Origin of the sequence: Brevibacterium sp. XM4083 (genome assembly GCF_006489205.2) — a bacterium.
Classification (GTDB): Bacteria; Actinomycetota; Actinomycetes; order Actinomycetales; family Brevibacteriaceae; genus Brevibacterium.
Window position 1 is genome coordinate 514,309 of sequence record NZ_VFYR02000003.1, and the last position, 115,343, is coordinate 629,651.

The following is a 115,343-nucleotide window of genomic DNA, read 5'->3' on the forward strand; positions in this document are numbered from 1 at the left end:
GAGAGTCGGATCGGGCATACTGCGCTCACTCTTATCGGCGGGGCAGCGTCGATGGACACCAGGGTCCTGCGGCGTGCATTGCGCGTGGAACCAGACTGGTTCCCGCGATTCGGAGCGCTGGGAGCATCAGGCGGAACGAACCCGCCGAGCGAATCCAGTCCGTCGCGAATACGGGGCGCTGGTCGAGTCCGCGTCACCACGAGAACCCAGCCCGGTCCGCCCTCGACACGTGACTGCGAGTCGCCGTTGCGGTCTGCTTTTCAAAGGAATCGGTGAGTAGTCGGACGGCACTCCGCGTGCCCGCTCGGCACTCCGAACGTCGTCGCAGCCCCTCAACCCACGGGCACCTCAATCCGCCGTCGACACACGTGACTGCACGTCGGGACACATGCTCAGCGTCTCAGAAGCCCCGACCCCTGCTCAGCGTCTCAGACATCCCGTCTCAGACATCCCGTCTCAGACATCCCGTCTCGGACTCAGCGCCCGAGACCCGCCGCCTCAGTGTTCCCGGCTCAGACTCCCCTGCCTCACACCTCGCTGGTCAGCAGTCCGGGCAGCTCGGTCATCGAGTCGAACGTGGCGTCGGCGCCGACGGCGAGCAGAGCCTCGGGCCGCTGATGGACGGGCGAGGGAGGGCAGAAGCCGAAGACGAACGATCCGGCGGCCCGCCCCGCGATGACGCCGGTGGGCGAGTCCTCGATGACGGCCGCCTCGGCGGGATCGACTCCCAGCGCATCCGCGGCCGCGAGATAGACGTCGGGGGCCGGTTTGGACTTGGGGAGCTCCATCCCGGAGAAGATCCGGCCCTCGAAGACGTCGTAGAGGCCGATCTTCTTCAGCTGCAGCTCGATCTTCGGGCGGTCAGCACTTGACGCGCACGCGAGCCTGCCCGGATAGGCGGGCACGATGGTCCGCACAGCCTCGACGACTCCGGGGATGGCCTGCAGGGAGGCTTCGAGCTCGACATTGCGGCGCCGCCGGAAATCGGTGAGCCACGCGTCGTCGATGCGGAATCCCGTGTGCGCTTCGATGACGTCGGCCTCGTCGCGCAGCATCTTGCCGACGAACCGCGCGACCGCTTCCTCCTGCGACAGGTTCCAGCCGAGCTCGGCGAGCATGCCGCGCAGCACCCCGTTCGTGATGTTCTCGGAATCGACGAGGACGCCGTCACAGTCGAACAGCACGGCAGCGAATTTCGGGCTCAGATCCATACGGTCGATTCTGTCATCCGCCGAGGCCGATTCCGTCATCCATCCCGCGCTCACCTGGCTTCCCTCGCTCACCTGGCGTCGAAGTCGCATCGATGTCCTCGCCGAGGTGGCCGACTCGAGTCCCAGCAGCACCCACCGCCTCGGTGGTCCCAGCAGCACCCACCGACCCGATTCCCAGCAGCACCCCGAACCGCCTCGGTGATCCGGGCCCCCGCAGCATCACGTCAGTGGCGCGACTCCGTTCACATCAGTCCGGCGACCCCGCCGGACTCGGCGAATGCCGAGTAGAGCAGCAGCCCGGACCCGAGCGCGCACCCGATGATGACGAGCCCGAAGAGCGTCAGCCATCCCCCTGCGGGCACGGACGAGCCGCGGCTGAGGATGTAGGCATCGGACTGCTGGACGTTGCGCCGGCGAGTGTGGACGCGGATGACCTTGACGAGGTCCTTGAGCGAGCCGAGGGCGAGCGCGACGCCGAGGCCCGCGACGAACACCGCGATCCACTCGAGCGGGAGGAAGACGACGAGCAGCTGCGCGGCGATCGCCGTGCACACCGCGATGACGACACCGGCGACGTTGCGGATGAAGATGAGCGCGATGAGGAGGACAAGGGCGCCCAGCGACAGTGCCAGCGGCGCCCAGCCGTAGATCGCCGAGGTGATGAGGACGAGTCCGAGGACCGCGGGCGCCGGGTATCCCCAGAAGCCGGACCAGGTGGCGGAGAACCCGACCCGACCGAAGGAGTTCATCTGCCCCGAATGGTCGAAGTTGAGCGAGATCCCACGCACCACTCGGCCGGTCATCAGGGCGGCGAACGCGTGCCCGAGCTCGTGGACGAACGTGACGAAGAGTCCGAAGAACCGCCAGATCGCCGGCGTCATCGTGATGACGAGCGGGATGCCGAGGATGATGAGCAGCTGCGTCGGACCGAGGTCGAGGCCGTCACCGCGCCCGAATCCCGAGGTGATCGCCTCCCACCACGTCGACACGCCCTGCTGCAGGTCCATCGCCACCTCACTCGCCCGTTGCGCAGTCCCCGCACCGTCGTGGTGCGCGCCTGCCCCGCGCCCGCACCGCTCGGTCGGGCCTGAGCGCTCAAGTCTAGGAAGCGACCCTGAGTGAGGCGCTCAGGCGATCGCCAGCTTCGTCTCGGGATCGAAGAGACGCGCCCGCTCGGGATCCGCGGTCACCCACATCCGCTCGCCCCGCTGAGGCTCCGCGCCCTTGGGCAGGCGGACGACGAAGGGCCGGTCGCCGAGGCTGCCCGCAGTCCCGGTCGACGTGGTCTCTGCGCCCGGTGACGATCCCGTGCCCGCGCCGCCGGTCAGCGCACCGTAGACGTAGGTGTCGGAGCCGAGCTCCTCGACGAGGTCGACCTCGAGTTCGAACGCCCCCTCCCCCGCCGCGGCCGGCCGGAGATCTTCGGACCGGATGCCGAGGACCACCTCGGCGCCGGACGCGGGAAGATCCCTGACCACGGGCACAGCCGCGCCCCCGACGCTCACCGTGGACTCACCGCGGTGAGCGGGAAGGAGATTCATCGTCGGTGAGCCGATGAAGCTCGCGACGAAGAGCGACGCCGGATGGTCGTAGAGTTCGCGCGGGGTCCCCACCTGCTCGATGCGACCGTCGTTCATGACGACGACGCGGTCGCCCATCGTCATCGCCTCCGTCTGGTCGTGCGTGACGTAGACGGTGGTCACAGCGAGCCGGCGCTGCAGCGCAGCGATCTGCGCACGGGTCTGGACCCGCAGCTTCGCGTCGAGGTTCGACAGGGGTTCGTCCATGAGGAACACCTGCGGCTGGCGCACGAGCGCCCGGCCCATCGCGACCCGCTGCCGCTGCCCGCCGGAGAGTTCGCGCGGTTTGCGGTCGAGCAGTCCGTCGAGCTCGAGCATCGCCGCCGCGGTGTCGATCTGAGCGCGACGCTGCTCCTTGGGCACACCGGCGTTCTTCAGTGAGAACTCAAGATTCCCGGCCACGCTCATATGCGGATAGAGCGCGTAGGACTGGAACACCATGGCGACATCGCGGTCCTTCGCCCCGACGTGCGTGACATCGGTGCCGCCGAAGGCGATGCGCCCCGCGGTCGGCAGCTCGAGGCCGGCGAGCATCCGCAGCGTCGTCGACTTCCCGCAGCCCGACGGTCCGACGAGGACGAGGAACTCCCCGTCGGCGATGTCCAGGTCGAACCCGGAGACCGCCGGCACGTCGGCCCCCGGGTAGCTGAGGCTGACGTCGGTGAGCGCGACATCGACCATGGTCTTCCCCTTCCTGTCGGGAGTCGGTTACTTCAGCTTCTCCGGGACGTCGTTGTCGTAGAGGCGCTGCATCTCTTCCTGTGCGGACTGCAGCTGCTCGGTGACGTCGACGTCCGAGGTGAGGATCGTCTGCAGGGACTTCGCGATGGTCAGGTCACCGCCGGGCAGAAGCACGCGACCGGGGTCCTGGGTGCGGGTCTTCGCGAGCTGTTCGACGGCGACCTGGAACTGCGGAGTCGTCTCGTACACCGCGCTCATGTCCGCGTCGGTGCGCACCGGCAGGTATCCGGTGCCCTCGGAGAACTTCGCCGTGTTCGCACTGTTCGTCAGGTAGTCGAGGAACATCGCCGAGGCGAGCTGCTCCTCCGGTGACGACTTCGCCGAGATCGCGACTCCGGCTCCGCCGGTGGGCACCACGGCCTCCGTCTCCGCAGGTCCGCCCGGCAGGAAGCCGACGCCGACCTCGAAGTCTGCGGTGTCGAGGATGCCCTTGAGCGAACCGGTCGATGCGAGGATCTGGCTCGTGGCACCGGCGGCGAAGTCGTCCTCCGGCGTTCCGCTCGAAACCGTCGCCCAGCCGTCCTGCGTCGAATCCTGCGCGAACTGCACGGCTTCGACCGTCTCGGGGCTCGTCATCGCCGACATGTCCCACTCACTGCTCCAGCCTCCGCCGTAGCCCCACACCAGGTTGCCGAGGATCCAGGCCGGGTAGGAGTCCTCCTTGGGATAGGCGAGCGCGGAGTTCGCGACGCCAGCCTCCTGCAGCTGCTCGGAATTCGCCTTGACCTCGTCCCACGTCGCCGGTGCCCCGTCCTCAAGACCGGCCTCCGCGTACTGATCCTTGTTGTAGTAGAAGATCGGAGTCGACCGTGCGTAGGGCACCGCGTAGTGGGCGTCGTCGTAGAGGTAGTCGTTGTAGAGGGTCTCCTGGTACGTCGAGGTGTCGGCCCCGGCCGCCTCGAGAGCCCGGTCGACGGGCAGCAGCGAATCGTTCGCGAAGTTCGTGAACCACGTGGCGTCGGAGACGACGACCATGTCCCCGACGTCATCGGAGGTCTGCGCGGTCTGGAACTTCTGCGACACCTCCTCGTAGTTCGCGCCGGCGGTGACGAGTTCGACGTCGATGCCGGACTCCTCCTTGAAGCCGGCGATGATCTCCTTCTCGATCTCCATCGACCCACCGGGATGGTTGGACCAGAAGGTGATCGACTCGGCAGGTTCGACTCCCGAGAAGTCGACGTCGGCACCGGCGGCGGAGTCGGATCCGACGCTCGGCCCGCAGGCGCTCATCCCGAGCGCGGCGAGTCCGAGGACGGCGGTGGACAGGGTGAGTCGTGAGCTGAAGCGCGGCATGGGCTCTCCTTGGTCGGGTTATGGTTCGGTCTGGTCTGGCGGGTTATGGTTCGGTCTGGTCTGGCGGGGTCTGGCTCGGTCTGGTCTGGCTGGGTCTGGTCTGGCGGTGCGACTGGAGTGGAGGTGGTCGGTGGCGGGTCTCGGCCGGATCCGGGCGGGCCTACTTCACCGCCCCTTGGGTGAGCCCGGAGACGATGTGGCGCTGGAGGGCGGCGAAGACGATGAGGACGGGCACGATGACGAGGACTGCTCCGGCCATGAGGGAGCCGTAGCTGCCCGTCTGGCCTTCGACGGACTGGAGGAGGTTGAGTCCGACGGGCAGCGTCATGCTCTCCGGGGTGTCGGTGATGACGAGCGGCCACATGAAGGAGTTCCACTCGGTCACGATCGTCACCAGCGCGACCGTCGCGATGGCCGGCGCGGAGACCGGGACGACGATGCGCCACAGGCGCTTCCAGTGGCCGGCACCGTCGAGCTCGGCGGCTTCGAGCATGTCGACGGGCAGGGTCTTGAACTGCTGGCGCAGGAGGAATGTGCCGAATGCCGTGCCGAGGCCGGGCAGCAGGATCCCCCACAGCGTGTTCCGGCCGCCGAGGGCGGAGATCGTCAGGTAGTTCGGCAGCAGCGCCACCTCGGGAGGGACCATGAGCGCAACGAGGATGCCGAGGAAGATGACGTTTCTGAACCGCACCCGGATGAAGACGAGGGCGTACGCCGAGGTGATCGCCAGCACCACTTTGATGAGCGATCCGACCGTGGTGACGATGACGCTGTTGAGGAGGATCCTGCCCAGCGGCACACTGTCCGCGACGGCCTCGTAGTTGCCGAGCGTCGGCTCCTGCGGCAGGAGGGTGGGAGACAGTGTGATGATCTCACCCGGCGGCTTGAACGACGCGATGACCATCCAGGCGAGCGGCAGGACGATGAGGGCGATCGCGATGAGCAGCGGCAGCCACCCCGTGAGGATCGTGTCGAGCAGGTGCCCGGGGGCGATCGCCTCACGCCAGGCGGCACGAGCATTCCCCGAGGCCCTCTGCGTCCGTGCGGGCGAGCCCAGCGCGGAGAGGCCCCGCCGTCTCCTCGAGGCGGTTTCGCCGTGTCCCATGCCACCGTCGGTGACCGGATCCTCCGGCCCCGCCTCGGCGCTGGTCTTCTGCGTCCTCATGCGTAGTGCACCTTCCTCTCGACGTAGCGCATCTGCACCGCAGTGATGACGAAGAGGGCGGCGAAGAGGACGACGGAGATCGCAGCGGAATAGCCGGCCCGCTGGTAGACCCCGAAGCCCTGCAGGAAGAGCTCGAAGACGATCGTGTTCGTGCCGTTGCCGTTCGGCGTCATGATGCGCAGGATGTCGAAGGCCTGCATCGACGACAGAATCGTGGTGATGACGAGGAAGAACGTCGTCGGGCCGAGCAGGGGGAAGCTGATCGAGAAGAACCGCCGGACGGGACCGGCATGGTCGATCGCCGCGGCTTCGAGAAGATCGCGGGGCAGGGACTGGAGACCGGCGAGGTAGACGACGGCACAGTAGCCGAGGTTCTTCCACACGTAGACGATGATGACCATGAGGAGCGCCAGGTCCGGGTCGAGGTACCACTCCGGGGAGTTCTGTCCGAAGAAGGCGACGACGTGGGAGAGGAGTCCGAGCTGCGGGTCGAAGATGAAATTCCACACCATGCCCACCCCGACTCCGGAGAGCACATACGGCGAGAACACGGCGGTGCGTGCGAAGGTGCGACCCGGGATCTGCTTGTTGAGCACGAGGGCGAGGGCGAGGCCGAGGGCCATCGAGATCGCCACCGTCGAGACCGTGAAGATGAGGGTGACCCGCCACATGTCGAGGCCGGTCGGCGAGGTGAAGAGCGTGATGTAGTTGCCCAGTCCGATGAACTCGGCACTGTTCGACCCGAGTCGCCAGTCGAGGAGCGAGTAGTAGATGTTCGATGCGAGGGGGTAGTAGATGAACGCAAGGATGAGGAGGACGTTCGGGCCGATGAAGGCAGTGAAGATCGCCCAGTCGCGGAGACTGCGGGTGCGCTGTTCGCGCTTCGCCGAACTCGTCCGCGTCAGGCTCATCGGCGTCCTCCGTCATGGTCGGGGGGGTCATCGGGCAACCGGATCAGTGTCGCGATCCTCGATGAACCTCGGGAAAGGTCTGCCTGAACGCCGATGAGCTGGCCGGTGAACGGGTCGGGAGCGTCCGCAGACGACACGCGGCCAGCCCCCGCGCGGGCTGTCTGACCTGCGACGACACCGCCACATGGACGCAGGTCGACGCCGAGGTGAACGTGTTGCCCGTGTGTTCACCTCTGCCTTCCAGGCACCCCTCTCCGGCGCCCCTCCCCGCCAGTCCGAACAGCCGGCCGACTCCGACAATCCACCCTGTCGTTGAAGATCGCAGGGAGGGGAAGTTCGCCGAGGCGGCCCCCACTGTCCGGGAACGCTGAGCTTCCGTGACTACGATGGTCACAGGCCCAGCACACGGTAAGGAGTCTCAATGCCCCGCGAGCGCGCGTTCGCCCAGGTCGATGTCTTCTCCAGCGTTCCCTATCGCGGCAATCCCGTCGCCGTCATCCTCGACGCCGAAGGCCTCAGCGACGACGAGATGGCACAGATCGCGAACTGGACGAACCTGTCGGAGACGACGTTCGTCCTCCCGCCCACCGACGACCGCGCCGACTACCGACTGCGCATCTTCACGAGGACCCGCGAGCTGCCCTTCGCGGGGCATCCGACGCTCGGCTCCGCAGCGGCGTGGCTGCACGCGGGCGGTCAGCCCCAGCGCGAGGATCGTCTCGTCCAGGAGTGCGGGGTCGGCCTCGTCGAGCTGCGCCGCAGCACCGAAACCGCCGATCAGCTCGCCTTCGCCGCTCCGGATCTCCTCCGGTCCGGTTCCCTCGACGAATCGTTCGTGTCCGACATCGCCGCCGCGCTCGGCGTCGATCGCAGCGAGATCCTCGACCACGCGTGGGTCGACAACGGTCCGGGCTGGGCCGCGGTCCGGCTCGCCTCCGCAGACCAGGTGCTCGCCCTCACCCCTGACTTCTCGGGGCTTCCCGACCTCAAGCTCGGCGTCGTCGGCACCCATCCGCAGGGGTCTGACCACGAATACGAAGTCCGCGCGTTCGTTCCCGGCGTCGGGGTCGCCGAGGATCCCGTGACCGGCAGCCTCAATGCCTCCGTCGCCCAGTGGCTGATGGACTCCGGCCTCGTTCCGGATGCCTATACCGCGACGCAGGGCACGGCGATCGGCCGTGCCGGCGTCATTTCGATCACCCGGGACGGCGATGCCGTCTGGGTGGGCGGCCCGACGACCGTGTGCTTCACCGGCACCGCGAGCGCGTGAGGGCAGGACGATGACGAACACACTCCGCCCGACCGATGTGCCGGTCACCGCCGCCCACGGTCGCGTCTACTTCGGACTCCAGGCCCTCCTCGGCACCGCCTGGTGGGCAGGCGTCTTCACGATGCCCGGCGTGCGCACTGCGACCCTCGGCCCGCTCGACCCCATCGTCGTCGCCGTCTTCGACATCCCCCTCTTCGTCCTCGCCTCGGCGGCCGTCGCCTTCGGCGTCCGCCTGGCGGTGTGGGTCGTCGTGCCGTGGACGATCCTCGTCGCCCTCGGCATGACCGTCTACGCGACGGTGACGACGCAGGCCGGACTCGGCGCGGTCGCCATGATCGCCGCCGCCGTCGCCGGCGTCATCGCCGGGTCCCTCGTCGCTTTCGGACGCGTGCCGAGCGAGCGCCTCCTCGTCGGGCCGTTCGCCTTCCGCAGCTCCCGGACCGACGGTGAGAACGCACTTCTCATGCGCACGTTCGCCCAGCTCGTGTGCTTCTGGGGCGTCTTCCTCGTCATCCTCCCGTGGATCATCAAGTCCCTCGAGGAGCGCTGGCAGCTCGACGTCAAGTTCCCCTTCCTCGTCGTCCTCGCCGGTTTCGCCCTCCTCGTCCTCGCGAGCGCGCTCGGCATCTGGTCGGCAGTGACGATGGCGCGCTTCGGCGGCGGCACGCCGCTGCCGTCGGCGATGCCCAACCGCCTCGTCGACGACGGCCCGTACCGCTTCGTCCGCAATCCCATGGCCGTCGCCGGAGTCGTCCAGGGCGTGGCGATCGGCATGTTCATCGAATCATGGCTCGTCATCGTCTACGCGATCGCCGGGTCCCTGCTGTGGAATTGGATGATCCGCCCCCATGAGGAGGCGGATCTGCGGCAGCGCTTCGGTGCCGACTTCGACGATTACAGCGCCGAGGTGGCCTGCTGGGTCCCCGGACGCCGTTCCCGCTGACCTCGCCGTTCCCGCTGACCGCGCCGAGGCGGCCCGATCGCCGAGGCGGCCAGCTCACACTCCTGCTTCGTGCACGGTGACCGCGTAGCCGTCCGGATCGCTGAAGGTGAACGTCAGACCGAACGGGCTCGGTGACGGCGGTCGCAGGATCTCCACCCCCGCCTCGGCGAGTGCGTCATGGAGTTCTGCGGTGCCCACACAGCTCAGCCACAGCGCCACCCCGGTTCCCGGCCGCTCGACGGCGTCGAGATCGACACCGGGAAGCGGTTCGCGGACGGCGAAGGGGATCGGCTCGGTCGCGAAGACGACGGCACCGGGAGGACTGGCCGGCGCTCGGGTCAGCCCGAGCCGCGTCTCGTAGAAGTCGGCGGCGTCGTCGACGTCGCGCACCTGCAGGGCGACGAAATCCACTCCGTTGACGGTCATGATGGCTTCCTTCCCTCATGCTCCGACGTCACTTTCGACTCTGCGAACCCATCGGAGCTTCTATATGTCAGGTTTCTGACATTGCCACCGTATGTCAGAATATTGACATGAGTCAAGAGAGTCCTCGCCTCGAATCACTGATCGGGTATCAGCTCAAGCACCTGCAGTCGCTGCTGAAGTCGCGCATGGACGAAGTCCTCCGACCGCTCGGCCTCTCGACGCCGCAGTATGCGTGCCTCGAACTGCTCAAGCGCAGCCCTGGAGCATCGAATTCGGAGCTCGCCCGCGGCGCGTTCGTCACCCGGCAGGCAATGAACACGCTGCTGCGCGGCCTGCAGGATCGCGACCTCGTCACCCGACCCGACACCGTCGATTCAGGGCGAGCCCGGCCGACGACGCTCACTGCCGACGGGCAGACCCTGCTCACGCAGGCGTCGAGACTCGTCGAGGGGATCGAGGAGCGCATGGTCTCCGGCCTCGACCAGGACGGGCGGAAGCGCCTCGGCGCGGCACTCGACACCTGCATCGATGCCCTCGAGGGACCGGCAGACCCATCCCACGAGCCGCCTCACCGCACGACGTAGTCGACGGGCTCCTTCTCCGTGCGCGGAGGCCAGATGAGCATGACCAGCAGCGCGAGGGCGGCCCCGAGACCAGCGCCGAGGGTGTTCGTCACGAGGTCGCTGACGGTGCCGAACCGCGTGGGTGAGAGCAGGGTGAGCTGGGTGCCTTCGATGAGGCAGGTGAAGACGAGACCCGCGACCCAGGCGATCCACCAGCGCCGCGGGCCCAGCTGCAGGGCGAGGAGGAAGCCGAACGGGACGAAGAGTCCGACGTTGGCGAGCTTCTCGAGCGTCACGTAGTCGATCCATGCCGTCGACTCATGGGAGGCGAGGAAGGCGAGGAGGCGCGCGATGAACGAGTCGGGGCCCGTGTCGAGCTGCTGCGGGGTGAGCGTGACGAGCGCGATGAACGCGGTGTAGAGGATGAGGAGTGCGAGCGGCACTGTGCGCAGCCGCTGCCTGTATCCGCTCATCGTCTGCCGTCCGTCATCTGTCGTCATTGTCATCCGTCATCACCGTCGCCTGTCATCACCGACAACGATAGCGATCTCGCCGAGGTGGGACTCCCAGCCGTCATGCCAGGAGCGGTCAGACTGCTCCTCACCGGCGGAGCCGACCGGCAGAGGCCCAGCCTCACGGGAACCGTGCGGTCAGCTCCCCGATGCGCCGACTGCGGTCCTCGACCTTCATCCGCCCAGCCGCCTCGAGCAGGCTCATGCCGTGGAGCGCACTCCAGAACACCTCAGCGGCGGTGTCATCGCCGATCACCTCGGCGAGCACGGTGAAGGCCCCGCGCAGCTCCGGTTCATTGCCCTCCTCGGCGAAGCGCGCACCGATCGGCTGCGCGAACATGGCCTCGTAGACGGCAGGGTGGTCCCCTGCGAAGTCGAGGTACGCCCGGGCAAGCGCGGCGACGATGCTCTGACGCGGCCGGCCGCAGTTCGCGGGCCCTGGGTCAGTCGGAAGGCCCTGGGTCAGTTCGCGGGCCCTGGGTCAGTTCGCGGGCACAGCCTCGGCGGCGGTCAGCGAGGCAATGTCGATGACAGCGCGGAAGTAGACCTCACCGGCGACGACGCGATCGTAGGTCGAGTCCGCCTCGGCGATGTCGATCGTCTCGATCTGGGCGGCGATGCCGTGCTCGGCGCAGAAGTCGAGCATCTCCTGGGTCTCGGCGATGCGGCCGATGTTCGATCCGGCGAGCACCTTGCCGCCGCCGATGAGCGATCCGAAGCCGAGCTCCTGCTTGCTCGGCGGCAGCCCGACGACGGCCATGACTCCGCGCGGGGCGAGCAGTCGCAGGTACGCGTCGACGGGGATGTCGGCGCTGATCGTGTTGAGGATGAGGTCGAACTCGCCGCGGTGCTCGGAGAAGAAGTCCTCGTCGGTCGTCGCGAGCATCCGTTCGGCCCCGAGGTCGATGGCGAGCTGCTCCTTCTTGCGGCTGCGGGAGAGCACGGTGACCTCGGCGCCCATGGCCGCGGCGATCTGGACGCCCATGTGCCCGAGTCCGCCGAGCCCGAGGACGGCGACCTTCTTCGGCGCTCCGGCCTTCTTCTCACCGGCGCCCCAGCGGTTGAGCGGCGCGTAGGTGGTGATGCCGGCGCAGAGCAGCGGGGCGGCCACGTCGAAGTCGAGGCCGTCGGGGATGCGGAGGACGAAGCGCTCGTTGACGACGACCTTCTCCGCGTACCCGCCCTGGGTGATGGTGCCGTCGACGTCGGTCGAGTTGTACGTGCCGACGTTGCCGCGCAGGCAGTTCTGCTCCTGGTCGGCGAGGCATTCGACGCATTCGCCGCACGAGTCGACGAGGCAGCCGACCCCCACGCGGTCACCGACCTTCCAGTCGGTGACGTCCGCGCCGACGGCGGAGACGACTCCGGCGATCTCGTGGCCGACGACGAGCGGGAAGTCGACCTCGCCCCATTCGTTGCGGACGGTGTGGATGTCGCTGTGGCAGATGCCGGCGGCTCGGATGTCGATGACGACGTCGTCGGGACGCGGGTCGCGGCGCTCGATCTCCGCGACGCGGAAGGGCTCCTCGGGCCCGGTCTTCTGCAGTGCCTTGACGGTGATTGCCATGGGTGACCTCCGGTGTGTGCAGCGGTGCGGTGCTGATCTGGGGACACCCTACATCGTGTCCCTGACGTGACGATGACCGACGCCCGGTCACCAGGTGCCTTGTCACTTCGCGGCGGCGCGCTCTCCGATCGTCAGATCGAGCGGGAAGTCGACGGGAGCGTCGCCGAAGAGCAGTCGTCCCGCCGAGGCGGCCGCCTCCCTGATCGCGTCGGCCGCGGCGTCGGCCTGCGCTGCCGGGGCGTGGACGATGACCTCGTCGTGGAGGAAGAAGACGAGGTGGGCCCGGCCGTCGAACACCGGTCCGGAGGCGTCGGCCCGCCCCTCGTCGAGCTCGGGGAGGCGCGCGAGGCGCAGACGCAGATCGGCGAGCCACGCGAGCGCCCATTCCGCGGCGGTGCCCTGCACGACGAAGTTGCGGGTAAAGCGCCCCCAGTCCCCTGCGGCGCGTCTGGCCCGGTTCTCATCGGCCGGGGTCGCATCGAACGCATTCGCCTGCGCCTGCACCTGCCGCCAGCCGTCGCTCGGCGCCGGGGACGACCGCCCCAGCCAGGTGGTGACGATCCCGCCGCCGAGCCCCACCTCGGCGGCGGTGTCGACGAGGCGCATCGCCGCAGGGAAGGACGTGCGCAGACGGGGGACGAGCCGGCCGGCCTCCCCTGTCGTCGACCCGTACATCGCGCCGAGGACGGCGATCTTCGCCTCCTGCCTCGTGGCGACGATCCCCTCGTCGACGAGGCCGGAGTAGAGGTCGCGGCCGCGCCCGGCCTCGGCCATCGCCCGGTCGCCGGACATCGCGGCGAGCGCCCGGGGCTCGAGCTGGGAGACGTCGGCGGAGATGAGGGTCCACCCGTCGTCGGCGCGCAGGGCCGGGCGCAGCTGCCGGGGGATCTGCAGCGCCCCACCGCCGCTGGCCGCCCAGCGCCCGGTGACGACGCCGCCGGGCACGTAGACGGGACGGTACCGGCCCTCGCTCACCCATTCGGCGAGCCAGTGCCAGCCGTTGGCCGAGAGCAGCCGGGCCATCCTCTTATAGCGCAGCAGCGGTTCGATCGCCGGGTGGTCGGATTCGGCGAGCTCCCACTTCGACGTCGAGGACACGTTGATCCCGGCGTTGCGCAGGGAGGCGAGCAGGCGGGTCGGGGAATCGAGGTTCGCGCGGGGATCGTCGAGGGCGGCCCGGACCTCCTCGGCGACGGCGAGCATCTTCGCGGGCTTCGCGCCCGCAGCCGGTTTCTCGCCGAGGAGGTCCGTGAGTATCCGCCCGTGCTCGGTGACGTCCCACGGCACTCCGGCCGCGTGCATCTCCGCGGCGACGAGGCCGCCGGCCGATTCCGCGGCGAGCAGGAGGCGCAGGCGTCCCGGGTCGGTCGCGGTCGTCAGCGCCGCCTGCTGCCGGGCGAACTCGGCGAGGGCGGCGTCGATGTCATGGGGCACCTCCTTCGGGCGTCCGCGCCCGCCGGCGACGTCGAAGAGGGTCTCCGCCTGCCCGACGGCGGGGGCGGTGACGGGTCCCGCGTCCCACTCCGCGGCTGCCCGCAGCGCCGTGGGCTCGGTGACGAGTTCGGAGCGGACGAGGATCGCATGAGCGAGCCTGAGGTCGTGGGCGCGGTCGATGCGCACCCCGGCCGCGAGCAGCGCCGGGGACCACTTGGGGGTGTCACTGAGCACCCACCTCGGCGCGGGGGCGGGGGGCGCGCCGAGGCCATCGGGCGATCCGTCGCGACGTTCACGGGCACGGACGAAGTCGGGAAGGGCCGCCTCGGCGAGGTCGGTTCGGGCGATCTCCCCTCCGGACGCGTCGAGATCGACGACGGTGAGCGTGCCGTCGTCGCCCGGACCCGCCTGTTCGTCGCGGCGCGCGGCACCGATGACGGACCACGCGACCGTCGGCGCGGTCTCACTCGGCATGGGTCAACCCTACTGCGCGCTGCTGACACGAGATCCTATGCGTCGCCAGGGAGGAGCACCGAGGTTCCCGATTCTCCCCGGATGACGATGAGCCCCGATTCGATCCGCAGCTCCGAGTACCCCAGCGGCCACGACGCGACCTGTTCGCCGGCGGCGTCGATGAGGACGAGTCCGTCGGGAGTGCCGGGGAAGAGGAGCAGCGAGCCGTCGGTACTCACACCCTGGAGCATGATGAGGCTGTCGGGCAGCTCGGCGATCTCACCGGAGCGCGTGAAGTCGCTCTGCCGCTCGTCCTGGACGAGGGCGGGCGTCCCGTCGGCGCTCACGCCGACAACGGTGCCGGCCTGCCGGTGGTCGGACAGGGGGAACGTCACGCCCTGACGGGGGTCCGGGACGAAGGGGTACTGCGAGATGCCCGTCGTGCGGTCGACCTCGCGACCGTCGAGGTCGACGAACGCGTATTCGGGGTCGGTCTCCTGGATCTTCTCCACATAACCGTCGCTGGCCCATGTGATCCAGTCGGGCCGGGTGACGGCGGTCGACAGCCTCTCCTCGCCGGATTCGAGGTCGAGAACGGTGATCCGCTTCCCCCGCTGGTTCGTCACCCCGAGGAGATCGCCGGCGAGGACGGTCACCTCGGAGCCTGCCGCGACGGGACTGCGCCACACCTCGCTCCCCTTCTTCTCACCTGTGCCCATGTCGAGTCCGACAAGATCCTCGTCGCGCGTCCGGACGACGACGCGGGTGCCGGCCCAGGCCACCGGCTGAGCGCTCGCGACCTCGGGTCCCAACCCCAGGGCCTGCCGCTCGGTCCCCGTGGCCGGATCGACGAGGCTCCAGGCGTGCATCCCCGACTGCCACTGGGTCCCGACGACGACCGTCGCCGCGGACGCGGCAGGGACCGACGAATCCGGGTCCCCGGGCAGCAGCGAGCCCTGCCCGCAGGTCGCATCGTCGATCTCCCAGAGGAGCTGACCGCCGCGCAGCTGTCTGCCCATCACCGTCGAGTCCCCGCCGACCCCGCGCTCGACCTCGATCGCCATGTCCTCGGTCACCGCGCACACCTCGTTCGCCGTCGCGTACTGCGCGACGAACCCGGCCGCGTACTCATCAGTGAGCCACGCGCCCTCATCACCGTGCGGAGTCAGCTGCACCTGCGCCTCGGGCGGCAGGTCCGAATCGTCCGACGGCGAGGCTGTGCAGGCGGAGAGTGTCAGACCGAGCACGGCGGCGAACGCGATTGCGGCGGAACGGATCGAGGTCATGGAAGCGAATCTATGCCCGGTCTCGAACCCGGTGGTGCTCATCCTGTTCCGGTTCGGCAACAGCCGCGTCGGGAGCTGGGGCCCTGCTTCCGGAGCGGGGACCGCTCATCCCAGGGCGAGCGCGGCCGCGAGCGCGAGGACCGACAGCGTCGACATGAGCGTCCGTGCGAGGTTCGCGCGGTTCCACCGGGTCTCGAACGCCGCGCGCGCCGCCGCGTGGTCCGCCGGGGTGAGGATCGATGCACGGTCGAGGCCCTGGTTGAGGGGAACATTGACGATGACGGTGATGAGGAAGGAGACCACCGAGGCGGCCGCCGCGACCCACAGCAGCGCCGTCCCCGCCGGTCCTGCTCCGATTCCGAGGCCTCCCGTTGCGACACCGATCCTCAGCGTCCCCGCCACCGCAGCGGCTGCCGCGGTGAGCGGGGCACCGACGAAGACGACAAGGAATGTCGGACGGACGATCATGGCGTTGATCGCCCGGAATCCGCGGACGAACTCCCCGTCGGCGAGTCTCCGGTACGCGGGCGAGATCGCGCAGACGAACGCGAAGAACAGTCCGGCGAGCAGCCCGTTCGCCAGCGTCGCGAGGCCCGCGAGGACACCGATGATCATCACGACACCGGTGATCATCACAGGCCGCCCGTCTCGGAACCGTGCCCGACCAGTCCTGCGATCGTCTCCTCGATCGTCGTCGTCACCGTGATGCTCCGATCGCCCCGCGGCGCGAGGAGACCCGCGGCGTCGGCACGGTAGAGCTCGGCGAGGCTGTCGGCGACGTGGGGTGCGAACCCGGCCTCGGTGAGCGCGGGCGCCCACGCGGGTTCGGGGACGATCTCGACGGTGAGTGCGCGACCGAGGGCTCGTCCGAGCACCTCGGCGACCTCGGACTCCGTGCGGCTCGGCCCGATGATGTCGACGGCCTCGCTCGACGGCGGCGGGGCGAGGAGCGCGCGGGCGGCGACCGCGCCGAGGTCACGGGTCGCGACCATCGGCACGGGTGCCTCGGCGGTGGGCGCGAACACGGGGTAGGTGCCGGTCTCCCGGGCGAGGTCGATGACGTCGGAGACCTTCTCCTGGAAGTGCCCCGACCGGAGGGCCGTCAGCGTCGTCCCGGTCGCGCCCAGTGCCCGTTCGAGGCGGTGGAGCCCGGTGATCGGGCCGGTGCCCGCGGCGAGGTCGGCGCCTCCCGAGGAGAGCATGACGACGTGGGGGACGCCCGCCTCGGCGACGGCCCCGGCGATCGCGTCGCTGAGCTCATCGGCGTGGGCGTCGAGGTCGGGGGCGCCGAGGTCGAACGGCAGCAGGGCGAAGAACCCTGTGTCCCCGGTCAGGGCGGCCGTCAGCCCCGCGCGGTCGGTGAGGTCGACCGTGGCGGTGTCCGCTCCGGCCTCGCGCCAGGGTGCGGCGTCGGTCTCCCGGCGGACGAGGACGCGGACCTCGGCACCGGCGTCGAGGAGGGTGTGGGCAGTGGCGGATCCGACGCGTCCGGTGGCTCCTGCGATGACGAACATGATGGACTCCTTCTCAGCTGGGGTGGCTGTTCTGTTGGGTGGCTGTTCTGTTGGGTGGCTGTTCTGTCTGCATCTCCGACGCTACGGACGTCATCTCGGACACTCCATGCCCGGACAGCCGCACTTCTTGCTCGATCGTCCGAACAGACCGGTTGATCGAACCGAGCCCTGGTCGCGGCGAACGCGCTGTGACACGATGCCGACATGATGAGCTCACGGGAGACGCCGGCACCGCGGAGACGATCGGCGGCCGGTCGGGCTGTCGAGGCGCCCGGCGGCGAGGATCGGCTGGCCCGGGTGCTCGGCACCCTGCGGATGCGCTCGACGTTCTGCTGCCACGCCGAGTTCGGTGACCCTTGGTCGCTCGAGATGCCGGCGATCGCCGACTCCGTGAGCTTCCATGTCCTCATCGCCGGTTCGTGCTGGCTGCGCCTGCCCGGGGAGGAGCCCGTCGAGCTCGCCGCCGGTGACCTCGCGCTCGTCCCGCACGGGCGCGGTCACGATCTCCTCAGCGATCCCACAGCTCCGCGCGGACCGCGCGTCGATCTCCTGCCGCAGGACTACCTCGGCGAGAGCTACTCCGTCCTCCGGTACGGGGGCACGGGCCCGACGACGCGGCTGATCTGCGGAGTCGTCGGTTTCGATGATCCCGCCGCCCGGCAGCTCGTCCGCAGCCTGCCGGTGATCCTGCGGGTCAGCGGGGATGAGGCCGGGGTCGCCTCCTCGGTGCGCGACACCCTGCGGCTCATCGCCGCCGAACTCGCGCATCCGCAGCCGGGAGCGGAGACCGTGGCGACGCGGTTGGCCGACGTCCTCGTCGTCCAGGCGATCCGGTCGTGGATGAACTCCGACGCCGAGGCGAGCGCGGGCTGGCTGCGATCCCTGCGGGACGAGCGCATCGGCCGGGTCATCGAGGCCATCCATGACGCCCCCGGTGAGGAGTGGACGCTCGAGCGCCTCGCACGGGTCGCGGGGATGTCGCGGTCCTCATTCAACGCCCGCTTCACCGATCTCGTCGGCGAGGCCCCGATCGCGTACCTCACGCGATGGCGGATGGCCATCGCCCAGTCGCGGCTGCGGGACACCGAGGTCACGGCAGCGAAGCTCGCCGGCGAGCTCGGCTACCGTTCGGAGGCCGCGTTCAACCGCGCGTTCACCCGCCTCGTCGGGACGACCCCGGGCGCGGTGCGGAGGCAGAGCGGCCCCGCGGGATTGGACGTTCCGGGACAGGCAGGGGGCGGGCATGCGAAGAGCCCCTCACCTGACCCTGATCGGGCCGGTAAGGGGCTCTCGTCCGCTGGTGCGCGAGGGGGGACTTGAACCCCCACGACCTTGCGATCACTGGCACCTGAAGCCAGCGCGTCTACCAATTCCGCCACTCGCGCGAACAAGAGAAGACTTTATCATCGCCGCGCGGATTTCAAGAAACCCAGAGGGCCCGAGAACCCGCGAAATCAAGCGAAAACAGCCGAAATCGCCGCAGAAACCACCGAAAAGTGGCGACCTTCACACTTTCGCCGTTCTTCCGGCACCGTACCGACCATTCCACCGGCTCGCCTGAGTCCCGGTTCAACCACCCCGCCGATGCCCCGCCGGCACCCATCGGCATCGCTCCCGCCACCGCACAGCTGCGGCCCGTTGCCGACACCGTCCCCAATACGCTCCCGCACCCCACCGCCGCCCTCGGCTCCCCGTCACCGACGGGCTGCTCAACGTGTCCTGCCAGGCTGAACGCACACAGTGAATCCCCGCCGAGGTGCGCCCCGAGATCGCGCAGGACGTGAGATGAGAGCGCCTCCGCGTTAGGATTGGGTGTTGGTGTACCCGAAACGGCGCCTCGCGCCGGATACGGTCACGCCCACGCGAAAGAGCAGTGCAGACCATGTGCCCACGTTCTGGCCGACCGCCCGAACACGAGACAGACGATGCCGAACCGGAGGAGGTGCCATGGGAATTCTCGATCGCTTCGAGAAGGGACTGGAGAACGTCGTCAACGGCGCCTTCGCGAAGGCCTTCCGCTCCCAGGTCGAACCCGTCGAACTCGGCGGGGCCCTTCGTCGCGAAGCCGACAACAAGGCGGCCGTCGTCTCCCGCGGGCGCACCCTGACCGCGAACCACTACACGATCGAGCTCTCCCCCGCCGACTTCGAGCGCCTCTCCGGCATCGAGACCGAACTGCGGGCCGATCTCCGGCAGGTCATCGGCGACCACGCGATCGAGCAGGCGTACAGCTTCGTCGGGCCGGTCTCCGTCGACTTCGTCGAAGCCGACGACCTCGACACGGGCATGTACCGCGTCGTCTCGAGCACCCAGCGTCCCGACGGGTCTCCGGCGGCGCAGCCGGCCAACCGCGGCGGCTACGATCCGGTCTCCCGCTCCCACAACATCGTCGAACCGGCCCCGGCGTCGACCTCCCGTCCCGTGCCGCAGCGCCAGGCCGCACCTCGGCGCTCGAGTGAGCCGGCACGGTCGTCGACCCCGATCCGCCAGGCCGCCCCGGCCCGGCAGCGCACGATCGAGGCGAGCGTCGACATCAACGGACAGACCTACCCCCTGCGTCAGGGCAGCAACGTCTTCGGACGCTCATCGAACAGCTCGGACTTCGTCATCGACGACCCCGGTGTCTCGCGCCGCCACTTCGAGATCGTCGTCGAGGGCGACCATGCCGTCGCCAACGACCTCGGCTCGACGAACGGCACGCTGCTCCACGGACGCAAACTGACCTCCGCCAACCTCAGCAACGGTGATGTGCTCACGGCAGGCGACGCCGATGTGCGCTACACCGAACAGGACTCTCTGTGAGCGAATTCACCGTCACCGTCTTCCGGTTCGCGTTCTTCGTCATCCTCTGGCTCTTCGTCTTCGGGGTGGCAGGCGTGCTCAGGCGGGACATCTTCGGCGCACGGCGCGGGCCACGCAAGGCGAAGAAGAACAAGGCCGCGCGGGGCTCCTCGCGCCAGTCCGCTCCCGCCCAGAACCAGCAGACCCAGAACCAGCAGGCCCAGCCCGCACCGGTGCCCTCGCGTCCGGCACCCCGGGCGAATCCCGGCTCGATCCGGGTCACGGCCGGTCCGATGGCCGGCACCTCGCTCATCCTCTCCGGGGCACCCGTGACCTTCGGGCGCGCGCCGGACAACACGATCGTCATCGACGACGACTTCGCCTCGAGCCACCATGCCCGGATCATCGCGAGGAACGGCGCCTGGGTGCTCGAGGACCTCAGCTCGACGAACGGCACGTTCGTCGACGGTTCGCGCATCACCGCCCCGTTCGACCTGGGCATCGGCACTCAGATCACCATCGGACATACGACGTTGGAGACCCAATCGTGACGACCGACGGAACGATCACCCTTCGCTCCGCAGCCCGGTCTCACACCGGGCTCGTGCGCAAGAACAACCAGGACTCGGGGTACGCGGGCCCCAACTTCCTCCTCATCGCCGACGGCATGGGCGGGCACGCCGGCGGTGACGTCGCCTCGGCGATCACCGTCTCCCGCCTCGCCGAACTCGACCGTGAGACCGGAGGCGAGGACGCCCTCGAGATCCTCCGCACCTCGATCCTCGACGCCAACGATCGCATCTGCCGCGGCGTCGCCGAACAGCCCGAACTCGCCGGCATGGGCACGACCGTCACCGCTCTCCTGCGCGCGCCGGGCAACCGCTTCGCGCTCGCCCACATCGGCGACTCCCGCGGATACGTCTACCGCGACGGCGAACTCCACGCCGTCACCCACGACCACACCTTCGTCCAGATGCTCGTCGACGAGGGCCGCATCACCGCCGAGGAAGCCGACACCCACCCCCAGCGCTCCGTCGTCATGAAGGTCCTCGGCGACGTCGGCACGTCCCCTGACCTCGACCTCTCCCTGCGCGAGGCCCACGTCGGCGACCGCTGGCTGCTCTGCTCCGACGGTCTCACCGGGTTCGCCGACATCGGCGACATCACCCGGGTCCTCGCCGAGGTGGCCGACCCCGACGAGGCCTGCCGCCAGCTCATCGACCTCGCTCTGGCCGGGGGCGGAGCCGACAACGTCACCGTCGTCATCGGCGACGTCATCGAGGGCACCGTCGAGACCGCCCAGGGCAAATCCGTGGGCTCCGTCCACCTCAACCCGCAGTACGCGACGATCGGCACCCGCCCGGAGGGCGACGGCGCGACCGCCCAGCACGACTTCGCGAACACCGACGTCCCCACCGACACCGTGCCCCTGCAGACCGTGACCGATGCCGGGTCCGGTGATTCCGGGCAGGAACCCACCGCCGAGGTGCCCGCCGGGTCCGTGCGGACGCTGACCGAGGACGAGACCGAGGATGCGGCCGAGTCCGATGAGGACGACGAGCCTGAGGACGTCGAGAAGCGCTCCTACCTCGGGTGGATCATCGCCGCCATCGTCATCATCGCACTCGCCGTGGCCGGCTTCTTCGCCTACAACTACATCAACAACCACTACTACCTGACGAACGAGAACGGCCAGGTCACGCTCTACCGCGGGCTCGACACGACACTCGGCCCCATCGAGCTCAGCCGCCTCGAGGACACCACCGACATCCAGGTCGACGCGCTCAACAGCTTCTCCCAGGACCGGCTGCGCAGCTCGATCCAGGCCGACTCCCGCGAAGAGGCGGACCGGATCATCGACAATCTCCGCCGGGAGGCCGAGAGCGCCGGCACCGTCTCCGGCAACGCCGAGGATGCGACCGCGCCGAGCGATCCGGCCCCGTCCCCGCCCAACGGGCAGAGCGCCGAACCCAGTGACGCGATCACTCAGGAGTCGCAGTGATGTCAGACTCCGTCTCCCAGGCAGCCCGGCCCAGGCCCTACCGCCTGGCCGAGCTCGGGCTCATCATCCTGGCGATCGTCGCCTCGACGAGTGCCTACGCGCTCGTCGGGCTCGGCGTCGACGATGCCATGCCGACCGACATCTACGGGTACATGGCGTGGCTGACGGCTCTCGCCCTCCTCATCCACATCGTCGTGTGGTGGAAGGCGAAGTACGCCGATCCCGTCCTCGTGCCCATCGCCGTCCTCCTCAACGGCCTCGGCCTGGCGATGATCCACCGCGTCGACCTCGGTCGCGTGGAGTTCCTCGACAGCGCCACCCAGCAGCTCATCTGGATGACGCTCGGCGTGGGGCTCGCGATCACCGTGCTCATCGTCCTCCGCGACCACCGCTGGCTGCGCCGCTACACCTACGTCTCGGGCTTCCTCGCGCTCTTCTTCCTCCTGCTGCCCCTCATCCCGGGCCTCGGCAGGACGATCAACGGCGCCCGCATCTGGATCGGCATCGGACCGCTGTCGTTCCAGCCCGGTGAGATCGCGAAGATCCTCCTCGCGATCTTCTTCGCCGGCTACCTCGTCGCCTACCGCGACCAGCTCGTGCTCGCAGGCCCGAAGATCCTCGGCATTCGCTTCCCCCGGCTGCGCGACTTCGGCCCCATCGTCATCGCGTGGATCGCCAGCGTCGGCGTCCTCGTCTTCGAACGCGACCTCGGCACCTCCCTCCTCTTCTTCGGCCTCTTCGTCGCCATGCTCTACGTCGCGACCTCGAAGGTCTCGTGGATCATCATCGGCATGTCCTTCTTCGCCGCCGGCGCCGTCCTCGCGACCCTGCTCTTCTCCCACGTCCAGCAGCGCATCGACGGTTGGCTCAATGCGCTCACCGCTGAGGAGTACAACAAGACGCCGGGCGGGTCCTACCAGCTCGTCCAGGGTCTGTTCGGGATGGCCAACGGCGGTCTCGTCGGCACCGGGCTCGGCGAGGGACGCCCGAACATGGTCCCCTATGCGGAATCCGACTTCATCTACGCGAGCTTCGGCGAGGAGCTCGGCATGGCCGGCCTCTTCGTCATCCTGCTCTGCTACCTCCTCATCTTCGAACGCGGCATCAGGACCGCGCAGAAGCTGCGCGACGGCTTCGGCACCCTGCTCGCCGCGGGGCTCTCGTTCACGATCGCCCTCCAGGTCTTCGTCGTCGTCGGCGGCGTCACCCGCCTCATCCCGCTCACCGGTCTGACCACGCCGTTCCTCGCTCAGGGCGGATCGTCCCTCGTCGCGAACTGGGTGATCATCGCCCTCCTGCTGCGGATGTCGGACAATGCCCGCCGCCCGGTCGACGAATTCCACACCGGCGTCCTCAAGATCACCGAGGACCCCGACTCCACGACCGCCTCGGCGCGCCGCCGGAAGAAGTCCGCCGACGACAGCGACCGGACCGACGCTGAACACCGGAACAGCCCCAGCGACCGGACCAGCTCCGATGAGTCGCCGACGACGGTCCACGCGACGACGCCCGCCGACGAGGCGGTCACCACGAACCTCAGCACCCGGCGCCCCAGCGGCCCCGACCAGCGCCCGACCGACGAGCCCACCCAGGGAGGAGACCGATGAAGAAGTCGCTCACGCACATCGGAGTCGTCGGCTTCGTCATGTTCGCCCTGCTCTTCGGCTCGACGAGCTGGGTGCAGTTCGTCACCGCCGACTCCCTCAACGCCAACCCGCTCAACAACCGGCAGATCCTCGATCAGCTCTCCCGCGACCGGGGACCGATCCTCGTCGACGGCACGCCGATCGCCTACTCCGAACCCGTCGACGACCGCTACCGGTTCCAGCGCCAGTACGGCTCGGACGGCCTCGATCCCCGCGCGTACGCGTCGATGACCGGGTACTACTCGATCGTCTCCGGTGCCTCGGGCATGGAGCGCGCCGCCGGTGACTACCTCTCCGGTGACTCCGACGCCCTCTTCTACGACAAGGTCGGCAGCTTCTTCACCGGGGAGCAGCCGCGCGGTGCCGCGGTCGAGCTCACCGTCGACCCCGACGTCCAGCAGGCGGCCTGGGACGGTCTCGGCAACCAGACCGGCGCGGCGGTCGCGCTCGACCCGAAGACCGGGAAGATCCTCGCGATGGCCTCGACGCCGGGCTGGGACCCCAACCCGATCGCCAGCCACAACCCGGACGAGGCGCGCGCGGCGTTCGAGCAGCTCAACAACGACCCGGAGAACCCGGCCTACAACCGCGCGATCGGCGGCAACCTCTACCCGCCCGGCTCGACCTTCAAGGTCCTCGTCGCGGCCGCCGCCCTCGAATCGGGCGACTACACGCCGGATTCGCGGCTCAACGGCCCGGCCACCCTCGATCTGCCGCAGACGACGGCGACGATCAGCAACTCCCACGCCGGGGCCTGCCGCAGCGGCGGTCGCCCCACCCTTGCGGAGTCGCTCGCTGAATCGTGCAACACGTCCTTCGCCTCCCTCGGCATGGATCTCGGTGAGGACGCGATCGCCGAGCAGGCCGCGAAGTTCGGCTTCGGCCAGGACCTCTCGATCCCGCTCACCGTGACCCCCTCGACGTTCCCCTCCGACCTCAACCCGCCGCAGCTCGCGCAGTCCTCGCTCGGCCAGTTCGAGGTCCGCTCGACGCCGATGCAGATGGCGATGATGACCGCGGGCATCGCCAACGACGGCAAGATGATGAAGCCGGAGCTCGTCAACCGCGTGCTCAACGCGAACACCCTCGAGCCGATCACGGAGACGAGGCCCACAGAGCTCTCGCGTCCCGTCTCCGGGCAGACGGCCGAAGAGCTCAACACGATGATGCAGGGCGTCGTCACCGACGGCACCGCCTCGGTGGCCCAGATCCCCGGCGTCCAGGTCGCGGCGAAGACGGGCACCGCCCAGCACGCGCAGGGCGCGGCCCCGCACGCGTGGTTCATCTCCTTCGCCCCTGCCGACGACCCGCAGATCGCGGTCGCGGTCGTCGTCGAGAACGGCGGCAACGCCGGCAATGAAGCTTACGGAGCGACGGTCGCAGGACCGATCGCCAAGGACATGATGGAAGCGGTGGTCGACAAATGAGGCCGAGTGAAGGCACTCAGCTGGGGAACCGGTACACCCTGACCTCGCGGATCGCCGTGGGCGGCATGGGCGAGGTGTGGAAGGGCGTCGACTCCGTGCTCGGACGCGAGGTCGCCGCGAAGATCCTCAAGGACGAATACCTCTCGGACTCGACGTTCCTCGCCCGCTTCCGCGCCGAGGCGCAGAACATGGGCCGCGTCTCCGATCCCGGCATCGCCGGCGTCTACGACTACGGCGACGAGGACGGCTCGCCCTACCTCGTCATGGAGTACGTGCCCGGCGAACCCCTGTCGACGATCATCGAACGCAGCGCCCCGCTGTCCGAGGAGGACACGCTGAGCATCGTCGCGCAGGCCGCGCAGGCGCTCGGCGCCGCCCACAAGGTCGGTGTCGTCCACCGCGACATCAAGCCCGGCAACATCCTCATGACCCCGGACTTCCGGGTCAAGATCACCGACTTCGGCATCGCCCGGGTCACCGACCAGGCGCCGCTGACGAAGACCGGTCAGGTCATGGGCACCGCCCAGTACCTCGCCCCCGAACAGGCCACCGGCAAGGGCTCGGGTCCCGGATCCGACCTCTACGCGCTCGGCATCATCGCCTACGAGGCCCTCGCCGGCCAGCGTCCCTTCACCGGGGACTCGCAGGTCGCGATCGCGATCGCCCAGGTCAACCAGCAGCACCCGCCGCTGCCGGACACGGTCTCCGAGCCGATGCGCCGGTTCGTCGACTCCCTGCTCGAGAAGAAGCCCGAACGTCGACCCGACGACGCGATGGCCGTGGCGAAGGCCGCCGAGGCGCTGGCCGTGGGCAACGTCGCCGCCGCCGAGGCCGCGCTGCCGCAGATGCGCCACGGCAATGCCGCGTCCGAGGCGCTCACGCAGGTCTTCAACGACCCCGACCCGGTGCCCTCGACGCAGGTCATGCCGACCACCTCGAGCAACGATGCGACCCGCGTCTACAGCGCCGATCAGCAGCCCGGCTACGGACCGCCCGCGGGAACCGGCTACAACCAGGCCGTCGCCGCAGGCGACCCGAACGATCCCAACGGCACCGACGACGAGCTGGAGAAGAAGCAGTCGAAGAAGGGGAGGATCCTCATCTGGGTCCTCGCGATCCTCGCGCTCATCGCCGTCGGGTCCCTCCTCTGGTACTTCCTCGGGCAGAACGGCGAAGAGCCGGCTCCCGCCCCGTCGACGAGTGCGACGACCTCGCAGGCGCCGCAGGAGATCGAGATCGACCCGAATGACTACATCGGCCAGTCCGAGTCCTCGGCGACGCAGAACCTCGAACGTCAGGGCCTCCAGGTCGACACTCAGACGGTCGACTCGAACCGGTCTGAGGGCACCGTCGCCGAGGTCGGCGAGGCCGACGGCGGCGGCTACACGTTCGAAGAGGGCGACACCGTCACTCTCTACATCTCCTCAGGACCGGCCGAGGAGCCGGCCCCCGAGCCGACGCGGACGTCACGGCCGAGCGAACCGAGCAGCGACTCCGGATCGAATTCGAGCTCGGGCAGCGGGTCGGACTCGGGCTCATCGTCCGACTCCGGGTCGAATTCGGGATCCTCGTCGACCTCGGACAGCGGGTCGTCGTCGAGCTCCGACAGCGGGTCCTCTTCGGATTCGAACTCCGGTTCGTCCTCGGAGTCGGGCTCGGAGAGCGGATCGTCAGCGAATTCCGACAGCGGAGCGAGCTCGAATCCCGGGTCGAACCCGAACGGCGGAGCGAACTCCAACGGCAACAACGGAAACGGCACGAACGCGACCACGGACTCCAGCGGAGACGAGGGTTAGCCGCCGAGGCGACTGGGACATGGGACGAGCGAAGAATAGTAATCTTGAGGAACTGCCCGGACTGCTCAACGCGTCCGGGTGACATACGCGGAGGAAGTACATGACTGAGCCCAAGGTGCTGTCGGAGAGGTACGAAGTCCGTGCCCTCCTCGGCCGTGGGGGCATGGCAGAGGTGCACGAGGGCGTCGACACCCGTCTGGGTCGACGCATCGCGATCAAGCTTCTGCGGTCCGATCTTGCGCGCGACCCCTCCTTCCACACGCGACTCAAGCGCGAAGCGCAGTCCGCTGCCGGTCTCAACCATCCCGGCATCGTCGCCGTCTACGACTCCGGTGAGGAGGACTTCGTCGAATCCGGCGGCTCGAGCGTCTCCGTGCCCTTCATCGTCATGGAGTACGTCGAGGGTCAGACCCTGCGCGAGGTCCTCAACGAACACGGCACGCTCACCGTCGACGAGGCGCTCAACGTCATCGCCGGGGTCCTCGCTCCGCTCGAGTACTCCCACCGCAACGGCATCGTCCACCGCGACATCAAGCCCGCGAACGTCATGCTCACTCCCGACGGCGACATCAAGGTGATGGACTTCGGCATCGCCCGTGCGCTCAAGGACAACAGCGGCCTGACCCAGACCCAGTCGGTCGTCGGCACCGCACAGTACCTCTCCCCCGAGCAGGCCCGCGGCGAGGTCGTCGACGCCCGGTCCGACCTCTACTCGACCGCGTGCCTCCTCTACGAACTGCTCGCCGGACGGCCCCCGTTCGTCGGCGACTCCCAGCTCGCCGTGGCGTATCAGCATGTCGGTGAGACGCCGCAGCCGCCGAGCTTCTACAACCCCGAGGTGCCCCCGGAGGTCGATCGGCTCGTCCTCCACGCCCTGAAGAAGGATCGCGACGAGCGCTACCAGGACGCCTACACGTTCCGAGAAGACGTCCTCGCCGCGCGCGACGGCCGACCGCTGAGCATCGACGGCGACCTCGATCGCACGCAGGCGTTCGCCGCGGCCGGTGGGGCCGGAATGATGGGTCCGCCGCCGGCGACGCAGGCCTACCCGCTCGACGCCGAGGCGGCTCCCGAGACCGGTCCGGTCTCCCAGATCATGACCCGGCAGGAGCAGCAGCCGGTGAAGAAGCGCTCGAAGGCGTGGATCTGGATCGGCAGCATCTTCGTCCTCCTCGCCCTCGCGGCCGTCGCTCTGTGGGTGTACGAGATCAACAAGCCCGAACCGATCGTCCAGGTCCAGGTCGCCGACGTCGCAGGCATGGATGCCGATGCCGCCGAGGCGCAGCTGCGCAATCAGGGATTCGACGTCACGACGGAGGAGACGTACAACGCCGACGTCGATGAGGGCAGTGCGATCTCGACGGATCCGGCCGCCGGCCAGAGCATCCCGGAGAACAGCACCGTCAAACTCGTCGTCTCCCTGGGGCCCGAAAATGTCACCGTTCCCGAGGTCGCGGGCAAGACCGAGGAGGAGGCGAGGAAGATCCTCAACGATGCGAAACTCCAGGCGGGCACCCACATCTCCCAGAACTCACCGGATGTGAAGAAGGGCGTCGTCATCGAGACGAAGCCCGGCGAGGGCGAGAAGGTCGATGTCGACTCGAACGTCGATCTCGTCGTGTCCTCGGGACTCGTCAAGGTGCCCGATGTCCTCGGGCAGACGCAGGAGGAGGCCTGCAGCACCCTGTCCGGCGACGACTACAAGCTCCAGTGCAAGGTCGAAGAGGTCGAGACCGCCGATCAGGAGGAGGGCAAGGTCTTCGAGCAGTCGACCCCGGGCGGCTCCGATGTCGCGCAGGATTCGGAGATCACCATCCGCGTGGCCAAGAAGCCGCCGGAGCCGTCCCCGACGATCCCGTCGATCCCCGGCGGCATCCCGACTGCACCGTCACCGACCGACAGCCCCGATGGCAGCGGCGGGGACAACGGCAACGGCGGCGGCACGTCGAACGACGGTGCCGTCGGCGGCGGCAGCTCGTGGTTCGACGACTGGGCCGACGCCAGGGGCAACGGCGACTGAGCTCTCAGCCGAAGAGGGTGTTCAGCCGCCGTGGGGCGCTCAGCCGAGCGTGACGAAGAGGTCCGTGCGCAGGTCCGCCGGGTCCATGTCCGGTCTCGGTTCGGTGACGTAGACCTCGAAGAACGGCATGTCCGGGTGATGGCCGGCGGCGACGAGACCCTGCATGTGGGCATTCCACGCTTCGGCGAGACCGTCGAATCCGCCGAGGTGGGAGATCGCTCCGACCGATCCGCCGGGCAGTTCGGCGGGGATCGCGGTGAGGTCGTCGCCGAGCTCGAGCGCCTGACTCAGACCCGTGGCCACGGGGATGCCCACCTGGATGTCGACGGTGTCCGTGGGCGGACGCGTGTAGAGGGAGAACGCCGGTCCCGCGGGCTCGACCCCCGCCTCGGCGAGTGCGGGGAAGAGCCGGGAGTACACGGCGTCGAAGAGGGCCGGCAGCTCGCTCATCGGATGGTTCTGGGCTTCGACGACGACCGTGGGCACGGGCTGGGCCTCGAAGACGGTGAGTTCGCGATACGGCTCGGTCGGGAAGTAACTCGGCTCTTCCATGGGATGTCCTCTCACTGGATCCTCTGAGTTGATCCTAAGCGCTTGAGCCCGGGAGGCGGAAGTGCCGCTCAGGCCGAGGGAGCGGAGATCGCCGAGGCGAGCGGAGACATCGCAGCGGCGCGGGCGGCCGCACCGGACAGTCCGCAGACCTCGAGCCAGTTGCCGAGCATGAGGTAGCCCGATTCCGTGAGGACGGACTCCGGGTGGAACTGGACGCCGTAGAGGGGTGCGCTGCGGTGCTCGATGGCCATGACGACGTCGTCGGCGGTGCGCGCGGTGACGGCGAAGGTCTCGAGGTCGATCGTCTCGTCGACGATCGCGAGCGAGTGGTACCGGGTCACCGTCAGCGGCGAGGGGCAGCCGGCGAAGATGCCCTCCCCGTCGTGGGTGATGACCGAGGTCTTGCCGTGCATGAGGACCGGCGAATGCGTCACCGTCGCCCCGAAGACCTCGCCGAGGGCCTGATGCCCGAGGCACACCCCGAACAGCGGGCGGCCCGCCTCGGCGGCCCAGCGGATGAGGTCGGGGCACACCCCGGACTCCGCGGGCACACCCGGTCCCGGGGACAGCAGGATGCCGTCGTATCCGCGCGCCAGCTCCACGGCCGCCTCGGCGGACAGATCGTCATTGCGGATGACGTCGGCGCTCGCCCCGAGCTCCCGGACATAGCCGACGAGGGTGTAGACGAAGCTGTCGTAATTGTCGACGACGAGGATACGGGTCACTGCCCGCCCTCATCGGTCACGGTCGCGTTGTTGAACGGCATGTAGGGGGCGAGGGCGGGGAAGACGTACTGCATGAGCAGGTAGACGACGGCCGCGATGAGGATGAGGGCGAGAACGAGTTTGACGAACCACGGCCCGGGCAGAATCCGCCAGATCAGTCCGTACATGTCACGCTCCTCCGCTCTTGCTGACTTTGTCGTACGCCTTCGAATCCTTGATCGCGTCCGGCGGGCCCTCGCCGGCCGGGCGCCATTCGGTGAGCTCGGCGTAGGCGATGTAGCGCTCACGCGCGGAGAACATCGGGTTGCACGCGGTCAGGGTGAGGATCCGGTCCTTGCCCTTGTAGTCGGGCTGGTCGGGCACCGGGGCGAGCACCTCGACGGCATCGGGGAGGATGATGTCGAAGTTGCGGAACGTGTACGTGTAGAACCCGTCCTTCGTCTGCACGACGATCTCGTCACCGGGCTGGAGCTTCGCGATCTGGTTGAACGGCTTGCCGTAGGTGACGCGGTGGCCGGCGACGGAGAAGTTGCCGACCTCGCCGGGCATCGCGGAGTTCGGGTAGCGGCCCACACCCATGCGGTTGAGCACGGGTTCGAGGTCGACTCCCTCGGCGAGCGTCCGGTAGTAGTCGTCGCCGAAGCGCGGGATGTAGAAGATGCCGAACGCGGTGTTCTTCTCGACCGGCTCGGCCACGACGGGTTCGTCCGGATCGTCCGGCAGCTGATTGGGGTCCTGGTTCGCCCAGTCCTTCGTCAGCTGGTCGGCGAGCACCTCGTTGTCGCGGTTGGCCTCGAGGTCCGTCCACCACAGCTGCCAGACGACGAAGAGGATGAGGACGAGCCCCGCGGTGATGCAGAGTTCACCGAAGGTGCGGATCGTCCCGCGAATCGGGCCGATCGGCTGACGCTGGACCGGCTGCTTCTTCCGTCGGCCTCCGCCCGAGCCCCCGTCGCCGGGACCGCCTGGGCCGTTCGGGCCTCCGGGGCCTCCCGGACCGCCAGGACTGCCGGGTCCTGCTGCCGCGGGAGCAGCCGCTGCTGCCGCATAGCCCGCTGCTGCGTAACCCGCTCCGGGGGAGGCAGCGTTGCCGGTGGTGTCGGCGTAGGCGGGCTGGACCATCGTCGGCTGCGCACCCGTGGGCGGGTACGCCTGAGGCTGTTGCTGTGCGTGCTGCTGGGACCAGGCGGGCATCGCCTCGGTGGGCTCGGAGCGCAGCGGCGGGGCGTCGGCGCGTCCCTCCCCGGCTGCAGTGCCGGCGGCTGCTCCGACCCCGGTACCACCGGCGGCAGCAGCGGCTTCACGGCGGCGCAGTTCGCGGCGGCTCGGCAGGGGTGCGTCGTAGTTCGTGCCGGCGTTTGCAGGAGCGGTGGAATCAGCGGCGGAGGTGGAGTCTGCGGTGTTCGCCGAGGCGGCATCGATCCGGAAGGGCTGGGTCGCCGGACCCGCATCGCCCTGGCCCGTGACCGGCTCTGCGGGGTGGGTCGGCGGTGTCTGGGGAGTGGGCATCCGCCGCTGTGCGGATCGGATGGTGGGTCGCGAAGACGCTTCGTTACCCGAGGAGGAACTATTCACCACTGCTGCACCGTGCCTATGACCTTGAATCCGGGGCTCGCCCTGTGGACAAGCGGGGACACCCTAATGCACTTTATCGCATGAACACGGCGCTGTGGCGGGTTCACAGCTCACTCGAAGTCTGGGGTCAGGTTTTTCATTCAGCCCCGCCACCCGAGTAGACTGAGGGGCGATTGTCCCCGACCAGTGAATCGGTGGCCCGCCCCTGGGGTCGCTGTCGAAGGAGTACTCGTGGCCAAGTCCCATGGACGGACCTCGCGCCCTCAGCGCACCACGCGCAATGCGGCGAAAGCCAAGACGACGGCTGATGACGCCACCGTGGTCGACGAGACCGACATCGAGGTCACCGAGGTCGTCGATGCCGACGGCACCGAGACCGACGTTGTCATCGTCGACGAGGTCGAGGTCGTCGAAGACGATGCCGACGAGAAGTCCACGGCAGCTGCGAAGTCGGAGACCACCTCGGCGAAGGACGACGCGAAGGACGACGCCGAGACGGACTCCGACGAAGACGACAACGACTCCGCGACGACGGACTCGACGTCGACGGACTCGACGGCCAAGGACTCGGCGACTAAAGACACCGCTGTCTCCAAGGGCACCGCGAAGTCCGGTGCCGCGAAATCCACCGCAGCCTCCAAGGAGAAGTCGTCGGCCAAGGAGAAGTCGGCGAAGAAGGCGGGAGCGAAGCGCACGACCCGTTCGGGCAATCCGGCCAAGCGCTCACAGGGCCGCAAGACCGCGAGCTACACCTCCGAAGCCGGCCAGCAGACGATCAAGCCGAACCCGCGCTGGTTCCTCCCGGTGCTCATCGGCCTCCTGCTCATCGGCCTCATCTGGCTCGTCACGTTCTACATCACGCAGGGTGCGTTCCCTGTCGAGGCATGGGGCAACTGGAACATCCTCATCGGCTTCGCGTTCTTCGTCGCGGGCCTCATCATGTCCACGCGCTGGCGCTAGGCCACCTGCGCCCACTCACCCCTTCCTCGGCCCGCCACACGGGCCGAGGGAGGGGTTGAGTTATACCCAAGCCCGCGCACTGTCCTGTGCATAACTTTTTCCACGCCTGTGACCAGCAGAAATACACCGATGTAAGTTATCCACCGTGTGGATAACCACTGTGGACAAATCACGAATGCAGTTCAGGGCGCCGCCCCGGCAGTGGCCGTCTTCGCGATGACCACGACCGTCATGACGAGGACGAGGGCTGCCGCGACGAGCCAGAACACGAGTCCCGAGCGCTTCCGACCCACGAGCAGGGCACCGGCGCCGAGGATGAATCCGGTGACGAGGCCGCCGAAGTGCGCCTGCCACGAGACTCCCGGCACGAGGAATCCGTAGCCGAAGTTGAGGACGACGAAGAGCACGACGCCGGTGATGTTGCGGTCGAGCCGCTTCGTCGGCACGAGGAGGACGCCGATGATCGCGAACACCGCGCCGGACGCCCCGATGTTGTTCGTCACCCAGTCCCGACTCCACGGTTCGGCGAGGAGGAGGACCATGACGGAGCCGCCGATCGCGCCGAGGACGTAGACGGCGAGGAACCTCCAGTGGCCGAGCGCGCGCTCGACGAACGAGCCGAAGAAGAACAGGCCGAGCATGTTGGCCAGCAGATGGACCGGCGAGGGCTGTTCGTGGACGAGGGCGACGGTGAGCAGACGCCACGGCTGCTCGACGGTGAGCGCCGGCACGTAGCTCAACCGGTGGAGGAGATCGAGTCCGGGCAGCAGCTGGAGGAGGAACGAGAGCCCGGTGACGATCATGATCGTCGCCGTCACCGGAGGAAAGTGCAGAGAAAGGGCCCGGCCGGTTTCCCGTGCCGGGCCCTTGTCTGGTGTGCTCATGCACCCATCGTAGGGCAGATCGTGTGAGGCGGTGCTCAGGCGTCCTTGATCTCGACGGATTCGATGACGACCGGCTCGACCGGCTTGTCCATCGCACCGGTGCGCACACCCTCGATCTCGTCGACGACCTTCTGGGAGGCGTCGTCGGCGACCTCGCCGAAGATCGTGTGCTTGCCGTTGAGCCACGGGGTCTCAGCGGTCGTGATGAAGAACTGCGAGCCGTTGGTGCCGCGGCCCATCTGCTTGCCGGCGTTGGCCATCGCCAGCAGGTACTTGCGGTCGAACTGGAGCTCCGGGTGGATCTCGTCGTCGAAGACGTAGCCGGGTCCGCCGGTGCCGGTGCCGAGCGGGTCGCCGCCCTGGATCATGAAGTTCGAGATGATGCGGTGGAAGCCGGTGCCGTCGTAGAAGGCGCCCTTCGTGGGCTGACCGGTCTGGGGGTCGGTGTATTCGCGCTCACCGGTGGCGAGTTCGACGAAGTTCGCGACCGTCTTCGGGGCGTGGTTGCCGAAGAGGTTGATGGTGATGTCGCCATGGTTGGTGTGCAGGACCGCTGTGTTCGTTGCAGATGTGGACATGCCCCTCATTCTTCCACGCCGGCCGCGAATCTGCTGATCCGTCAAGGAGGGTTTGCACAAACCTCCAGCAGATCCGCAGGCAAATTCCTCGCCCTCCGGTGGCCCCTCCCCCCGGGCCAGGCCGTAGACTGGGGAGTGATCAGTTGCCCCCGGACTTAAGAGGATTGGGAATGTTCATGTCGAAGAAGCCAGCTCGGGAACCGCTCGCGTCGAAGCTCGATTCCGCGAAGAAGACGTCGCTCCGCTTCCTGGCCGACGCCTCGGATGCCGCCGCTCCCAAACTGCGTGAGGCAGCCGATAAGGCCAACGGTCGCGTCGAGGCATTCACCGAGAAGGCCCGCCCCCAGGTCGAGGCGCTCGCCGAGAAGGCGAACCAGCAGGTTCACGACTGGGCAGACCGGATCGAAGCCTACCGGCCCGAGGCCACCGAGCGCGCCGGCAAGTTCGCCGGCACCGCCGCGACCTCGCTCGCCGCGATGGAGACCCCGCAGCTCATCGACAACCTCGCCGTCCGCCTCACCGGTGACAAGAAGGCGATGAAGAAGGCCCGCAAGGCCCTCGCGCAGGCCGGCAAGCGGATCCAGAAGGAGACCGCGCAGAAGTCCGGCGGCGGCAAGAAGGCCCTCGTGTGGACGCTCGTCGTCGGCTCCGCCGCCGGCATCGGCTACTACGTGTGGAAGAAGGCCCAGCCGGTCGAGGACCCCTGGTCGACGCCGCTGCCGAACAACCGTCCGGCCGACGCCCGCCCCGTCGGATCGACCCCGGCCTCGCGCCAGGGCACGACCCCGAACGTCAGCCAGGCCCCGGTGCCCGAGTCGAAGGCTCCCGCCACCCCGGCGACCCCGACTCCGAAGCCGGCCGTCGACCCGACCACGGACTCCAACGCGAAGCACTGAGCTGACTGTTCAGCACAGCGCCATCCAAGACTGAGGCGGACCACCTCTCCGGTGGTCCGCCTCAGTCGTTTCCGCTGCTCAGTCGTTTCCGCTGCACAGTCTCTGCTGCTCAATCGTCCCCGCAGGTCAGTCGTCTCTGCATCTCAGGTTCCCCTGAGTGCGCAGTCGTCTCTGCAGCTCAGCCCTCCGGCTCGGCCACCCGTCGTTCGGCCGCATCCGCCCGGCTGAAGCCGTCGGCGTAGATCGCCCCGGGGTTGAGGATGTTGTCGGGGTCGAGCGCGCGCTTGATCGTGTGGTTGAGCTCCATGACGTCGGCGCCGAGGTACTCCGGCAGCCACGGCTTCTTCAGCCGACCGACCCCGTGCTCGCCGGTGATCGTGCCGCCGAGCGAGGTCGCGAGATCCATGACCTCGCCGTAGGCGATGTCCGCCCGCTCCCGCTGGGCCTGATCGGTCGGGTCGACGACGAGCAGCGGGTGCGTGTTCCCGTCCCCGGCGTGCGCGATGACGGAGATGAGGACGTCGCGCTCGGCGGCGATCCGCTCGATCCCGGTGACGAGGTCGCCGAGGCGGGGCAGCGGCACCCCGACATCCTCGAGCAGGAGGGTGCCCTTCTTCTCCACGGCGGGGATCGCCATCCGCCGCGCGGTGACGAAGGCCTCCCCCTCCTCGGCGTCATCGGTGGCATAGCATTCGGTCGCCCCGTTCTTCTCGCACAGCTGCTCGACGACGGCGATCTGACCGGCGGCGTACTCGCCGGGCTCGTCGGACTGGATGACGAGCATGCCCTCGGCCTCCCGGTCGAGGCCCATCTTCAGCTCGTCCTCGACGGCGTTGATCGAGGCGCGGTCCATGAACTCGAGCATCGACAGGCGCATCTGCGCGCAGATGTCGAGGACGGTCTGGGTCGCACCCTCGAGCGTCGGGAAGGTCGCCACGAGGGTCGTCGGAGGCAGTTGGGCGGGCACGAGCCGCAGGGTCACCTCGGTGATGATGCCGAGGGTTCCCTCGCTGCCGACGAAGAGCTTGAGCAGGGAGAGTCCCGCGACGTCCTTGATCCGCGGACCGCCGAGCTCGATCGCCCGGCCGTCGGCGAGGACGACGGTCATGCCGAGGACGTAGTCCGTCGTCACTCCGTACTTCACGCAGCACAGTCCGCCGGCGTTCGTCGCGACGTTGCCGCCGATCGAGCAGAACTCGTACGACGAGGGATCCGGCGGGTACCACAGACCGTGTTCGGCAGCGGCGGCTTTGACCTCGGCGTTGAAGGCACCGGGCTGGACGACGGCCATGCGGGTCGCGGGGTCGACGTCGATCTCGCGCATCCGGTCGAGGCAGACGATGATTCCGCCCTCGACAGCGGAGCTGCCGCCCGAGAGCCCCGAACCGGCCCCGCGGGGGACGACGGGGATCTTCGCGGCGGCCGCGACGCGCATCGCGGCCTGGACATCGGCGGTCGAGGTCGCGCGGACGATCGCCAGCGGCATCCCGGCACCGGGGTCGTTCGCCCGATCCCAGCGATAGGCGTCCATCGAGTCCGGATCGGTGACGAGGGCGTCGGCGGGCAGCGCGTCCCGCAGGGCAGTGAGGACATCGGCCGTCATAGTTCTCCTCGGGTCAGGGCGCACCGGCGCCGCGATGCGCCGGTCTCCTCCACACGGTCGGGTGTGTCGTGGGTCTCACTCTACGCGGTCGGCAAGCCCTCCTGTGCACCGGGTCGGCACTTCGCCGTCGGCGATGCTCAGAGCACCTCGCGTCGACCCGCGGGTCCCCCGGGCGTGAAGCGTCCGGCGAGGCGGGCGGCGAGGAGGCCGGCGACCGTGAACGCGAGTGTTGCGGCGAGCACGAGCAGCAGGGGTCCGACCCATCCGCCGGTCGTCGTCGCCAGCCAGCCGGCGAACGGCGGGGCGAGGGTCGCTGCGAGGTAGCCCCCGCCCTGCACGCGCGCCGAGGCGGACGCGGTCTGTGCGTCGCTGCCCGCGGTACGCGCGATGATCGAGAAGATCGCGGTGAAACCGCCGCCCTGCGCGATGCCGCCGGTGATCGCCCAGAGCGCGTACTGATCCGGGGCGAGGAGGAGGCCGACGGGCAGGGACAGCCAGAGGACGGCGACGATCGCCACGGGCACCCACGGGCGGGCCCGTCCGGCGAGCAGCGGCACGCCGAAGGCGCCGAGGATCGCGGCGACCTGGAAGAGCGAGGCCGTGCTGCCGGCCGCACCGGCGGCGAGTCCCTCGGTGTCGGCGAGCAGCGACGGCAGCCACGTCGTCGTCGTGTAGTAGGAGATCGACTGGCCGCTGAAGGTGATGACGAGGAGGGCGACGATCGCCCGGAACTGCGGCGGCGCCTCCCGCCACGGCCGCTTCCCCGGCTCCGGCGGGCGCTTCAGCTCGACGTCGACCTCGACATCGAACCCAGCGTCGAACTCGGCCTCGGCACGTCTGCGCCGGCGGAGGACGAGCAGCCAGAATCCGAGGCCCGCGAGCGCGAGGATCCCCCACAGCCCGATCGCCCAGCGCCAGCCGACGAGGGCGGCCAGCGGACCGGTGCCGATGAGCGTGACCATCGAGCCGATGTTCATCGTCGCCGAATAGAGGCCGGTGACCATGGAGACCTGGTTCCACGGCACCTCGCGGCGGATGATGACGGGCACGACGATGTTGCCGAGTGTGATCGCGAGCCCGATGATCGCCGTGCCCGTGAGCACGAGCCACGTCGGCCCGACCGAGCGCAGCACGGTGCCGGCGAGCACCCCGGTGAGACACGCAAGCACGGTGGCTTCGGCGCCGAGGCGGCGGATCGTCTTCGTCGCCAGCGGCGTGGCGAGGGCGAAGAGGAGGACAGGCAGACCGGTGAGGAGACCGGCACCGGCTGCGCTCAGACCGGTGTCGGCGCGGATGTCGCCGAGCACCGCGGTCGGCGCGATGATCGGAGTGCGCAGATTGAGGGCGAGGAGGACGATGCCCGCGACGATCCACGGCACCATCCCCGTCACCGGCAGGCGGCCGGGCGTGCTCACATCCTCTCGGGCACGCGGATGCCGAGCACGCCGAGTCCGGCCTCGAGGACCTTAAGCACCGTCGCGCTCAGGCGCAGACGCGAGTTCCTCAGCTCAGGCGTGTCGGCGACGAGGACGGGGCACTGCTCGTAGAACGCGGTGAAGGACTGCGCGAGGTCGAAGAGGTACGCAGCCATCCGGTGAGGCACGGACCCGGCGGCCACCTCGGCGACGACATCGGGGAACCCGAGGATCGCGAGCGCGAGATCGCGTTCGGCCGGCTCACCGAGGACGATCGGCGCGGTCGCGAACGCGCGAGCCCCGTCCTCCGCGTCAGCCCGGCGGAGGATCGAGCGGATCCGCGCCCCGGCGTACTGGAGGTAGGGGGCGGTGTTGCCGATCGGGGCGAGCATGCGGTCGAGATCGAAGGTGTACGAGGTGTCGTGGGCGACGGAGAGGTCGGCGTACTTGACCGCGCCGATGCCGACGATCGCGGCGACCTCGTCCTCCTCACCGGGGGCGAAGTCGGCACTCGAGTCCTCGAGGGTGACCTTGGCCCGGGCCACGGCCTCCTCGAGGAGGGCGGCCAGGCGCAGCGGGGCGCCGGAGCGGGTGCGCAGGATTTTCCCGTCGGATCCGAGGACGTTGCCGATCTTCACGTGCTCGAAGGTCGTGCCCTCGGGAATCCAGCCGGCGGCGCGGGCGGTCGCGAAGACCATCTCGAAGTGGAGGGCCTGCGGGGCGCCGACGACGTAGAGGACCCGGTCGGCGTGCAGGTCACGGGCGCGGCGGCGGACCGCGGCGAGGTCGGTCGTCGCATAGCCGTAGCCGCCGTCGGACTTGCGGATGATGAGCGGCAGGGGTTCGCCGTCGCGGCCCTTGTAGCCGTCCGGGAACACGCAGAGGGCCCCGTCGCTGATCCACGCGAGCCCTTTCGCCTCGAGTTCGTCGCAGACATCGGCGAGCTCGTCGTTGTACGTGCTCTCCCCCGCGAGGTCGGAATCGCGCAGCGTGACGTCGAGGAGGGAGTAGATGCTGTTGAAGTAGGTCTTCGAGTACCCGACGAGGGTGTCCCACAGTGCCAGCGTGTCGGCATCCCCGCCCTGGAGGGCGACGACGCGGGCCCGGGCGCGGGTCGCGAAGTCCTCGTCGCCGTCGAACTTCACACGCGCGGCCTGGTAGAAGGAGTTCGGGTCGGAGGCGATCTCGGCTTCCGTCGTCTCGCCGATCCCGACGTCGAGAAGGTGTTCGATGAGCATGCCGAACGGGGTGCCCCAGTCGCCGATGTGGTTCTGGCGGATGACCGTGTCCCCGAGATATTCGTGGGTGCGGGCGAGCGCATCGCCGACGACGGTCGTGCGCAGGTGGCCGACGTGCATCTCCTTCGCGACGTTCGGCGCCGAGTAGTCGATGACAACCGTCTGCGGCGTCGCCTGGGCGTCGACGGCGGTGGCGTCCCCGGTCTCGAGCGCGGTGGCGAGGAACTCCGGCAGGAACGTGAGGTTGATGAACCCGGGCCCGGAGATCTCCGGGGGTGCGCAGACGCCGTCGAGGTCGAGGTTCTCGACGATCGTGGCGGCGATGTCGCGGGGCTTCGACGTCAGCTCCTTCGCCAGCGGCAGCGCGACGTTGGCCTGGAAGTCGGCGAACTGCGAGCTCCTGATGACAGGGTCGCGATCGGAGAAGTCCTCCCCGAAGGCGGCGGTGAGGGCCGCGGCGAACCGGTCGTTGAGAAGTGAAGTGAGCGTCGGCATGCCTCCCATTCTATTCGCGCGGTGCCAATGGGGTTTCCTCAGGTCAGGGACTGGATTCACGGTTGTAATGTGGATCACGTGACTTATCTCCGCTACCCCCATGTCAGTGGCGATCTCATCGCCTTCACCGCCGACGACGACGTCTGGCTCGTCCCCGTCGAGGGAGGCCGCGCATGGCGTCTGACCTCGGATCATGCTCCCGTGCGCAGTCCCAGGATCTCCCCGGACGGGACCCATGTCGCGTTCGTGTCGTTCCGCGACGGCCATCCTGAGCTCATGCTCGCCGAGGTGGCCACCGGCGCCCTGCGCCGGCTCACCTGGTTGGGAGGCTCGGTGACGACGATGCTCGGCTGGGCCGACGACGAGCACATCCTCATCGGGTCGAACGCCGGTGAGGCCGAGGTCCGCAACCATGTCATCAAGTCCGTCAGCCTGACCGGTGACGTCGAGCGCCTGACGTGGGGTCGGGCCTCGGGCTTCGCCCGGCACCACACCGGGGTGAGTGCGCTGTCGACGCCGTTCAGCCGGCCGCCCGCCCACTGGAAGCGCTACCGCGGCGGCACCGCGCCGCGGCTGTGGCTCGATCGGACCGCCGACGACACAGGTGCCGGGGCGCAGTGGGAGCGGCTGCTCCGCGACGAGGAGGCCTCCCTGACCGATCCCCTGTGGATCGGCGATTCCCTCGTCGTCACCTCGGATCGGGCGGCGACGTTCCCCGACAACGCAGGCGAGCAGGCGAACCTGTGGATCTGGGACGGACTGGCGACGCGGACTCCCGGCAGCCTCGGCGAGCCCCGTCGGCTCACCCACCAGACCGAGGCCGAGGGCTATGTCCGGGACGCCACGAGCGACGGGACGCGGATCGTGTGGCACTCACGCGGGCAGATCAAGGTCCTCGACAGCCTCGATTCGGACGTTCGCACCCTCGACGTCGTCCTGCCGGGAACGCAGGTGCAGCCGCTCACACTCGATCCCAGCGCCGGAATCGGCGCCATCGCCCCTGATCACGGGGGCAACGCCGCGGTGGTCGAATGGCGGGGCAAGGCCTTCCACCTCGCCCATCGCGAAGGTCCGGCCAGGGCGCTCGCGGCGGACTCCTCGGTGCGGGTGCGCCTGCCCGTCGTCCTCGGCACCACCGGGCAGGCCGCGTACGTCACCGACGCCGAGGGCGAGGACGCGATCGAGATCCGCGACCTCGCTGGCGAGAAGGAGCCGCGGCGGATCGGGGCGGGAGCGCTCGGCCGGGTGCTGTCGCTGGCCGCCGATCCCGCGGGCAAGGTGCTCGCGACGATCTCCCACGACGGGACCGTGCGCCTCATCGAGGTCTCCGGGGGCCGGACGCACGTCGTTGGGCACTCCGGGTTCGGGGAGGCGACGTCCCCGCGCTTCTCCCCCGACGGGAGGTACCTCGTGTGGGCGCAGCCGACGCAGGGCGAGGAGCAGCTCAACCGCCTGATGATCGCCGAGGTGAAGGCCGGGCGGGAGGGCGCGCCCCTGACGACGGGGAAGTACAACGACCACTCCCCGGCGTTCACGCGGGACGGGAAGTACGTCGTCTTCCTCTCCGACCGGACGTTCGATCCCGCATACAACCAGCATTCCTTCGACCTCTCCTTCAACGGGGTGACGAGGCCGTGGCTGCTCCCGCTGTCGGCGACCGACCCGGCGCCCTTCGGCCCGAGCACGAGCGGCTGGGCGATCAGCGACCTCACCGAGGACGACAAGAAGGCGAAGACCGAGCGGGACCAGGCGGTGACGACCGTCGATGTCGACCTCGAGGGCGCCGAGGAGCGGATCGTGCCGTTCCCCGTCTCCTCGGGTGTCTTCCGCGACCTCGAAGCCGCTGACGGCGGGGTCCTGTGGATGCGCGTCGGCGATGCCGAGGACGGGGAGATCGGGGACAAGCACTCCGGGGACACCGGGGAGAAGGCCGCCGAGGTCATCCAGTACTTCGACTTCGCCAAGCGCAAGCTCACCACCGTCGTCGACAAGGCCGATGACTACAGCGTGTCCGGCAACGGCAAGCTCATCGTCGTCCGCTCCGGCGACGACGTCACGGTGCGCCCGGCGAATCGGAAGGTCGAAGCCGATGACGACGAGAACGTCGCCGTCGACCTCGGGCGGCTGCGGTTCGAGCTCGACCGACGGGCCGAGTGGCTGCAGATGTTCGAGGAGAACGCCCGGATCATGCGCGACCACTACTGGCGCTCCGACATGAACGGCGTCGACTGGGAGGGCGTGACCCTGCGGTGGCGCGGGGTCGCGGCGAAGGCGCTCACTCACGACGACCTCGTCGACATCCTCTGGGAGACCGTCGGTGAGCTCAACACGTCCCACGCCTATGTCACCCCGCCGGCGCCGCTCGGCGATGAGACGAAGAGGCTCGGCTTCCTCGGCGCGGATCTCACGCGCACGGACAAGGGCTGGGAGATCGCGCGCATCCTCCCCGGTGAGACGAGCGAACCGGCGGCGCGATCGCCGCTGCGCCAGGCCGGGGTCGGGGCAGCACCCGGAGATGTCATCGTCGCGGTGGACGGTCAGAGCGTCGACCCCGACCTCGGGCCGGCCCCCCTGCTCGTCGGGGCGGCGGACACGATCGTCGAGCTCACCCTGCGCCGCGGGCGCAGGGAGCGCACGGTCGCCGTCGTGCCGATCGGCAGCGAGGAGAAGCTGCGCTACCAGGACTGGGTGCGCTCGCGGCGGGAGTACGTGGCGGAGAAGTCCGGGGGCCGCGTCGGCTATGTCCACATCCCCGACATGATGGCCGGCGGGTGGGCGCAGCTCCACCGCGACATCCGGCAGGCGATGGCCGCCGAGGGCGTCGTCGCCGATGTCCGGTTCAATCGGGGCGGGCACACGAGCGCGCTCGTCGCCGAGCGCTTCGCCGACCGCGTCATCGCGTGGGGTGCGGTGCGCAGCTACGACGAGATGACCCCGGATCCGGAGAACACCCGACGCGGTCCCGTCGTGTTCCTCGCCAACGAGTTCTCCGGCTCCGACGGCGACATCATCAACGCCCGCGTGCAGGCCAAGGGCATCGGCCCGGTCATCGGCGTGCGCACGTGGGGTGGGGTCGTCGGCATCGACGGCCGCTACGACCTCGTCGACGGCACCGGGATCACCCAGCCGCGGTACGCGTTCTGGCTCGAGGGCAAGGGCTGGGACGTCGAGAACTACGGCGTCGACCCGGACATCGAGGTCGAGCACGATCCCGCGCAGCTGTTCGGAGACGATGATCCGCAGCTCGATCGGGGCATCGCCGAGGTGCTCGCCGCCCTCGACGAGACGCCGGCCGTCACCGCCCCCGACCTCCCCGCTCCGCGCGTGCGCAGCCCCCGCACACCCGGCGGGGACGCCTCGGGTGCCGCACCCGGCGGGGAGGCGTAGGCCGCGCACCGGCTTCCGGACGCAGAGTGTCGATTCCGCGGCGTCGGATCGACACTCTGCGTCCGGAAGCTTCCGCCTCAGGCGGGAACCTCAGTCTCAGGCGGGAACCTCGGGCTGCGCGTCGCGTGCGGCCGGCACCGAGGCGGCGGGGGCGAGCGCCCAGAGTGCGAAGGCGAGCAGGACGAAGCCGGGAATGACGCCGGCGAGCACGGGAATGAATGCCGGGGCGGAGGCGAAGAAGGCGATGAATCCGGCGACGCCGAGCAGCGTGACGACGGTGGCGAGGACGTGGAAGCGGCCGAGCCTGAAGACGTACCCGAGTGCGTAGAAGTGCGTGCCGACGACGACGGCCACCCACGCGACGCCGAGCTCCGGGTAGCCGAGACCCGAGAGCAGCTTCGCGCCGCCGAAGAGTGCGAGCACTTCGACGGCGACGATGATCCAGTAGCTGCGGGAGAACGGGGTCGCGCCCTCGGGTCGGGGCTGTCCCCGGCGGCGACTGAGGCTGCGGAAGGCGAGGAACAGGATTCCCGCGAACGCCGCGATGCCGAGGACGATGACGAAGATCCGGCCGAAGGTCGAGAACCCGGCGCTGTTGACGATGAGGAAGACGAGGCCGAAGACGCCGGCGATGAGCGACCCGATCTCCGCGCCGTCGGCCGGTCGCGGCGTCGAGGCCGCCCCGGACGGGGGTTCGGGGGACTGTGGGGCCTCGGTCATGGTCGGCTCCTGAGCGAGCGGCTGTCTGCGGGGAATCGGTAGAGGAGATAGAGGTACCCGTCGTCGGTGGCGAGCACCGATGCGAGGTCGAGGGGAACCGGAGGATCGAAGGTCGGCCCGTGGACGATGCGGGTGCCTGTCCCGCCGACGATCTCAGGGGAACGAGTGAGGCAGAGTTCGTCGACGCACCCGGCGCGGACGAGTTCGGCGAAGACGCTCGGGCCGCCCTCGCAGACGATCCGGTGGAAGCCGCGGTCACGCAGCTGAGCGAGGGCGAGGGCGAAGTCGACGGCATCGACTCCGGCGACGATCACCTCGGCGACCTCGGATGCCCTCTCCCGCGCCGCGAGCGGGGAGGACTCGCTCGTGAGGACGATCGTCCGGGCGTCAGCCGGGGCGTCGGTGAACAGCGGTGCCGTGAAGTCGAGGGCGAGTCTCTCGGAGACGACGGCGAGCGGCGCAGTCGCACTGCGGCCGGCCCGCAGCGCACGCCACTGCGGGTCGTCCTCGGCGGGTCCGTACTCCTCGGTGCGGGCGGTTCCGGCGCCGACGATGATGACATCGGCGAGAGCGCGGTTGAGAGCGAAGACCGCCCGGTCGGTGGCGTTGCCGAGACCGCCGGCCCGCCCGGACACGGTCGCGGCGCCGTCGACGGAGGCGACGAACACCGCCCGGACCCAGGACTGCCCAGGACCTGCCGGGGCCGCGTGGTCCTGCGGGAAGGCGAAGGCCTCGGGCAGACTCAGCTGCGCGGGGTCTCCGGGGAGGATCCGGCGCACCGTCGGAGTCTCGCTCACCACCGGGTTCTCCTGCCGGTCAGTTCGGCGCCGTGCCGACCCCGCCGCTGTGGTCGCCGCCCGCGCCCGGAGTGCTCGCACCCTGAGTTCCCGACTCCGTGGTCGAGCCGAGGACCGAGGCGGGGTTGTCAAGGAAGTCGGCGGTGGGCACGAAGAACAGGCAGCCGGTGAGCGCGGTCGAGAAGTCGAGGATCCGGTCGTGGGTGGCGTCGCCGTCGCCCAGGAACATCCGTTCGAGCATCGTCTCCGTGACCGTCGGATCGGCGGCGTACCCGATGAAGTAGGTGCCGAACTCGCCGGACTCGACGGAGCCGAACACCATGTTGTCGCGCACGATCTTGCGCTCGGTGCCATCGGGTTCGGTGATGGTGTTGAGCACGATGTGGGAGTCGGGGGCCTTGTCCTTGTCGGGGAACTCCATGTCGGAGAGCTTGTGGCGGCCGAAGGCGTCCTGCTGCTCCTCGACGGTGATCGAGTTCCACTTCGGCAGATCGTGGATGTACTTCTGGACGATGACGTAGCTGCTGCCGGTGAAGTCCGGGTCCTCGTCGCCGACGAACACGGTGTCGACGGCGAGCTGGTCCTCGGGGTTGGCGGTGCCGTCGACGAAGCCGAGGATGTCGCGCTGGTCGAAGTAGCGGAACGCGTGGACCTCGTCGACGACATCGACATAGCCCTCGAGCTTGCTCATCAGCTGGCGGGTGAGTTCGAAGCTCATATCCGTCCGGTCCGAGCGGATGTGGAAGAGAAGGTCGCCGGGGGTCGACGGGGCGACGTGTTTGCCGCCCTTGAGCTCCTTGAAGGGATGGAGCTTCGCGGGGCGCTTCTGCGGGAAGAGACGATCCCAGAGGTCGGAGCCGATGCCGGTCACGCAGCTGAGGCCGGCCGCTTTGACGCGGAAGCCGACCGCGCGGATGACGCCGCCGATCTCGCCGAAGAAGTCGCGCACATGGTCCTCGGCACCGGGCTTGACGGTGACGACGAGGAAGACGCCCGACTGCGACGGCGGCTCGAGGACGTGCTGCGGGTTCGTGCTGTCCGGAGGGTTTCCATACTGCGTTGTCACTGAATCGTCTCCTCTTCCGCGAGCCCCGACAGTGCGAGGTCGGACGACAATCGTCCTTGGTCGGTCAGTATACGCGGCGAAAGCCGCCGTGAGGTGGACTCAGGCCGACGAATCCGCACCCCCTCGCCGGCCCGGCCCGTACCCCTCGCGCGCCGGTGTTCTCCCAGGTCGGAGCGTCGGTGACGAGAAGCGGCCGGGTGGCGCCGAGAGCTAGACTGGGTGGCTGAGCGACGATGGAAGGTGAGGGAGCACGATGGCGACGGAGCACAGTGTCCGAGTCCGGCGGATCTATGACGAGCCGAGCCCCGCTGACGGGGCGCGCATCCTCGTCGATCGCCTGTGGCCGCGCGGAGTGAGCAAGGAGCGAGCAGATCTCACCGAGTGGCTGAGGGACGTGGCCCCCTCGACGAGCCTGCGGAAGTGGTACTCCCACGACCCCGCGAAGTTCGCGGAGTTCTCCCGCCGCTACCGTGCGGAGCTCGACGATGACGACCACGCCGAGGCGTTCGCGGCGCTGCGCGAGTATGCGGAGAAGGGAACCGTCACCCTCCTCACCGCATCGAAGCACGCCGAGATCAGCGAGGCCGCCGTCCTCGACCACGTCCTCGAGCACTCAGGCGAGGAGGGGTAGGCGGCCGCTCCGCGCTCGGGTTCACTGCGCTCCAACCCCACACCGGCAGCGTTGGGTCAGAACGCGACGCCCCAGACGATGACGGCAACGATGATGATGAGCGCGATGAGCGTCCAGATGCTGCCGAAGTTGAGCGTCCAGCCGACGCCGAATCTCTTCGGGACGAGGAAGCCGGGATCCCGCGGACAGAAATAGAGGAGGCCGAGCTTCCAGTTCGCGTCGTTCTCCCGCATCGCCTGCTTCTCACCTGCGCTCAGCGAACTCATCGCGTCTCACCTCTCGCTCGACTCGTGCCGCCCCTTCTCACTGCGCGTCTCACCATTTGCCGACCGTCCTGCGAGGTCACAGCACTGATCGACCAACTCTGCCGACGCTGATGACGACATCCGCTGTCAGGGTACACTCGCCTCGGCGATGGGGAAATTTTATTGGACACCAATGTCCATAATGATCTACGCTCGAGCCATGGGCAGGAAGAAGACGTTCGACGAACAGGCGGTCATCGACGCCGCGATCGCCGTGTTCAGCGAGCACGGGTACGCGGGAACGGACGTCGGACTCGTGTGCGAGCGCGCCGGGATCGGCCGGTCGAGCTTCTACAACACATTCGAGAGCCTCGACGCCGTCTTCCTCCGCGCGCTCAGCGACTACACGGCCACGGGCATCCCACTGCGTGAGCACCTGGGCACGAGCACACTGCCGGCTCCGGTGCTCGTCTTCGAGCGCCTCGGCGGGGCTCTGGCGCAGCAGTGCGCGGATGAGAAGCGCACCGGATGCCTCTCAGCGAACACCGCCGCCGAACTCGGCCGGGAGGTCGACGCCGTGTGCACGATCCTCGACCCCGACCGCACCGCGTGGCTTGCGACCTATCGCGCGCTTCTCGACCGCGGTCAGACCGAGGGGCACATCCGCCCGGACCTCGATGCCGCCGTCACCGCCGAGCTCATCCACAGCGTGCTCGCCGGCCTTCGCATCGCCGCCCGCGTCATGCCCGCCGACAACGTCCAGGCCCAGGCCAGGACCTTCGTCGAAAGCCTCTGCACCCCGGACGGGGTGACCACCCTGGCCGCGGAGACTCCGGTGATTCCGGAGACTCCGGTGACTCCGGCGCCTCTGCCCTCGTCCACCTGACCGCACCGACACCGGCGGCGTGCCCGCGCTGCGCGACGTGCCCCGCCCCTACTGCCGACTGAACGAGGCTCGACTGACTGCCGGTCGCGCTACTGCCGCACGACGCTCCACTGACCGCCGGACGCTCCCCGCACGACGCCCCGCACGACGCTCCGCCGACCGAAAGCAGGACAGCATGACCACCCCCGACCGCGCCTCGGCTGATGCCGCCCCCGGCTCTGCCCAGACCCCTGGCCACGCCACCGCGCCCGCTGCCCCCGAACCGAGACCGCGCGTTCCCGGCCAGGTCTACCTGCTCGCCGCAGTGATCTTCTGCCTCGGCACCTCGGAGTTCATGATCGCGGGCATCCTCGAGCCGATCAGCGGCGACCTCGCCATCTCGATCCCACAGGCCGGCCTCCTCATCACAGGATTCGCCATCGGCATGATCGTCGGGGCGCCCGCCATGGCCCTGCTCACCCTCAAACTTCCGCGCCGGGCGACGATGATCATCACGATCGTCGCCTTCTCAGCGCTCCACATCCTCGGCGCTCTTGCCCCCGACTACACCGTTCTCATGGTCAGCCGCGTCCTCTCCGCGATCGCGTGCGGTGGATTCTGGGCGGTTGCCGCCGTGCACACGACGCGGATCGCGCCTCCCGCCGTGCACGGCCGGGCGCTCGCGAGCCTCGTCGGCGGACTCACCGTGGCGAACCTCGTCGGCGTGCCGATGGGCACGTGGATCGGCACGCAGTTCGGCTGGCGCGCGACCTTCTGGGCCGTCGCCGTCGTCACCGCGCTCGCCGCGATCCTCATCGCCATCGCCACCCGCCCGCGAGCGACACCGAACGACGCGCGCGGAGCCGCAGCCGGAGCCCACGACCCTGCGACCGGCGCCCACGACCCTGCGACCGTCGAGGACCATCGCGCCGACATTCACCTCCCGACTCTCATCCGCGCCGAGCTCGTCGCCTTCCGGGGCCCGCGGATCTGGCTCGCACTCGGCACGACAGCGCTCTTCCAGGCGTCCGTGTTCGCCGCCTTCTCGTACTTCTCCCCGCTCCTCACCCAGGTCGCCGGACTCTCGCACGACCTCGTGCCCGGTGTGCTCGCCGCCTTCGGCGTCGGCGCGTTCATCGGGGTCGTCATCGGCGGCCGCCTCGCCGACCGCACCGTCTTCGGCAACATCGTCGGCAGCCTCACCGCACTCGCGATCAGCCTGTTCGCGCTGTGGCTCGTCGCCGACGTGGGCTGGGCGGCGATCGTGGCGATGGTCCTCGTCGGGGCGAGCGGCTTCTCGATCGCCGGCGCCCTCAACGCCCGAGTGTTCCAGATCGCGACCGAGGCGCCGACCCTCGCGGCCAGCGTCAACACCTCAGCGTTCAATGTCGGCAATGCGCTCGGGCCCGCTGCCGGCGCGGCGGTCATCGCCCTCGGCTGGGGATTCCGGGCGCCGGTCATCGTCGCGATCCTCCTCGCCCTCACCGCGCTCCTCGTCGCCGGCATCGCGATCCGCTTCGAACGGCGCTGGCGTGCGCGTGATCAGCAGTCCCTCGCCGAGGTGACCGTCCCCATGTCATCGACTGCGGAGACTGCATCCGGTGAGGGTGCGGTTTCCGGGGAGGCGTCCGGTGAGGTTGCGTGTTCTGGGGCAACGTCCGGTGAGGTTGCCGGCGCCGAGCCTGCGCAACCCGGGATCGCGCCCGGTGGGACTCCACGTCCGGAAGCGGAGACTGCTGAATCTGCGTGCGCCGGAGCTGGAACCGCTGAGGCTGGATGCTCGGCGAGGGGCGGCATCGACGAGGCGAGGTGAGCCGTCTCGCGGGTCTCCTTTCCCTGTCCTCACCCTTGATCGGCCGGTCACGGTCGCAGCCTTGGCCCCTTTCTGCATGGCATCCGCTCTGAGAACGTGTGAAAGCCCGTGGTGAGAGCGTGCATCGATACCGGCGTTCGTCCACGAACTCCGAGTCACATCCCTGCCGCGATTCGAATCAGTGCACTCTCGTGTCAGTGCCGAATGCCATCATTGAAGGACAAAGAGAAGAGCTGACGGAAGCGAGACTGAAAACACTTCTAATGAATTTCGAATCAACTGTTGACTTCATCTCTCCTAATTGTTTACTATTGATGTACTAGTTTGTTCCATTGATTCGTGGCACCACTCTTCCCCGACACTGTTGTCTGAGGCAGGTGAAACACAATGCGCGGCACCACTGCTCCTTCGAGCAGTCATGATGATCCGATCCCCGTCGATGTCCCCGACATCGACGCACACCCACCTGCGCGCGCCGCTGGATCACCCGATTCTCTCGCTGAATCCCCCGTCTCCCAGTTTCCGGGCAACGGCTCCGTATCTTCGGGCAACGACTCCGTGTCTTCGGGCAGTGGCGCCGTGTCCTCGGGCACCTCCCGTTACACATTGCGCGTCGGATCGAGCATCACGGATTTCGCCCAGGCATCGGCAGCAGTCGATCGTGCTCAGATGACGGTCTTCGAGCTCACCGCCGGAATCATCCTCGGTGAGGCCGCTGCCGACCTCGACCTTCCCGCGCCAGGCGACGGCGAACCATACAGGTTCGCGTCACTCTCGGAATCAGTCCTGCGCGCCACCACTGGCGCGACGAGGGACAATGCCATCGGTGGTGACAGTGACGACGCCCCCGGGACTGACGCTGGCATCCCCGGGACTGACGCTGCCGCCCCCGGAGTCGACTCCAGCGCAGCTGACTCGAACGCCGGTGGCGAAGCGGAAGACCACGACGGAGACCGCGACCGAGACGAGGCCCCGGCACTGCCCGAGTTCCTCCACTTCTCGCTCGACACGACCTTCGCGGCGTGGGTGCACGACCATGTGCGCAGCGAACACGTCGCCGAGACATCGACGATCCTCGGCACGACCACGGCTCGCTCATATCGGCACTTCACCCAGTCGATGACCCTGATCTTCGGGCTCCCGCGATTCACCGCTCGTGCCCTCGACGGCCAATTCACCCACGCTCAGGTCGTCGCCGTCGCCGACCTCTGCCAGACCGTGGCCTTCAGGCATCTGCCAGAGCTCGACGACCATCTCGCGACCCGTCGAGCCGACATCACCTCCGACACCCTGCGCGCATCACTGCGCAAGAAGATCAATCTGCTGCAGACCCCGGCCGACCGTGCCGAGGTAGCTGCCGAACGGCGCCGCGTCAGCGTCGAGACGTTCTCCGACGGTTCTGCCTGCCTCATGGTGAACGGACCCGCGGACGAGATCCATGCCTGCTTCGCACGCGTCCAGGCGATGGCGAGGGCGATCCATGCCGGACAGACGAACACGTTCGGGCTTCCTTCGCGGATCGAGATCATCGATGAGCGTGACATCAACGCCCTCATGTGCGACATCCTGCTCCGCCCCCAGCCGAAGCTTCGCATCCGGGTTCGGGAGATCGACCCGGTGACGGGGATCGAAAGCGAACGGTCGGCCTCGATGCTCGATGACACCGGAGAACCGCTGTTCTCCGCCGATGAGCGCAGCATCTCCGGCCTGACGGATCTCCTCGATCCCCCAGCGGCCCCAGATCGGAACACGAGCGCTGAACCGACCGCCACAGGCAATGGACCCACGATCGCCGATCCGCGCACCGGCGGCGACCACCGTCCGCCCGCCGACCCGAGCGCGCCTGCCGATCCGCGCACCACCCCAGGTCCGAACACGAGCACCGGTGCACCCGAGGCCACAGCTGCGCCTTGGAGCCCAGGCTCGGCCTTCTTTCCCGGTCCGCCGCCCCATCCCGTGCCACGGGAGTATTTCATCGACGTCTCAATGCCGACGGGTCCGCACTGGATCCGCAATCAGGCAGGACTCGTCGTCACGCTTCCGCTCATGTCGCTCCTCGGCGACTCGAACCTGCCCGGCGTTCTGCCCGACGGCTCTCCGATCCCCGCGGAGACGGCACGACGCATCGCCGCCGGCTCGCCCACGCTCACGCGCATCCTCACCGACCCGGCCACGGGCACTCCGATCAACGCCCAGGCGAAGACCTATGCGATTCCCCAGCAGGTGAGAAGAACACTCATCTCCCAATGGACGGTGTGCACTGTGCCGGGCTGTCGGAGAACAGCGGAGAAGTCTGAGATCGACCATGTCGACCCCTACAACCATGACGACCCGAGCCACGGCGGACTGACGCGGTTCGGCAACCTCCATCCCCTGTGCAAGAAGGACCACGCGCTCAAGACTGCCCGGCGATATTCGGTGCGCATGGCGGACCGGGGGTCGGCGACCCCGGCCATCGACTACCAATTCGGTCACGGCCTCATGACCACGGTGACAGCACCCGACCAGCCGATCAATGCGGCACAGGCGATCGAACTCTACGAGCTCCTCCAGGAGAAGCCGCTGCGACGAGCCGTGCCGGACCATGAGGTGCCCGACGAATCCGCAATCGTCGAGGTCATGCCCACCGAAGAGCAGATCGCCGAGTGGGAGGCCGAACGACGTCGAGTCGCGGACGAGGCCGCTCGGCAGAAAGCGATGAAGGACGCCATCGCCCGCTCCGAAGCCGCCCGGCGCAGACGCCGGCTCTGGCTGGCCCTCCATTGGAATGAGATCGACTGGAACGAGATCGACCACCGGAAGAGCCTCCCGCCGGGATCCGATCTGCTCACGACGCAGGCACTGCCACCAGGCCCCAGCGGCCGCAGACCCCGCCGCACCGAACCCGATCCCGAACAGCTGGCGGCCGAGCGGAGATGGCGTACCAGATCGTCGACGCCGTGCGCGTACTTCGACACGAGGATCGCCGAGGCGGTAGCCGAGCACTTCCCGGGCAATGAGACGTTCACCGATGACGGCGCCATCGGCCCCGACGACCCACTCGAATACCCTCAGAACTTCGGTGGAGGCTCGGATGAGAGGATCTGGGACCACGACCCCGCATCCGATCCGCCCCCGTTCTGACCGGGACCGAAGCTCAGTGGGCCGTGCCGGGACTCTGCCGGGAGGAGCGTCGCACCGTCATCAGAGCGACTCGGAGCTCTCCGGGAACTCCGCTCCCGGGGCGGGCTCCCACAGTTCGATCCGGTTGCCTTCGGGATCGGTCACCCACCCGAAGCGTCCGATCCCCTCCATCTCCTGGATCTCATCGATGACGTCCGCTTCGGCGGCCTGCAGCTGCTCGAGCATCGCGTCGAGATCGTCCACGCGGAAGTTGAGCATCGTCTGCTGTCGGTCGACACCGTCGGGCCGTGACCCGAAGTAGTCGGTCTCGTCCTCGAACGCCGCGACCACCGTCGGTCCCGCCGCCTGACGCCACACCCCGTCCGTCATGTCGATGCCGAGCATGTCCTGATACCACGCGGAAACCGCCTCGGGGTCACGGGTACGCATGAAGTATCCGCCGATTCCGTTCACTCTCTCCATGCCAGCCACCTTACGATCGGGCTCCGCCCACGGGAACCCCCACTGCTCACCGAAACTCTCTGCACGCACCCGACCCCCACCTCGGCGCGTATCCCACCATTCGGGAATCTCAGGAATGGGGCCCGCACGCGATGCGTTCCACCGACAGGTCTACGCTCGGCAGTGACCACGACTCCCACATGCGAAAGGACATCCCCATGAGCAGATTCGCTGTCACCAACGCCAACACCGGTGAGCTGGAGGAGGAATTCCCCTCGGTTCCCGTCGAGGAGATTCCCGGTTACATCGACCGCGGTCATGACGCCTTCACCGCGTGGAAAGACACCCCGCTCATCGAACGCTCGGCGATCCTCCGCCGGTTCGCCGACCTCGTCGACGCCAACGCCGACGAGATGACCGACATCATCGGTCGGGAGATGGGCAAGCCGAAGCAGCAGGGCCTCGCCGAGGTCGACAAGGTCGCCCGCACCGCCCGCTGGTTCGCTGACCACGCCCACATGTACCTCAATCCGACCGAGCTGCCGTCCGCCGGAGCCGCCCGCAGCTACGTCCGCCACGACCCTCTCGGCGTGCTGCTCGGCATCATGCCGTGGAACTTCCCGTACAACCAGATCGCCCGCTTCGTCATCCCCAACCTCGTCGTCGGGAACGCGATCATCATGAAGCAGGCGTCGATCTGTCCGAAGTCCTCCCAGTACTTCGCCGACCTCCTCGTCGAGGCGGGCCTTCCGGTCGGCGTGTATCAGAACATCTACCTCGACAGCTCCCACGCCGAGGAGGTGCTCAAGGATCCGCGGGTCAAGGGCTTCTCGCTCACCGGGTCCGAGGCCGCCGGTGCCTCCGTCGCGGGAATCGCGGCGAAGTACCTCAAGCGCTCCGTCCTCGAGCTCGGCGGCAACGATCCGCTCGTCGTCCTCGACTCGACCGACGTGCCGGCGCTGGCGAAGAAGGTCGTCGGCATCCGCCTGACGAACGCGGGGCAGGTGTGCACCTCACCGAAGCGATTCATCGTCGTCGACGAGCTCTACGACGAATTCGTCGCCGAGGCGAAGAAAGCCGTCGAGGCGACGAAGGTCTCGACCTTCGACGATCCCGAGGTCGGGATGGGACCGCTGTCGTCGGAGAGCGCCCGCGATGAGATCGTCGAGCGGATCGCGAAGTCCGTCGAGGACGGCTCGACCCTGGTCACCGGGGGCCAGAAGCTCGACCGCCCCGGGTGGTTCATGTCGCCGGCCCTGCTCACCGACATCGACCCGGACTCCGATCTCGGCTGCAACGAGCTCTTCGGACCGGCGGTGATGATCTACCGCGCGAAGGACGAGGAGGACGCGCTGCGCCTCGCCAACCACTCCGACTACGGACTGATGAGCTCGGTGTGGACGGACGACCTCGAGAAGGGCGAGCGCTTCGCCGCCCGGATCAACGCCGGCATGAGCTTCGTCAACTCGCACATGGAATCCGGTCCGGAGTACCCGTTCGGCGGGATCAACCGCTCCGGCTACGGGCGCGAGAACGCCGAGTGGGCGCTGCGCGCGTTCACCAACGAGCACCTCATCCGCGTCCACCCCTGACCCTGCGGCGAGCCCGACTCTGCCGACCTCACCGGCCTGCGGTGGGGTCCGACGCCCGAGCGCCCACCGTCATGCGGACGGTGGGCGCTCGCACAGTGATCGGCGCCGGTGTCCGTGGGCGGGCCTGTCATCGGCGGCAATGTCAGCTGACAATGATGTTTGTCGCCATTCGGGGTGGACAGCCCCACCGGGCGGTGCCAGACTGAACTTCCACCCAACGGGGCCCGACCCATCGCGCCACGGGGTATCGCCCCACTGTCGAGAAAGGTCTGCACATGTCCGAGAACACCAACGAATCCGGTTCCGTCACCGCTTCCGAAGCCGCCCGCATCATGGACGACCCCAACTCCACCGAGGAGCAGCGTTCGGTCGCCGCCAGTGTGCTGCGCCAGTCCGGCGGGCGCGACGGGGAGACGAGCGCCTGGGTCGCCTCCGAAGCCGGAGACCTCACCCGCGAGGGTGACTCCGAGGAGGTTCGCTCCGTCGCCGCCAGCGATCTGTCCCAGTCGGACAAGGAACGCGACGAGAACTCCTGACCCCTGACGGCACTGCCCCTCGCGGCACCGCCTCAGGCCGGTGGCGATCTCGCCACCGGCCTGTCGCATGCCCGGGCCTCCTCCCGCCGATGGCAAGATCGAATCCCGGCAGCATGAGGCCGAACCGCCGACACCGCCGACACCACCGCTGCGACACCACCGCTGCGACACCACCGCAGCGACGGTGACGCAGCGAACAGGACGGAAAGGACGCTGACATGGACGAACGCGACGTCGTTGCCGGGCACATCGCGGTTCGAGGCGCCCACGAGCACAACCTCCGCGACATCGACATCGACATCCCCCGCGACACCGTCGTCGCCTTCACCGGCATCTCCGGTTCGGGAAAGTCCTCGCTGGCCTTCGGCACGATCTACACGCACTCCCGGCAGCGCTACCTCGAATCCGTCGCCCCCTACGCCCGGCGCCTCATCGACCAGGGTTCGCCGCCGCGGGTCCGCCTCATCACAGGACTGCCGCCGGCCGTCGCCCTCCGACAACAGCAGTCGGGCAGCACCCGCTCGACCGTGGGCACCGTCTCCCGGGTCTCCAACGTCCTCCGCATGCTCTACTCGCGGTCCGGCACCTATCCCGAGGGCTACCGTCCCGCCGATCTCGCCGGCACGTTCCCCCGGGACGCCGCACCGCTGGACTCCGACAGCTTCTCCCCGAACACCGCAGTCGGCGCATGCCGGACCTGCTCGGGCATGGGGCGCCTCCTCCAGGTCGCTGACGACCTCCTCGTCGGCGATCCTCACCTGAGCATCGACGACGGCGCGATCGTCGCGTGGCCGGGGGCCTTCGGCGGGAAGAACAACCGGCGCGTCCTCCGCGACCTCGGCATCGACATCACCGTCCCGTTCGACTCCCTGCCCGCAGACACCCGGGAGTGGGTGCTCACGACCGACGACCAGCCCACCATCGTCGTCAAGGAGGGCTACAAGGGCACGTACATGAGCCCCAAGCGCTGGGTCGAGCACACGTTCGCCGACTCACCGTCGGCGAGGATGCGGGCGAAGGCCGCGTCCTTCATGACCGACAGGCTCTGCCCGACCTGCCACGGCAAGCGGCTCAATCCCGAAGCGCTCGCAGTGACGATCGCCGGCATCGACATCGCCGAGGCGGCCCGCCTTCCCCTCACCGGTCTCGTCTCCTTCCTCGAATCCGCCCGCACCCATCCGGCGACGACCGCGCTCTCCGTCGAACGCCACCAGGCTGCGCAGGCGCTCATCGACGCCCTCGTCAGCCAGCTGGGCACGATGATCGACCTCGGCCTCGGCTATCTCGAGGTCGCCCGCCCCACCTCGACGCTCTCGAGCGGTGAGCTCAAGCGCCTCCACCTGGCCACCCAGCTGCGCAGCGGCCTCTTCGGCGTCCTCTACGTGCTCGACGAACCCTCGGCCGGTCTCCATCCCGCCGACCTCGAGCTCCTCCTGGCCGCCCTCACGCGGCTCAAGGACGACGGCAACACCGTCTTCGTCGTCGAGCACAGTGCGCAGGTCGTCCGCGCCGCCGATTGGATCGTCGACCTCGGTCCCGGCGCCGGTCGGTACGGGGGTGAGGTGCTCTTCAACGGACCGTCGGCCGGTCTCGCCGAGGTGGTCGACTCGGTCACCGCCCGCTACCTCGGCGCGACGCCTCCGCTTCCACCGGGCGGGTCGGGGGCGCGGCAGCTCACCGATTGGGTCGAGCTCCACGACGTCACCGGGCACAACCTCACCGGCATCGACGTCCGGCTGCCGCTCCATGCGCTCTCGGCGATCACCGGAGTCTCGGGCTCTGGGAAGACCTCCGTGCTCACGGCCCTGGCCGATGCTGTCCGCGCCCACCTCGACTCGGCCGAAGTCGCCGCCGATGAGGAGCGCAATCCGGCCGCCGTCGAGATCGGGGACGAACTCGTCCACGGGGTGCCCGTGTGGGATCTCGGCAGCGATGAGCTGACGACGGGATCGACATCCGGCCTCGATGCCCTCGACCGCATCATCGTCGTCGACCAGAAGCCGATCGGGCGGACCTCCCGGTCGACACCGGCCACCTACACCGGCCTCTTCGACGGCGTCCGCAGGCTCTTCGCGGCCCAGCCGGGGGCGAAGGAGCGCGGCTACGGCGTCGGTCGGTTCTCGTTCAACCAGCCGGAGGGACGGTGCCCGGTCTGCCTCGGTGACGGAGTCGTGAGCATCGAGCTCCTCTTCATGCCGACGGAGACGGCGCCGTGTCCGGAATGCCACGGCAAGCGCTACAACCCCGAGACCCTCGAGGTCACCTACCGGGATCGGACGATCGCCGATGTGCTCGCGATGACCGTCGATGAGGCCGCGGACTTCCTCGCCGAGGTGCCGGTGGCGGCAACGATCCTCACCCTGCTGCAGAACATCGGACTCGGCTACGTCAGCCTCGGGCAGAGCGCGCCGACCCTCTCCGGCGGGGAGGCGCAGCGGATCAAGCTCGTCTCCGAACTCCACCGGTCATCGCGCGGGCGCAGCCTCTACATCCTCGACGAGCCGACGACGGGTCTCCACCCGGCCGACATCGACATGCTCATCGGTCAGCTCCAGCGGCTCGTCGACGCCGGGAACACCGTCGTCATCGCCGATCACGATCTGCGCACGCTGCGCGTCGTCGACTGGATCGTCGATCTCGGCCCCGGGGCCGGCACGGACGGCGGGTCGATCGTCGCGACGGGAACCCCCGCGGACCTCGCCGCCCAGGGAGCCGACACCACGGCCAACGGCGCCGGCCTCACCGCCGCTTACCTCGCAGCGGCCGGGGCCTCGGCGTAGAGCGCAGTGACGAGCGGTTCGAGTTCGGGCATCTCGCGGGCTTCGGCGAGGGTCTCCTCGAGCACCCGGTCATGGGTCGGGTGCGCGGCGAGGAGCAGCTTCTCCCCTGCCGGTGTGAGCTCGGTGTAGATGCCGCGCCGGTCATCGGCGCAGAGGATGCGGGTGAGCAGCCCCCGATCTTCGAGGCGCGTGACGAGCCGCGTCGTCGCGCTGCTCGAGAGCGCCGCCGCCCGGGCGAGCTGACTCATCCGCATATGCCACCCGTCCTGCCTGCTCAGGGCGTCGAGCACGGTGAACTCGACGACGGAGAGCTCGTGCTCGCGCTGCAGGCTCTTCTCGAGTCGGGTGTCGATGAGGCCGTGGAGCGCGGCCAGGGTGCGCCAGCCGCGGGCGCGGATCTCCACGGCGTCGTCCCTGATGCCCATGTGTTCCTCCTCGCAATCTCGGTCTTCCCATAATACACCACTTGCGCCGATAGAGCGCGTGTGCAAATATCTATGTCGATGCGTCTGCAACTACTGCACACGCCGCATATTGCACGAGCACCACAAAGATCATCGTTCCGAAAGGACACCTCATGCCACTCGCGCTCCTCGCACTCGCCATCGGCGGGTTCGGAATCGGACTCACGGAGTTCGTCATCATGGGCCTGCTGCCCGAGGTCGCCGCCGACTTCGCCGTCACGGAGACCGTCGCCGGCTACCTCATCTCCGGCTACGCCCTCGCCGTCGCGATCGGCGCCATCCTCATCACCGTCGCCCTGACCAGGGTCAACCGCAAGACCGCACTCATCGGCCTCATGGTCCTCTTCATCATCGGCAATGCGCTCTCCGCGCTCGCCCCGACCTACGAGATGATGATGATCGGGCGCATCGTCGCCGCGCTCTGCCATGGCGCGTTCTTCGGCATCGGCTCGGTCGTCGCCGCGGGACTCGTCGCCCCGAATCGGCAGGCCGCTGCCATCTCGATGATGTTCGCGGGCCTGACCAGCGCCAACGTCCTCGGTGTTCCCCTCGGCACGTTCCTCGGCCAGGCCGCCGGCTGGCGCTCGACCTTCTGGGCGATCGCGATCATCGGCATCATCGCCCTCATCGGCATCGTCACCCTCATCCCCAAGGACGCCGGGCGCGCGACCGGGACCGGCAGCATCCTCGGCGAGTTCCGGATCTTCCGCACACCGCAGGTGTGGGCCTCGATCCTGCTCACCGTCCTCGGCTACGGCGGCATGTTCGGCGCCTTCACCTACATGGCGTTCACCCTCACCGGCGTCTCCGGGTTCGCCGCCTCGACCGTGCCGTGGCTCCTCGTCCTCTTCGGCGTCGGACTCTTCATCGGCAACTTCCTCGGCGGGCGCGCCGCCGATCGCAACCTCGGTGCCACTCTGCTCACCCTGCTCATCGGTCTCGTCGTCATCCTCGCCGTGTTCTCGCAGGTCGCAGGCTCGCAGCCGGCGGCGATCATCGCGCTCTTCCTGATGGGCGGCTTCGGCTTCGCCACTGTGCCGCCGTTGCAGATGCGCATCATGAACCACTCGGGGACGGCGCAGACCCTCGGATCGGGTGCGAACATCGCCGCGTTCAACGTCGGCAATGCCTTCGGTGCCTGGGTCGGCGGGCTGACGATCGCCGCGGGCCTCGGCTACGCCTCCCCGCTCTGGGCCGGCGCGCTCGTCACCCTGGCCGGCCTCGTCGTCTTCGTCATCGTCGGGCTCTCCCGCGGCGGAGAGCTGCGCCGAGGCGGCCCGACCACCCGTGACGAGAAGACTCCGGAGACCGCTGAGACTCCGGCGACCGCGGGCTGAGGCCTCCTCACCATCCCACCCGGATCGCCTCGGCGGCGCTGAGGGCGAGTTCGACGGACACGCCGTCGATGCTCACCCCGATCGCCGAGGCGGCCGGGTTGACGGCTGTCACCTGGAGAACCGTGCCGAGCACGATGCCGCGGTCCTTCAGGTAGCGCAGCAGCTCGGGGGAGCGATCGGAGACGCGAACGACGGTGACATCGCGACCGACGGTCACCTCGGCGAGCGAGAGATTCGGTGCGGCCGCGGTGTGACCGTCGGCATCGGGGATCGGATCGCCGTGCGGGTCCCGGGTGGGACCGCCGAGGACGGCATCCATCCGCTCGAGCACGAGGTCGGAGACTGCATGCTCGAGCCGGTCGGCTTCGTCGTGGACCTGGTCCCAGCTCAGCCCGAGCTTCTCGACGAGGTAGGTCTCGACGATCCGGTGCCGACGGACGATCTCGACGGCGATCTCCTGCCCGGCAGGGGTGAGCGCGATCGCTCCGTAGGGCTCGTAGTCGAGGTAGCCGTCCTTCGCGAGCTTCTTGAGGTTCGCCGAAACCGTCGAGGCGGTCACTCCCAGCTGTTCGGCGAGATCCGTCGTGGAGGGACGGCCTCCCGGCCATTCGTAGGCCTTCCAGATGAGGGTGACGTAGTCCTCGACCATGCGGGTGACTGCGGGACGTGGCACGTTGACCATTCTATGCATGAGGTTCCTACGCGCGCGGTCCCGTCGTCGCGCCCGCCTCGGCGGGGTCCGTCCTCTCCGCCGAGGCGCCCGTCAGCTGCGTCGTGCGGCGGAACGGGGCGGCAAGGGTCGGGATGATGTCCCTGCGATGGATGATGAGGAAGATGAACGCGAGGACGACCTGGATCGCCGAGAGCACGTAGCGTCCGGTCGTGTCGGTGACGAAGAACTGGACCCCGAAGAGCGCGGCGAGTCCGACCGCGGGAATCCAGTGGAAGCGCAGGGCCAGGATGATCGCGACGCCGAGGATGGTCTGCGTGGCCGTGAGCGTGAACTCCTCGACCTGCCGGGCGTCGAGCGGCAGCATCGTGTCGCCGCCGCCGAGGAAATGGGCGACGGGCAGTGAGCCGACGAGCAGGCTCCACTGGTTGACCTTCGAGGCGATGAGCGTGGCGATCGCCGCACCGCCGAGCCCGCGGAGGGCGAACATCGCGGCGATGATGAACTCGGGTGACTCCGAGGCCAGCGGGGCGAGCCACTGGACGAGGAAGTAGGAGTCGATGCCGAGCGTCGATCCCGAGGCCACGAGCGCCTCGGCGAAGGGCTCAGCCGAGGTGAGGATGATCGCCGCGGAGACGATGAACATCGCCACGACGGTGATCCGGCGGGCCCGCGTCGGCATCGAGACGATGAGGGCTGCGGCGCCGACGAACTCCTCGTCGCTGTTGTCGGCACCCTGACCGGCCCGCCACAGGTAGAGGCCGAAGATGACGATGAGGCCGATGCCGAACCACAGCGGGATGCTGCCGATGAGCGGGATGATGAACGCGATGAGGGCGAGGATGACGAGGAAGCCGATGTCCATCCGGCTCTCACCGCTCAGCTGCAGGGCACGGTTGACCGGGCCGCCGGTGCGCTTCGAGACGCGGTAGGCGACGAGGAGGGCGATGATGACGACGAGCGGCCAGCCGAAGCCGAGGAGCAGACGGTTCGACCCGGTCATGTTCGCGGCCGCGAAGTGGAGGTACTGCGGGTCCGAGCCCGACCGGTACGCGTAGTAGAGGTCGACGGCGTATTCGGGGAGGACGGCGATGAGAGCGAGGAGAGCGATCGCCAGCGCCCCGGCGATGTCCTTCTGCGCGGCCTCGGCGGCCCAGGCGAGGAGGAACGCGGCGGCGACGATCGCGGCGCCGAAGAGGACGAGCTCGACGACCGGGGCGATCTCGATGCCGGCGACGCGCACGACGACAGCGGGAGCCGCGACGAGCAGGCAGAGGATGATGCGGCGGATGAGTGCAGGGGGCACGTGGACTCCTTCAACGTGCCGCAGCCGGGCAGGACCTCGGACGCGACAAGCGGCCGAAGGTCTCGTTCGCCTCACGTGCCTCACCTGAGTCGATGAGGTCCCTGCGAGGTGCCGCGCCGGGCGGTCCTCGTGACCGCCAGTGTGTCGACAGGGCTCAAGCCGGTGGTCTCCGGCGAGGAACTACTCCCCTTCGCCCTCCAGGCTCGTCCACGCGGGTTCGGTGTGTCTACGCACACCTGAGACTTGGGCATCCCACACAATTGCCGCAGCCCTCGTCTGCCCCGAGTTCGCGGGGCAGGCGAGGGCTGTCGCCGGTGCTTATGTGGCTCAGATCACCGATGCGGGGACGGTCGCGACGACGGCTGCCTGCTTACGAGTTGTCGTCGACGAGCGGAGCTTCGTCGCGGGTGACCTCCCGCTGGTCCTCGGGCTTCTGGATGAAGAACGCGAGGACGACGGGGACGAGCCCGATGATCGAGGCGAGCAGGAATGCGTTGTGGGCACCGGGGGCACCGGCTTCGGCGACGCTCTCACCCGCGGCCTGACCGGTGTGCAGCGCCGAGGAGTAGATCGAGATGAGCAGTGCGGTGCCTGCCGCACCGGCCACCTGCTGCAGCGTGTTGAGCGCTGCCGAGCCGTGTGAGTACAGGTGCCGGTCGAGGGATCCCAGTGATGCCGAGAAGAGCGGGGTGAACGATCCGGCGAGGCCGAGGGACATCCCGATCTGGATGAGGACGAGCACCCACACCGGCGTGCCGATGCCGACGTTCGAGTACGCGAACATCGCCGAGGCGATGAGGATCGTGCCGGGGATGAGCAGCGTCCGCGGACCCTTGGCGTCGTAGATCCGGCCCATCACCGGGCCGAGGAGGCCCATGAGGATCGACCCAGGCAGCAGGACGAGGCCCGACTGGGTCGCGCCGAGGCCGACGACGTTCTGCAGGTAGAGCGGCAGGAGGGAGAGCGTGCCGAACATCGAGAGCGCGACGACGGCCATGATGATGACCGAGAGGACGTAGTTGCGCGAGGTGAACACCCGCAGATCGAGCAGTGCCCGGTCCGCTCGGATGAGGACGAGCTGCCGCCACACGAAGAGGCCGAGGAAGACGAGGCCGCCGGCGATCGCCGCCCAGGCCAGACCCGTGCCCGCCGAGGCGCCGGCACCGGATTCGCCGCCGCCGAACTGGCTGAGACCGAAGACGATCCCGCCGAAGGCGAACGCCGAGAGGATGATCGAGACGGCGTCGATCGGGGCATGGGTGGTCTCACCGAGGTTGGTCATCCACTTCGCACCGAGACCGAGGGCGATGAGGCCGATCGGAAGGACGATGCCGAAGAGCCAGCGCCAGCCCAGCGAGTCGAGGACGATGCCCGACATCGTCGGGCCGATGGCCGGAGCCAGGGAGATGACGAGGCTGACCCGTCCCATCATGCGGCCCCGCTGATGCGGCGGGACGACGTTCATCATCGTCGTCATCAGCAGCGGCATCATGATGCCCGTGCCGCCAGCCTGGACGACGCGTCCGACGAGGAGCATCGGGAAGCCCTGCGAGAGCAGGCAGATGAGCGTGCCGAGACAGAAGAGGATCATCGCGGTGAGGAAGATCTGCCGCGTCGTGAAGCGCTGGAGGAGGAAGCCGGTGGTCGGGATGACGACGGCCATCGTCAGCATGAACGCACTCGTCAGCCACTGGCCGAGTTCCGGCGGGATGTGGAGCGAGCGGTTGAGTTCGGGGATCGCGATCGCCATCGTCGTCTCGTTGAGGATCGCGACGAAGGCGGCGACGAGAAGCAGCCAGATGACCCGCATCCCCGCGGGATCGATGACGTCCTCGTTCGAGGCTGAGGCTGGGGTGGTGTTCTTGTCGGTCGACAAGTCAGGACTCCGATCGGACGTGGTGGTCGGTCCCCGCAGATGAGGCGGGATCTCAGGCAGACACAGCACTCAACGGCGACGTCATTGGGCTTATTCCGGCTGCAGGAAGAATTGTCGCACAGTTCTCCTTCCCGGCCTCCAGCGTCGCATGCGGTGCTGACACGGAATCTTTCGCACCGCCCCGGCGTTGGCAGGATCATGACAGACAATGCGGAAACGACGGACACAGCCGGCACGAATGCGACGGCGGGCCCAGCCACGGCAGGCACAGACACGGCAGGCGCAGACACGGCAGGCGCAGACACGACAGGCCCAGGCACGACAGCCGGGGGCGTGGAGTTCGGCGTGGACACCTTCGGTTCGGTCACGGTGGCCGGTGACGGCACTCCGGTGACGCAGGCACAGGCGATTCGGGACCTCGTCGACGACGTGGTCCTCGCCGATGAGGTGGGACTCGACTTCTTCGGGGTCGGGGAGCACCACCGGCCCGACTTCGCCGTCTCGAGTCCGGAGATGGTGCTCTCAGCGGCTGCGGCGCGCACGACGAAGATCCAGCTCGGGTCGACGGTCACCGTGCTCAGCTCCGATGACCCGGTGCGCGTCTATGAGAGGTTCGCGACCCTCGATGCGGTGTCGAACGGGCGCGCGGAGATCGTCGCGGGACGCGGCTCGTTCATCGAGTCGTTCCCGCTCTTCGGCTACGACCTGAGCGACTACGAGGTGCTCTTCGAGGAGAAGCTCGAGCTGCTGGCGGAGCTGCTGCGGGACCAGCCGGTGACGTGGCAGGGGACGACACGCGCGCCGCTGTCGAACCAGCGGGTCTACCCGACCACCGAGAAGCCGATCCCCGCGTGGGTCGGGGTCGGCGGCAGCCCGGAGTCGGTCGTGCGCACCGCGAAGTACGGGTTCAATCTGTTCCTCGCGATCATCGGCGGCGAACCTGCACGGTTCGCCCCCTACATCGACCTCTTCAAGCGCGCGCAGGACGAGTACGGCGTGCCGCACCGGCCCGTGGCCGTCCACTCTCCGGGTCTCGTCGCCGAGACCGACGAGGCAGCCCGCGAACTCGTCTATGACGGCTGGCTGAAGTCGCGGAAGAAGATCGGCCGCGAACGCGGCTGGCCGCCGCCGCAGCCGGGCGACTTCGAAGCGGAGATCGAGACCGGCTCCCTCTACGTCGGCTCCCCGGAGACCGTGGCGAAGAAGATCGCGACGACTGTGCGGGCCCTCGGCGTCAACCGCTTCGACCTCAAGTACGACCAGTCCGAGGTCACGCACGCCGTCCGGCAGACGTCGATCGGCCTCTACGGGGAATCGGTCGTCCCACTCGTCAAGGACATCCTCGCCGGCAGGTGACCGGGGCGGGAGCAGACGCGTCCCGAGCACGACGAAAGCCCAGAATCCGCGGATTCTGGGCCTTTGTCAACGAGTGCTGTCTCAATTGCTCTCGAGTGGAGGTAAGGGGACTCGAACCCCTAACCCTCTGCTTGCAAAGCAGATGCGCTACCAATTGCGCCATACCCCCAGGTGGGTAATCACCCTACACCGAGTCGGTGTGCTTTGACCATTCGGCCTGGGCACGCTGATTCGTGTGCCGCCACCGGAAGAACACCCCCAGCCCCACAAGGGTGAGACCGGAGAGAATCCACTTCTTCATGATCCTCCTCGAAAGGAAGTGGGCCTACCTGGACTTGAACCAGGGACCTCTTCGTTATCAGCGAAGCGCTCTAACCGCCTGAGCTATAGGCCCTTTTCGGGGTGAACCCGAAGTAAAAATATACCGAACGGCGCATCCCCTGCACAAATCCGCGCGCCGTGACACGCCTCACAGCGTGCCGGCGCGCGGATCCTGTGCGGCCGGACCGGTCAGCTCAGTCGTCGGTGAGCGTCAGATGGAAGCCGCCGGCGATGAGCGAGCCGATGTTGTAGACGAAGGCCGCAAGCGTCGAGAGCGCGGTCATGAGGACGATGTTGATGACCGCGATGATGAAGCCCGCGGCGACGACCCGGCCGAAGCCGAAGATGCCGATGATCCGCTCGGCCGACTCCGCGCCGGCGAGCTCCGTCATCGTCGCCTCGAGGCCGCTCATCACGCCGGTGGCCTGGAGGACGATCCAGAGGACGACGAACGCGACGATCGTCGCGATGCCGATGGCCACGGACATGAGGAAGGACATCTTCATGACCGACCACGGGTCGACGGCGGCGACGGTGAGGCGGACGGTCCGGGGACCCTTCCGCTTCTTCCCCTTGCCGTTGTCGACCATGTTCTTCACGCCCATCTTCACGCCCCCGGAGCTGGCGCGCACCGTGTTCGCGACGTTGCCCATCACCGAGGTGGACGGACCGCTGCCGGTCCCGCCCGCGGTCTGGGAGGCGGTCGACTGGGAGTCAGCGGTCTGTGTGCTCGCCGAGGTGGCCGGGGCGGTGGGTGCCGAACCCGTCGAGGGTGCGCGAACGGGCTTGGGTGAGGCCTTCGGGGCCGGCGGAGCGACGACCGTGGCCTTCTCCGTCGCCGGGGCGGCGGACTTCTCCGCCTTCGCCGACGTCCCGGTGCGCGGCGCAGCACCGCCGCGGCCGCTGTTCGACGATCCCGACAATCCCGAAGAACCGGAACGCGCGGAGCCGGACGAGCCGGACGCGGACGAGCCCGAGCCGGTCTCGCTCTTGCCGGAACCGGCGGTCAGTCGGGTCGAACCGCTCGATGTGCGGATGATCTTGCCGGGTCCTGACTGCTTGTTGTCGCTCACTCTTCCACATCCTCGCTGCCGGTCTCGGGGTCCAGACCTTCAGGTTCTGCGCCGGCGGTGTCGGCACCGTCGGTCGCCGTACCCTCGGGCTGGGCACCCTCGGTCTCGGGTGCCGCGGCCTGAGGAGCTGCGCCCTCGAGTGCCGGAACCTCGGCGTCGTCTTCGTCTTCCACTGCGGTTTCGGGTCCACGGGTTACTGCGATGATACGGTCATTCTTGCCCGGCTTCGCGAACACCACACCCATGGTGTTGCGTCCCTTCGCAGGAACCTCGTCGATGTTCGACCGCACCACCTTACCGCGCTCCATGACGACGAGAACCTCTTCTCCCTCGTCGACGATGAGGCCTCCGACCAAGTCTCCGCGCTGCTCGGTGATCTTCGCAACTCGGATTCCCAGGCCGCCGCGACCCTGGACGCGGTACTCGTCGACCGGGGTGCGCTTGGCGTAGCCGCCCTCGGTGACGACGAAGACGTAGGTGCCGGGCTGGACGACGTCCATGGTGAGCAGCTCGTCGTCGTCCTTGAACTTCATGCCGGTGACACCGCCGGTGACGCGGCCGAGCGGGCGGATCGAGTCGTCATCGGCGGCGAAGCGGATCGACATGCCCTTGCGGGAGATCATGAGGAGGTGATCCTCGGATCCGACGATGCGGGCGGAGACGAGTTCGTCCGGCTCGCCCTTGTATTCGCGCAGGTTGATGGCGATGACGCCGCCGGTGCGGTTCGAGTCGTACTCGCTCAGGCGGGTCTTCTTGACGACACCGGACTTCGTCGCGAGGACGAGGAACTCGGCCTCGTCGTAGTCGCGGATCGAGAGCACCTTCGCGATCGTCTCACCGGGCTGAAGTGCCAGGAGATTCGCAACGTGCTGTCCCTTGGAGTCCCGGGAACCCTCAGGGATCTCATAGGCTTTCGCGCGGTAGACGCGGCCGGTGTTCGTGAAGAAGAGGAGCCAGTTGTGCGTCGAGGTGACGAAGAACTGCTCGACGACGTCGTCGCCGCGCAGCTGCGCGCCCTTGATGCCCTTGCCCCCGCGGTGCTGGGCGCGGTAGAGGGTCGACTGGGTGCGCTTGGCGTAGCCGCCGCGCGTGATCGTCACGACGACCTCCTCCTCGGGGATGAGGTCCTCCATCGACACATCACCGTCGAACCCGGCGAGGATCTTCGTGCGACGGTCGTCGCCGAACCGGTCGACGACCTCGTCGAGCTCCTCGGAGACGATCTCGCGCTGGCGCGCAGGGGTCTCGAGGATGTGGTTGTACTCGGCGATGAGCGCCTCGATCTTCTCCGACTCCTCCTGGATCTTCAGCCGTTCGAGGGCCGCGAGACGACGCAGCTGGAGGTCGAGGATGGCGTTGGCCTGGAGTTCGTCGACCTCGAGTAGCTCCATCAGCCCGGTGCGCGCCTCGTCCGAGGACGGGGAGCGGCGGATCAGGGCGATGACCTCGTCGAGGGCGTCGAGTGCCTTGAGGTAGCCGCGCAGGATGTGGGCGCGCTCCTCGGCCTTGCGCAGGCGGAACTTCGTCCGGCGGACGATGACCTCGATCTGGTGCTTGACCCACAGGCGCAGGAACGAGTCGAGCGAGAGGGTGCGCGGCACGTTGTCGACGAGCGCGAGCATGTTCGCGGAGAAGTTCTCCTGCAGCGAGGTGTGCTTGTAGAGGTTGTTGAGCACGACCTTCGCGACGGCGTCGCGCTTGAGCACGATGACGAGGCGCTGGCCGGTGCGGCCCGAGGATTCGTCGCGGAGGTCGGCGATGCCGGCGACCTTGCCGTCCTTGACGTACGAGGCGATCTTCGCCGCGAGCGTGTCGGGGTTGACCATGTAGGGCAGCTCGGTGACGACGAGGCACGTGCGGCCCTGGATCTCCTCGACCTCGACGACGGCGCGCTGGGTGATCGATCCGCGGCCGGTGCGGTAGGCGTCCTCGATGCCCTTGTGGCCGAGGATCGTCGCACCGAGCGGGAAGTCGGGGCCCTTGACGATGCCGAGGAGGGCTTCGAGGGCCTCCTCCTTCGTCGCCTCGGGGTGGGAGAGGAGCCACTGGGCGCCGGCGGCGAGTTCGCGGAGGTTGTGCGGCGGGATGTTCGTCGCCATGCCCACTGCGATGCCCGCCGAGCCGTTGGCGAGCAGGTTGGGGAACCGGGAGGGCAGGACGACGGGTTCGAGGCTGCGGCCGTCGTAGTTCGGCTGGAAGTCGACGGTGTCCTCGTCGATGTCGCGGACCATCTCCATGGCCAGCGGGGCGAGCTTGCACTCCGTGTACCGGGGGGCTGCGGCCCCGTCGTCACCGGGTGAGCCGAAGTTGCCCTGCCCGGCGATGAGCGGGTAGCGCATCGTCCACGGCTGGACGAGGCGGACGAGGGCGTCGTAGATCGCGGAGTCGCCGTGCGGGTGGTACTGGCCCATGACGTCGCCGACGACGCGGGCGCACTTGGAGAAGTTGCGGTCGGGGCGGTACCCGCCGTCGTACATCGCGTAGAGGACGCGGCGGTGGACGGGCTTGAGTCCGTCGCTGACGTCGGGCAGCGCGCGCCCGACGATGACGCTCATCGCATAGTCGAGGTACGACTTCTGCATCTCGAGGTTGAGATCGACCTGTTCGACGCGGTTGATCTCGGTGGGGGTTTCAAAATCGTCAGCCAATGTGGGCTCTTCCCTAGTGTCGTGACCGTTCTTCCGGCCTCGGTGCCGGCTCCCTCAGCGGGAGCGGCGCTCCCGTCCGTGAAGGCGCGGGATCCGTGGCGAACGGCGGCGGATGGAATGTGCGCGGCAGGTGTGCGGATCCGGCGCCGAGGCGGGGCATCCGGATCCGCATGCCGGCTCAGATGTCGAGGAAGCGGACGTCCTTCGCGTTCTCCTGGATAAAGCGGCGACGTGAGTCGACGTCGTCGCCCATGAGGACGGTGAAGATCTCGTCGGCGACGATCCCGTCGTCGAGGGTGACCTGCCGGAGCAGGCGCGTGTCGGGATCCATCGTCGTCTCCCACAGCTCTTCGTAGTTCATCTCGCCGAGGCCCTTGTAGCGCTGGATCGCCTGTTCCTTGGGCAGGCGCTTGCCCTCGGCCTTGCCGGTGGCCAGCAGCGCGTCGCGCTCCTTGTCCGTGTAGGCGAACTGGTAGGGCGCGTTCGACCACTTGATCTTGTAGAGCGGCGGCATCGCGAGGTAGACGTAGCCGTGTTCGATGAGCGGCTTCATGTACCGGAAGATCAGGGTGAGCAGCAGTGTCGTGATGTGCTGGCCGTCGACGTCGGCGTCGGCCATCAGGATGATCTTGTGGTACCGGAGCTTGTCGAGGTCGAACTCCTCGCCGATGCCGGTGCCGAAGGCGGTGATCATCGCCTGGACCTCGTTGTTGCCGAGCGCCCGGTCGAGCCTGGCCTTCTCGACGTTGAGGATCTTGCCGCGCAGCGGCAGGATCGCCTGCGTGAACGGGTTGCGTCCCTGCACAGCGGAACCACCGGCGGAGTCGCCCTCGACGATGAAGACCTCGGAGATGTTCGGGTCCTTCGACTGGCAGTCCTTGAGCTTGCCGGGCATGCCCGAGGACTCGAGGAGGCCCTTGCGGCGGGTCGCCTCACGGGCCTTGCGGGCCGCCAGCCGGGCCTGCGAGGCCTGCAGCGCCTTGCGCACGACGTCCTTGGCCTGGGCGGGGTTCGACTCGAGCCAGTGTCCGAGCTCGTCGCGGACGACGCGCTGGACGAAGCCCTTGACCTCGGAGTTGCCGAGCTTCGTCTTCGTCTGTCCCTCGAACTGCGGGTCACCGACCTTGACGGAGATCACGGCGGTGAGGCCTTCGCGGATGTCGTCGCCGGTGAGGTTGGGGTCCTTCTCCCGCAGCAGCTTCTGCTCGCGCGCGTAGCCGTTGATGAGCGAGGTCAGCGCGGTGCGGAAGCCCTCCTCGTGGGTGCCGCCCTCGTGCGTGTTGATGACGTTGGCGTAGGTGTGGACGGACTCGCTGAAGGCCGTCGTCCACTGCATCGCGATCTCCAGGGAGAGCGTCTCCGCGGCCTCCTCGGCTTCGAAGACGATGATGTCGGGGTTGATGAGGTCGACCTTCTTCGCCGAGTTGAGGTATTCGACGTAGTCGAGCAGACCGTGATCGTACTGGTAGGTGACCTCGCGCGGTTTCGCGTCGGTCTCCTCGTCCTCGTCGATCTGGACGTTGTCGTCGTCGACCTGGGCGTGGCGTTCGTCGATGAGCCTGATCTTCAGGCCCTTGTTGAGGAAGGCCATCTGCTGGAACCTGGCGCGCAGGTACTCGTACGAGAAGTCGGTGGTCTCGAAGATCTCGGCATCGGGCCAGAAGGTGACGATCGTGCCGGTCTTGTCCGTCGGTTCCCCGCGCTGCAGCTCGCCGGTGGGCACGCCGCGGCGGAAGTCCATCGTCCAGTGGTAGCCGTCGCGGAGGACCTCGACGTCGAGGCGCTCGGACAGGGCGTTGACGACGGTCGACCCGACGCCGTGGAGGCCGCCGGCGACCGCGTAGCCGCCGCCGCCGAACTTGCCGCCGGCGTGGAGGATCGTGAGGATGACCTCGACGGTGGGCTTGTGCTCGGTCGGGTGCATCGCCACCGGCATTCCGCGGCCGTTGTCGGCCACGCGGACGCCGCCGTCGGCGAGGATCGTCACGTCGATGTCGTCGGCGTACCCGGCCATCGCCTCGTCGACGGAGTTGTCGACGATCTCCTGCACGAGGTGGTGGAGTCCGCGCTCCGAGGTCGACCCGATGTACATGCCAGGGCGTTTGCGGACCGCTTCGAGACCTTCAAGTACCGTGATGTCCCCGGCGTCGTAATGGGGCTGTTCCTCGGTCGTCATGTGACTCCTCGTACAAATGGACGTTATCAGCTCATTATTCTACCGGGCGCAGCTGACAAATGCCCGCAAGCGGCACAGAAACGTCCATATCGGGATTTTCGACCCGGCAGACGTACCCCCGGACGCAGACGGGTCCGGTTATCGCCGCTACAGGCCTTCTGCTGATTCTGCCGACTTCGCCGATTTCCCTCTATCCGAAGGTGTCGCGCGGACCGCGGCCGCGCACGCTGCGGCGGCCCTTCTTGAATGTCCGTCCGGCCGGACCGCGGATCTCGAGTTCGGTGATCGTCGAGGATCCGAGTCCCGCCTCGAGGGCCCGGAGGATCGTCGGACGCAGCACCCGCAGCTGGGTGGCCCACGTCGTCGAGTCCGCGGCGATGACGAGCAGCGGCGGAGAGAAGTCGACGGGGGTGCAGTGGCGGGCGACCTGTTCGCCGACGAGGTCGGGCCAGCGCCCGAGCACCTTGCCGATGTCGATCGACGACGACCAGCCGCGGGAGCTGATGAGTCCGCCGAGGACCGAGGAGATCGCCGTGGGATCGCGACGGTCCTTGCCCGCCGAGGTGTAGGTGACCTCCGCGCGGACGCGCGAGCGACGGCGGCTGCGGACGAATCTCGCCTCGGTCGCCTCCATCCGCCGCACCCGGTCGAGGGCTTCAAGAGCGGCGACCGGGGTCGCCTCGTCGCGGCTGATGCCGCTCATGAGGCGGGCCCCTCATCCGTGCCGTCGGTCCCGAGCAGCGTCGACTGGTCGATCCGCGCGCCGTCGAGGCCCGCGGGCAGGTCGGCGTCGACGGCGGCGGTGACGAGGACCTGCTCGGCGGCGGTGATCCGCGCGGCCAGCCGGTTGCGCCGCCCGGTGTCGAGTTCGGCGAAGACGTCGTCGAGGACGAGGATCGGCTGCTCGGCGGTCGATCCCGCATCCGCGCTGAGGAGATCCCAGCCGGCGAGCTGCATCGCCAGCGCGAGCGACCACGTCTCACCGTGGGAGGCGTACCCCTTCGCCGGATGCGAGCCGATCATCAGGGAGAGGTCGTCGCGTCCGGGCCCGTGGAGGGTCAGCCCGCGGTCGATCTCCGTCGTCCGGCGCCTCTCGAGGGCACCGAGGAGGAGTTCGCGGGCCTCACTCGCCGAGGTGGTCTGCGAGTAGTCGATGCGCGAGTCGTAGCGTGCGCTCACCCCCTGCCGTTCGAGACGGGCATCGGCGGCGATGTAGGCGAAGTTCTCCTTGAGCGGGTCGACGATGTCGGCGAGCACCCGCTGCCGGCCGAAGACGAGTTCGGCGGCCGCCTCGGCGTAGGCCATGTTCCAGATGTCGAGGGTCGCCTCGAGCCCGGGATCGCGGTCCTCGCGGAGGCGTTTGAGGAGGGCGTTGCGCTGTTTGAGGGCGCGCTCGAAGTCCGTGATCACCGAGGCGAAGCGCGGATTGCGGGCGACGACGAGGGTGTCGATCCACGACCGGCGCTCGGCCGGTTCGCCGCGCACGAGGGCGAGGTCCTCGGGTGCGAAGACGACGGCGGAGACGAGTCCGAGGATCTCCCTGATCTTCACCGGCGAGCGGTTGACCCGCGCGCGGTTGGCGCCTTTGGCCTGGATGGAGACTTCGACGGCGGCATGCCGCGCCCCGCGGTTGACGAGAGCGGAGACGGTCGCCGAACTCGCCTCTTCGTTGACCAGTGGGGCATCGAACGCCACCCGGTGGGAGCGCAGATGCGCGAGATACCCGATCGCCTCGACGATGTTCGTCTTGCCGGTGCCGTTGTCGGCGACGAAGGTGGTGACTCCGGGCCCGAACTCGAGGTCGAGCTCAGGATATGACCGGTAGTTGCGCAGCGAGAGTCGGGATATCCACATTCAGATGCGCGTGGGCATGAGCAGGTAGCGATACGACTCATCGGCCGAGGAGTCGAGGTCCTTCTGCCCGGAGATGATGACGGGCTTCATCGGCTGGGTGAAGGAGAAGTTGACGTAGGGGCTCTCGATCGCCGCGAGCCCCTCGGCGATGTAGTGCGGATTGAAGCCGACGGTGATCGGCTCGCCCTGGAGCACGGCTTCGACGGCCTCGGAGGCCTGCGCGTCGTCACCGGTGCCGGCGTGGAGGGTGAGCATGCCGTCGCTGACCTCGAAGCGCAGCGGAGTGTTGCGCTCGGCGACGAGGGAGACGCGACGCACGGCTTCGCGCAGCACCGCGGTCTCGACGATCGCGTGGATCGGCACCGAGTCGGGGAAGAGCGAGCGGACCTTCGGGTACTCGCCCTCGACGAGCAGCGAGGTCGTCACCCGTCCCGCCGAGGTGAACGAGATGAGGTCCTTGCCGGCGTCCGTGCTCAGGCCGATCGTGACGTCCCCGCCGAGGGACTTCGAGACATCGGAGAGCGTGCGACCGCGCAGCAGCGCGACGGCTGAGACGTCGGGGCGACCCGGGTTCCACGTGAATTCGCGGACGGCGAGGCGGTAGCGGTCGGTGGCCAGCAGGGTGACCTTCTCACCCTCGATCTCGACGCGGACGCTGGTGAGGATCGGGAGGGTGTCGTCCTTCGACGTGGCGATCGTGACCTGCGAGACGGCGTTCTGGAACTCGCCGGCGGAGACGGTTCCCGAATCGTCGGGGACCTGCGGCAGCGACGGGTATTCGGCCACGGGCATCGTCATCAGCGAGAAGCGCGAGGAACCGCACGTGACGTCGACCTTCGACCCGACCTGTTCGAGGGTGACCTCCTGGTTGGGCAGCGCCTTGGAGATGTCGGCGAGGAGGCGACCGGAGACGAGCACGGTGCCCGGGGAGACGACGTCGGCGGAGATCTCGACCCGGGAGGACACTTCGTAGTCGAAGACGGCCAGGCGCACCGTGCCGCCGGTCTCGGCGGTGATGAGGATGCCGGTGAGGACGGGAGCGGAGGGCCGATTGGGGAGGGTCTTGGTCGCCCAGGTCACGGCGTCGGCGAGGACGTCACGATTGACTTTGAACTTCAGAGGGGTTGCTTCGGCGTTCACTTCACTCCTTCGGGAAATCACCCGATGTGCTCGCGACTGTGGCTTGACGGTGCTCGGAAAACTGTACACAGCCTAACCGATGATCCGATACCCGAGCGTGGTCGTCACGGCTGCCCGGACGAACGCCGAGGTGGCGGTCGGGCCCGTGGATCTCGGATCCGAGAATCGTCTTCAAGGCGATGTTCGAATAGTCCTCAGCCTCCGGAGTGACCGCACGGTAGCCGAGCCGTCCGCCGAGCGCAGTCGATGGCGTCCGCCGTCCTATCCCCTTGAGTTGATACAGCAGAAGTATCAGCACCTGTGGAATCTGTGGATGACGGTCGGGCAGGTGCCGGAGATCAGGGGATCGCCGCCTCGGTGAGGGTGTGGATCGCCTGTGCACCGCAGGACGACCGGACGGGGAGGCCTGGGTAAGCACAGACGTGTAGTTCACAGCGGTCCACGTGCTCCACGGCCTCCGTCCCCAGGGTTATCCCCATTGTGATCGGATTGTCCCCAGACTTATCCACAGGTGTGCATAGCGTCTTCTATAGGCGGTGCTGTTGTTTGATGCGGTTTGTGAGTTCGGTGACCTGGGTGTAGACGGCCCGTCGCTCGGCCATCTGCGTTCGAATCTTCTTGTTCGCATGCATGACCGTCGTGTGGTCGCGGCCGCCGAAGGCCTGGCCGATCTTCGGCAGCGACAGATCCGTGAGCTCCCGGCACAGGTACATCGCGATCTGCCGTGCCGTCGTCAGCGTCCGGGAGCGCGAGGTGCCGCAGAGGTCGTCGAGGGTGAGGCTGAAGTAGGCGGCAGTCTGGCCCATGATGTCGGCTGCGGTGATCGCCGGGGTGTCGTCCTGGGTGATGAAGTCCTTGAGCACCGTTTCGGCCAGGGAGACGTCGACCTGCTGATCGTTGAGGTTGGCGAAGGCGGTGACCCGGATGAGGGCGCCCTCGAGTTCGCGGATGTTCGACGAGACCCGGGAGGCGATGTACTCGAGCACCTCGTCGGGGACGTCGAGCTGCTCGCCTGCGGCCTTGCGGCGCAGAATCGCGAAGCGGGTCTCCATGTCCGGGGGCTGGACGTCGGTGAGCAGGCCCCATTCGAAGCGCGAGCGCAGCCGCTCCTCGAAGCCCTTGAGCATCTTCGGCGGCTGGTCGGAGGTGATGACGACCTGCTTGGCCTCGTTGTGCAGGGCGTTGAAGGTGTGGAAGAACTCCTCGACGGTGGCGTCCTTGCCCTGGAGGAACTGGATGTCGTCGATCATGAGGATGTCGACCTCGCGGTACCGCCGCTGGAAGGCGGGACGGAGCGCGTTCGACGTCCGTGACGAGCCGATCGTGTTGATGAAGTCGTTGACGAACTCCTCACTCGAGACGTACTTGACGCGGATCTCGGGGAAGAGCTGTGTCGCGTAGAACCCGATCGCGTGGAGGAGGTGGGTTTTGCCGAGTCCGGAGTCCCCGTAGATGAAGAGCGGGTTGTACGCCTTCGCCGGTGCCTCGGCGACGGCGAAGGCGGCGGCATGGGCGAAGCGGTTCGAGGCGCCGATGACGAAGGTGTCGAACGTGTACTTCGGGTTGAGCTGGGAGACCCCGGGAACGTCGACGGGCGGGGTCGGGGCAGCGGTCGCCTCGGCGATCTCCGCTTCCCGGATCCCCGTCTCACCCGGTGCCGCCTCGGGTCGGGGGACAACCGTCTCAGGTCGGTCCACCGGGGTCGGGGCGGGCGCAGCCACCGGAGTCTCCACAGGTGCCGGGGCAGGGTGCTCATGAGTCGGGGCCGGCGCCGAGGCGGTCTGACCAGTCGGCGCCGAGGCGGTCGTCGATCCGTGGCCTGCCGGCGTCGTGGCGGTGGTCGGCGCGGCGGTGGTGTGGTCGGTCTCGTCGATGAGCTCGTCGAAGCGGATGGGGACGTCGAGTTCGGGATCGACGACGAACCCGAAGGTCACGTCGAAGCCGATGACCCGAGAGAACTCCCTGGTCAGAGGTTCACGCAGGCGGGTCTCGATGGTGCGCCGGGAATGCTCGTCGCGGACGGCGAGGAGGACGAGGGCGTTGTCGACGATCGCCTTGGGCAGCGCGAGGTAGAGGAAGCTCTTCTGATGCTTCGTGAGGTCGGCGTCCTCATCCAGATTGGAGACCACCGTTCGCCATTGGCTGATGAGCTCGTTCTTGGAATTCGACACCGTCGATCCTCTCTGTTGTCGTTCGCGGTCGTCCCACAGTCCACACCTGTGCATGACTTCCACACAGTTTTCCACAGTTTGTGGAGGACTGACGAGTCGGCCGGGCAATCCTCCACACGGGTGGATAAGCGTGTGGAAAACTACATGATTGTGACTTGTGGAAGACGGCAGTCGACGCGGAGATGAACGTGAGTGAACGGGCTGAAACGGTGACGTGAAACATGATCGGCCGGTTTGACCGGTCTCTCCGGCCTTGGCTAAGATGGAGTGTCCTGTGTACCGGGCTGCATCCGATTCTGTTCTAGCTCTTATGCACAGGAGTGCTCGGCGGTCGAGACTCGCACCGCCGTTTTTTGTGAGAACGCGTCAGGCGTTCACCCGCAACCCAGAAATCGGAGACCTCAAGTGAGCAAGCGTACTTTCCAGCCGAACAACCGCAAGCGTGCCAAGAAGCACGGCTTCCGCCTGCGCATGCGGACCCGTGCCGGTCGCGCCATCCTGGCTTCGCGTCGTCGCAAGGGACGTTCCGAAGTCTCGGCCTGACCTTTGATCCCGGATGCGCACCGGCTCCGGCGCGGCGAGGACTTCAGACGAGTCTTCAGAGCCGGCGTTCGGGTGCGCTCGGACCACCTCATGGCGCACAGCCTGTCAGAGGCAGATGATTCCCACGCCCCGCGCGTGGGTTTCATCGTATCCAAGGCCGTCGGCAACGCGGTCAAGCGCAACAAGGTGAAGCGCCGGCTGCGGGAGATCATGCACCCGAGGCTGGCGGAGATGGAGACCGGCAGCCTGTTCGTCATCCGAGCACTGCCCAATGCCACCGAGGCGGCCTTCGCCGACCTCGAGACCGAAGTGGGCGAGCTCATCGAGAAGGCCCGGAAGAAGCAGCAGAATCGTGGACGCCGAACACGACCTCAGACATGAGTCGGAGGTGCCGCGCCGCCCGGCCGGATTCTGGCCGGGGGTGTGGTGGTTCCTGCGCATCGCGCCGCGGATGCCCTTCGTCTGGTTCATCCGGGCGTATCGGGTCGTCGTCTCCCCGCTCTACGGACAAGTCTGCCGGTACTATCCGAGCTGCTCGATGTACGGGCTCGAGGCCTTCGAGATACACGGAGTTCTCAAGGGAATGGTGTTAACTGGATGGCGGATACTGCGGTGCAATCCGTTCTCCCACGGCGGGGTCGATCACGTTCCCGGCTCCGCCCGCGAAGCCCGGTCCGCGGCGATGAGAACCACGGGCTCCGGACACGGGCAGGAGCGCTCGTGATCGCCCGTCCCGCGCGGGACGCACCGGTCCGCGCCCATGTCGCGACCGACTGACAACAATGGCACAATGAACGACGCGCACGAGTCGTTGTAACGAGGAGAACTGAATGGACTGGATCGACAGCTTGCTCTACCCCCTGCAGTGGGTAGTGGCATGGATCCTCGCGATCTTCCACGACATCTTCACCGCACTCGGACTCCCCGCCGCGAACGGCTGGACGTGGGTCCTCTCGATCGCCGGCCTCACCGTCGTCATCCGTGCGCTCCTCATCCCGCTCTTCGTCTACCAGATCCGCGCTCAGCGCAAGATGCAGCTCCTCCAGCCCGAGATCCAGCGGCTGCAGGCGAAGTACAAGGGCAAGAAGGACCAGTACTCCCGCCAGGCCATGGCCGAAGAGCAGATGAGCCTCTTCCGCGACAACAAGACGAGCCCGTGGGCGTCATGTCTGCCGCTGCTCGTGCAGATGCCGATCTTCTTCTCGCTCTTCCGCGTCATCCACAACATGCAGGGCGTGGCTGAAGGCCGCATCGACGCGATCGGCGGTCTCACCCAGGAGCTCGCGCAGCAGGCCGAGGAGTCCTCGGTCTTCGGCGTCTCGCTCTCGGCGACGTTCATGGATCCGGGCATCACCGTCAAGGTGCTCACCGCGGTCCTCATCATCATCATGGCTGCGACGATGTTCATCACGCAGAAGCAGATGATGGCGAAGAACATGTCGGAGGCCGCGATGGCCAACCCGATGATGCAGTCGCAGAAGATGCTCCTCTACATCATGCCGGTCGTCTTCGGCGTCGGCGGCATCTACTTCCCGCTCGGTGTGCTCTTCTACTGGCTCGTGTCGAACACGTGGACGATGGTCCAGCAGCACATGGTCATCAGGAACATGCCCGCGCCGGGGTCGAAGGCGGAGAAGGAGATGCTCGAGCGCAAGGCGCGCAAGGGCAAGACCGTTCCGCAGGCAGAGGTCAAAGGCGCCGCTGTCCCCGCCGAGGAGGCTCCGAAGTCGTCCGGGCAGCGTCAGCAGCCTGTGAGCAAGAACCGCAAGAAGAACAAGAAGCGCTGAGGTAGGACATGTCAGAAGAAGTCATCGACGACAAGGCTGCGAAGCCGACCCGTGCCGAGCTCCTCGAGGAAGAGGGCGAGATCGCGGCGGATTATCTCGAAGAGCTCATGGACATCGCCGACATCGACGGTGACATCGACATCGACGTCGCCGATGGGCGTGCGCAGCTGTCCATCGTGTGTGAGGACGAGGACGACTCGAACCTGCGCACACTCGTCGGTCGCGACGGCAAGACTCTCGGGGCTCTGCAGGAGCTCTGCCGACTCGCTGTGCAGACGAGCACGGGTCAGCGTTCATGGCTCATGCTCGACATCGACGGCTACCGCTCGAACCGCCGTGATGAGCTCATCGGCAAGGCCGAGGCCGCGATCGAACAGGTCAAGGAGTCCGGCGAGGAGTTCGCGTTCAAGGCGATGAACAGCTTCGAGCGCAAGATCATCCACGACCAGGTCGCCAAGGCCGGTCTGGTGTCGGAATCGGAAGGCGAAGGCGAGGGCCGTCACGTCGTCGTCCGCCCCGCAGATGACTGACTTGTCCGCGCTCGAAGTTCCCCCGGCGGGGACCGAAGAGTACTTCGGTGAGGCGTTCCCGCTGGCCCAGCGCTACGCGGAGCATCTGGCGACCACGGGCATCGAGTGGGGTCTCATCGGACCGCGGGAGATCGACCGACTGTGGACGCGCCACATCCTCAACTGTGCGGTCGTCGCCGAATTCGTGTCCTCCGACGACGTCGTCGGGGATGTCGGCAGCGGCGCCGGACTGCCCGGGATCCCGATCGCACTCATGCGCCCGGAGGCGAAGGTCGTGCTCATCGAGCCGATGGAGCGCCGGGTCGAATGGCTGAAGATGGTCGTCGACGATCTCGGACTGGACAATGTCCGGATCGTCAGGGCCCGTGTCGAGGACCTCGTCGACGAGGAGATGTTCAGCGTCGTCACGGCGCGGGCCGTCAAGGCGATGACGACACTCGTCGAATGGACCCACGACGTCATCGGGCCCGAGGGCCGGATCCTCGCGCTCAAGGGTGAGTCGGTCGAGGGTGAGCTCGTCAAAGCGAAGAAGCTGCTCAAACGCTACCGCTTCGGGCAGCCGACGATCCACGTCGTCAACGGCGGAATCCTCGAGGTTCCCAGTCGCGTCGTGGAAATAGCGAAGAAATAGAACGAACCAAATGTGGTCTAGGCTGTCAGTAGCTTTGTGAACCCGATGGATGATGGAGTGCGCCGAATGCCGATCATGGACGAGTCGTCTCCGATAGGTGCCGCGATCGCTCGCGACAATCGTCGTGCCGACCGCCTTGCGCAGGTCAGCTTTCCCAAGCCGGACTCCACTCGCATCTTCACGATCGCCAATCAGAAGGGCGGTGTGGGGAAGACGACGACGGCGGTGAACATCGCCGGAGCCCTGGCGAAGCAGAACCTCAACGTCCTCGTCATCGACATCGACCCGCAGGGTAATGCGAGCACGGCGCTCGGCATCGATCACTACTCCGATGTCACGAGCATCTACGATGTGCTCATCGATGATGTGCCGATGCGCGACGCCGTCGCTCAGGCACCGGACTTCGACACTCTCGTCTGTGTGCCGGCGACGATCGACCTGGCCGGGGCGGAGATCGAACTCGTGTCCCTCGTCGCCCGTGAGCAGCGCCTGCAGCGCTCGTTGGGTCTCTACCTCGAGGAGCGGGCGGCCGCCGGGGATCGGGTCGACTACGTCATCATCGACTGCCCGCCGAGCCTCGGACTGCTCACCGTCAATGCCTTCGTCTCGGCCCGTGAGGTTCTCATCCCGATCCAGTGCGAGTACTACGCACTCGAGGGGCTGAGCCAGCTGCTCAAGAACATCCAGCTCATCCAGAAGCACCTCAACCCGCAGCTGTCGGTCTCGACGATCCTGCTGACGATGTACGACGGGCGCACGAACCTCAGCGCTCAGGTGGCCGAGGATGTGCGGACGCACTTCCCGGAGCAGGTTCTCGGGACGGCCATTCCGCGTTCCGTGCGGATATCCGAGGCACCGAGCTACGGTCAGACTGTCATCACCTATGATCCCCATTCCAGCGGCGCTCTGTCCTACCTGGAAGCTGCTGAAGAGATCGCGAATCGAGGAGTGGAACGTGGCTGAACGCAAGAAGCGCGGGCTGGGACGGGGTCTCGGCGCGCTCATCCCCGACGCTGCGACGAGCGATCGTCCCGTCGATGTCTTCTTCTCCGGCGGCAGCGCCGAGGAGCAGTCGCGCAGTTCAGCCACGGCCGAGGACGCGAAGTCGACCCGAACGCGCCGGACCGACCCCGCAGCGTCGATGCAGTCATCACGCCGTCGCAAGCCGAAGGCGGACACGACGGAGAGCTCCTCCGCGGCTGGGACCCGGGCCCCCGGTTCGAAGGCCTCTGCGGCGAAAACCGGCGCTGCGAAGACCGGTGCTGCAAAGACCGGCGCTGCGGCCGAATCGGGCACGGCGGCCAAGGCCGGCTCCGCAGCGGATGCGGGAGATTCGAACTCGGCGGCGAAGTCGAGCGGTGCGAAGACCGCGTCGACGGCAAAGTCCTCTTCGGCCAAGTCCTCGACCCGAAAAGCCGCGACAGCGAAATCGTCGACTGCTAAGAGCACGACTGCGAAGACTGCAAAAGCGAAGTCCGAGGCCGCGAAGGCCGCGACCAGCAATGTGGCGTCACCTGTGAACAAGCGGACCGCGGTGAAGCCGTCTCCTGCCCCTGACTCAACAACCGATGAATCGATTGTTGTCGACGAGCAGACGACTGCGTCGTCGGTCGCAGCCAGCGATGCTGCTCGGTCTCTCGGGAGTTCTGCATCGGTCGACAGCTCTGCGTCCATCGACAGTTCTCGGTCGATCGACGAGGTCGAGACGGTTGATGATGTGCGAGAGCAGCACCCCGGGGTCTATACCTCGAAGGGCGGTTCACTCGACGATGACCGCTCTGCAGCAGACGATTCCGCTGCGGCCGGTGAGCCTGCTGACGACAGTGACGAGCAGTCCCCGAAGCCGGGTACTATGGGTGTAGTTGAATCACCGGATGACACCTCGGCGAATGGCGACTCCGAGTTCGATGACGGACCGGGTGTGGATTCGATTCCGGACACCGCGTTCGGAGAAGTCGACGTTGAGCTCATCGACCCGAACCCTCGCCAGCCGCGGACGGTCTTCGATGAGGATCAGCTCGCTGAACTCGTTCACAGCATCCGCGAGATCGGCGTGCTCCAGCCTGTTGTCGTCCGGCGCAAGCCAGGCGCTGAGGAGCGATACGAGCTCATCATGGGTGAGCGCCGTCTGCGGGCAACGAAGGAAGCCGGACTCGGGACGATTCCCGCGATCGTGCGCTTCGTCGACGACACTGACCTGCTCCGAGATGCGCTGCTCGAAAACCTCCATCGTGCTGAACTCAACCCGCTTGAAGAGGCTGCGGCGTATGGACAGCTGCTTGAGGATTTCAACTGCACCCAGGAGGAGCTGTCGGAGCGCATCGGTCGTTCGCGTCCCCAGATCTCCAACACCTTGCGCCTGCTTCGTCTGCCCCCGCTCGTTCAGCGTCGCGTGGCGGCCGGAGTCATCTCCGCAGGACATGCACGGGCGATCCTCGGGCTGAAGGATCCCGAGCAGATGGAAGTCCTTGCCCAGCGGATCGTTGCTGAGGGACTGTCGGTTCGCGCATCTGAGGAAGCCGTCGTCCTCCTCAATCGGGGTGACTCGGTGAATGTTTCACGTGCAACGTCGCGGGTGGCCCCGGAGTTCATCGAGGTCGCCGAACGACTCGGTGATCGCCTCGACACGAAGGTCAACATCACCGTCGGTAAACGCAAGGGAAAGCTGAGCGTCGAGTTCGCGAATCAGGAGGATCTCGATCGAATCCTTTCGCTGCTTGGCGTCAAGTCCGCCGAGTAGTCTCTCCAGTTAGCCCCTCAGGGTAGGCAGCTGTCTGCCCGGCTATTCGGTCACGTGACGATCAAATGTCCGAAGTGATTGTAAGACTTGGTGACTGGCGAAGTTTGCGCCGGCCGTTTCGCGTCAGTCTCGCTTTCGAGGTTTGAGAATCTTCACTCATCCAGCGAACCGCGACTTGCCGCTGCCTATGGTTTCACGTGAAACGGTCGATCGCCGCTGTATGCGAGGGCGACGGACAAGCTGCTTACGCTGACGAGCGAGCAGGATGCGTGACGTTGGTGCTTCATTGTTGCCTCGCTTGTGCAGTTACTGTCGGTGCGGATGTGGATCGTCCTAGCTGTTTCGATCTGGAGAATTTTTACCGTCGAGCTGCATCTTTTCATGCAGAACAGGTAATCCGTATTCCTGACGCAGTTTCGATCGCTCAGCATGCAGGTTGTAGGGTCGATTCAATCGGGTCGTGTCGGGAATGCTCGACTTCTTCGCTCTGGTTTCACGTGAAACGGAGCCGTAATCGATGACTCCGTATATGCGGTCATGCCGAGTCGGTTGACCTTAACGGCTGCGAAGATTGTGGCGACGTGTCGGTCAGCGTCACCCGCCCGCTGGGCCAGGATTGAGATGGGTTTGCTGTCCTCCCCCGAGTGCGATGAAAAAACTCTTCGTTCGGGGCCGTTGTTGTGGCTGCAGCGGCACATACCTGTCGTTGTTTACGGCGGCCACTGGCCACGGTTCTACCCGCCGCCCCTCGTCCTGCTCGGTGTATCTGTTCGATCTCGGGCGTAGAGATCGCGCTATGGATTCCGGGGCTCCCGTGGAGTACGAGTCGGAATGAATCACTTACAGTTTTGCTTTCACCCCTCGCGCGGGCATGAAGAGCGCTTCAGGTGATACAGGGGGTTTCACGTGAAACATCGTGGCCTGTTGGCAACTGTTCTGTACGACCAGTGTCGAAGCTCTGCACAACGTGCGACGGGCGAAGTCGAAATACTGCACAACATGCGATGGGGGAATACGAACTGCTGGCCGAGGTTCGTTACCGAGGTTCGTGAGTTCATTCTCTTCGCAGTTTCACGTGACACTGCCCTTCAAAGGATGTATGTGGCTTCACGTGAGTCTGAGGTCCACAGCATGCGGTTCGTTTCACGTGAAACAGCGCTTCATGGGTTCTATAAGGTTTCACGCGGGACTATGCTCTACAGCTTGTCGTCCGTTTCACGTGAAAAAACGCTTCCTAACGCGTGGGGCTCGCCGTCGCTCCTACTACCCCGCGGACTGCTTCTACGTTTTAAACCTAAGTGGTCAAATCACAGTTGCTCCCTGCGTCGAACTAGTGGTTTCACGTGAAACGCCCTCAGTGAAGCTGGTCCGGGGGCCTGCCCCCGTAAGTGGGTTCGTGAAACATTCTGGTTGTTTCATGCAGTCGACCGGGAACCGAGCCCGGTTGGGTTCTAAGAAGCGACGAATAGTCGACACACTTCCCGGCCGCTGGGCGATGGAGTGCGCGAGTTCATTTCGTCGACAGCCTGCAATGCGCCCCCACTAAGGGTGTCTACAACGAAGACGGCGTTAGAGAGAAACGTTCGCGCTTGCTACTGCGGTCGGGCACGAGGCCGCGCGCCGGTGACTGCGTTTGGGAACGGGGCTACTTGCTTGGTAATGGCCCCTGGTCAACGCTTCGGTTGAGAGGTGCGACCCTCCTCGATTTGAAGCATTATGTTCGACCTATAGGCTAGTTTCACGTGAAACGGAGAATCCCCGGATCGATGACCGCCCTTGTGGGCGGTCTCGGCTAAGTCTTGCACAGGTGTCGGGCTACTGAGTTCGGGTGCGTTACGTGAAACTGTCCGTCCGGAAGCTCTAGGAGCATGGAGCAGCTCTACGCTTGGCGTACATCGATCGAAGTGTCCCCCTCGTGGGGCCCAGAAAGCGTGCTGAGGCTTGGCGGACGATGGTGCTGTAACCTCGACATTAGGCAGCCGATGAGGATTCTGGAGTCGATCAGATTCTGTCCTAGGGTTCGAGCTATTCGTGCGAGCTTTTGAGCTGCATCGGATTGTTTCACTTGGAACGGTAGGCAAAGCGGTGTTCCCTGGCAAAAAACGCGAGGTATCGGTCTAGCTACTGCCTCGGAAATGCCACTCGTTGAGTACATTCCTGATCGTTCACCTTTCGCATACTGGCGGCGATGGTTCCGGCTTGAGCAGCTCAGGCAGGATTGCAATCAGTTGAAGTCAGTTTTCCTGTGAGGTCCTTAGCACTCGTCGCTATGGTCGACGGAACTATGCGCGGATCCAGTTCGTACAAAGTGGGCGTCGGGTCCTCATGGCATGGTTGGGGCAAGCCGCTTGATACCGACCTCTTACGATCCAACGCCGGGTTTCGATGCTTGTCGGAGAGACCCCAAACGACATGACTTTCGTGATACCGCCGGGGTGTTTCACGTGAAAGTGTTTCACGTGAAACGGCTGGTGTATTTCGCCCGAAACGCTCACTCTGGGACGTGGTAGCCACGAGGATGCCAGGCGTATGCTGCCAACCGCGGAGTCGACGATGTCGTTCTCGGCGAGGGTTTAGAGGGGTGCCAGGCTGGGCATTCTGGGGCAGCGGAACTGTCCACATTCCGGGGGGCCGCGACAAGAGAACTGCTCATTCTCCGTGCGGCGGTTACCCCTTCCCGCGACGGCTGAGCATGTGCTTGTGTACGTAGCGGGCGGAAAGATGTGTTATTGATGGACCGAGATTACCTCGTGTGCCCGAGCTGTTTCGCTCTGCCCCATGTGGGTACCGCGGAGTATTCGCGTGGCCATGAATGCGTTTGGTCAGCGGAGAATCGGCGAGGCCATGAACGTATTTTGTCTATGGTGTGTTCGGCTACCGGGATTCCGACAAAGCGACGACTTTGGCTTGGAGGAGGAGATCCCTGTAGTCGATGTCCGTGCATTTTGGTGGCTGAGAAGGTTGCCGTTTCACGTGGAACGGCAACGATCTCACGAAGCCTCGAATCAGTGGAGTCGCCGCATAGTCGCCCGCTTCAATCCGCCTTGCGACCACGTACGTGGACGCAGCCGCCGATCTCGACAGAGAGCCGACTGTTCGACCGTTGGTAGTTATGGACTGAGCGCGGTCCAGTTGTCGACCGATTTGGTCAGCGGCTGGTGTGGGAGTTCTTTCACACATCCGAAACGCAAAGGCCACAGCGCATTGGTTCGAAACCACTGGCGCGAAAGCAGTGCCTCGGAAAAGCAGTCCCGAACGAAGTGCCTCGAAAACGCTGCTTAGACAACGCTACACGCCAATAACGCTACCCTGAACGTGTTGCCCCGTACGCGGTGCCTCTAACGGTACACGGTGCCTCTAACGGTCTGACAATCGAGCCGACCTGGTCAAACGGAGCCGACCCTGCTCGCATGGAAGGTGGAAAACTCGCGAAACTTCAGTACCCGATCTCGGAGCAGCTGTGGAATCCGGAGTTCGGTCTTGTGTCAGCCGTAGGCCTTGATCTCGGCGAGGCTGAGCGTCCCGGTTGCCGGGTCGGCGTCCTCCTTGACGTAGAGCCGCTGCAGCGCTGCGGCGATGCCGTCGGCGATGGCGTCTCTCACCGCGGGGTCCTCGAGGTTGCGGCGATCGTCGGCATTGGTGAGGTATCCCGTGACGACATGGACCTTAGGCGTGCGGAGTCGTTTGAGAGACGACCATGTGCGCCCGTGCGATCGGCAGTCCAGCATTCCCGTGCGCGCAGTGATCTCGCTCTGGATGAGCGAGGCCAGCCGCTTCCCGACAGGTGAGTTGAGATCCGGGTGCTCCTCGTGGCCGAAGTAGAACGTCGCGAGACCGTTCGCTCCGGGCGAGCGGCTGACGTCGGCGGTGACAGTGATGACAGCTGAGGCACCGAGCTGATCTGCGGCGTTGATCTCAGCCGCGTCGCCGTCGAGGACGATGGCCCCTGCCCCGACCGCCTCGAGCCGTCCGGCCAAACGGCCGGCTACATCTGTAGTGACATCGCGTTCGAGCTTCGACTGCCACTCGTTCATCGGCAGCGTGACGAAGTCGGTCGTTGTGGTGGCGGCTTCGATGACGAAGGTCCGACCGGCCAAAGAGGTTCCCGACGCGGCGACGCGTGCCGTCTCCTCGAGAGCATAGAGGTTTCCGGTCGTGTGCTTGCGATCGACGGCTTCGAGGCCACGGAGAGTCTGCGGACCGGCGATGCCGTCGACCTTCGCTCCCAGACCCATCTGCAGCTCTTTGACGGCCTCTTCGGTGGCCGCGCCGTACTCTGCGTCGATGCGGCCGGCGTAGAAGCCGAGTCCCGACAGGCTGCGCTGGAGGGTGAGCACATCATCGCCTGTGAGGACCTTGACGGGGTCGAAACGGAGCACTCGGTCACCGAGCTGGAAACGAGCACGATCGAGCTCTGTGAACGTCTCAGAGCCGAGCACACCATCGCAGAGGATCCCCCGTGTCTGCTGGAACTGCCGAACGGCGAGTTCGAACGGCCGGTCGAAGTCCTCTCCGCGGGGGTCGCCGACATTGAGACCCAAACGTGCCATCTGCGATTTGATCGCCGGCAGGACCTCTGAAGCGTCTCCGCTTCTGAACTGCGGTCGTTCCTGGTGATTCAATGTCGTGCCAATCTGCTGTGCTGAGGGTGTGAAACTGCGGGGATGTACGCCGAAGGCGCCTGTTGATATTACAACAGGCGCCTTGGAACTTGATCAGATGAAGTCTTTGAGCTCGTCTTCGAGGGCAGGCTTCGGGCGGGCGCCGATGATGGTCTTCGCGACCTCACCGTCCTTGAAGACGTAGAGAGCGGGAATCGAGGTGATTCCGTACTTGCTCGCGGTCTCGAGGTTCTCGTCGGTGTTGACCTTGACGACGGTGAGCTTGTCAGCGTTCTCGTCGGCGATCTGATCGACGATGGGGCTGACCATGCGGCAGGGTCCGCACCAGGGTGCCCAGAAGTCGACAAGCACTGGCTTGTCCGACTTGAGGACGGTGTCGTCGAATGTGGCGTCAGTTACGTCGGTCGACATGATCTCCCTTTCTGCTGGTGAGTGTCATAAGCGGCAACAGCGCACGCGCGGGTTTCATTCCCCGAGTCCGAGGCGCTCCGGGCCGACGTTCCTCCGGCCCTCAAGGAGATCTGCTCCTCAGGGCAACCGGATCCTCAGGGAATCGGGCTCAGGCGTTCATCACCTCGACGGCGGCTTCGTGGTCACCTTCGGCTTCGAGGACATCGGAGGCCTCGAGATCCGCGAGGTAGTTCTCCGCGTCGAGGGCCGCAGCGCAACCGGATCCGGCTGCGGTGATCGCCTGACGGTAGACGGAGTCGATGACGTCGCCGGCTGCGAAGACGCCCTCGACAGCGGTCTTCGACGAGCGGCCCTCGACCTCGAGGTAGCCGTCGGGACGCAGCGGCAGCTGCTCGGCGAACAGGCTCGTGCGCGGGTCCGAGCCGATGGCGACGAAGAGGCCGGTCACCGGCAGCTCTGAGGTCTCTCCCGTCACCGTATTGCGCACGGTGATCCCGGTGAGCGCGTCCTCGCCGTGGATCGCCTCGACCTCGGTGTCGAGCATGTACTCGAGCTTGTCGTCGGCCTTCGCCCGATCCTGCATCGCCTGCGAGGCACGCAGCTCCTGCCGGCGGTGGATGAGCGTGACCTTCGAGGCGAAGCGAGTGAGGAACGTCGCCTCTTCCAGCGCTGAATCGCCACCGCCGACGACGGCGATGTGCTGGTCACGGAAGAAGAAGCCGTCGCAGGTCGCGCACCAGCTCACACCGTGGCCCGACAGCTTCTTCTCATTCGGCAGCCCCAGCTCGCGGTAGGCCGACCCCGTGGCGAGGATGACGGCCTTCGCGGTGTAGCGGGACCCGAGAGCGGTTTCGATCTGATGGGCACCGGGGTGCAGCTTGAGCGTCTCGACGTCGTCGTAGATGACCTGAGCCCCGAACCGCTCCGCCTGCTCGCGCATGTTCTCCATGAGCTCAGGGCCCTGGATGCCCGCCGGGAAACCGGGGTAGTTCTCGACGTCGGTGGTGTTCATGAGCTCGCCGCCGGCCGTCACCGAGCCCGCGATGACCACAGGAGACAGGTTGGCCCTCGCGGCGTAGATCGCGGCCGTGTATCCGGCCGGTCCCGACCCGATGATCACGAGTTGAGTGTCAGTCATGTGCGTTCCCTGTCCCTGTTGTGTGTTCTGTCATGTCGCGCCGCGGAGGCGCTGATTGGGTGCTCTCTAGGTAACCGAGCATAGTCGGTGACTATTCCTCGCCGAGGCTGTCGATCGGTGCCGACCGCCCGACGGAGTAAGCCTGTCATCCGTTCGCGTCGCTAGGTGATGTCGACGGTGCTGATGACGGCCCTGTAGCCGCCGTCGTCGCGGGGCAGCTCGGTGACCCAGAGGATGAGGCTGTCGGTGTCGACGCCCTCATCGAGGGTGACGGTGACTCCGTCCTTCGCATCGTCGAACTCCCCTTCGCCCACCTTCTTCGCCGACTCGGGGTCAGATCCGCTGAGGATCTCGAACGCTCCGCCGGACGTCGACGAGACGACGGTGACCTCACTGACGGGGGCCTTCTTCTCGAACTCGAAGAGCAGACCGACGCCGTCCTTGAGGTTGCCGAACTCCGCCGAGTTGTACCGGTCGGTGCGCCACGAGCCCTTCTCGCCCTTGATGACGTCCTTGGCCTGATCGTCGTTCTCCGTGTCATCGCCCTGCGGATCGAGCGCCGTGACCTTGTCGATCACCGGCGGCTCAGCCTGAGGCTCCTTCGTGGGCTGCTCTTCGGCCGGCTGACTCGGAGCCGTCGAGGCGGGTGCGGCGGTCGGCTCGTCCCCGCCCGAATTGAGGTTGACGACGATGATGCCGATGATGACGGCTGCGACGACGAGGAGACCGAGGACGAGCAGCGCGAATGGCTTGCGGGTGCGCGCCTTCGCCGCCTGCGGGTCCTCATCGGCTGCGACGGCCCGGGAGTTCGCCGTGGTGCCGCCGCCGTGGCCGCCTTGCCCACCGGCTGCAGGTGACTGCGCACCCGTGCCTCCGGGTGGCTGGGCACCGGCTCCGCCGGCACCAGCGGCGACTCCGGCACCAGCGGCGACTCCGGCACCAGCAGCGGCTCCGGGGCCTGCGGCCGCTCCGGCAGCGGGGCTGCGACCGCTCGAGGGCGAACCGCCTGTGCCGGAGGCTCCTGCTCCTGCGGCCACTGCGGACCCCGCACCGCCACCGGACCCCGAACCGCCGTTGCCCGAGCGGGCAGCGGCGGTCCCGGCGCCGAGGCCGGCTGCCGTGGGGCCGTCGTCGACGGTCTCCGGTGAGAGTCGGCGCATCTGCTTCGGCGGAGTCGCGGCGTTGGCCTCCTCCTGGCGGGCGGCAGAGGACGCCTCGAGTGCTGCCAGACGCCTGCGCGCCTCTTCCTCCTTGGCCTTCGAGATCCGGCGCTCACGCTCGTATTCGCGCAGCTGATGCTCGCGCTGCTGTTCCGAGGTCTCGAACATTCCCCCGAGGAACCACGAGCCGTCGTCCTCGTCGTCGATGATGACGCGGGTGTCGTTCTCATCCTCCGACTCGTCGAGTGCGACGATGTCGAGGGCCTGAGTGTCAGGTTCGGGTTCGTCGCGATTGAGGATCGGCGAGGTGAGGTTCTCGTCGTATTCGTGGGCCGAGTAGCCCGAGTACTCCGAGTAGGTCTGCTCCGGCTGCCACTCGTCCCAGTCCTTCGCGGCATTGTCGATCTGCTCGGCCCCGATCGGGAAGCTCGACGCCTTCCGCATCTGCATCCGATCGGCGTATCGCCCGGTGGTGCGACCGGAGACTCCGGCAGCGAGTCCCCTCGTCCCCGGTCGGGTGATGCCGATGCGCACGAGCGCGGCTTTGACCTGGTCCTCGCTCGCCGGTGTCGTCGCTCCGCCGATCGTCGGCGACCCCGCCATCGGCAGGCTCGTGGCCTCCTCGAAGCTCGCCGGTGAGGCGTCGAAGAGCTTGTCGTTCTCGGCCGCCGGAGTGCGGTTGACGTAGCGAAGGAGCTCGGCGTCCCACTCGTCGATGAAGCCGAGCACCTCGGCGACGGATCCGGGACCGGGATCGTGCCCGGTGAGCACACCACTGATGAAATCATCGAGCTCTGCCGGAACCTCGGGGTTGAGCGCTTTCGCGCGCGCGATCCGGGAGTTCTCCCGCGGTGCCGCAGGCACTCCGCTCATACCCTCCTCGGCGGGCCAGTAACCGGTCACCGCCGCATAGAAGAGCCGGATGAGGTCGAGGGCGTCCTGCCGGGAGGCCTTCGTCGGCGTGTAGTCGTCCGGGTCGATGACCCCGGTGCCCAGCGCCAGGGCCGCGTCGATGCCGATGCCGGAGACGAGGACGCCGCCGGAGGAGGTGATCCCGACGACGCTCGGCCGGAGGAACATGTGGAAGAGCCCGCGCCGCGCCGAGGTGACGAGAACCGTGCCGATCTCACCGATGAGCGCCTTCGCCGCGTCGACGGGCAGCGGGGTCTTCGGCAGGATCTGTCCGAGCGCGGTGACGGCGATGCGCTGGGACACGACGTAGTCGAGGCCGTTCGAATGGCCGACGTCGAGGGTCGGGGCGATGCGGGGATCGCCGAGGATCGAGACGCGCTGGGCGGCTTCGAGGACGTCGGAGGAGGCCTCGGCGTCGGCGACGTGGATGAGGACGGGTTCATCGAGGATCGCATCGAGAGCCGTGCACACTGTGCCGACGGCGGGCTTGTCCTCGAGCCAGGGACGGTCGACCGTTGATACGACATAGCGACCGGCTACGACCATGCCGGGTTCGATATCGATCAGGGGGATCACCTCCGGGGCGGGGATTGGGCAGGCTATCTCTTCAGTTTCCCAGCTGCGAGCCCAATAATCGAATGCAACTCTCTGACACGGAGCAGAAAACAGGCACCGACATAGACAAGGAGCATGACCGATCCGACGACAGCCGTGGTGACGAACGCCTGCCACTGACCCGCGAGGGCGAAGTCAGGGAAGAGCAGCAGCATTCCGAATCCGGCGAGGCCGGCTGCCAGCGCCGCGAGGAGGAACTTCACATGCGCCTGCGCGATCGCTCTGATGTCGATGTCGCCGAGGCGGCGGCGCAGGAGTGCGAACGAGAGGATCATCGCGAGCAGGTATCCGAGGCTCATGACGAGGCCGATGATCGCCACCGTCACGGACTTCGGGAAGATCGACGCCGAGAGCACCGCGAGGGACTGGAAGATGATCTGGGGCAGCTGGATGAAGAACGGGGTGCGCGCATCCTCGTACGCGTAGAAGACGCGCTGGGCGAGGTAGTTCGCACTGAACGGGATGAGCCCGAAGACCATCGTGATGATGACGAGCCCGACCGCCGTCGCCTGTTCTCGGCCGGAGCCGGCGATGATCATCGCCACGGGCGAGGCGAGGACGACGAGGGCGGCCACGGCGAAGGAGTTGATGAGCCCGACGGTGCGCACGCCCATCGAGAAGTCCGACTTCACCGCCGCCGTGTCGTGGTCGGCGGCGTTCCTGCTCAGCGATGTGAAGAGGGCAGTGGCGAGTGAGACCGCGATGAGCGAGTGCGGAAGCATGAAGACGAGGTAGGCATACGTGTACGCCGCGTTCGACGCGTTCTCTTCCCCCGGCACCGAGGCGCCGGCCGCGACCCGGGAGATGACGAGGAACCCGAGCTGGCCGACGAGCATCGCGGCGAACGTCCAGAACGCGACCTTGCCGGCGGTGCCGAGGCCGACTCCGCGGAATCCGAAGGTCGGTCGGTACGAGAACCCGATGCGCTTGAGGGGCCAGATGAGGATGAGCGCCTGTGCCGCGACCCCGAGTGTCGCCGACCCGCCGAGGAGGGCGATCTTGTCCGGCGTCCACGTGTCGAGGGTGTGCGGGGAGGCGTTGTTCGTGCCGAAGACGACGATGAAGATGGCGAGGCCGATGATCGCGACGATGTTGTTGAGCACCGGGGCCCACATGTACGGGCCGAATGAGGACTTCGAGTTGAGCACCTGGCCGAGCAGCGTGTAGAGCCCGTAGAAGAAGATCTGCGGCAGACACCAGTAGGCGAAGGCCGTGGCCAGCGCGAGCTGTTCGGGACTCCATCCCGAGGAGTAGAGCCACACGAGGATCGGGGCGGCGAGCGTCGCGATGACGGTGACGATCGTGAGCAGGAGGAACGAGAGGGTGAGGAGCCGGTTCGTGTAGTCCTGGCCGCCGTCGTCGCGCTTGGTCGCACGGACGAGCTGCGGCACGAGGACGGCGTTGACGACGCCGCCGGCAAGCAGCATGTAGAGCGTGTTCGGGACTTTGTTCGCGACGTCGAAGGCGTCGGCCTGCACCGCAGTGACGCTGATTGCGAGGGCGAGCAGTGAGGCTTTGACGAGGCCGAGGATCCGCGAGGTCAGGGTGCCTGCCGTCATGATCGCCGACGAGCGGGCGAGCGAGGAGAATGACGCCACTTACTGTCCCTTCCTCTCGGGGTTGTCGTTCTTCGCCCGGGCGACCGCTGCGGCCAGCTGCTGTTCCGGGATCTTCCTGCGTCCGCGGCGCACGGACTTGACCAAGCCGATCACGAACACCGCCGCGAGCGCCAATCCGACGACGGCGGTGCCGATGTTCTCCCAGTCCGCGCGCACCCTGACGAGCAGGGAGGTGCTCTGCGGGAGGACGACCCCGGATTCGGAGATCATCTCGATGCGCGTGGGCACGTCGGCATTGGCGAGTCCCTCGACGGGCACGTCGACGCGCATCGTCTCCGCTGGGGGCACGACGACGGTCTCGGTCGTCTGCGCCCGCAGCTGCGGAGTCTGCGGTTTCATCGAGAGCTTGAGCGTCGCCTCGGCGCCGGAGTCGTTGACGATCGTCACCGGGATCGTCGTCTTCTCCCCGGTGACGAGGAGCACCGACGATCCCTTCTCGAGGTAGAGGCTGTCGAGCTGGGCCTGACTCGTCTGCTGCGCCTGGTCGAGGCACCTCGCGGAGTCGCCGCCGAGCGTCCATGCCACCGAGGTGCAGCCGAGCAGCGCGCGATCGGTGCGGCGATTCGCGGCGTCGGGATCGGTGAAGACGCTGTTGAACTGCGACTGCCGGGCACGGATGTCGGAGAGCCCTTCGAGGGTGCTCGTGGCGATGCGCTCAGGGTCCTGTGCCTTCTGGAGGAGTCCGCGCGGCTGGATGTCGCTGCTGAGCAGGCTGTCGAGGCTCGCGGCGTCGACCCACGGGGATCCTGCGACCGTGGAGACGACCTGCTCCCACTGCGCCGAGGCGGTCGTCCGCGGCAGCGGGACGAGGAGGTGCCGGGACCGGTTGGGGGCCTCGGACTGGATCGCCGCGGTCGTCGCGACGAGTTCGCTCATCGCCGCGGCCGGCCGGTCGGCGGCGATGACGTCGGCACTGGCGGCGGTGAGAGCGGAGTCGCTGATGAGCGTTTCGACCATCGAGCTGCCGTCGGAGTTCGTCCGCGTCTGCGAGTGCGCGCTCTCCCGAATGCCCGACAGCGGCGGCTGCTGGACGTCGTCGAGGATGATCGTCTTGTTGCCGGCCGCCGACAGCGCGGCGAGATCGGCGCGGGTCGCGGTCCCGGCGATCGGCCATCCGATGTCGGTCCGCGCCTTCGGCAGGACGTCCTTGACGAGCCGCTTCTCCTCCTGCGCGAACCGGCCGAGGTCGTCGAGCTCCTTGCCGGCCAGCGATGCCTGATCGGGATCGCCGAAGGGCAGCGCGATGACGGTGTGGGAGCCGGCGGTCTCGAGGAAGTCCCGGTACCACGTGTCGAGCCGCTGTCGACGCTCCGCTGCTGCCTTCTCCTCTTCGGGGCTCTGCGCGCCCGGATCGTCCTCCGGCGGGGCGGTGCCGGCGTCCGTGGCCGGTGCTGAGGGCTCCTCGGTGGCCGCGGGGTCTCCGTCGTCGCCGGGAGGCGGCGGTTCGGCGACGGCGGCCTCGAACGAGGCGATGATCCGCGGGTCGAGTGCGATCGCGACGCCGGGGGTCTTGAGGACTCCGTTGACAGCGGTGAGGGGACCGTCGGCGGCGATGGCCCGATCGAGCTCCTCGGCGCTGATGAGCCCGTCGCCGGTGTAGCCGGGCAGTGTGACCGGGGCGAGGAAGCTGATCCGGGTCTGATCGAACTTCGGATCCGGGTACCACGTCGTGAACGCGACGCCGGTCGCCAATGCCCCCGAGGTGTCGCTGAGCTGGACGCTGAGGCCGCGCGGACCCCACGAGGTGTTCGGTGAGGACCGCGGCAGGCCGAGCTGGTCAGCCGGCACGGTCATCGTGAATTCGCCGGTGGCACCCGGGCCGAGCTGGTCGGCGAACGTCGCGTCGACGGCGGTGACGGGGTCGTTGTCGCCGGAGCTGCCGGCGTCGGCCCGGTTCCTCGCATCGGGTCCGTTGTCGTCGAGATCGGCGATGACGCGGTGCATCGAGGGGTCGGACTTCCACGCCTCGATGCGGTATTCGGCGTCGAGGTTGCGCGTCGACATGCCCAGCCGCAGGGTGGGGTCGGAGATCGCGGCATCCGTCGAATTCGTCACGGTCCCGCGGACCGTGAGCGTCCCGCTGCCGTTGAGCCAGGGGGTCACCTCGGTGAGGGCGATCGAGACTCCGGTTCCCGATTCCCCGCCGTCGGTGTCACCGCCGTCGGCGGCCCCGGTGCCGCTCGAGCGCGTCGGTGAGGCGGTGCCGGACTGAGTCGCCGAGGCGGTCAGGGGGTACGCGAAGACCGACCCTGCCAGCAGCAGGGTCGCACTCAGCAGCGCGAAGAGGAAGCGCGTGATCACAGGTCCTCTGTCCTCATCCGGCGGTCCACCCGGACACCGCTCTCACAGCTCCCACTGGCGCACCATGGGACGAGCAGCGGCGACGATGCGGCGTTCGTTGGCGAACGACAGCGTCGATCGCAGGTCGTCGAACGGCACCCAGGCGGCGTCGACGGCCTCCTGATCGGGATCGTTGTCGACGGTGAGCGTGCCCGACCGGGCGCGCAGGAGGAAATGGTGGACGAGCTTGTGGATCCGGATGCCGGTGACGGTGAACCAGTAGTCGACGGTGCCGAGCGGGCAGATGACCTGGCCGGAGATCCCGGTCTCCTCCTCGACCTCACGGCGGGCCGCCTCGGCGGCGGTCTCCGCTCCCTCGAGGTGACCCTTGGGCAGGCACCACTCGAGTCGGCCCGCCCGATTGAGCCGGGCGATGACGGCCACACTGAGATCATCGCTGGCGAAGTCGACGACGATGCCCCCGGCGGAAGTCTCCTCGACCGTCGTGCGGCGGGATGCCCGGGGTCCAGGTTTGGGCATCGGTGTGGTCATTCTCCTACCTTAATGGTCGATTCTTGGAAGTTTCGTCCGACGCGCTCCCGGTAGGCTGGAGGTTGCCTCCGGCAGGGAACCTGACGATCGAGAAGAAGGAGTTCGGTGGATCCGCAGAGCGCGCACGTCCGGCTGTACGACAGGCTCGACGACCTCGATGACATCCTCGAGCCCCTCGGCCGCCGCTTCGCTGACGCCGGATTCGAACTCGCCCTCGTCGGGGGGTCCGTCCGTGACGCACTTCTCGGTCGGCCGATGCCCGATCTCGACTTCACCACCGACGCCCGGCCCGACGACATCCTCGCCCTCATCTCCGACTGGGCCGACGCGCACTGGGACATCGGTCGCGAGTTCGGCACGATCGGGGCGATGAAGTCCGGCGTCCAGATCGAGATCACCACCTACCGCGCCGAGGCGTACGAGCCCGAATCGCGCAAACCGATCGTCCGGTTCGGCGACAGCCTCGACGACGACCTCGTCCGCCGCGACTTCACGATCGGGGCGATGGCCGTCCGTTTGCCCCAGAAGACCTTCGTCGACCCCCACCAGGGCTTCGACGACCTCCTCGCCGGGCGCATCCGCACCCCCGGGGCGGCCGAGGACTCGTTCTCCGACGACCCGCTGCGGATGATGCGGGCGGCCCGGTTCACCTCCCAGCTCGGCCTCGACCCGGACCCCGCGGTCGAAGCGGCGATGGAGGCGATGGCGGGGCGGATCGCGATCATCTCCGCCGAGCGCATCCAGGTCGAACTCGTCAAGCTCATCACCGGCATGGACCCGGCCGCCGGCATCGATCTCCTCGTGCGCACCGGGCTCGCCGACCATGTGCTCCCCGAAGTCTCCGGCCTGCGGCTCGAAACCGACGAACACCACCGGCACAAGGACGTCTACCAGCACAGCCTCACCGTGCTCCGGCAGGCCGTCGACCTCGAAGCCGAGTACGCGGCCCGGCAGCGACGCGCGGACATGAGCGCCGACGACCCGCAGCACCTGCCCGAACCCGACTTCGTCGTCCGGTTCGCCGCGCTCATGCACGATGTCGGCAAACCCGCGACGCGGAACTTCGTCAACGGCGGGGCCGTGACCTTTTACCATCATGATGTCGTCGGCGCGAAGCTCACCGCGAAGCGGATGAAGGCCCTGCGCTTCGACAAGGACACGACGAAGGCGGTGGCCCGCCTCGTCGAACTCCATCTGCGCTTCTACGGCTACGGCGATGCCGGCTGGACCGATGCCGCCGTCCGCCGCTACGTCACCGATGCCGGTTCCCTGCTCACGCGCCTCCACATCCTCACCCGCGCCGATGTCACGACCAGGAACCGGAAGAAGGCCGACCGGCTCGCCTTCGCCTACGACGATCTCGAGCACCGGATCTCCGCGCTCGCCGAACAGGAGGAGCTCGCGGCGATCCGCCCCGACCTCGACGGGCGGCAGATCATGGACATCCTCGGCCTCGAGCCCTCCCCGCTCGTCGGGAAGGCGTACAAGCACCTCCTCGAGCTGCGTCTCGAACATGGGCCGTTGGGGGCCGAGCGCGCCGAGGCGGAGCTGCGGGCCTGGTGGGCGGAGAACGCTCCCGCGGAATGAGACCGCAGGTCACCCCGCCCCTGCCGGTGTCGCAGCGGGAGGGCACCTGGTAACTTCGGTCTCGAGACCATGTGTCCGTCGTCACAGGCGACGGTGAGCGAGCACGCGAGGAGACCGTGATGACTGTGACCGACGAGTTCCGCAGCGCCAGGGACCGGCTGATCGACCAGCGCACCGACTACGAGGCCGCGCGCGCCGATTTCGCGTGGCCGCAGTTCACGCACTTCAACTTCGGCATCGACTGGTTCGACCAGATCGCCGTCGACAACGACAGCCCCGCGCTGTGGATCGTCGAGCAGGACGGCACGGAGGGCAAGTGGAGCTTCGCCGAGCTCGCCGCCGGCTCGAACCAGGTGGCGAACTTCCTCCGGCGGTCAGGCGTCAAGCGCGGCGACCATGTCATGGTCATGCTCGGCAATCAGGTCGAACTCTGGGAGACGATGCTCGCCGGCATCAAGCTCGGCGCCGTGCTCCTGCCGACGACCACGCAGCTCGGCCCGATCGACCTGAACGACCGGGTCGAGCGCGGGCAGGCGGAGTTCGTCGTCGCCGGGCCCGAGGATGCGGCGAAGTTCGACGACGTCGACGCCGAGGTCATCCGCATCGTCGTCGGCGGCGAGCCGACCAGGCAGCAGGACTACGACTACGTCGACGCCGATGAGGAGAGCACCGAATTCGACCCGCACGGCCGCTCCCGGGCCGACGACCTGCTCCTCCTCTACTTCACCTCGGGGACGACGTCGAAGGCGAAGATGGTCGCCCACACCCACGTCTCCTACCCTGTCGGCCACCTCTCGACGATGTACTGGATGGGTCTGACCCCCGGCGACGTCCATCTCAACGTCGCCTCACCCGGGTGGGCCAAGCATGCGTGGTCGAACATCTTCACCCCGTGGATCGCCGAATCGTGCGTGTTCCTCTACAACTACTCCCGCTTCGATGCCAACGCCCTCATGGACACCATGGACCGGGTGGGCGTAACGAGCTTCTGCGCGCCGCCGACCGTGTGGCGGATGCTCATCCAGGCCGACCTCACCCATCTCAAGACCCCGCCGACGAAGGCGCTCGGGGCCGGCGAACCCCTCAACCCGGAGGTCATCGACCGGGTGAAGAGCGATTGGGGCGTGCTCATCCGCGACGGGTACGGACAGACCGAGACGACCCTGCAGATCGGCAATTCGCCGGATCAGCCGCTCAAGTCCGGGTCGATGGGCAAGGTCCTGCCCGGATACGACGTCGTCCTCATCGATCCCGCGACCGGCGAGGAGGGCAGCGAGGGCGAGATCTGCCTGCTCCTCGATCCTCCGCCCCTGGGGCTGACGGCCGGGTACTGGAAAAATCCGGAGAAGACCGCCGAGGCGTTTGCCGACGGCGTCTACCACACCGGTGACGTCGCAGAGCGGGATGAGGACGGCTACATCACGTACGTCGGGCGCGCCGACGACGTGTTCAAGGCCAGCGACTACCGGCTCTCCCCGTTCGAACTCGAGAGCGTGCTCATCGAGCACGACGCCGTCGCCGAGGCGGCTGTCGTCCCCTCCCCGGATCCGGTGCGGCTCGCCGTGCCGAAGGCCTACGTGGTGCTCACCGGCGGATACGAGGCGAACGCGGAGACCGCGCGGGACATCCTCGCGTACTGCCGCGCCAACCTCGCGCCGTACAAGCGGATCCGCCGTCTCGAATTCGCCGAGCTGCCCAAGACGATCTCCGGCAAGATCCGTCGCGTGGAGCTGCGGGCACGGGAGGATCAGCTCCACCCCTTCAGCGGCGAACCGGCCGTCGAGGGGACCGAATACGCCGACACGGACTTCGACCTCAAGGGGTGAGCGAATCGCCGGATTCGGCAGCACCCGGGGCGACCTCATAGAATGGGCACGACGGTGCCGCGACGTCTGAATGTGAGGAATCACGCAGTCTGAGTGTTTGCTTTACGCAAACGCAGGTATAACCCCAGGTGAACAGGGGTGCGGTACGATTTCTGCTCTACCGCGGAGTAGTTGAATGCGCGCGTAATCCCGCATTTTTCACGGTGTTCCAATGAACGCGTGCGAAACTGAAGCTCATTTGTGACCCTTTTTCCACCCCCGTCGCGACTCCGCTGCGGCGCACGGAGAAGACCTGGAGGACTGTGGATGGCCAAGGCTGAGAATCCCACGAACACCAAAGGCAGGACGGCGAAGAATCTGCTCAACTACCCGCGTGCGGGCGTGAGCGGTTGGACGCGCTTCCTGCCGAGTCTTCGCATCCTCGTCGTCGGCGGCCTCAGCGCCGTCATCCTCGGATGCATCGCATTCGCCATCGGCTATGCGACGACCGACATCCCGGAGCCGAACCTCGAGGCGACCGGTCAGACGTCGACGATCTACTACGCCGACGGCAAGACGCCGATCGGCCACTACAAGATCGAGGACCGCAAGTCGGTGCCCATCGACGAGATCTCCGAACCGATGCAGAAGGCGGCGATCGCCGCGGAGGACACCTCGTTCTACGAGAACCGCGGCATCTCGGTCAAGGGTCTCTCCCGCGCCGTCGTCGGCGTCGTCACCAACCAGTACGCGGGCGGCGGGTCGACGATCACCCAGCAGTACGTGAAGAACTTCTACCTGACGAACGAGCACTCCCTCGACCGCAAGGTCAAGGAGATGTTCATCGCGCTCAAGATCGACCAGCAGCAGAGCAAGGACGAGATCCTCGCGAACTACCTCAACACGATCTACCTCGGCCGCCGCTCGTACGGCGTCGAGGTCGCCAGCCAGAACTACTTCGGCAAGTCGGCGAAGGACCTCGACGTCAGCGAGTCCGCGCTGCTCGCCGCGATGATCCAGCGCCCCGGCGCCGCGGACCCCGCGGAGGATCCGGGCGCCTACGAGGACCGCTTCAACTACGTCATCAAGTCGATGGTCGACGAGGGCTTCATCACGCAGGAGCAGGCCGACCAGGTCGAGATGCCCGAGGTCCAGCCTCCGAGCAAGGAGGACTCCCTGAGCGGCCAGAAGGGCTACATGTGGGAGTACGTCCGCAAGGAGGCGATGGCCAAGCTCAACATCGATGAGTCGCAGCTCGATCGCGGCGGCTACAACATCGTCACGACCTTCGACGAAGACCGGATGAAGGAAGCCGAGAAGGCCATCGAGTCCCTGCCGAGCAACCAGCCGAAGGGACTCCAGGCCGGACTCGTCTCGATCGACCCGAAGACCGGTGGCATCGAGGCGTTCTACGGCGGCAAGAACTACCTCGACCAGGCGTTCAACACCTCGACCCAGGGACACGCGCAGGCGGGTTCGACATTCAAGCCCTTCGCTCTCGTGGCCGGCTTCGAGAACGGCGTGCGCCTGTCCGACCGCTACCCCGGCAGCCCGACGACGCTGAACAACGACGGCACGCCGTGGGAGGTCAGCAACTTCGGCAACTCGAGTTACGGTCCGGTGACGCTGCTCAAGGCCACACAGTCCTCGATCAACACCGCGTACGCCGCGCTCAACGTCCAGGTCGGTCCCGACAAGACCGTCGACGTCGCGCAGCGGGCGGGCCTGAGCCCCAACTGCACGAAGGAGCAGATGGCCTCGGGTGACACGAGCAGCTGCACGATCGACCTCACGCCGAACGCCGCGAACGTCCTCGGCACCCCGAGCGTCAAGGTCATCGACATGGCGACGGCGTACGCGACGTTCGCCTCGAACGGCGTCCGCCACGAGACCCACTCGATCGAGTCGATCTCGAAGGACGGCGAAGAGGTCTACAAGGCCGACACCGAGGGCAAGCGAGTCTTCGACAAGGCCGTCGCAGCGGAGACCACCTACGCGCTCAGCCAGGTCGTCAACGGCGGTTCGGGCAGCTACGCACAGAACCTCGGTCGTCCCGCCGCCGGCAAGACCGGTACGTCGACGTCGAACAAGTCCGCCTGGTTCTCCGGCTACACCCCGCAGCTGGCGACCTCGGTCGTCCTCTACCGTGAGGTCGACGGCAAGTCGGTTCCGATCGGACCCTACGGCGGCCGCGGTGAGGTCACGGGTGGGTCGTTCCCGATCCAGGTGTGGACCGACTACATGAAGGCCGCCCTCGAGGGCACCGAGGTCGAGAAGTTCCCGAAGCGCGGAACTCTGCCCGAGGTGAAGAAGCCCGTCAACACGAACGCTCCTCCGGCCCCGCGTCCGCAGCCGAAGGACGACGGTGAGGACACGAAGAAGAAGGCGCCGGTCGACGAACCGACGAAGAAGCCTGCCGACGACGAGAACAAGGACTCGGAGAAGGACAAGGACAAGGAGAAGGACGCCGATTCGTCGTCCGACTCGAAGGACTCTGCCGACGGGTCGAAGGACAGCGAAGGCTCGAAGGACACCGGAGACACCGGAAACGACACCGGGTCGTCGACCGGCGGCGGTAACCGGGGCAACGAAGACGGCGGTGGCACGAGCACTGGTGGCTCGGGCTCCGGCGGCGGAGGTTCCAGCGACGGCGGAGGCGGCTCCGGCAGCGGCGGAGGCGGCGGCTCGGGTGGCGACACCGGCGGCGGCAACGGCTCCAGCGGTGGGGGCGGAAACGGCGGCTCCACTCGCGCCCCGGTCGCACCGGGCGGATGATTCCGCTCGGGGAAGCCGTGACCGGTAACCTCTGAATATGCCTTTGAACCACGCCACCCGGATCGCCGAGCCTCTGCTCGGCGGTCCGGACGGCATTCACCGCGGTGTCGCCTCGACGGTGTATCGGCGCACTCAGGCCTATGTCCTCGCCGGCGTCCTCGGAGTGACGACGTTCCTCGCGCTCGCCCTCCAGGCCCCGTGCCTGAGCTCGGGCTACCAGCAGCCGAGTGCCGCGGCCAGGATGTGCGCCGGGCCCCTCTCCGCGTCGTTCCTCGGTCAGCTCAACCCGCAGGCGGTGGGCCGGGCGGAAGGCGGACTCGCCGACCTCTCGGTCATCGACGCCCGCCTCGTCGGTCTCTTCCGGCTCGTCACCGACGACGTCTCCGTGTTCATGACGTTTGTCCTCCTCATCAACGTGTTCGCCGTCGCGGCGATCGGCGTCGCCCTCCTCGTGCTCGCGCGGCAGCGGGCCTGGCTCGTCGCCGTCTTCGCCTCACCGGCGATCCTCTTCACCCTCGGCTCGACGCTCGATCCGCTCGCCCTGGCGCTCAGCCTCTGGGCGGTCGTCCTCGTCGCTGCCCCCGCACCGGTGACACCGCAGCCGTGGCTGGCGGGGATCCTGCTCGGCATCGCCACGTTCATCAACCCGCTCGCCCTCCTCGTCCTCGCCGCGCTCACCCTCTCCGGGCTCCACCCTGCCGGGCGGCTCGCCCCGCGCAGCCCGCTGATGATGATCGCGACCGCGACGATCACCTCGGCGCTCCTCCTCATCGCCGACGGCACCGCGCTCAGTCGGATCGTCCACTGGACGACCGACGCGATCGACGGCGGCTCGTTCGCCTCGATCCTCCTCATGGCCCGCATCGGGAACGCGGAGACGTGGGCGATGGTGTGGATCGTCGTCAGCGGACTGGCAGTGCTCGCCGTCGGCGCGGCGATGGTCGTCGTCTCCCGGCGCGGCATCGATCCCGCTGTCGCCGCCTGCCTGCTCATCGGTGCGGTGCTCGTGTTCGCTCCCGGGCTCATGCCGTGGGATTCGCTGTGGATCCTGCCGTTCCTCGCCCTCGCTGTCTCGCGCTGGTGGGTGCTCATCGCCTGGGCGCTCGTCGAGGCGGTCTTCGCCGTCGCGATCCAGCTCGGCGACATCGCCGCGAGCGAGCCGGACAAAGCTCTCGAACCCTCGTTCATCGCGCTCTTCGCGCTGCTCCGGCTCTTCGTCCTCATCATGGTCGTCGTCTTCGCCGGGGAGAACCTCCACCGGCGGCGCATCCGCGGGCAGCTGCGCGACGGTGGGCCGCCTCGGCGCAGCGACGCCGACGATCCCCGACCGGAGCCCGCGGTCGCCGGGAACGGTGAGCCGCCTCGGCGCGGGGACGGACCGGACGAGGGGCAGCCAGGGCACGGATGACCGACATGACAGCCTGCGGGGCCGTCGCGTAGAATAGTGAGGTCTGTTCTCATTTCGCACACCGGTGCGAAGGCGGAACGGCAACGCATTTACCCTCCTGCCATGGACCGACCATGGCCGCTGAGACCAGAGGAGGTGGGTGACACATGCGTCATTACGAGCTCATGCTCATTCTCGACAACGACCTCGAAGAGCGGACGTTGGCTGACACCGTGAACAACCTGATCAAGGTTGTCCCGGCCGAGAAGGGAACCGTCGACAACGTGGACATCTGGGGACGTCGGCGCTTCGCCTACGAGATCCAGAAGAAGTCCGAAGGCTACTACGTCGTGGTGGATTTCCACGCGGAGCCGGCCACGACCAAGGAACTCGATCGCCAGCTCGGACTCAACGAGTCCGTTCTGCGCACCAAGATCCTCCGCCCGGACGCCAAGTAAGCGTCACGCGACCTCGCTGACAGGAGCATTCAATGGCAGGCGAAACAGTCATCACGGTCGTCGGGAACCTGACAAGCGATCCCGAACTGCGCTTCACACCCAATGGTGCTGCAGTCGCGAACTTCACCGTGGCCTCGACGCCGCGCATCTTCGATCGTCAGTCCAACGAGTTCAAGGACGGGGAGACCCTGTTCCTGCGCTGCTCGGTCTGGCGTGAAATGGGCGAGAACGTCGCCGAATCGCTGCAGCGGGGCACACGGGTCATCGTGCAGGGCCGACTGAAGTCGCGCTCGTTCGAGACCAAGGAAGGCGAGAAGCGCACGGTCATGGAGCTGGACGTCGACGAAGTCGGCCCCAGCCTGCGCCGTGCCACCGCGCAGGTCTCGAAGAACGAACGCGGCGGAGGCGGATTCTCCGGAGGTGGCGGCTACGGCGGCAACCAGCAGGGTGGCGGCCAGCAGGGCGGCTACCAGCAGCAGTCGTCGGGCTGGGGCAACAACCCGCAGCAGGGCAACCAGCAGCAGGGTGGTCAGCGCCAGGGCGGCTACAACCAGGGGAACAACGGTCCGGGCAACGACCCGTGGGCATCATCGAGTCCGCAGAACGACAACGGCGGCTGGGGCAACCCCGGCGCCGACGAACCGCCGTTCTGATCCACGCACAGACATTTCTCACACAGGAGATACTCATGGCAAAGCCAGAGATCCGGAAGCCTATCAAGAAGAAGGCGAATCCGCTCAAGAAGGGCGAAGCGGCGAACATCAACTACAAGGACACCGCAACGCTCCGCAAGTTCATTTCTGACCGTGGCAAGATCCGTGCACGTCGCGTCACCGGCGTGACCGTGCAGGAACAGCGCGTCATCGCGAAGGCCGTGAAGAACGCCCGCGAGATGGCACTCCTGCCCTACTCGAGCTCTGCTCGCTGATCGGAGGAGAACAGACATGCCTAACCGCAAAGTGATTCTCACCCAGGAAGTCGACGGCCTCGGTGCCGCCGGCGACATCGTCGACGTGCGCGCCGGTTACGCGCGCAACCTGCTCGTTCCCCGCGGCTGGGCCACCCCGTGGACCCAGGGTGCGGAGAAGCAGATCGTCGCCCTCCGCAAGGCCCGCCAGGCCAAGCAGATCGCCGATCACGACGAAGCTGTCCGCGTCAAGGAGCAGCTCGAGACGACGAGCGCCCGCATCGAGCTCAAGGCCGGGAAGAACGGTCGCCTCTTCGGCGCCGTCACCCCCGCCCTGGTCGCCGAGGCGCTCCAGACCGCAACCGGACACGACTTCGATCGTCGTCAGGTCGCGCTCACCGGTCATGTCAAGACCCCCGGCAGCTACACCGCTGTCGTGCGCGTCAACGACGACATCACCGCGAACGCCAAGTTCGACGTCATCGGCAAGGCCTGAGCCGCTTCGGCTGAGTCCGCTGCCGGCGGTCCGCGCTCGCTGTATGCGGGTTCGGACCGCTGGTGTCGGGCCGCTTCCGATCCGGGTCAGCTGAGCGCTGACACGACGAACGCCGGGTGCTCCCCTCTGGGGGCACCCGGCGTTCGCGCATTCTCGGGGCGGGAATATTCTCGGACGATCATGGTTTCAATCTATAACGGGGTGACAAAAAGTAACCCCAGGAGAAAGGAACACCATGACCGACATCGGTCCCGCGAACTTCAACGGCGCTCGCCCAGTCATCGATCCCGAGAATGCCGTCCTGCTCATGATCGACCATCAGAGCGGACTCTTCCAGACGGTCAAGGACATGCCCATGACGACCCTGCGCCGTCATGCGGCCGCGCTGGCGAAGATCGCCTCGCTCGCTGACATCCCGGTCATCACGACCGCCTCGGTGCCTCAGGGACCCAACGGTCCGCTGATCCCGGAGATCCACGAGAACGCACCCCATGCGCAGTACGTCGGACGCAAGGGCGAGATCAACGCGTGGGAGAACCCGGACTTCGTTGCGGCCGTCAAGGCGACGGGCAGGAAGCAGCTCATCATCGCCGGCACCATCACCAGCGTGTGCATGGCCTTCCCCGCGATCAGCGCCGTCGCCGACGGATTCCAGGTCTTCGCGGTCGTCGACACCTCGGGCACCTACTCGAAGATGGCCGAGGAGATCACCCTGGCGCGCATCGTCCAGGCCGGCGTCGTGCCGATCGATGTGGCGGCAGTGGCGTCCGAGCTCCAGCACACGTGGAATCGCGAGGACGGCGGCGAATGGGCACAGGTCTACACGCAGATCTTCCCCGAGTACCAGCTGCTCATCGAAAGCTACGCCAAGGCCCAGGAGGTCGAGCGCACGCAGGAGACTGCTGACAACATGAAGTGAGAATCGACTCGCTGAGGTGATGTCGGACTTGCTGACGCGAGCTCGGCGTGGGCGGGACCCGGTGAGAGGGCATGCCCGCGGTGCCAGTGCGAGGTACAGGGAGGCAGCGGCCGGTCGGATGACCGGCCGCTGCGTCGTTCTCTGGGGGTCTGGGCCGTCGTGAGGTCTGAACCGTCCTCTGGCGCTGAGGGCGCTCAGCCCTCAGGGCTCGTCGGGCTCGGCGTCCATCTCCTGCGCCCAGGTGCGGAGGGCATCGAAGGCCGGGCGCAGACGGAGTCCGCGCGGCGTGAGCGCATAGGTCACGGTGATCGGGGGGCCGGTGTCGACCTGGCGTTCGACGAGCCCAAGACCTTCGAGCTCACGCAGCCGTTCGCCGAGGACCTTGTTCGACAGGCCCTCGACACCGCGCTCCAACTCGCTGAACCGGGCAGGCCCTTGGAGGAGCAGGTCGATGATGAGCCCGCTCCAGCGCTTTCCCAGCACCCTCCACGCGCGGTCGGTCGAGGTGCAGAGGTCGGTACCCAGCACGTCAGCCATGGCATCAGAATACCAAGGCGGCCGTTCGTCGATTCCGGGCCGGTGCGCGGCTGAATTCGAGGTCGTCACTGTCGACGGCCCAAACAAATGCCTGTCTGTGAGTCGGGTGAGATTCGGCTGTGGTGTGGCAGAGTGTTCTCGTAAGCCGCATTGCCGCCACCGGCGCTGCCGGCTCGCCGCCCATCCTCAACCCACTCGAACGGAGAAGCCACCCGATGAAGAAGTTCCTCATCAGCGCGACGGGCCGTCTCATCGCGTCCATCATCATCGGCATCATCGTCGGCTCGATCGTCGGCGCCTTCACCTCCACGGGCGACGGCTTCCTCGTCGGCATCTCGACGGCCACGACGTTCTTCGTGCTCGTGGGCACCGCCGCCCTGTGGCCGATGTCGTCGGAGGAGACGAAGTCGAACGCGAGCCGCGAGGACTTCAACCCCGTCCTCGACGAGGTGGTCATCACGATCGCCCAGCTCTGCGGCCTCGGCGGCATCGTCCTTCTCCAGGTCGTCGGCGGATCGCAGGCCGGCAACTGGGAAGCCGCGATCGCCCTCCTCGGCGTCTTCATGTCGTGGGCCGGCCTGCAGATCCTCTACAGCGCCCGCTACGCGTACATGTACTTCGGGGACGGCACCCCCGGCGGCATCGACTTCAACTCCGACCGCGTCCCCAACTACAAGGACTTCCTCTACTTCGGCTACGCCGTCGGCATGACCTTCGGCGTCACCGACACCTCGGTCTCCGATACGCAGATCCGCGCCGTCGTCCTGCGCCACAGCCTCCTGTCCTACGTCTTCAACGCCGTCATCCTCGCTACGGCGATCAACCTCGTCGTCGGCGTCTTCTCGAACTGAGAGCGTGGTCGCACGGCCCTGGGGCTGGACGTGGCTGGTGTGGGAGGACGACCGCGGGTCGCACGGCCGGGGCGCCGGGGCGTCGGATCAACCTGCGCGCGCTGACTTCGGCCGGGCTTCCCGAGGTGGATCCCGCTCGACTTCTGGCTCGATCTCGAGCGGGATCCACCTGGCAAGCAGAGCCGAGGGGTGTGTGCGGAGCTGCTGGGGTGTCTCACTGCTCCGGGTAGGTGATGCGGACGTCGGTGGAGTCCTCGCGATCGCCCGGGGTCACGAAATCCGCGCCGCTACCGGGCGCTCCCTCGATGACCGCACCGGAACTGAGCACCGCCTCGGCGGTCTGACCGGGCCCGAGGACATGGAGAACCTCGCGGTCGTGCGCGAGCAGATAGTCGGCGATGATGCGCCGATGACAGCGCCACCACACGGCTTCCGAGCACATCACCGCGCACCGCCGCTCATCGCCCCAGTCCAGCAGCACGGCGATGTCGGCGGCGAACTCCGTGCCGAGGGCGTGGTCGGCATAGTTGTGGAAGCTGCGGTTCTCCCACCACGCGTTGACCGTGAACGGCACGTCCCGGCTGACGAGGCGCCGCCCGGTGAGACCGTCGAGCCGGCGCAGTTCGATGCCGACCGCGGCCAGCGCATCGCCGAGCACATCCTCGTTGAACTGCGGATTCGCGTTCGACCCGGGCAGCTTGCGGACGTCGACGACCACCTCGGCGCCGGAGTCGCGGAGCAGGTCGATGAACTCCTCGAGCGAGCGGTTCGAATGGCCGATCGTGAGGAAGTCCGGCACCGAGGCGGGCCCTGTGCGGGCGGGCTCCCGGTCCGGCTCGTCGGCGGTCATTCGCCGTCGATGAGGTGAAGCGCGCTGCCCTTGTGCGCGGCGATGTGATCGGTCCTGTCGCTCTTGATCTCGTACTGCGGGTCAGCCTCCGAGGCGCGGTGAGTGTGGCCCTTGTACTCGAAGTCCGAGGTGTGGACCCTGATGATGTGGCCGGAGACCTCGCCGGCCTCGGAGTTCCATCCGACGTGATCGCCGACGGAGAATGCGTGTGCCATGTCGATCTCCTTCAGAAGTCGATGCGCTCAGCCGGAGGGAACTGAGTGTAGACGACGCTTTCGTCGAGCGGGGCCAGCTCGAGGTAACTCGGAACGCCCTCGTCGATGAAGAGGAGGAGCAGGGCATCGGGGACATAGCCGTTGAGAATCAGCGCATCATCGGATCGCGCGATCGCGTCACCCATCGGTTCAAGGTCCACCGACGGACATGTCTCGCATCCGCACTCAGAGGTGACGACCACCTCGGCGAGGTTGGCCTCCCACAGTGCCCGCTGGGCATCGATGATCGGCGTCGGCGGATCCCATGCTTCCTTCTGCTCTGGGGTGAACTCCGCATAATCCTCGGCACTCGGTGAGGTGTGACCGCGACGGATGAGCAGGAGTGCAGTGTCCCTCTCGAGGTCGGTCAATGCTCGGATCATGCCTCCACGGTACTCCGACCAGCCGCAGCGCACAGGCGTCGCACGCGACAGGGCGCGTTCCCAGGTGCAGTCCAGCCGGTCGGCATCGAACCTGCGCCGAGGTTCGCTAAAGTCGGTGCCCAGGGGGTAACCATGACGATCGAGAGAACCGAGAAGGTGCCGCGCTTCGACGGCCCGAACGAACTCACACCCGAGGACCGGGAACGCGCGCGGGGCCTGCGGAAGATGCGCACGCTGGCGCTCTCACTGCTCATCCTCGCGACCCTCATCTTCCTCGCCACAAACCTCTTCACCGATCTGTCCGGCGTCTGGGGATTCGTCGCCCGCGGCGCCGAGGCCGCGATGATCGGCGCGATCGCCGACTGGTTCGCCGTCACCGCCCTCTTCCGGCATCCCCTCGGCCTGCCGATCCCGCACACCGCGATCATCCCGCGGAAGAAGGACGCCCTGGGAGCGAGCCTCTCCGCCTTCGTCGCAGCGAACTTCCTCCACGCCGAGGCGGTGTCGACGAAGATCCGCTCCGCCCACGTCGCGCAGCGGGCCGGTGAGTGGCTGAGCAAGGCCGCCAACCGCGACCTCGTCGTCGACCGGGCCGCCGCCGGTCTCGAATACGTCCTCTCCCGCATCGACGACAAGTCGATCGTCGCCCTGACGAAGAACGTCATCCTCCCGCGCCTCATCGCCACCCGGAAGTCTCCGGTGCTCGGCAAGCTGCTGCGTCAGATCGTCCTCGATGGCGCCCACCACAAGCTCGTCGACCTCGTCGTCGCCGAGGCGTACACGTGGCTGAGCGACAACCCGCAGGTCATCGACGAGATCGTCCACAACCGGGCCCCGTCGTGGGTGCCCGACTTCGTCAACGAACAGCTCGCGAATCGCCTGCAGCGCGAGATCCTCGGCTGGCTCGTCGACGTCCGCGACAACCCGTACCACAAGGCCCGGCAGGCGCTCGACGCGTGGCTCGTCGACCTCTCCACCGACCTGTCGACCGACACCCCGCTGGCCGACAAGGCCGAGGACATCATCAACGACCTCCTCACCCAGGACGGCGTCGTCGACTCCGTCCTCGAGATCTGGACCTCGCTCAAGCAGCTCCTGCGCGAAGCGATCATCGAACCCGACGGCGAGGTGCGCGGCCGCATCGCCGATCTCATCGGGGAATTCGCCCAGCGCCTCCAGACGGACACGGAGTTCGCGGCGACGATCGACGACCGCGTGGCCACGACCGCCGGCGACCTCGCCGAGAGCTTCGGGCCCGAGATCGCCAGCGTCATCTCCGACACCATCGAACGCTGGGACGCGAAGGAGGCCGCTGATCGCATCGAGCTCTACGTCGGCCGCGACCTCCAGTACATCCGCATCAACGGCACCGTCATCGGCGCCCTCGTCGGCATCCTCCTCCACACGGTCATCGTCCTCATGCCGGGGTGAGGGGTCACCTCACGCCTCGGCGAGCCCGCCCGACTCACTGCGCATCCGCGCCCGGCGCCTGCCGACGTACCCGACGACGAGGACGACGGCGATGCCGACGACGGCCCCGAGCAGCGTCTCGACCCCGCGGTCGATGATGAGCGTCGACCGCGGGATCGGATGGGCGAGCTGCGTCATGAGCAGGATCATCGGGGTGAAGAACGTCAGCGCGAACCCGTAGTTGCGCATCATGAGGTACTCGGTGGGGAACTGCAGGAGGATGACGGGGATCGCCAGCCACAGCGGTGACGGGTCGGGCCAGAGGATGAGCGCGGTGACGATGAGTCCGGAGAACGTCCCGAGCACCCGGTGCACGCCGCGGGCGATGCGCCCCGGCAGCTCTGCGGCGGCCAGGGGCACCGCAGCCGACGCCATCGCCCAGTACGCATGGTCGAGTCCGATGAACACCCCGATGAGACCCGCCGAGGCGACCGCCACCGCATACGTCGCCGCATGTCTGAGCATGGCGAGGGCGTGGGGCCCGCGGAACGGGGTGATCATCCGCCGGGACCCGGCCCGCCACGTGCGCGTGCGGAACCACCCGAGGAAGCCCAGGGCGATGGCGAAGGCCGCCGCGAGGACGCTGATCCCGATGGGGATCCACGGCGGTGCGAGCGGTTCGACCGAGGCACACGCCCCGAGGGCGAAGATGCCGAAGAACGGGCCGCCCGGACGCATCCGCGCGCGGTCGGCGATGATCGACCCGACGGCGGCGAAGAACGCCTCGATCGCGATGAGGGCGACGACCGGGGTGTCGAGCATCGCGAGCATGACGCCGATGACGACACCCGAGAGCAGGAGCACCGCGGCCTGCAGCTGGTGGATGAGGCGCAGCTGGTGCGCCTCCCCGCGACCGTACATCCCGCAGAACGCCCCGAAGACCGCGTAGATGATGAACTGCTCGTACCCGAGGAGAAGGAGGACGAGGGAGGGAATCGCCACGCCGAGGCCGACCCTGAGCGGTGCCCGCCGATCGTCGTCGGTGGGTTCGAGTCGCAGGGTCCCGCGGATGTACTCGGCGATCCTCTTCATGGCCGTGCGGCGTCTCCGCTGCGCGGCGCGCCCGACCGGTCGATCGGACGGGCGCAGGGCGCGGGGACGCGGTCAGTCCTCCTGGTGAATGAGCTGGACGAGATTGCCCACAGTGTCGTTGAGCACCGCCGTGGTGATCGGTCCCATCGACAAGGGCTTCTGCGTGAACTCTACTCCGAGGGCGCTGAGGCGCTCGTACTCGGCCTCGACGTCGTCGACGGCGAACTGGTTGATCGGAATCCCATCGGCCATGAGCGCCGCCGTGTAGTCACCGGCCGCCGGATGTCCCTTCGGCTCGAGGACGATCTCCACTCCCTCCGGGTCCTCGGGAGAGACGACGGTGAGCCACCGCGCGTCTCCGACGGGGACGTCGAACTTCAGCTGGAAGCCGAGCTTGTCGGTGTAGAAGTCGAGCGCGCGAGCCTGGTCGTCGACGGGAATGCTGATCCACTGGGCCTTCATGACGGTGTCTCCTTACTCAGGCGGTGCCTGCGGTGATGCGGGTTGGTCGGTGTCCTGGTCGATGCCGGGTGGTCGGGGGTTCCGCGTCCCACCGGTCCAGCGATCGAACGCGGTGCGCAGCGGCGCGGGATCGAGCGTGTGGTACTTGTAGCGCCCCTCACGGCGGGTGACGACGAGACCGGCGGCCTCGAGCACGTCGAGGTGCTGGGACACCGCTTGGCGTGAGAGCCCGAGACCATGCCGATTGGCCAGACGCGAACAGATCTCGAAGAGGGTCTGATCGTCGCGTTCGGCGAGTTCGTCGAGGATCGTCCGCCTGGTCGGGTCGGCGATCGCCTTGAAGAGATCGGCCACACCGACACCATAGGCAAGCAATGACTTGCCTGTCAATGGATGCGGGTCACATTCACTCCCGGTTTCCCGTCGCGACTCTCGGGTTTTCCTCGCGGCAGTCGTGGGAGGACTGCATGGTCGCTGGCAGCGGCCTGCGAAACCATTGAGTCATGACCACAACACACATGCCTGCGATCATCACCGCCTCCCACGTCACCAAGCACTACAACCAGACCTACGCCCTGGCCGGCGTCGACCTCACGATCGGCCTCGGCGAGTCCCTGGCGATCATGGGTCCCTCCGGTTCCGGCAAGACGACCCTCCTGCACTGTCTGGCGGGCATCCTCCGGCCCGACGAGGGTCAGATCCGCCTGCTGCCCACCGAGCGCAGCGCCGCCGCGGAGATCACCTCCCTCAAGGAGGCCGGTCGCACCGCCCTGCGCCGCGAGGTGTTCGGATTCGTCTTCCAGCAGGGACTGCTCCTGCCCGAGCTCTCCGCCGAGGACAACGTCGCGCTCGCCGCGATGCTCGCCGGCATGAACCGTGCCGATGCGACGAAGCACGCCCGCGCGTGGCTGCAGCGCCTCGGCCTCGGTGAGCACCTCACCAAGCGCATCGGCCAGCTCTCCGGCGGCCAGGCCCAGCGTGTGGCCATCGCCCGCTCTCAGGTCACCCAGCCCGTCGTCACCTTCGCCGACGAACCGACCGGCGCACTCGATTCCCGCACGTCGACCGAGGTGCTCTCGGAGCTGCTCGCCTCGACGACCGGCCGCGGCTCGACGCTCGTCGTCGTCACCCATGATGAGAACGTCGCCGCGCGCTGCTCCCGCGTCGTCCGCCTCGCCGACGGCCGCATCGTCTCCGACTCCGCCGCCCAGTACGCGACGCACAACGGGTGATGCCGACCATGAAGGTGCTTCCTCTCGTCCTCTCGAAGCAGACGTTCACCGCACCGACGGCACGCCTCGTCGCGATCGCGTTCTTCGCCTGCTCGACCCTCTTCCTCACCGTGGCCGCCGGTGCGTGGGCGTTCAATGACCGTCCCGACGTGCCCCGCTACGCCGAGGTGGTCGACCTCTATCGGATGCTCGCGATCCTCGCCACGGTCTTCCTCGTCGTGCCGGCGATCAGCCTCGGCGTCGCCTCGGCGAAGCTCAGCGCCCGCCGCCAGGATGAGCGTCTCTCCACTCTCTCACTCCTCGGCGCGTCGAAGGGAACCGTCCGGCTCGTCGCCGTCGCCGAACCCTTCATCCCGGCAGCCGCGGGGATCGTCGCCGGCATCCTCGGCTACCTCGTGCTCGCCTACCCCTTGAGCCTCATCGTCTTCACGGGCGTGCCGCTGGGCTACTCCGCCCTCCTCATGCCCGCGTGGCTGCTCGTCGGCGTTGTCGCGGTCCTTCTCCTCATCTGCCTCCTCGCCGCCCTCATCGGGCTGCGGAAGGTCATCGTCTCTCCGCTCGGTGTGCGCACGCGGTCGCTGGGACGGACGTTCCCGCTCGCCCGCATCATCACCGTCGTCGTCCTCGCCGTCGGCATGGTCGCCGCTCTCGTCTTCTCCCTCCAGGAGGGTCAGTCGCAGCGCACCGCGATCATCGCGAGCATTCTCACGATCGGCGTCGCGCTCCTCCTCATCAACGTCGTCGGCGTCCTCGTCATGCGCATCCACGCCTGGATGAGCGGGAAGGCAGCACGGCGTCCGGCCGGGATGCTCTCGGCGGCGATGATCGCCGACGCCCCCGCCCAGTACTGGCGACGTGTCGCCGGACTCGCCCTCATCACCTTCATCGCCGTCGTCGGCGGCACCGGTGCGGCGATGATGCGCGGCACCGGCGACGAGATGAGCGCGGCCGAACGGGACGTCATGGGACCGCTGCAGTACACCGGCGACGACGTCTTCACCGGTCTCATCCTCACCTTGGCGATCGCCTTCGTCCTCATCGTCGTCTCCGCGACGATCAATCAGGCCGCGGACATCCTCGACCGCGCCTCGACCTACCGGGAGCTTCACGCCGCCGGCATGTCACCGGCGATGATGCACCGGGTCACGGTGCGCGCTGTGATGTCCCCGATCGTCCTCGTCACCCTCGTCTCCCTCGTCCTCGGCGGACTGCTCGCGGCCGCGATGGCCTCGGCCGGCGACCTCGGCGATCCGCTGACCATCGCCGTCGTCGCCTCCGTCCTCCTCGGCGGAATCGCGATGGTGTGGCTGGGACTGCAGTTCACCCGTCCGCTCGTCCGGCGCGTCACCGCTGTGACCGCCTGAGGCCCCCGCCTCGAACAGGAGTCCGTCATGTCCTCACCAGTGGCAGCAATTCCCGTCGTCCTCGGTCGCAAGACCGTGACCGCCCCGAGCTCTCTGCTCATCATGAGCGCGTTCTTCGCCTGTGCGACGCTGTTCCTCACCGTCGCCGCCGGGACGTGGATGTTCTTCCAGATCCCGCCGCGCACCGATCCTGGAGCGGAGGGCATCGACTTCGCCTACAAGCTCCTCGCGACCATCGGCACGATCCTGCTCGTCATTCCGGCCAGCACCCTCGCCGCCGCCTCGGCGACGCTGTCGGCCCGCCGTCAGGACGAACGGCTGTCGACGATGTCCCTGCTGGGGGCGAAGCGCTCGGAGATCGCCGCCCTCGCCGTCGCCGAACCGCTCGTGCCCGCGATCATCGGCATCGTCCTCGGCGTCCTCGGGTATCTCGGCCTCGCATGGCCGGTGAGCTGGATCCACTTCCTCGGCGCCCCGATCGGGTACGCGAACATGCTCATGCCGCCGCTCCTTCTGGCCGGGGTCGTCCTCTTCCTCATCGTCGTGTGCGTCGCCTCGGCGCTGCTGGGGCTGCGCAAGGTGACGATCTCTCCTCTCGGCGTGCGGACGAAGTCCCTGGCACGGAAGTTCCCCGTCGGCCGGGTCATCGCGGTCGTGATCGCCATCATCCTCCTGCCGATCGTGCTCGCGATCTCGAAGTCACCGAACGTCGAACTCGGGGTCGCGATCTCCGCGATGCTCTCGGTCTTCTTCATCGGACTCATCGTCGTCGACCTCCTCGGCGGACTGCTCATGCGGTGGTTCGCACACCTGGCGGGCAAGCGCGCCGCCTCCCCTGAGCGGCTCATCGCCGCCCGGCTCGTCTCCGACGAACCCAAGCGATTCTGGCGCCGGGTCTCGGGCTTGGCGATGACGGCGTTCGTCGCCGCGGTCGGGGGCACGGGCATCGCACTCATGCAGATGGGACTCGACTCCGCCGACGATCCTGAGGTCCCGGTCTCCGATGAGCAGATCACGCTCTTCCAGGACATGTTCACCGGAGTGCTGCTCGTCCTCGGCATCTCGATCGTGCTCATCGCCGTCTCCGCGCTCATCAACCAGGTGGCCGACGTCTACGATCGCGCCGACACCTTCGCCGACCTCCACTCGGCGGGCATGGATGTCGACACGATGCACAAGGCGAT

General features: G+C 67.5%; 98 protein-coding genes and 3 tRNA genes (1 of these 101 running past the window's edge). 45 read left to right on the forward strand and 56 right to left on the reverse strand.

Annotated features, from left to right (window positions below; genetic code table 11):
• Window positions 1-527: 527 nt before the first annotated feature.
• The 6 genes from FJ887_RS11635 to FJ887_RS11660 form a co-directional block, all read right to left on the reverse strand.
• The gene (locus tag FJ887_RS11635; protein WP_140955398.1) at window positions 528-1,211 is read right to left on the reverse strand and encodes an HAD family hydrolase; all 684 of its coding nucleotides are present in this window, start codon (window positions 1,209-1,211) and stop codon (window positions 528-530) included.
• A gap of 242 nt (window positions 1,212-1,453) precedes the next feature.
• Window positions 1,454-2,218: a M50 family metallopeptidase gene (locus tag FJ887_RS11640; RefSeq protein ID WP_137824578.1), complete on the reverse strand. Its 765-nt coding sequence runs from the start codon at window positions 2,216-2,218 to the stop codon at window positions 1,454-1,456.
• A gap of 120 nt (window positions 2,219-2,338) precedes the next feature.
• Complete coding sequence (locus FJ887_RS11645; RefSeq protein WP_140955399.1) at window positions 2,339-3,472, reverse strand: ABC transporter ATP-binding protein; 1,134 nt, start codon at window positions 3,470-3,472, stop codon at window positions 2,339-2,341.
• 27 nt (window positions 3,473-3,499) lie between these two features.
• A complete protein-coding gene (locus FJ887_RS11650) occupies window positions 3,500-4,825 on the reverse strand; it encodes an ABC transporter substrate-binding protein (protein ID WP_140955400.1) in 1,326 nt (441 codons plus the stop codon).
• 160 nt (window positions 4,826-4,985) lie between these two features.
• Entirely contained in the window at window positions 4,986-5,990 is a 1,005-nt protein-coding gene (locus FJ887_RS11655; RefSeq protein ID WP_250786223.1) for a carbohydrate ABC transporter permease, read from the reverse strand.
• Window positions 5,987-6,901 (reverse strand): carbohydrate ABC transporter permease, encoded by a 915-nt coding sequence (locus FJ887_RS11660; protein WP_140955401.1) that lies wholly within the window; start codon window positions 6,899-6,901, stop codon window positions 5,987-5,989. Before FJ887_RS11660 ends, FJ887_RS11655 begins: the two co-directional genes overlap by 4 nt.
• Window positions 6,902-7,322: 421 nt before the next feature.
• Here FJ887_RS11660 and FJ887_RS11665 point away from each other — a divergent pair, with 421 nt between their 5' ends.
• Both FJ887_RS11665 and FJ887_RS11670 read left to right on the forward strand, forming a co-directional pair.
• Window positions 7,323-8,171 (forward strand): PhzF family phenazine biosynthesis protein, encoded by an 849-nt coding sequence (locus FJ887_RS11665; protein ID WP_140955402.1) that lies wholly within the window; start codon window positions 7,323-7,325, stop codon window positions 8,169-8,171.
• Window positions 8,172-8,181: 10 nt separating this feature from the next.
• On the forward strand, window positions 8,182-9,114 hold the full coding sequence (locus FJ887_RS11670) for a methyltransferase (RefSeq protein ID WP_140955403.1): 933 nt from the start codon (window positions 8,182-8,184) through the stop codon (window positions 9,112-9,114).
• Window positions 9,115-9,168: 54 nt separating this feature from the next.
• Here the strand turns inward: FJ887_RS11670 and FJ887_RS11675 are convergent, their stop codons facing one another.
• Window positions 9,169-9,540, reverse strand: coding sequence for a VOC family protein (locus FJ887_RS11675; RefSeq protein ID WP_137824581.1), 372 nt, complete (start codon window positions 9,538-9,540; stop codon window positions 9,169-9,171).
• Window positions 9,541-9,647: 107 nt separating this feature from the next.
• Here FJ887_RS11675 and FJ887_RS11680 point away from each other — a divergent pair, with 107 nt between their 5' ends.
• Window positions 9,648-10,124, forward strand: a complete 477-nt coding sequence (locus FJ887_RS11680; RefSeq protein ID WP_140955404.1) for a MarR family winged helix-turn-helix transcriptional regulator — start codon at window positions 9,648-9,650, stop codon at window positions 10,122-10,124.
• Here FJ887_RS11680 and FJ887_RS11685 read toward each other — a convergent pair.
• From FJ887_RS11685 to FJ887_RS11715, 7 genes are all read right to left on the reverse strand, one after another.
• Complete coding sequence (locus FJ887_RS11685) at window positions 10,109-10,603, reverse strand: VanZ family protein (RefSeq protein WP_250786224.1); 495 nt, start codon at window positions 10,601-10,603, stop codon at window positions 10,109-10,111. The genes FJ887_RS11680 and FJ887_RS11685 overlap by 16 nt on opposite strands.
• A 133-nt stretch (window positions 10,604-10,736) precedes the next feature.
• The gene (locus FJ887_RS11690; RefSeq protein ID WP_140955405.1) at window positions 10,737-11,081 is read right to left on the reverse strand and encodes a TetR-like C-terminal domain-containing protein; all 345 of its coding nucleotides are present in this window, start codon (window positions 11,079-11,081) and stop codon (window positions 10,737-10,739) included.
• 15 nt (window positions 11,082-11,096) lie between these two features.
• Window positions 11,097-12,182 carry an NAD(P)-dependent alcohol dehydrogenase gene (locus FJ887_RS11695; RefSeq protein WP_140955406.1) on the reverse strand — a complete coding sequence of 362 codons (1,086 nt, stop codon included), beginning with the start codon at window positions 12,180-12,182 and terminating at the stop codon, window positions 11,097-11,099.
• Window positions 12,183-12,284: 102 nt separating this feature from the next.
• Window positions 12,285-14,090 carry a bifunctional 3'-5' exonuclease/DNA polymerase gene (locus tag FJ887_RS11700; protein ID WP_140955407.1) on the reverse strand — a complete coding sequence of 602 codons (1,806 nt, stop codon included), beginning with the start codon at window positions 14,088-14,090 and terminating at the stop codon, window positions 12,285-12,287.
• 35 nt (window positions 14,091-14,125) lie between these two features.
• Window positions 14,126-15,355, reverse strand: coding sequence for an outer membrane protein assembly factor BamB family protein (locus FJ887_RS11705; RefSeq protein ID WP_140955408.1), 1,230 nt, complete (start codon window positions 15,353-15,355; stop codon window positions 14,126-14,128).
• 105 nt (window positions 15,356-15,460) lie between these two features.
• On the reverse strand, window positions 15,461-15,970 hold the full coding sequence (locus FJ887_RS11710; RefSeq protein WP_140955461.1) for an anthrone oxygenase family protein: 510 nt from the start codon (window positions 15,968-15,970) through the stop codon (window positions 15,461-15,463).
• Window positions 15,971-15,987: 17 nt separating this feature from the next.
• Window positions 15,988-16,869 (reverse strand): NmrA family NAD(P)-binding protein, encoded by an 882-nt coding sequence (locus tag FJ887_RS11715; RefSeq protein ID WP_140955409.1) that lies wholly within the window; start codon window positions 16,867-16,869, stop codon window positions 15,988-15,990.
• A 204-nt stretch (window positions 16,870-17,073) separates the two neighbouring features.
• On the opposite strand from FJ887_RS11715, the gene FJ887_RS11720 reads away from it, so the two are divergent.
• Window positions 17,074-18,189, forward strand: a complete 1,116-nt coding sequence (locus tag FJ887_RS11720) for an AraC family transcriptional regulator (RefSeq protein WP_250786225.1) — start codon at window positions 17,074-17,076, stop codon at window positions 18,187-18,189.
• Here the strand turns inward: FJ887_RS11720 and FJ887_RS11725 are convergent.
• A tRNA-Leu gene (locus tag FJ887_RS11725) sits at window positions 18,168-18,254 on the reverse strand. The two genes, FJ887_RS11720 and FJ887_RS11725, sit on opposite strands and share 22 nt — an antisense overlap.
• Before the next feature lie 562 nt (window positions 18,255-18,816).
• Here FJ887_RS11725 and FJ887_RS11730 point away from each other — a divergent pair.
• From FJ887_RS11730 to pknB, 7 genes are all read left to right on the forward strand, one after another.
• On the forward strand, window positions 18,817-19,671 hold the full coding sequence (locus FJ887_RS11730) for a DUF3662 and FHA domain-containing protein (protein WP_137824589.1): 855 nt from the start codon (window positions 18,817-18,819) through the stop codon (window positions 19,669-19,671).
• Window positions 19,668-20,201: an FHA domain-containing protein FhaB/FipA gene (locus FJ887_RS18550; RefSeq protein ID WP_140955410.1), complete on the forward strand. Its 534-nt coding sequence runs from the start codon at window positions 19,668-19,670 to the stop codon at window positions 20,199-20,201. The genes FJ887_RS11730 and FJ887_RS18550 overlap by 4 nt, the downstream gene beginning before the upstream one ends.
• Entirely contained in the window at window positions 20,198-21,652 is a 1,455-nt protein-coding gene (locus FJ887_RS11740; RefSeq protein ID WP_140955411.1) for a PP2C family protein-serine/threonine phosphatase, read from the forward strand. Before FJ887_RS18550 ends, FJ887_RS11740 begins: the two co-directional genes overlap by 4 nt.
• Window positions 21,652-23,259 carry an FtsW/RodA/SpoVE family cell cycle protein gene (locus FJ887_RS11745; protein ID WP_140955412.1) on the forward strand — a complete coding sequence of 536 codons (1,608 nt, stop codon included), beginning with the start codon at window positions 21,652-21,654 and terminating at the stop codon, window positions 23,257-23,259. The genes FJ887_RS11740 and FJ887_RS11745 overlap by 1 nt, the downstream gene beginning before the upstream one ends.
• Complete coding sequence (locus FJ887_RS11750) at window positions 23,256-24,725, forward strand: peptidoglycan D,D-transpeptidase FtsI family protein (RefSeq protein WP_137824593.1); 1,470 nt, start codon at window positions 23,256-23,258, stop codon at window positions 24,723-24,725. Before FJ887_RS11745 ends, FJ887_RS11750 begins: the two co-directional genes overlap by 4 nt.
• A complete protein-coding gene (locus FJ887_RS11755) occupies window positions 24,722-26,521 on the forward strand; it encodes a protein kinase domain-containing protein (protein WP_140955413.1) in 1,800 nt (599 codons plus the stop codon). Before FJ887_RS11750 ends, FJ887_RS11755 begins: the two co-directional genes overlap by 4 nt.
• A gap of 100 nt (window positions 26,522-26,621) precedes the next feature.
• Complete coding sequence (gene pknB, locus FJ887_RS11760; RefSeq protein ID WP_140955414.1) at window positions 26,622-28,541, forward strand: Stk1 family PASTA domain-containing Ser/Thr kinase; 1,920 nt, start codon at window positions 26,622-26,624, stop codon at window positions 28,539-28,541.
• A gap of 39 nt (window positions 28,542-28,580) precedes the next feature.
• Here the strand turns inward: pknB and FJ887_RS11765 are convergent, their stop codons facing one another.
• The 4 genes from FJ887_RS11765 to FJ887_RS11780 all read right to left on the reverse strand — a co-directional run bounded on the left by FJ887_RS11765 (window position 28,581) and on the right by FJ887_RS11780 (window position 31,327).
• Complete coding sequence (locus FJ887_RS11765) at window positions 28,581-29,093, reverse strand: GyrI-like domain-containing protein (RefSeq protein WP_137824596.1); 513 nt, start codon at window positions 29,091-29,093, stop codon at window positions 28,581-28,583.
• A gap of 68 nt (window positions 29,094-29,161) precedes the next feature.
• Window positions 29,162-29,818, reverse strand: a complete 657-nt coding sequence (locus FJ887_RS11770; protein WP_140955415.1) for an anthranilate synthase component II — start codon at window positions 29,816-29,818, stop codon at window positions 29,162-29,164.
• Window positions 29,815-29,985, reverse strand: a complete 171-nt coding sequence (locus tag FJ887_RS11775; protein ID WP_171006968.1) for a hypothetical protein — start codon at window positions 29,983-29,985, stop codon at window positions 29,815-29,817. The genes FJ887_RS11770 and FJ887_RS11775 overlap by 4 nt, the downstream gene beginning before the upstream one ends.
• A 1-nt stretch (window position 29,986) precedes the next feature.
• Complete coding sequence (locus tag FJ887_RS11780; RefSeq protein ID WP_137824598.1) at window positions 29,987-31,327, reverse strand: class E sortase; 1,341 nt, start codon at window positions 31,325-31,327, stop codon at window positions 29,987-29,989.
• A gap of 297 nt (window positions 31,328-31,624) precedes the next feature.
• Between FJ887_RS11780 and FJ887_RS11785 the strand changes: the two genes are divergently transcribed.
• Window positions 31,625-32,353: a cell division protein CrgA gene (locus FJ887_RS11785; protein ID WP_137824599.1), complete on the forward strand. Its 729-nt coding sequence runs from the start codon at window positions 31,625-31,627 to the stop codon at window positions 32,351-32,353.
• A gap of 182 nt (window positions 32,354-32,535) precedes the next feature.
• Here the strand turns inward: FJ887_RS11785 and FJ887_RS11790 are convergent, their stop codons facing one another.
• Together FJ887_RS11790 and FJ887_RS11795 are read right to left on the reverse strand one after the other, a co-directional pair.
• A complete protein-coding gene (locus tag FJ887_RS11790) occupies window positions 32,536-33,237 on the reverse strand; it encodes a rhomboid family intramembrane serine protease (RefSeq protein WP_171006969.1) in 702 nt (233 codons plus the stop codon).
• A 35-nt stretch (window positions 33,238-33,272) separates the two neighbouring features.
• Window positions 33,273-33,815, reverse strand: coding sequence for a peptidylprolyl isomerase (locus FJ887_RS11795; RefSeq protein ID WP_137824600.1), 543 nt, complete (start codon window positions 33,813-33,815; stop codon window positions 33,273-33,275).
• A 176-nt stretch (window positions 33,816-33,991) separates the two neighbouring features.
• On the opposite strand from FJ887_RS11795, the gene FJ887_RS11800 reads away from it, so the two are divergent.
• Window positions 33,992-34,711: a hypothetical protein gene (locus FJ887_RS11800; RefSeq protein WP_249356610.1), complete on the forward strand. Its 720-nt coding sequence runs from the start codon at window positions 33,992-33,994 to the stop codon at window positions 34,709-34,711.
• Window positions 34,712-34,889: 178 nt separating this feature from the next.
• Here FJ887_RS11800 and FJ887_RS11805 read toward each other — a convergent pair whose 3' ends face one another.
• From FJ887_RS11805 to argS, 3 genes are all read right to left on the reverse strand, one after another.
• Complete coding sequence (locus tag FJ887_RS11805; protein WP_137824602.1) at window positions 34,890-36,314, reverse strand: FAD-binding oxidoreductase; 1,425 nt, start codon at window positions 36,312-36,314, stop codon at window positions 34,890-34,892.
• A 137-nt stretch (window positions 36,315-36,451) separates the two neighbouring features.
• Window positions 36,452-37,696: an MFS transporter gene (locus tag FJ887_RS11810; protein WP_137824632.1), complete on the reverse strand. Its 1,245-nt coding sequence runs from the start codon at window positions 37,694-37,696 to the stop codon at window positions 36,452-36,454.
• Window positions 37,697-37,725: 29 nt separating this feature from the next.
• A complete protein-coding gene (gene argS, locus FJ887_RS11815) occupies window positions 37,726-39,462 on the reverse strand; it encodes an arginine--tRNA ligase (RefSeq protein ID WP_137824603.1) in 1,737 nt (578 codons plus the stop codon).
• Window positions 39,463-39,540: 78 nt separating this feature from the next.
• Here argS and FJ887_RS11820 point away from each other — a divergent pair, with 78 nt between their 5' ends.
• The gene (locus FJ887_RS11820) at window positions 39,541-42,849 is read left to right on the forward strand and encodes a S41 family peptidase (protein WP_140955416.1); all 3,309 of its coding nucleotides are present in this window, start codon (window positions 39,541-39,543) and stop codon (window positions 42,847-42,849) included.
• A 96-nt stretch (window positions 42,850-42,945) separates the two neighbouring features.
• Here the strand turns inward: FJ887_RS11820 and FJ887_RS11825 are convergent, their stop codons facing one another.
• Genes FJ887_RS11825 through FJ887_RS11835 form a run of 3 tightly spaced genes read right to left on the reverse strand, consistent with a single transcriptional unit; the run spans window position 42,946 to window position 45,432 of the window.
• Entirely contained in the window at window positions 42,946-43,569 is a 624-nt protein-coding gene (locus FJ887_RS11825; RefSeq protein WP_171006971.1) for a hypothetical protein, read from the reverse strand.
• Window positions 43,566-44,366, reverse strand: coding sequence for a pyrimidine reductase family protein (locus FJ887_RS11830; protein WP_137824605.1), 801 nt, complete (start codon window positions 44,364-44,366; stop codon window positions 43,566-43,568). Before FJ887_RS11830 ends, FJ887_RS11825 begins: the two co-directional genes overlap by 4 nt.
• A 19-nt stretch (window positions 44,367-44,385) precedes the next feature.
• Complete coding sequence (locus tag FJ887_RS11835; RefSeq protein ID WP_140955417.1) at window positions 44,386-45,432, reverse strand: Dyp-type peroxidase; 1,047 nt, start codon at window positions 45,430-45,432, stop codon at window positions 44,386-44,388.
• A gap of 253 nt (window positions 45,433-45,685) precedes the next feature.
• Here FJ887_RS11835 and FJ887_RS11840 point away from each other — a divergent pair, with 253 nt between their 5' ends.
• Entirely contained in the window at window positions 45,686-46,063 is a 378-nt protein-coding gene (locus FJ887_RS11840) for a DUF488 domain-containing protein (protein WP_137824607.1), read from the forward strand.
• Between the two features lie 56 nt (window positions 46,064-46,119).
• Here FJ887_RS11840 and FJ887_RS11845 read toward each other — a convergent pair whose 3' ends face one another.
• Window positions 46,120-46,329, reverse strand: coding sequence for a DUF5808 domain-containing protein (locus FJ887_RS11845; protein ID WP_137824608.1), 210 nt, complete (start codon window positions 46,327-46,329; stop codon window positions 46,120-46,122).
• A 199-nt stretch (window positions 46,330-46,528) separates the two neighbouring features.
• Here FJ887_RS11845 and FJ887_RS11850 point away from each other — a divergent pair, with 199 nt between their 5' ends.
• From FJ887_RS11850 to FJ887_RS11860, 3 genes are all read left to right on the forward strand, one after another.
• Window positions 46,529-47,194, forward strand: a complete 666-nt coding sequence (locus FJ887_RS11850; protein ID WP_137824609.1) for a TetR/AcrR family transcriptional regulator — start codon at window positions 46,529-46,531, stop codon at window positions 47,192-47,194.
• 175 nt (window positions 47,195-47,369) lie between these two features.
• Window positions 47,370-48,986 carry an MFS transporter gene (locus tag FJ887_RS11855; protein ID WP_249356615.1) on the forward strand — a complete coding sequence of 539 codons (1,617 nt, stop codon included), beginning with the start codon at window positions 47,370-47,372 and terminating at the stop codon, window positions 48,984-48,986.
• A 669-nt stretch (window positions 48,987-49,655) separates the two neighbouring features.
• Entirely contained in the window at window positions 49,656-52,109 is a 2,454-nt protein-coding gene (locus tag FJ887_RS11860) for an HNH endonuclease signature motif containing protein (RefSeq protein ID WP_181365645.1), read from the forward strand.
• 60 nt (window positions 52,110-52,169) lie between these two features.
• On the opposite strand, the gene FJ887_RS11865 is transcribed toward FJ887_RS11860, so the two are convergent.
• On the reverse strand, window positions 52,170-52,571 hold the full coding sequence (locus FJ887_RS11865; RefSeq protein WP_137824611.1) for a VOC family protein: 402 nt from the start codon (window positions 52,569-52,571) through the stop codon (window positions 52,170-52,172).
• 197 nt (window positions 52,572-52,768) lie between these two features.
• On the opposite strand from FJ887_RS11865, the gene FJ887_RS11870 reads away from it, so the two are divergent.
• The 3 genes from FJ887_RS11870 to FJ887_RS11880 all read left to right on the forward strand — a co-directional run bounded on the left by FJ887_RS11870 (window position 52,769) and on the right by FJ887_RS11880 (window position 57,458).
• Entirely contained in the window at window positions 52,769-54,142 is a 1,374-nt protein-coding gene (locus FJ887_RS11870) for an NAD-dependent succinate-semialdehyde dehydrogenase (protein WP_140955419.1), read from the forward strand.
• Between the two features lie 275 nt (window positions 54,143-54,417).
• Entirely contained in the window at window positions 54,418-54,678 is a 261-nt protein-coding gene (locus FJ887_RS11875) for a hypothetical protein (protein ID WP_137824613.1), read from the forward strand.
• 218 nt (window positions 54,679-54,896) lie between these two features.
• Window positions 54,897-57,458: an excinuclease ABC subunit UvrA gene (locus FJ887_RS11880; RefSeq protein ID WP_140955420.1), complete on the forward strand. Its 2,562-nt coding sequence runs from the start codon at window positions 54,897-54,899 to the stop codon at window positions 57,456-57,458.
• Here FJ887_RS11880 and FJ887_RS11885 read toward each other — a convergent pair.
• Window positions 57,428-57,883 carry a MarR family winged helix-turn-helix transcriptional regulator gene (locus tag FJ887_RS11885; protein ID WP_137824615.1) on the reverse strand — a complete coding sequence of 152 codons (456 nt, stop codon included), beginning with the start codon at window positions 57,881-57,883 and terminating at the stop codon, window positions 57,428-57,430. The two genes, FJ887_RS11880 and FJ887_RS11885, sit on opposite strands and share 31 nt — an antisense overlap.
• A 152-nt stretch (window positions 57,884-58,035) precedes the next feature.
• On the opposite strand from FJ887_RS11885, the gene FJ887_RS11890 reads away from it, so the two are divergent.
• Window positions 58,036-59,259, forward strand: coding sequence for an MFS transporter (locus tag FJ887_RS11890; RefSeq protein WP_250786226.1), 1,224 nt, complete (start codon window positions 58,036-58,038; stop codon window positions 59,257-59,259).
• Window positions 59,260-59,266: 7 nt separating this feature from the next.
• Here the strand turns inward: FJ887_RS11890 and FJ887_RS11895 are convergent, their stop codons facing one another.
• The 3 genes from FJ887_RS11895 to FJ887_RS11905 all read right to left on the reverse strand — a co-directional run bounded on the left by FJ887_RS11895 (window position 59,267) and on the right by FJ887_RS11905 (window position 63,045).
• A complete protein-coding gene (locus tag FJ887_RS11895; protein ID WP_212743280.1) occupies window positions 59,267-59,932 on the reverse strand; it encodes a metal-dependent transcriptional regulator in 666 nt (221 codons plus the stop codon).
• A 25-nt stretch (window positions 59,933-59,957) separates the two neighbouring features.
• Window positions 59,958-61,235 carry a calcium:cation antiporter family protein gene (locus tag FJ887_RS11900; protein ID WP_219993830.1) on the reverse strand — a complete coding sequence of 426 codons (1,278 nt, stop codon included), beginning with the start codon at window positions 61,233-61,235 and terminating at the stop codon, window positions 59,958-59,960.
• A 370-nt stretch (window positions 61,236-61,605) separates the two neighbouring features.
• On the reverse strand, window positions 61,606-63,045 hold the full coding sequence (locus FJ887_RS11905) for a DHA2 family efflux MFS transporter permease subunit (RefSeq protein ID WP_250786238.1): 1,440 nt from the start codon (window positions 63,043-63,045) through the stop codon (window positions 61,606-61,608).
• A gap of 411 nt (window positions 63,046-63,456) precedes the next feature.
• Between FJ887_RS11905 and FJ887_RS11910 the strand changes: the two genes are divergently transcribed.
• Entirely contained in the window at window positions 63,457-64,467 is a 1,011-nt protein-coding gene (locus FJ887_RS11910) for an Atu2307/SP_0267 family LLM class monooxygenase (protein ID WP_250786227.1), read from the forward strand.
• A 96-nt stretch (window positions 64,468-64,563) separates the two neighbouring features.
• Here the strand turns inward: FJ887_RS11910 and FJ887_RS11915 are convergent.
• The 9 genes from FJ887_RS11915 to dnaA form a co-directional block, all read right to left on the reverse strand.
• A tRNA-Ala gene (locus FJ887_RS11915) sits at window positions 64,564-64,636 on the reverse strand.
• Window positions 64,637-64,787: 151 nt separating this feature from the next.
• A tRNA-Ile gene (locus FJ887_RS11920) sits at window positions 64,788-64,861 on the reverse strand.
• A gap of 121 nt (window positions 64,862-64,982) precedes the next feature.
• Entirely contained in the window at window positions 64,983-65,861 is an 879-nt protein-coding gene (locus FJ887_RS18555; protein ID WP_250786228.1) for a DUF3566 domain-containing protein, read from the reverse strand.
• The gene (gene gyrA / locus FJ887_RS11930) at window positions 65,858-68,509 is read right to left on the reverse strand and encodes a DNA gyrase subunit A (RefSeq protein ID WP_140955423.1); all 2,652 of its coding nucleotides are present in this window, start codon (window positions 68,507-68,509) and stop codon (window positions 65,858-65,860) included. The genes FJ887_RS18555 and gyrA overlap by 4 nt, the downstream gene beginning before the upstream one ends.
• Before the next feature lie 178 nt (window positions 68,510-68,687).
• Window positions 68,688-70,685 carry a DNA topoisomerase (ATP-hydrolyzing) subunit B gene (gene gyrB, locus FJ887_RS11935; RefSeq protein ID WP_137824621.1) on the reverse strand — a complete coding sequence of 666 codons (1,998 nt, stop codon included), beginning with the start codon at window positions 70,683-70,685 and terminating at the stop codon, window positions 68,688-68,690.
• A gap of 190 nt (window positions 70,686-70,875) precedes the next feature.
• The gene (locus tag FJ887_RS11940) at window positions 70,876-71,388 is read right to left on the reverse strand and encodes a DciA family protein (protein WP_137824622.1); all 513 of its coding nucleotides are present in this window, start codon (window positions 71,386-71,388) and stop codon (window positions 70,876-70,878) included.
• Window positions 71,385-72,539, reverse strand: coding sequence for a DNA replication/repair protein RecF (gene recF, locus FJ887_RS11945; protein ID WP_137824623.1), 1,155 nt, complete (start codon window positions 72,537-72,539; stop codon window positions 71,385-71,387). Before recF ends, FJ887_RS11940 begins: the two co-directional genes overlap by 4 nt.
• Window positions 72,540-73,679, reverse strand: coding sequence for a DNA polymerase III subunit beta (dnaN, locus tag FJ887_RS11950; RefSeq protein WP_171006973.1), 1,140 nt, complete (start codon window positions 73,677-73,679; stop codon window positions 72,540-72,542).
• Between the two features lie 527 nt (window positions 73,680-74,206).
• The gene (gene dnaA / locus FJ887_RS11955; protein WP_140955424.1) at window positions 74,207-75,850 is read right to left on the reverse strand and encodes a chromosomal replication initiator protein DnaA; all 1,644 of its coding nucleotides are present in this window, start codon (window positions 75,848-75,850) and stop codon (window positions 74,207-74,209) included.
• A gap of 405 nt (window positions 75,851-76,255) precedes the next feature.
• On the opposite strand from dnaA, the gene rpmH reads away from it, so the two are divergent.
• The 8 genes from rpmH (at window position 76,256) to FJ887_RS11995 (ending at window position 82,081) form a co-directional block, all read left to right on the forward strand.
• Window positions 76,256-76,393: a 50S ribosomal protein L34 gene (rpmH, locus tag FJ887_RS11960; RefSeq protein WP_009376895.1), complete on the forward strand. Its 138-nt coding sequence runs from the start codon at window positions 76,256-76,258 to the stop codon at window positions 76,391-76,393.
• A gap of 3 nt (window positions 76,394-76,396) precedes the next feature.
• Window positions 76,397-76,774 carry a ribonuclease P protein component gene (gene rnpA, locus FJ887_RS11965; protein WP_137825568.1) on the forward strand — a complete coding sequence of 126 codons (378 nt, stop codon included), beginning with the start codon at window positions 76,397-76,399 and terminating at the stop codon, window positions 76,772-76,774.
• Entirely contained in the window at window positions 76,746-77,117 is a 372-nt protein-coding gene (gene yidD, locus FJ887_RS11970) for a membrane protein insertion efficiency factor YidD (protein WP_349290521.1), read from the forward strand. Before rnpA ends, yidD begins: the two co-directional genes overlap by 29 nt.
• Window positions 77,118-77,223: 106 nt before the next feature.
• Window positions 77,224-78,180 (forward strand): membrane protein insertase YidC, encoded by a 957-nt coding sequence (yidC, locus tag FJ887_RS11975; RefSeq protein ID WP_140955425.1) that lies wholly within the window; start codon window positions 77,224-77,226, stop codon window positions 78,178-78,180.
• Between the two features lie 8 nt (window positions 78,181-78,188).
• Entirely contained in the window at window positions 78,189-78,710 is a 522-nt protein-coding gene (locus FJ887_RS11980) for a Jag family protein (RefSeq protein WP_137825566.1), read from the forward strand.
• Entirely contained in the window at window positions 78,703-79,341 is a 639-nt protein-coding gene (rsmG, locus tag FJ887_RS11985; protein ID WP_140955426.1) for a 16S rRNA (guanine(527)-N(7))-methyltransferase RsmG, read from the forward strand. Before FJ887_RS11980 ends, rsmG begins: the two co-directional genes overlap by 8 nt.
• A 66-nt stretch (window positions 79,342-79,407) precedes the next feature.
• Window positions 79,408-80,304 (forward strand): ParA family protein, encoded by an 897-nt coding sequence (locus FJ887_RS11990; RefSeq protein ID WP_140955427.1) that lies wholly within the window; start codon window positions 79,408-79,410, stop codon window positions 80,302-80,304.
• A gap of 553 nt (window positions 80,305-80,857) precedes the next feature.
• Window positions 80,858-82,081 carry a ParB/RepB/Spo0J family partition protein gene (locus FJ887_RS11995; RefSeq protein ID WP_250786229.1) on the forward strand — a complete coding sequence of 408 codons (1,224 nt, stop codon included), beginning with the start codon at window positions 80,858-80,860 and terminating at the stop codon, window positions 82,079-82,081.
• 3,485 nt (window positions 82,082-85,566) lie between these two features.
• Here FJ887_RS11995 and FJ887_RS12000 read toward each other — a convergent pair.
• The 7 genes from FJ887_RS12000 to FJ887_RS12030 all read right to left on the reverse strand — a co-directional run bounded on the left by FJ887_RS12000 (window position 85,567) and on the right by FJ887_RS12030 (window position 95,390).
• On the reverse strand, window positions 85,567-86,703 hold the full coding sequence (locus tag FJ887_RS12000) for an N-acetylmuramoyl-L-alanine amidase (RefSeq protein ID WP_140955429.1): 1,137 nt from the start codon (window positions 86,701-86,703) through the stop codon (window positions 85,567-85,569).
• 93 nt (window positions 86,704-86,796) lie between these two features.
• The gene (gene trxA, locus FJ887_RS12005) at window positions 86,797-87,114 is read right to left on the reverse strand and encodes a thioredoxin (protein ID WP_137825561.1); all 318 of its coding nucleotides are present in this window, start codon (window positions 87,112-87,114) and stop codon (window positions 86,797-86,799) included.
• A 148-nt stretch (window positions 87,115-87,262) separates the two neighbouring features.
• A complete protein-coding gene (gene trxB / locus FJ887_RS12010; protein ID WP_140955430.1) occupies window positions 87,263-88,252 on the reverse strand; it encodes a thioredoxin-disulfide reductase in 990 nt (329 codons plus the stop codon).
• A 161-nt stretch (window positions 88,253-88,413) separates the two neighbouring features.
• Window positions 88,414-90,870 (reverse strand): protein kinase family protein, encoded by a 2,457-nt coding sequence (locus tag FJ887_RS12015; protein WP_181365646.1) that lies wholly within the window; start codon window positions 90,868-90,870, stop codon window positions 88,414-88,416.
• 53 nt (window positions 90,871-90,923) lie between these two features.
• Window positions 90,924-92,537 carry a murein biosynthesis integral membrane protein MurJ gene (gene murJ / locus FJ887_RS12020; RefSeq protein WP_137825559.1) on the reverse strand — a complete coding sequence of 538 codons (1,614 nt, stop codon included), beginning with the start codon at window positions 92,535-92,537 and terminating at the stop codon, window positions 90,924-90,926.
• Window positions 92,538-94,859, reverse strand: a complete 2,322-nt coding sequence (locus FJ887_RS12025; protein ID WP_140955431.1) for a DUF6049 family protein — start codon at window positions 94,857-94,859, stop codon at window positions 92,538-92,540. It lies immediately after the preceding gene.
• A gap of 42 nt (window positions 94,860-94,901) precedes the next feature.
• Window positions 94,902-95,390, reverse strand: a complete 489-nt coding sequence (locus FJ887_RS12030; protein WP_171007038.1) for an NUDIX domain-containing protein — start codon at window positions 95,388-95,390, stop codon at window positions 94,902-94,904.
• Between the two features lie 105 nt (window positions 95,391-95,495).
• Here FJ887_RS12030 and FJ887_RS12035 point away from each other — a divergent pair, with 105 nt between their 5' ends.
• The 9 genes from FJ887_RS12035 (at window position 95,496) to FJ887_RS12075 (ending at window position 105,724) form a co-directional block, all read left to right on the forward strand.
• Window positions 95,496-96,977 carry a CCA tRNA nucleotidyltransferase gene (locus tag FJ887_RS12035; RefSeq protein ID WP_140955432.1) on the forward strand — a complete coding sequence of 494 codons (1,482 nt, stop codon included), beginning with the start codon at window positions 95,496-95,498 and terminating at the stop codon, window positions 96,975-96,977.
• A gap of 119 nt (window positions 96,978-97,096) precedes the next feature.
• The gene (locus FJ887_RS12040) at window positions 97,097-98,803 is read left to right on the forward strand and encodes an AMP-binding protein (protein WP_140955433.1); all 1,707 of its coding nucleotides are present in this window, start codon (window positions 97,097-97,099) and stop codon (window positions 98,801-98,803) included.
• Window positions 98,804-99,109: 306 nt separating this feature from the next.
• Window positions 99,110-101,557, forward strand: coding sequence for a transglycosylase domain-containing protein (locus FJ887_RS12045; RefSeq protein WP_250786231.1), 2,448 nt, complete (start codon window positions 99,110-99,112; stop codon window positions 101,555-101,557).
• Between the two features lie 37 nt (window positions 101,558-101,594).
• The gene (locus FJ887_RS12050) at window positions 101,595-102,965 is read left to right on the forward strand and encodes a glycosyltransferase family protein (RefSeq protein ID WP_181365647.1); all 1,371 of its coding nucleotides are present in this window, start codon (window positions 101,595-101,597) and stop codon (window positions 102,963-102,965) included.
• Window positions 102,966-103,111: 146 nt separating this feature from the next.
• Window positions 103,112-103,402 (forward strand): 30S ribosomal protein S6, encoded by a 291-nt coding sequence (rpsF, locus tag FJ887_RS12055; protein WP_137825555.1) that lies wholly within the window; start codon window positions 103,112-103,114, stop codon window positions 103,400-103,402.
• Window positions 103,403-103,434: 32 nt separating this feature from the next.
• Window positions 103,435-104,055: a single-stranded DNA-binding protein gene (locus FJ887_RS12060; protein WP_137825554.1), complete on the forward strand. Its 621-nt coding sequence runs from the start codon at window positions 103,435-103,437 to the stop codon at window positions 104,053-104,055.
• A gap of 35 nt (window positions 104,056-104,090) precedes the next feature.
• Entirely contained in the window at window positions 104,091-104,330 is a 240-nt protein-coding gene (rpsR, locus tag FJ887_RS12065; protein ID WP_009376853.1) for a 30S ribosomal protein S18, read from the forward strand.
• 16 nt (window positions 104,331-104,346) lie between these two features.
• Window positions 104,347-104,805 carry a 50S ribosomal protein L9 gene (rplI, locus tag FJ887_RS12070; RefSeq protein ID WP_137825553.1) on the forward strand — a complete coding sequence of 153 codons (459 nt, stop codon included), beginning with the start codon at window positions 104,347-104,349 and terminating at the stop codon, window positions 104,803-104,805.
• 235 nt (window positions 104,806-105,040) lie between these two features.
• Window positions 105,041-105,724, forward strand: coding sequence for a hydrolase (locus FJ887_RS12075; protein ID WP_137825552.1), 684 nt, complete (start codon window positions 105,041-105,043; stop codon window positions 105,722-105,724).
• A 201-nt stretch (window positions 105,725-105,925) separates the two neighbouring features.
• On the opposite strand, the gene FJ887_RS12080 is transcribed toward FJ887_RS12075, so the two are convergent.
• Window positions 105,926-106,261, reverse strand: coding sequence for a winged helix-turn-helix transcriptional regulator (locus FJ887_RS12080; RefSeq protein WP_137825551.1), 336 nt, complete (start codon window positions 106,259-106,261; stop codon window positions 105,926-105,928).
• A gap of 215 nt (window positions 106,262-106,476) precedes the next feature.
• Here FJ887_RS12080 and FJ887_RS12085 point away from each other — a divergent pair, with 215 nt between their 5' ends.
• Window positions 106,477-107,112, forward strand: coding sequence for a DUF1345 domain-containing protein (locus FJ887_RS12085; RefSeq protein WP_137825550.1), 636 nt, complete (start codon window positions 106,477-106,479; stop codon window positions 107,110-107,112).
• A gap of 214 nt (window positions 107,113-107,326) precedes the next feature.
• On the opposite strand, the gene FJ887_RS12090 is transcribed toward FJ887_RS12085, so the two are convergent.
• The 3 genes from FJ887_RS12090 to FJ887_RS12100 are packed head-to-tail and all read right to left on the reverse strand — an operon-like array spanning window position 107,327 to window position 108,599.
• Window positions 107,327-107,962 carry a DUF488 domain-containing protein gene (locus tag FJ887_RS12090; RefSeq protein WP_140955434.1) on the reverse strand — a complete coding sequence of 212 codons (636 nt, stop codon included), beginning with the start codon at window positions 107,960-107,962 and terminating at the stop codon, window positions 107,327-107,329.
• A complete protein-coding gene (locus FJ887_RS12095; protein ID WP_140955435.1) occupies window positions 107,959-108,177 on the reverse strand; it encodes a hypervirulence associated TUDOR domain-containing protein in 219 nt (72 codons plus the stop codon). The genes FJ887_RS12090 and FJ887_RS12095 overlap by 4 nt, the downstream gene beginning before the upstream one ends.
• An 11-nt stretch (window positions 108,178-108,188) precedes the next feature.
• Entirely contained in the window at window positions 108,189-108,599 is a 411-nt protein-coding gene (locus tag FJ887_RS12100) for a hypothetical protein (protein WP_140955436.1), read from the reverse strand.
• A gap of 132 nt (window positions 108,600-108,731) precedes the next feature.
• On the opposite strand from FJ887_RS12100, the gene FJ887_RS12105 reads away from it, so the two are divergent.
• Window positions 108,732-110,030 carry a DUF445 domain-containing protein gene (locus FJ887_RS12105; RefSeq protein ID WP_140955437.1) on the forward strand — a complete coding sequence of 433 codons (1,299 nt, stop codon included), beginning with the start codon at window positions 108,732-108,734 and terminating at the stop codon, window positions 110,028-110,030.
• 9 nt (window positions 110,031-110,039) lie between these two features.
• Here FJ887_RS12105 and FJ887_RS12110 read toward each other — a convergent pair whose 3' ends face one another.
• The 3 genes from FJ887_RS12110 to FJ887_RS12120 form a co-directional block, all read right to left on the reverse strand.
• Window positions 110,040-111,101, reverse strand: a complete 1,062-nt coding sequence (locus tag FJ887_RS12110) for an FUSC family protein (protein WP_137825545.1) — start codon at window positions 111,099-111,101, stop codon at window positions 110,040-110,042.
• Window positions 111,102-111,173: 72 nt separating this feature from the next.
• Complete coding sequence (locus tag FJ887_RS12115; protein WP_137825544.1) at window positions 111,174-111,563, reverse strand: VOC family protein; 390 nt, start codon at window positions 111,561-111,563, stop codon at window positions 111,174-111,176.
• A 12-nt stretch (window positions 111,564-111,575) separates the two neighbouring features.
• Window positions 111,576-111,917: an ArsR/SmtB family transcription factor gene (locus tag FJ887_RS12120; RefSeq protein WP_219993832.1), complete on the reverse strand. Its 342-nt coding sequence runs from the start codon at window positions 111,915-111,917 to the stop codon at window positions 111,576-111,578.
• 149 nt (window positions 111,918-112,066) lie between these two features.
• On the opposite strand from FJ887_RS12120, the gene FJ887_RS12125 reads away from it, so the two are divergent.
• The 3 genes in view from FJ887_RS12125 to FJ887_RS12135 are tightly spaced (at most 27 nt apart) and all read left to right on the forward strand, a layout consistent with a single transcriptional unit that may run on beyond the window.
• Window positions 112,067-112,795 carry an ABC transporter ATP-binding protein gene (locus tag FJ887_RS12125; protein ID WP_249356758.1) on the forward strand — a complete coding sequence of 243 codons (729 nt, stop codon included), beginning with the start codon at window positions 112,067-112,069 and terminating at the stop codon, window positions 112,793-112,795.
• Between the two features lie 8 nt (window positions 112,796-112,803).
• Complete coding sequence (locus FJ887_RS12130; protein ID WP_250786232.1) at window positions 112,804-114,159, forward strand: FtsX-like permease family protein; 1,356 nt, start codon at window positions 112,804-112,806, stop codon at window positions 114,157-114,159.
• A gap of 27 nt (window positions 114,160-114,186) precedes the next feature.
• Window positions 114,187-115,343: the 5' portion of an FtsX-like permease family protein gene (locus FJ887_RS12135; protein WP_140955439.1), read on the forward strand. The gene runs 226 nt beyond the window's last position; 1,157 of the gene's 1,383 nt are visible here — the first part of the coding sequence; its start codon is at window positions 114,187-114,189; the stop codon falls past the right edge of the window.

Coding starts and splice junctions, on each gene's coding strand:
- FJ887_RS12085 (WP_137825550.1), top strand. CDS start 106,477: ATGAAGAAGTTCCTCATCAGCGCGACGGGCCGTCTCATCGCGTCCATC.
- FJ887_RS11880 (WP_140955420.1), top strand. CDS start 54,897: ATGGACGAACGCGACGTCGTTGCCGGGCACATCGCGGTTCGAGGCGCC.
- FJ887_RS11885 (WP_137824615.1), bottom strand. CDS start 57,883: ATGGGCATCAGGGACGACGCCGTGGAGATCCGCGCCCGCGGCTGGCGC.
- FJ887_RS11660 (WP_140955401.1), bottom strand. CDS start 6,901: ATGAGCCTGACGCGGACGAGTTCGGCGAAGCGCGAACAGCGCACCCGC.
- FJ887_RS11765 (WP_137824596.1), bottom strand. CDS start 29,093: ATGGAAGAGCCGAGTTACTTCCCGACCGAGCCGTATCGCGAACTCACC.
- FJ887_RS11675 (WP_137824581.1), bottom strand. CDS start 9,540: ATGACCGTCAACGGAGTGGATTTCGTCGCCCTGCAGGTGCGCGACGTC.
- FJ887_RS11855 (WP_249356615.1), top strand. CDS start 47,370: ATGACCACCCCCGACCGCGCCTCGGCTGATGCCGCCCCCGGCTCTGCC.
- rpsR (WP_009376853.1), top strand. CDS start 104,091: ATGGCAAAGCCAGAGATCCGGAAGCCTATCAAGAAGAAGGCGAATCCG.
- rplI (WP_137825553.1), top strand. CDS start 104,347: ATGCCTAACCGCAAAGTGATTCTCACCCAGGAAGTCGACGGCCTCGGT.
- FJ887_RS11655 (WP_250786223.1), bottom strand. CDS start 5,990: ATGAGGACGCAGAAGACCAGCGCCGAGGCGGGGCCGGAGGATCCGGTC.
- FJ887_RS11640 (WP_137824578.1), bottom strand. CDS start 2,218: ATGGACCTGCAGCAGGGCGTGTCGACGTGGTGGGAGGCGATCACCTCG.
- FJ887_RS11720 (WP_250786225.1), top strand. CDS start 17,074: ATGATGAGCTCACGGGAGACGCCGGCACCGCGGAGACGATCGGCGGCC.
- FJ887_RS11755 (WP_140955413.1), top strand. CDS start 24,722: ATGAGGCCGAGTGAAGGCACTCAGCTGGGGAACCGGTACACCCTGACC.
- FJ887_RS11870 (WP_140955419.1), top strand. CDS start 52,769: ATGAGCAGATTCGCTGTCACCAACGCCAACACCGGTGAGCTGGAGGAG.
- FJ887_RS11710 (WP_140955461.1), bottom strand. CDS start 15,970: ATGATCATCGGTGTCCTCGCGGGCCTCGCGACGCTGGCGAACGGGCTG.
- rpsF (WP_137825555.1), top strand. CDS start 103,112: ATGCGTCATTACGAGCTCATGCTCATTCTCGACAACGACCTCGAAGAG.
- FJ887_RS11730 (WP_137824589.1), top strand. CDS start 18,817: ATGGGAATTCTCGATCGCTTCGAGAAGGGACTGGAGAACGTCGTCAAC.
- FJ887_RS12125 (WP_249356758.1), top strand. CDS start 112,067: ATGACCACAACACACATGCCTGCGATCATCACCGCCTCCCACGTCACC.
- FJ887_RS11780 (WP_137824598.1), bottom strand. CDS start 31,327: ATGCCCACTCCCCAGACACCGCCGACCCACCCCGCAGAGCCGGTCACG.
- FJ887_RS11800 (WP_249356610.1), top strand. CDS start 33,992: ATGTCGAAGAAGCCAGCTCGGGAACCGCTCGCGTCGAAGCTCGATTCC.
- FJ887_RS11865 (WP_137824611.1), bottom strand. CDS start 52,571: ATGGAGAGAGTGAACGGAATCGGCGGATACTTCATGCGTACCCGTGAC.
- FJ887_RS11990 (WP_140955427.1), top strand. CDS start 79,408: ATGCCGATCATGGACGAGTCGTCTCCGATAGGTGCCGCGATCGCTCGC.
- FJ887_RS12045 (WP_250786231.1), top strand. CDS start 99,110: ATGGCCAAGGCTGAGAATCCCACGAACACCAAAGGCAGGACGGCGAAG.
- FJ887_RS11635 (WP_140955398.1), bottom strand. CDS start 1,211: ATGGATCTGAGCCCGAAATTCGCTGCCGTGCTGTTCGACTGTGACGGC.
- argS (WP_137824603.1), bottom strand. CDS start 39,462: ATGCCGACGCTCACTTCACTTCTCAACGACCGGTTCGCCGCGGCCCTC.
- FJ887_RS11775 (WP_171006968.1), bottom strand. CDS start 29,985: ATGTACGGACTGATCTGGCGGATTCTGCCCGGGCCGTGGTTCGTCAAA.
- FJ887_RS12015 (WP_181365646.1), bottom strand. CDS start 90,870: ATGGTCGTAGCCGGTCGCTATGTCGTATCAACGGTCGACCGTCCCTGG.
- rsmG (WP_140955426.1), top strand. CDS start 78,703: ATGACTGACTTGTCCGCGCTCGAAGTTCCCCCGGCGGGGACCGAAGAG.
- FJ887_RS11890 (WP_250786226.1), top strand. CDS start 58,036: ATGCCACTCGCGCTCCTCGCACTCGCCATCGGCGGGTTCGGAATCGGA.
- FJ887_RS11745 (WP_140955412.1), top strand. CDS start 21,652: ATGTCAGACTCCGTCTCCCAGGCAGCCCGGCCCAGGCCCTACCGCCTG.
- FJ887_RS12095 (WP_140955435.1), bottom strand. CDS start 108,177: ATGGCACACGCATTCTCCGTCGGCGATCACGTCGGATGGAACTCCGAG.
- FJ887_RS11665 (WP_140955402.1), top strand. CDS start 7,323: ATGCCCCGCGAGCGCGCGTTCGCCCAGGTCGATGTCTTCTCCAGCGTT.
- FJ887_RS12030 (WP_171007038.1), bottom strand. CDS start 95,390: ATGACCACACCGATGCCCAAACCTGGACCCCGGGCATCCCGCCGCACG.
- FJ887_RS11715 (WP_140955409.1), bottom strand. CDS start 16,869: ATGTTCGTCATCGCAGGAGCCACCGGACGCGTCGGATCCGCCACTGCC.
- FJ887_RS11840 (WP_137824607.1), top strand. CDS start 45,686: ATGGCGACGGAGCACAGTGTCCGAGTCCGGCGGATCTATGACGAGCCG.
- FJ887_RS11905 (WP_250786238.1), bottom strand. CDS start 63,045: ATGCGGGTCATCTGGCTGCTTCTCGTCGCCGCCTTCGTCGCGATCCTC.
- trxA (WP_137825561.1), bottom strand. CDS start 87,114: ATGTCGACCGACGTAACTGACGCCACATTCGACGACACCGTCCTCAAG.
- FJ887_RS11700 (WP_140955407.1), bottom strand. CDS start 14,090: ATGCCGAGTGAGACCGCGCCGACGGTCGCGTGGTCCGTCATCGGTGCC.
- trxB (WP_140955430.1), bottom strand. CDS start 88,252: ATGACTGACACTCAACTCGTGATCATCGGGTCGGGACCGGCCGGATAC.
- FJ887_RS12040 (WP_140955433.1), top strand. CDS start 97,097: ATGACTGTGACCGACGAGTTCCGCAGCGCCAGGGACCGGCTGATCGAC.
- FJ887_RS11845 (WP_137824608.1), bottom strand. CDS start 46,329: ATGAGTTCGCTGAGCGCAGGTGAGAAGCAGGCGATGCGGGAGAACGAC.
- FJ887_RS11695 (WP_140955406.1), bottom strand. CDS start 12,182: ATGGCAATCACCGTCAAGGCACTGCAGAAGACCGGGCCCGAGGAGCCC.
- FJ887_RS12060 (WP_137825554.1), top strand. CDS start 103,435: ATGGCAGGCGAAACAGTCATCACGGTCGTCGGGAACCTGACAAGCGAT.
- FJ887_RS11980 (WP_137825566.1), top strand. CDS start 78,189: ATGTCAGAAGAAGTCATCGACGACAAGGCTGCGAAGCCGACCCGTGCC.
- FJ887_RS11875 (WP_137824613.1), top strand. CDS start 54,418: ATGTCCGAGAACACCAACGAATCCGGTTCCGTCACCGCTTCCGAAGCC.
- FJ887_RS12100 (WP_140955436.1), bottom strand. CDS start 108,599: ATGATCCGAGCATTGACCGACCTCGAGAGGGACACTGCACTCCTGCTC.
- pknB (WP_140955414.1), top strand. CDS start 26,622: ATGACTGAGCCCAAGGTGCTGTCGGAGAGGTACGAAGTCCGTGCCCTC.
- FJ887_RS12075 (WP_137825552.1), top strand. CDS start 105,041: ATGACCGACATCGGTCCCGCGAACTTCAACGGCGCTCGCCCAGTCATC.
- FJ887_RS11810 (WP_137824632.1), bottom strand. CDS start 37,696: ATGGTGCCGTGGATCGTCGCGGGCATCGTCCTCCTCGCCCTCAATCTG.
- FJ887_RS12130 (WP_250786232.1), top strand. CDS start 112,804: ATGAAGGTGCTTCCTCTCGTCCTCTCGAAGCAGACGTTCACCGCACCG.
- FJ887_RS11705 (WP_140955408.1), bottom strand. CDS start 15,355: ATGACCTCGATCCGTTCCGCCGCAATCGCGTTCGCCGCCGTGCTCGGT.
- FJ887_RS12090 (WP_140955434.1), bottom strand. CDS start 107,962: ATGACCGCCGACGAGCCGGACCGGGAGCCCGCCCGCACAGGGCCCGCC.
- FJ887_RS12080 (WP_137825551.1), bottom strand. CDS start 106,261: ATGGCTGACGTGCTGGGTACCGACCTCTGCACCTCGACCGACCGCGCG.
- FJ887_RS11680 (WP_140955404.1), top strand. CDS start 9,648: ATGAGTCAAGAGAGTCCTCGCCTCGAATCACTGATCGGGTATCAGCTC.
- gyrB (WP_137824621.1), bottom strand. CDS start 70,685: ATGACGACCGAGGAACAGCCCCATTACGACGCCGGGGACATCACGGTA.
- FJ887_RS11750 (WP_137824593.1), top strand. CDS start 23,256: ATGAAGAAGTCGCTCACGCACATCGGAGTCGTCGGCTTCGTCATGTTC.
- FJ887_RS11860 (WP_181365645.1), top strand. CDS start 49,656: ATGACGGTCTTCGAGCTCACCGCCGGAATCATCCTCGGTGAGGCCGCT.
- FJ887_RS11685 (WP_250786224.1), bottom strand. CDS start 10,603: ATGACGACAGATGACGGACGGCAGACGATGAGCGGATACAGGCAGCGG.
- FJ887_RS11940 (WP_137824622.1), bottom strand. CDS start 71,388: ATGAGCGGCATCAGCCGCGACGAGGCGACCCCGGTCGCCGCTCTTGAA.
- yidC (WP_140955425.1), top strand. CDS start 77,224: ATGGACTGGATCGACAGCTTGCTCTACCCCCTGCAGTGGGTAGTGGCA.
- FJ887_RS12115 (WP_137825544.1), bottom strand. CDS start 111,563: ATGAAGGCCCAGTGGATCAGCATTCCCGTCGACGACCAGGCTCGCGCG.
- FJ887_RS11650 (WP_140955400.1), bottom strand. CDS start 4,825: ATGCCGCGCTTCAGCTCACGACTCACCCTGTCCACCGCCGTCCTCGGA.
- FJ887_RS12050 (WP_181365647.1), top strand. CDS start 101,595: ATGCCTTTGAACCACGCCACCCGGATCGCCGAGCCTCTGCTCGGCGGT.
- FJ887_RS11670 (WP_140955403.1), top strand. CDS start 8,182: ATGACGAACACACTCCGCCCGACCGATGTGCCGGTCACCGCCGCCCAC.
- FJ887_RS11645 (WP_140955399.1), bottom strand. CDS start 3,472: ATGGTCGATGTCGCGCTCACCGACGTCAGCCTCAGCTACCCGGGGGCC.
- FJ887_RS11790 (WP_171006969.1), bottom strand. CDS start 33,237: ATGAGCACACCAGACAAGGGCCCGGCACGGGAAACCGGCCGGGCCCTT.
- FJ887_RS11850 (WP_137824609.1), top strand. CDS start 46,529: ATGGGCAGGAAGAAGACGTTCGACGAACAGGCGGTCATCGACGCCGCG.
- FJ887_RS11805 (WP_137824602.1), bottom strand. CDS start 36,314: ATGACGGCCGATGTCCTCACTGCCCTGCGGGACGCGCTGCCCGCCGAC.
- FJ887_RS11795 (WP_137824600.1), bottom strand. CDS start 33,815: ATGTCCACATCTGCAACGAACACAGCGGTCCTGCACACCAACCATGGC.
- FJ887_RS12110 (WP_137825545.1), bottom strand. CDS start 111,101: ATGAAGAGGATCGCCGAGTACATCCGCGGGACCCTGCGACTCGAACCC.
- FJ887_RS11825 (WP_171006971.1), bottom strand. CDS start 43,569: ATGACCGAGGCCCCACAGTCCCCCGAACCCCCGTCCGGGGCGGCCTCG.
- recF (WP_137824623.1), bottom strand. CDS start 72,539: ATGTGGATATCCCGACTCTCGCTGCGCAACTACCGGTCATATCCTGAG.
- FJ887_RS12105 (WP_140955437.1), top strand. CDS start 108,732: ATGACGATCGAGAGAACCGAGAAGGTGCCGCGCTTCGACGGCCCGAAC.